General features: G+C 48.7%; 92 protein-coding genes and 1 riboswitch (2 of these 93 cut by a window edge). Of the genes, 76 read left to right on the top strand and 16 right to left on the bottom strand.

Annotated elements, in window-relative coordinates:
- The 44 genes from AC4G46_RS29970 to argH all read left to right on the top strand — a co-directional run.
- Positions 1-3846 carry the 3' portion of an Ig-like domain-containing protein gene (locus AC4G46_RS29970; protein ID WP_491125839.1) on the top strand. It extends 171 nt beyond the left edge of the window, so only the last 3846 of its 4017 coding nucleotides appear in the window; the start codon falls outside the window, past its left edge; the stop codon is at positions 3844-3846.
- A 246-nt stretch (positions 3847-4092) separates the two neighbouring features.
- Positions 4093-6810: a stalk domain-containing protein gene (locus AC4G46_RS29965; RefSeq protein WP_491125838.1), complete on the top strand. Its 2718-nt coding sequence runs from the start codon at positions 4093-4095 to the stop codon at positions 6808-6810.
- Between the two features lie 57 nt (positions 6811-6867).
- Positions 6868-8025, top strand: coding sequence for a sensor histidine kinase (locus tag AC4G46_RS29960; RefSeq protein ID WP_491129009.1), 1158 nt, complete (start codon positions 6868-6870; stop codon positions 8023-8025).
- A 4-nt stretch (positions 8026-8029) separates the two neighbouring features.
- Positions 8030-8752, top strand: a complete 723-nt coding sequence (locus AC4G46_RS29955) for a response regulator transcription factor (RefSeq protein ID WP_068728002.1) — start codon at positions 8030-8032, stop codon at positions 8750-8752.
- Positions 8753-9039: 287 nt separating this feature from the next.
- Positions 9040-9435, top strand: a complete 396-nt coding sequence (locus tag AC4G46_RS29950; RefSeq protein ID WP_491125837.1) for a hypothetical protein — start codon at positions 9040-9042, stop codon at positions 9433-9435.
- Positions 9436-9629: 194 nt separating this feature from the next.
- Positions 9630-11645, top strand: a complete 2016-nt coding sequence (locus tag AC4G46_RS29945; protein ID WP_491125836.1) for a helicase-related protein — start codon at positions 9630-9632, stop codon at positions 11643-11645.
- Positions 11646-11647: 2 nt separating this feature from the next.
- Positions 11648-12517, top strand: coding sequence for a ComFC family protein (locus AC4G46_RS29940; protein WP_491125835.1), 870 nt, complete (start codon positions 11648-11650; stop codon positions 12515-12517).
- A gap of 124 nt (positions 12518-12641) precedes the next feature.
- Positions 12642-13052 carry a TIGR03826 family flagellar region protein gene (locus AC4G46_RS29935; RefSeq protein WP_491125834.1) on the top strand — a complete coding sequence of 137 codons (411 nt, stop codon included), beginning with the start codon at positions 12642-12644 and terminating at the stop codon, positions 13050-13052.
- Positions 12991-13446, top strand: coding sequence for a flagellar biosynthesis anti-sigma factor FlgM (gene flgM / locus AC4G46_RS29930; RefSeq protein WP_491125833.1), 456 nt, complete (start codon positions 12991-12993; stop codon positions 13444-13446). The genes AC4G46_RS29935 and flgM overlap by 62 nt, the downstream gene beginning before the upstream one ends.
- Before the next feature lie 12 nt (positions 13447-13458).
- Positions 13459-13959: a flagellar protein FlgN gene (locus tag AC4G46_RS29925; RefSeq protein ID WP_491125832.1), complete on the top strand. Its 501-nt coding sequence runs from the start codon at positions 13459-13461 to the stop codon at positions 13957-13959.
- Between the two features lie 51 nt (positions 13960-14010).
- Positions 14011-15606, top strand: coding sequence for a flagellar hook-associated protein FlgK (gene flgK, locus AC4G46_RS29920; RefSeq protein WP_491125831.1), 1596 nt, complete (start codon positions 14011-14013; stop codon positions 15604-15606).
- Between the two features lie 14 nt (positions 15607-15620).
- Positions 15621-16538, top strand: a complete 918-nt coding sequence (flgL, locus tag AC4G46_RS29915) for a flagellar hook-associated protein FlgL (RefSeq protein ID WP_491125830.1) — start codon at positions 15621-15623, stop codon at positions 16536-16538.
- A 14-nt stretch (positions 16539-16552) separates the two neighbouring features.
- Positions 16553-17119: a DUF6470 family protein gene (locus AC4G46_RS29910; protein WP_491125829.1), complete on the top strand. Its 567-nt coding sequence runs from the start codon at positions 16553-16555 to the stop codon at positions 17117-17119.
- A gap of 123 nt (positions 17120-17242) precedes the next feature.
- The gene (locus tag AC4G46_RS29905) at positions 17243-17689 is read left to right on the top strand and encodes a flagellar assembly protein FliW (RefSeq protein WP_491125828.1); all 447 of its coding nucleotides are present in this window, start codon (positions 17243-17245) and stop codon (positions 17687-17689) included.
- A 1-nt stretch (position 17690) separates the two neighbouring features.
- A complete protein-coding gene (gene csrA, locus AC4G46_RS29900; RefSeq protein ID WP_491125827.1) occupies positions 17691-17933 on the top strand; it encodes a carbon storage regulator CsrA in 243 nt (80 codons plus the stop codon).
- 240 nt (positions 17934-18173) lie between these two features.
- The gene (locus AC4G46_RS29895; RefSeq protein ID WP_491125826.1) at positions 18174-19427 is read left to right on the top strand and encodes a flagellin N-terminal helical domain-containing protein; all 1254 of its coding nucleotides are present in this window, start codon (positions 18174-18176) and stop codon (positions 19425-19427) included.
- 137 nt (positions 19428-19564) lie between these two features.
- Entirely contained in the window at positions 19565-21370 is a 1806-nt protein-coding gene (locus AC4G46_RS29890; RefSeq protein ID WP_491125825.1) for a motility associated factor glycosyltransferase family protein, read from the top strand.
- Positions 21371-21391: 21 nt separating this feature from the next.
- Positions 21392-22393: an NAD-dependent 4,6-dehydratase LegB gene (locus AC4G46_RS29885; RefSeq protein ID WP_491125824.1), complete on the top strand. Its 1002-nt coding sequence runs from the start codon at positions 21392-21394 to the stop codon at positions 22391-22393.
- A complete protein-coding gene (locus tag AC4G46_RS29880) occupies positions 22390-23559 on the top strand; it encodes a LegC family aminotransferase (RefSeq protein ID WP_491125823.1) in 1170 nt (389 codons plus the stop codon). The genes AC4G46_RS29885 and AC4G46_RS29880 overlap by 4 nt, the downstream gene beginning before the upstream one ends.
- The gene (neuC, locus tag AC4G46_RS29875) at positions 23552-24712 is read left to right on the top strand and encodes a UDP-N-acetylglucosamine 2-epimerase (RefSeq protein ID WP_491125822.1); all 1161 of its coding nucleotides are present in this window, start codon (positions 23552-23554) and stop codon (positions 24710-24712) included. The genes AC4G46_RS29880 and neuC overlap by 8 nt, the downstream gene beginning before the upstream one ends.
- 17 nt (positions 24713-24729) lie before the next feature.
- Positions 24730-25812: a hypothetical protein gene (locus AC4G46_RS29870; protein WP_491125821.1), complete on the top strand. Its 1083-nt coding sequence runs from the start codon at positions 24730-24732 to the stop codon at positions 25810-25812.
- On the top strand, positions 25809-26888 hold the full coding sequence (gene neuB, locus AC4G46_RS29865) for an N-acetylneuraminate synthase (RefSeq protein ID WP_491125820.1): 1080 nt from the start codon (positions 25809-25811) through the stop codon (positions 26886-26888). The genes AC4G46_RS29870 and neuB overlap by 4 nt, the downstream gene beginning before the upstream one ends.
- Entirely contained in the window at positions 26885-27883 is a 999-nt protein-coding gene (locus AC4G46_RS29860; protein ID WP_491125819.1) for a GNAT family N-acetyltransferase, read from the top strand. The genes neuB and AC4G46_RS29860 overlap by 4 nt, the downstream gene beginning before the upstream one ends.
- 15 nt (positions 27884-27898) lie before the next feature.
- Positions 27899-28564 carry a class I SAM-dependent methyltransferase gene (locus tag AC4G46_RS29855; RefSeq protein ID WP_491125818.1) on the top strand — a complete coding sequence of 222 codons (666 nt, stop codon included), beginning with the start codon at positions 27899-27901 and terminating at the stop codon, positions 28562-28564.
- Positions 28565-28618: 54 nt separating this feature from the next.
- Positions 28619-29668 carry a nucleotidyltransferase family protein gene (locus AC4G46_RS29850; RefSeq protein WP_491125817.1) on the top strand — a complete coding sequence of 350 codons (1050 nt, stop codon included), beginning with the start codon at positions 28619-28621 and terminating at the stop codon, positions 29666-29668.
- A complete protein-coding gene (locus tag AC4G46_RS29845) occupies positions 29665-30351 on the top strand; it encodes an acylneuraminate cytidylyltransferase family protein (protein ID WP_491125816.1) in 687 nt (228 codons plus the stop codon). Before AC4G46_RS29850 ends, AC4G46_RS29845 begins: the two co-directional genes overlap by 4 nt.
- Before the next feature lie 133 nt (positions 30352-30484).
- Entirely contained in the window at positions 30485-32053 is a 1569-nt protein-coding gene (locus tag AC4G46_RS29840; protein ID WP_491125815.1) for a DUF2920 family protein, read from the top strand.
- Between the two features lie 555 nt (positions 32054-32608).
- Positions 32609-33025, top strand: coding sequence for a flagellar protein FlaG (locus AC4G46_RS29835; protein ID WP_491129008.1), 417 nt, complete (start codon positions 32609-32611; stop codon positions 33023-33025).
- Positions 33026-33045: 20 nt separating this feature from the next.
- Positions 33046-34812, top strand: a complete 1767-nt coding sequence (gene fliD / locus AC4G46_RS29830) for a flagellar filament capping protein FliD (RefSeq protein ID WP_491125814.1) — start codon at positions 33046-33048, stop codon at positions 34810-34812.
- A gap of 28 nt (positions 34813-34840) precedes the next feature.
- Positions 34841-35233, top strand: coding sequence for a flagellar export chaperone FliS (gene fliS, locus AC4G46_RS29825; protein ID WP_491129007.1), 393 nt, complete (start codon positions 34841-34843; stop codon positions 35231-35233).
- Positions 35226-35561, top strand: coding sequence for a flagellar protein FliT (locus AC4G46_RS29820; RefSeq protein ID WP_491125813.1), 336 nt, complete (start codon positions 35226-35228; stop codon positions 35559-35561). Before fliS ends, AC4G46_RS29820 begins: the two co-directional genes overlap by 8 nt.
- Positions 35562-35783: 222 nt before the next feature.
- Positions 35784-35981 carry a cold shock domain-containing protein gene (locus tag AC4G46_RS29815; protein WP_068724647.1) on the top strand — a complete coding sequence of 66 codons (198 nt, stop codon included), beginning with the start codon at positions 35784-35786 and terminating at the stop codon, positions 35979-35981.
- A 517-nt stretch (positions 35982-36498) separates the two neighbouring features.
- The gene (locus tag AC4G46_RS29810) at positions 36499-37917 is read left to right on the top strand and encodes an S-layer homology domain-containing protein (protein ID WP_491125812.1); all 1419 of its coding nucleotides are present in this window, start codon (positions 36499-36501) and stop codon (positions 37915-37917) included.
- 260 nt (positions 37918-38177) lie between these two features.
- Positions 38178-38729: a ribosome hibernation-promoting factor, HPF/YfiA family gene (gene hpf / locus AC4G46_RS29805; protein ID WP_491125811.1), complete on the top strand. Its 552-nt coding sequence runs from the start codon at positions 38178-38180 to the stop codon at positions 38727-38729.
- A gap of 297 nt (positions 38730-39026) precedes the next feature.
- Positions 39027-41534, top strand: a complete 2508-nt coding sequence (secA, locus tag AC4G46_RS29800) for a preprotein translocase subunit SecA (RefSeq protein WP_491125810.1) — start codon at positions 39027-39029, stop codon at positions 41532-41534.
- 411 nt (positions 41535-41945) lie between these two features.
- Positions 41946-43059 (top strand): peptide chain release factor 2 gene (prfB, locus tag AC4G46_RS29795; RefSeq protein WP_491125809.1). Its coding sequence is split into 2 segments (ribosomal slippage): positions 41946-42017 and positions 42019-43059, totalling 1113 coding nucleotides; the frame shifts between segments, so codons are not numbered across the junction.
- A gap of 54 nt (positions 43060-43113) precedes the next feature.
- Positions 43114-43998, top strand: a complete 885-nt coding sequence (locus AC4G46_RS29790; protein WP_090713925.1) for a YitT family protein — start codon at positions 43114-43116, stop codon at positions 43996-43998.
- Between the two features lie 152 nt (positions 43999-44150).
- The gene (gene argC / locus AC4G46_RS29785; protein WP_491125808.1) at positions 44151-45206 is read left to right on the top strand and encodes an N-acetyl-gamma-glutamyl-phosphate reductase; all 1056 of its coding nucleotides are present in this window, start codon (positions 44151-44153) and stop codon (positions 45204-45206) included.
- 21 nt (positions 45207-45227) lie between these two features.
- Positions 45228-46463 carry a bifunctional ornithine acetyltransferase/N-acetylglutamate synthase gene (argJ, locus tag AC4G46_RS29780; RefSeq protein WP_491125807.1) on the top strand — a complete coding sequence of 412 codons (1236 nt, stop codon included), beginning with the start codon at positions 45228-45230 and terminating at the stop codon, positions 46461-46463.
- 31 nt (positions 46464-46494) lie between these two features.
- Entirely contained in the window at positions 46495-47298 is an 804-nt protein-coding gene (gene argB, locus AC4G46_RS29775; protein ID WP_491125806.1) for an acetylglutamate kinase, read from the top strand.
- Positions 47299-47396: 98 nt separating this feature from the next.
- Positions 47397-48683 (top strand): aspartate aminotransferase family protein, encoded by a 1287-nt coding sequence (locus AC4G46_RS29770; protein ID WP_491125805.1) that lies wholly within the window; start codon positions 47397-47399, stop codon positions 48681-48683.
- Positions 48680-49648: an ornithine carbamoyltransferase gene (gene argF / locus AC4G46_RS29765; protein WP_491125804.1), complete on the top strand. Its 969-nt coding sequence runs from the start codon at positions 48680-48682 to the stop codon at positions 49646-49648. The genes AC4G46_RS29770 and argF overlap by 4 nt, the downstream gene beginning before the upstream one ends.
- Before the next feature lie 489 nt (positions 49649-50137).
- The gene (locus AC4G46_RS29760; protein ID WP_068724664.1) at positions 50138-51373 is read left to right on the top strand and encodes an argininosuccinate synthase; all 1236 of its coding nucleotides are present in this window, start codon (positions 50138-50140) and stop codon (positions 51371-51373) included.
- 119 nt (positions 51374-51492) lie between these two features.
- Positions 51493-52908, top strand: a complete 1416-nt coding sequence (gene argH / locus AC4G46_RS29755) for an argininosuccinate lyase (protein WP_491125803.1) — start codon at positions 51493-51495, stop codon at positions 52906-52908.
- A gap of 181 nt (positions 52909-53089) precedes the next feature.
- On the opposite strand, the gene AC4G46_RS29750 is transcribed toward argH, so the two are convergent.
- Entirely contained in the window at positions 53090-53899 is an 810-nt protein-coding gene (locus AC4G46_RS29750; protein WP_491125802.1) for an alpha/beta hydrolase, read from the bottom strand.
- A 189-nt stretch (positions 53900-54088) separates the two neighbouring features.
- Here AC4G46_RS29750 and AC4G46_RS29745 point away from each other — a divergent pair, with 189 nt between their 5' ends.
- From AC4G46_RS29745 to AC4G46_RS29735, 3 genes are read left to right on the top strand one after another with little or no spacing between them, the layout of a single operon-like run.
- Entirely contained in the window at positions 54089-54622 is a 534-nt protein-coding gene (locus AC4G46_RS29745) for a type IV pilus modification PilV family protein (protein ID WP_491125801.1), read from the top strand.
- A complete protein-coding gene (locus tag AC4G46_RS29740; RefSeq protein WP_491125800.1) occupies positions 54606-55151 on the top strand; it encodes a PulJ/GspJ family protein in 546 nt (181 codons plus the stop codon). The genes AC4G46_RS29745 and AC4G46_RS29740 overlap by 17 nt, the downstream gene beginning before the upstream one ends.
- A 15-nt stretch (positions 55152-55166) precedes the next feature.
- Positions 55167-57059: a pilus assembly PilX N-terminal domain-containing protein gene (locus AC4G46_RS29735; RefSeq protein WP_491125799.1), complete on the top strand. Its 1893-nt coding sequence runs from the start codon at positions 55167-55169 to the stop codon at positions 57057-57059.
- An 84-nt stretch (positions 57060-57143) separates the two neighbouring features.
- Here the strand turns inward: AC4G46_RS29735 and AC4G46_RS29730 are convergent, their stop codons facing one another.
- Complete coding sequence (locus tag AC4G46_RS29730) at positions 57144-59495, bottom strand: collagen-binding domain-containing protein (RefSeq protein WP_491125798.1); 2352 nt, start codon at positions 59493-59495, stop codon at positions 57144-57146.
- Between the two features lie 309 nt (positions 59496-59804).
- Between AC4G46_RS29730 and AC4G46_RS29725 the strand changes: the two genes are divergently transcribed.
- The 8 genes from AC4G46_RS29725 (at position 59805) to AC4G46_RS29690 (ending at position 68345) form a co-directional block, all read left to right on the top strand.
- On the top strand, positions 59805-61469 hold the full coding sequence (locus AC4G46_RS29725; protein ID WP_491125797.1) for a GspE/PulE family protein: 1665 nt from the start codon (positions 59805-59807) through the stop codon (positions 61467-61469).
- Between the two features lie 19 nt (positions 61470-61488).
- Positions 61489-62538 carry a type IV pilus twitching motility protein PilT gene (locus AC4G46_RS29720; protein ID WP_277468243.1) on the top strand — a complete coding sequence of 350 codons (1050 nt, stop codon included), beginning with the start codon at positions 61489-61491 and terminating at the stop codon, positions 62536-62538.
- Complete coding sequence (locus AC4G46_RS29715) at positions 62538-63743, top strand: type II secretion system F family protein (RefSeq protein ID WP_491125796.1); 1206 nt, start codon at positions 62538-62540, stop codon at positions 63741-63743. Before AC4G46_RS29720 ends, AC4G46_RS29715 begins: the two co-directional genes overlap by 1 nt.
- A gap of 186 nt (positions 63744-63929) precedes the next feature.
- Positions 63930-64433, top strand: a complete 504-nt coding sequence (locus tag AC4G46_RS29710) for a prepilin-type N-terminal cleavage/methylation domain-containing protein (protein WP_491125795.1) — start codon at positions 63930-63932, stop codon at positions 64431-64433.
- Between the two features lie 89 nt (positions 64434-64522).
- On the top strand, positions 64523-65272 hold the full coding sequence (locus AC4G46_RS29705; protein ID WP_491125794.1) for a prepilin peptidase: 750 nt from the start codon (positions 64523-64525) through the stop codon (positions 65270-65272).
- Positions 65273-65287: 15 nt separating this feature from the next.
- A complete protein-coding gene (pilM, locus tag AC4G46_RS29700; RefSeq protein ID WP_491125793.1) occupies positions 65288-66934 on the top strand; it encodes a type IV pilus biogenesis protein PilM in 1647 nt (548 codons plus the stop codon).
- Positions 66921-67520: a hypothetical protein gene (locus AC4G46_RS29695; protein ID WP_491125792.1), complete on the top strand. Its 600-nt coding sequence runs from the start codon at positions 66921-66923 to the stop codon at positions 67518-67520. Before pilM ends, AC4G46_RS29695 begins: the two co-directional genes overlap by 14 nt.
- Before the next feature lie 222 nt (positions 67521-67742).
- On the top strand, positions 67743-68345 hold the full coding sequence (locus tag AC4G46_RS29690; protein WP_491125791.1) for a DL-endopeptidase inhibitor IseA family protein: 603 nt from the start codon (positions 67743-67745) through the stop codon (positions 68343-68345).
- A gap of 63 nt (positions 68346-68408) precedes the next feature.
- On the opposite strand, the gene AC4G46_RS29685 is transcribed toward AC4G46_RS29690, so the two are convergent.
- On the bottom strand, positions 68409-69839 hold the full coding sequence (locus AC4G46_RS29685; protein ID WP_491125790.1) for a VanW family protein: 1431 nt from the start codon (positions 69837-69839) through the stop codon (positions 68409-68411).
- 347 nt (positions 69840-70186) lie between these two features.
- Between AC4G46_RS29685 and ftsE the strand changes: the two genes are divergently transcribed.
- From ftsE to AC4G46_RS29660, 5 genes are all read left to right on the top strand, one after another.
- A complete protein-coding gene (gene ftsE, locus AC4G46_RS29680) occupies positions 70187-70873 on the top strand; it encodes a cell division ATP-binding protein FtsE (protein WP_491125789.1) in 687 nt (228 codons plus the stop codon).
- Positions 70863-71777, top strand: a complete 915-nt coding sequence (gene ftsX, locus AC4G46_RS29675; protein ID WP_068724691.1) for a permease-like cell division protein FtsX — start codon at positions 70863-70865, stop codon at positions 71775-71777. The genes ftsE and ftsX overlap by 11 nt, the downstream gene beginning before the upstream one ends.
- A gap of 61 nt (positions 71778-71838) precedes the next feature.
- On the top strand, positions 71839-73137 hold the full coding sequence (locus tag AC4G46_RS29670) for a murein hydrolase activator EnvC family protein (RefSeq protein ID WP_491125788.1): 1299 nt from the start codon (positions 71839-71841) through the stop codon (positions 73135-73137).
- Between the two features lie 113 nt (positions 73138-73250).
- Complete coding sequence (locus AC4G46_RS29665; RefSeq protein WP_090713947.1) at positions 73251-74720, top strand: S41 family peptidase; 1470 nt, start codon at positions 73251-73253, stop codon at positions 74718-74720.
- Between the two features lie 66 nt (positions 74721-74786).
- Positions 74787-76142, top strand: coding sequence for a PDZ domain-containing protein (locus tag AC4G46_RS29660; RefSeq protein ID WP_491129006.1), 1356 nt, complete (start codon positions 74787-74789; stop codon positions 76140-76142).
- Between the two features lie 125 nt (positions 76143-76267).
- On the opposite strand, the gene AC4G46_RS29655 is transcribed toward AC4G46_RS29660, so the two are convergent.
- Positions 76268-76930: a response regulator gene (locus AC4G46_RS29655; protein ID WP_491125787.1), complete on the bottom strand. Its 663-nt coding sequence runs from the start codon at positions 76928-76930 to the stop codon at positions 76268-76270.
- A 52-nt stretch (positions 76931-76982) separates the two neighbouring features.
- Positions 76983-78140 carry a sensor histidine kinase gene (locus AC4G46_RS29650; protein WP_491125786.1) on the bottom strand — a complete coding sequence of 386 codons (1158 nt, stop codon included), beginning with the start codon at positions 78138-78140 and terminating at the stop codon, positions 76983-76985.
- Positions 78141-78323: 183 nt separating this feature from the next.
- Between AC4G46_RS29650 and AC4G46_RS29645 the strand changes: the two genes are divergently transcribed.
- From AC4G46_RS29645 to AC4G46_RS29630, 4 genes are all read left to right on the top strand, one after another.
- Positions 78324-79259 (top strand): ABC transporter ATP-binding protein, encoded by a 936-nt coding sequence (locus AC4G46_RS29645; protein WP_491125785.1) that lies wholly within the window; start codon positions 78324-78326, stop codon positions 79257-79259.
- A gap of 20 nt (positions 79260-79279) precedes the next feature.
- On the top strand, positions 79280-80449 hold the full coding sequence (locus tag AC4G46_RS29640; RefSeq protein WP_491125784.1) for an ABC transporter permease: 1170 nt from the start codon (positions 79280-79282) through the stop codon (positions 80447-80449).
- Positions 80442-81599, top strand: a complete 1158-nt coding sequence (locus AC4G46_RS29635; RefSeq protein WP_491125783.1) for an ABC transporter permease — start codon at positions 80442-80444, stop codon at positions 81597-81599. Before AC4G46_RS29640 ends, AC4G46_RS29635 begins: the two co-directional genes overlap by 8 nt.
- A gap of 307 nt (positions 81600-81906) precedes the next feature.
- Positions 81907-84915 carry an efflux RND transporter permease subunit gene (locus tag AC4G46_RS29630; RefSeq protein WP_491125782.1) on the top strand — a complete coding sequence of 1003 codons (3009 nt, stop codon included), beginning with the start codon at positions 81907-81909 and terminating at the stop codon, positions 84913-84915.
- 146 nt (positions 84916-85061) lie between these two features.
- Here the strand turns inward: AC4G46_RS29630 and AC4G46_RS29625 are convergent, their stop codons facing one another.
- From AC4G46_RS29625 to AC4G46_RS29615, 3 genes are read right to left on the bottom strand one after another with little or no spacing between them, the layout of a single operon-like run.
- Positions 85062-85859 (bottom strand): ABC transporter permease, encoded by a 798-nt coding sequence (locus AC4G46_RS29625; protein WP_491125781.1) that lies wholly within the window; start codon positions 85857-85859, stop codon positions 85062-85064.
- Positions 85860-85879: 20 nt separating this feature from the next.
- Positions 85880-86686, bottom strand: a complete 807-nt coding sequence (locus tag AC4G46_RS29620) for an ABC transporter permease (protein WP_491125780.1) — start codon at positions 86684-86686, stop codon at positions 85880-85882.
- Positions 86687-86707: 21 nt separating this feature from the next.
- Positions 86708-87724, bottom strand: a complete 1017-nt coding sequence (locus tag AC4G46_RS29615; RefSeq protein ID WP_491125779.1) for an ABC transporter ATP-binding protein — start codon at positions 87722-87724, stop codon at positions 86708-86710.
- Positions 87725-87887: 163 nt separating this feature from the next.
- Here AC4G46_RS29615 and AC4G46_RS29610 point away from each other — a divergent pair, with 163 nt between their 5' ends.
- Positions 87888-88685: a helix-turn-helix transcriptional regulator gene (locus tag AC4G46_RS29610; protein ID WP_491125778.1), complete on the top strand. Its 798-nt coding sequence runs from the start codon at positions 87888-87890 to the stop codon at positions 88683-88685.
- A gap of 165 nt (positions 88686-88850) precedes the next feature.
- Here AC4G46_RS29610 and gcvPB read toward each other — a convergent pair whose 3' ends face one another.
- The 3 genes from gcvPB to gcvT are packed head-to-tail and all read right to left on the bottom strand — an operon-like array spanning position 88851 to position 92781.
- On the bottom strand, positions 88851-90311 hold the full coding sequence (gcvPB, locus tag AC4G46_RS29605; protein WP_491125777.1) for an aminomethyl-transferring glycine dehydrogenase subunit GcvPB: 1461 nt from the start codon (positions 90309-90311) through the stop codon (positions 88851-88853).
- Positions 90308-91660 (bottom strand): aminomethyl-transferring glycine dehydrogenase subunit GcvPA, encoded by a 1353-nt coding sequence (gene gcvPA / locus AC4G46_RS29600; protein WP_491125776.1) that lies wholly within the window; start codon positions 91658-91660, stop codon positions 90308-90310. The genes gcvPB and gcvPA overlap by 4 nt, the downstream gene beginning before the upstream one ends.
- Positions 91660-92781, bottom strand: coding sequence for a glycine cleavage system aminomethyltransferase GcvT (gene gcvT, locus AC4G46_RS29595; protein WP_491125775.1), 1122 nt, complete (start codon positions 92779-92781; stop codon positions 91660-91662). The genes gcvPA and gcvT overlap by 1 nt, the downstream gene beginning before the upstream one ends.
- 250 nt (positions 92782-93031) lie before the next feature.
- Positions 93032-93127, bottom strand: a riboswitch (glycine riboswitch).
- Between the two features lie 233 nt (positions 93128-93360).
- On the opposite strand from gcvT, the gene gcvH reads away from it, so the two are divergent.
- Complete coding sequence (gene gcvH, locus AC4G46_RS29590; RefSeq protein WP_491125774.1) at positions 93361-93753, top strand: glycine cleavage system protein GcvH; 393 nt, start codon at positions 93361-93363, stop codon at positions 93751-93753.
- 315 nt (positions 93754-94068) lie between these two features.
- Here the strand turns inward: gcvH and AC4G46_RS29585 are convergent, their stop codons facing one another.
- A complete protein-coding gene (locus AC4G46_RS29585; protein ID WP_491125773.1) occupies positions 94069-94923 on the bottom strand; it encodes a flagellar motor protein MotB in 855 nt (284 codons plus the stop codon).
- On the bottom strand, positions 94920-95699 hold the full coding sequence (locus tag AC4G46_RS29580; protein WP_491125772.1) for a flagellar motor protein: 780 nt from the start codon (positions 95697-95699) through the stop codon (positions 94920-94922). The genes AC4G46_RS29585 and AC4G46_RS29580 overlap by 4 nt, the downstream gene beginning before the upstream one ends.
- 178 nt (positions 95700-95877) lie before the next feature.
- Between AC4G46_RS29580 and uvrB the strand changes: the two genes are divergently transcribed.
- The 5 genes from uvrB (at position 95878) to galU (ending at position 105534) form a co-directional block, all read left to right on the top strand.
- Positions 95878-97869: an excinuclease ABC subunit UvrB gene (gene uvrB, locus AC4G46_RS29575; protein WP_491125771.1), complete on the top strand. Its 1992-nt coding sequence runs from the start codon at positions 95878-95880 to the stop codon at positions 97867-97869.
- A gap of 351 nt (positions 97870-98220) precedes the next feature.
- A complete protein-coding gene (uvrA, locus tag AC4G46_RS29570; protein ID WP_491125770.1) occupies positions 98221-101097 on the top strand; it encodes an excinuclease ABC subunit UvrA in 2877 nt (958 codons plus the stop codon).
- Positions 101098-101439: 342 nt separating this feature from the next.
- Positions 101440-101649, top strand: a complete 210-nt coding sequence (locus AC4G46_RS29565) for a hypothetical protein (protein ID WP_491125769.1) — start codon at positions 101440-101442, stop codon at positions 101647-101649.
- A 253-nt stretch (positions 101650-101902) separates the two neighbouring features.
- Positions 101903-104422 carry a U32 family peptidase gene (locus AC4G46_RS29560; protein WP_491125768.1) on the top strand — a complete coding sequence of 840 codons (2520 nt, stop codon included), beginning with the start codon at positions 101903-101905 and terminating at the stop codon, positions 104420-104422.
- A gap of 212 nt (positions 104423-104634) precedes the next feature.
- The gene (gene galU / locus AC4G46_RS29555) at positions 104635-105534 is read left to right on the top strand and encodes a UTP--glucose-1-phosphate uridylyltransferase GalU (protein ID WP_491125767.1); all 900 of its coding nucleotides are present in this window, start codon (positions 104635-104637) and stop codon (positions 105532-105534) included.
- Between the two features lie 80 nt (positions 105535-105614).
- Here the strand turns inward: galU and AC4G46_RS29550 are convergent, their stop codons facing one another.
- From AC4G46_RS29550 to rfbA, 3 genes are all read right to left on the bottom strand, one after another.
- Complete coding sequence (locus tag AC4G46_RS29550) at positions 105615-108071, bottom strand: O-antigen ligase family protein (protein WP_491125766.1); 2457 nt, start codon at positions 108069-108071, stop codon at positions 105615-105617.
- Positions 108072-108274: 203 nt separating this feature from the next.
- Positions 108275-108829: a dTDP-4-dehydrorhamnose 3,5-epimerase gene (gene rfbC / locus AC4G46_RS29545; RefSeq protein ID WP_491125765.1), complete on the bottom strand. Its 555-nt coding sequence runs from the start codon at positions 108827-108829 to the stop codon at positions 108275-108277.
- A gap of 21 nt (positions 108830-108850) precedes the next feature.
- The gene (rfbA, locus tag AC4G46_RS29540) at positions 108851-109729 is read right to left on the bottom strand and encodes a glucose-1-phosphate thymidylyltransferase RfbA (protein ID WP_491125764.1); all 879 of its coding nucleotides are present in this window, start codon (positions 109727-109729) and stop codon (positions 108851-108853) included.
- 493 nt (positions 109730-110222) lie between these two features.
- Here rfbA and AC4G46_RS29535 point away from each other — a divergent pair, with 493 nt between their 5' ends.
- The 5 genes from AC4G46_RS29535 to AC4G46_RS29515 all read left to right on the top strand — a co-directional run.
- A complete protein-coding gene (locus tag AC4G46_RS29535; protein ID WP_491125763.1) occupies positions 110223-111050 on the top strand; it encodes a hypothetical protein in 828 nt (275 codons plus the stop codon).
- 2 nt (positions 111051-111052) lie between these two features.
- Positions 111053-111853 (top strand): ABC transporter permease, encoded by an 801-nt coding sequence (locus tag AC4G46_RS29530; RefSeq protein ID WP_491125762.1) that lies wholly within the window; start codon positions 111053-111055, stop codon positions 111851-111853.
- 12 nt (positions 111854-111865) lie between these two features.
- Positions 111866-113176 carry an ABC transporter ATP-binding protein gene (locus tag AC4G46_RS29525; protein ID WP_491125761.1) on the top strand — a complete coding sequence of 437 codons (1311 nt, stop codon included), beginning with the start codon at positions 111866-111868 and terminating at the stop codon, positions 113174-113176.
- Between the two features lie 17 nt (positions 113177-113193).
- Positions 113194-114387, top strand: a complete 1194-nt coding sequence (locus AC4G46_RS29520) for a class I SAM-dependent methyltransferase (protein ID WP_491125760.1) — start codon at positions 113194-113196, stop codon at positions 114385-114387.
- Positions 114388-114463: 76 nt separating this feature from the next.
- Positions 114464-115343, top strand: the 5' portion of a protein-coding gene (locus AC4G46_RS29515) for a glycosyltransferase WbsX family protein (RefSeq protein WP_491125759.1). It continues 425 nt past the right edge of the window; only the first 880 of its 1305 coding nucleotides appear in the window; the start codon lies at positions 114464-114466; its stop codon lies beyond the right edge, outside the window.

Raw genomic sequence — 115343 nt, 5'->3', positions numbered from 1 at the left:
ATCAAGCTTAGCTTTGATAGGCTGGTAAGTCCGCAAAGCGGAAACATCACAGTTACGGCACAAGGGGCGAGCGAGCCGTATGTTACGATCCCGGTAGGGAGCTCTGGGCTGATCAGCAGTGCGACGGAGTATCAAGTCAAATTAGGCAAGGAACTTGAATATAACAAGACCTATACGGTTAATGTGCCAAAAGGTATGTTCAAAGATAGCCTGGGACTTGAATCGTTAGCGGCCTCTTCAATATTCACTACTGCTCCATCTATTAATTCGGCTATAACTGCAACAGAATACACTCCGGCTAATTATTCACGGGTTGACAGCAGTCTCACCCAGCTGAGCTTGAAGCTAAACAAGAAGCTGCAGAAGGGCGGCGGATCGATCAGACTGATTGCTTCGTCGGACAATACTGTGGTTCAGGAGTTTAAAATCAAAGATGGTGAGCCTTATGTCTATCTGAATAATGATAGCGCAACCTCAACTACAACTGTATCACTGACCTTAACAAATAGGCTTACCGCCGGCAGCAGCTACTATGTGCTGATTGATCCGTATGCACTGAAGGATGATGATAATAAATCCTACACAGGCATCAGTACGGGGAATGTCTGGAGCTTTTCGGTCAAAGGCTCGGCTGTGCCGGGGATATCGGTATCTCCATCAAACGGGGCAGGGGCTGTACCGGTATCCACAGGTATTCAGCTTACGTTTGACCAGCCGATGATGCCGGCTGCGGGGGTCATATCTGTGTCGCCAAGTAATACGGCGAATGCCAGATATTTTAACGTGAATTCTGCTTCGGTAACGGGAGGGGGAACCCGGTTTATTAAGGTTGCTTCAGCTTCTGCGGCGAATCCGCTGTTAAGCAACACCCAGTATACGGTGACTATTCCGCAGGGGGCATTTTATGATCAGGATGGCAATGTGTTTCCGGCTTCCGGGCCTTACACATGGACATTCACTACTACTTCGCTTACAGGTTTCGGAATCACCTCACTAAGTCCGGCTGACCGCAGCGAGGTTGTACAGATCAACCAGCCGATCAAAATTGCCTTCAATCAGGCAACTACCTTAACTGCGCAGAATGGGGTAGCCCTCTATAAGAGCAACGGAACTAAACTTTCAACGACTGTAAATCCAAGTGCAGACTCAAAGGAGTTTACTATCGTTCCTTCAGCAGGACTGGATAATGATACTGTTTATTATGTCGATATTGCACATGGAGCATTTGTCGATAGCAACAACAATCCGTTCGAAGGCTTTAATGGGCGAAATGCCTGGAGCTTTAAAACAGTGGCTCTGGATAAGACAGCCCCGCTACTATCTTCTGCGTCACTAGAAAACAACCGTACCATCCGCCTGAAGTATGATGAAGCGCTCAACTCTGGCGTCTCTTTGATGCTGGGCAGCTTTGCTGTTACTGTTAATGAGGAGAAGCGCAATATTGATAGTGTTTATATTCAAGGGGATAGTGTCTACGTTACGCTCAGTACCGGTGTAGCCGTAGGCCAAGTCATTAGAATATCTTACATCCAGGGAATAAGAATGATAGAGGATTTAAGCGGAAACGCAGCAGCCTCCTTTACAGCACGTGTGGTGACCAATAACATCCAGTCTGTGCTTCCTACACCAAAGGATGGAACCCTCACCGGCAAAACACTGGTGCTGAACTTTAATGATCAGCTTAGAACAGCCTCGGCTGCCGGCTACATCCAGTTCAATGTGTATGCGGACGGCACTTCACTGGGCGTTAACTCTATGAGCTCCAGCGGTTCATCCATTACACTCGGACTAAACAATGTTGCAGCGAGCGGGCAGAACGTCCGGGTAACGTACTATGCCGGCTCTTATCCGCTGCAGGATCAATACGGGCAAAATATAGCCAGCTTCAGTGATTTCTTTGTCCGGAATTCCAGTGATAATGTGGCGCCTGTCTACCAGAGTGCTTCGGGGTCAGATAAGCAAATTGTCCTGACTTATAATGAGGGTCTTTCTCCGAACAGTCTGCCGCTGGTCAGCCAGTACTCGGTACTGGTCGGGAGCACCCCTAACTATGTGACTAACGTAGCCGTGAGCGGCAATCAGGTAACACTTACTTTAGCGAGTGCCCTGTCAACAGGCAGCTATACCACCGTTTCATATGTTCCGGGAACAGCCGGAATCAGTGATCTGAATGGTAACCGGGCCTCTTACATTAATCTTCAGCCGGTATCTGTCTCCGGTAGCAGTGTAACCACCGTGCCGAATATTAGCTCAGCAACAATAACAGGGGATGAGCTGTCCGTTAATTTCAGTAAAAGCATGCAGGCTAGTTCCACGCTGCATAGCGGCCAGTTCGCTGTCAGAGTCGACGGCAGCACGGTAGGTGTGCAATCCTTTAATGTATCGGGATCGACGATGAAGCTCGTTCTATCTACTGTAGTTAGGGCAGGCCAGACTGTTGATCTGTCTTACATGACCGGGGCAGGCAGCATCCTTGATCTCAGCGGAACTGCGCTTGCGTCGTTTACAGCTCTCGCTGTACAGAATCTGACCGGAACGGCAGCGTCCACATCCAGCCGCCCGGCCTATCTGGGCATTCTGGCTGCCAGTGAATTCGGCAAGGAATATCCGCTGCTCAAAAGCGATTCCGCGACTACAGCAGATGACCGCTCCGTATATAACCAGATAGTCAAACGGTATGTGCTTGCAGCTGACCGCCTGACTGCAAGTTATGAGTATCTGCACAAGCTGGGTACACCATCCCTGGTATTCGAAGTGCCTCAGACAGAGCTTGCCGCTTATGTGTCGGTGCCGCTAAAGCCGCTGCTCGATGCGGTCAACCGTAACAGTAAATCAGCTTTCGGCATCCGGTACGGGGATACCTTGTACAATCTGGCGCTGGATGATGTGAACATGAACAGTCTGGCTGCAGGTCTAATTGCAGACAGCAGCACAATATCGCTTGTCATCAGACTGGAAAAGGTACCTTCCGGCACATATACGCCGTTTGAGCAAAAGCTTAGAAGCCAGGGACTGCAAACCGTCACCAGCCTGACGGATATCCGCATGAGCGCTGTAGTAAGCGGTAATTATTCTAACGGTACGGTCCTAAGTTCCCCGGGGGAGTACACGGTACGGACGACCGCTACCCTAATCAGTGACCAGACCTCGGCAGCCAGACTGGATCTTGTCTATTATGATGCCGCGTATCTGCCGACGAAGATCAGTTCGGCAGGCAGCTATACCGTAATCCGGGCGAATACAACAGGAAATCAGGTGGTTGGTACATTCCTGTCAACCCGCAGCTTTACAGATATGAGTAGGCACTGGGCCAAGTCGACTGTAGCATTGCTTGCCGCCAAAAATATTATCGACAGCAGTTACGGTACTACGTTCAAGCCCGAGCAAAAAGTTACACGGGCTGAATTCGCTGTTATGCTTAGCCGGGGGCTTGGGCTCCTGGGCGACCGGGAAACGGCACAGCGCTTCAGTGATATACAGTCTTCAACCCAAACCGGTGATTATATTGGCGCAGCAGCCAAAGCAGGAATTATTACCGGGAATACTGACGGCACGTTCCGGCCGAATGACAATATTACCCGTGAACAGCTGGCCATCATGATCATCCGTGCAATGGAGTACACAGAGCATCCGATCACCCTGAGCGGTACGCCTGCCTCTGCGCTAAGCGCATTTAAGGACAGAAACAAAATACAGAACGCGGCTGCCGAATTTGTGGCAAAAGCGGTACAGGAAGGGATTATCCTGGGGATGACCACGACGGAATTTCAGCCTCAGGGCAATGCCACCCGGGCTCAGGCTGCAGTTATGCTGCAGCGGATGCTGGGTATGGCCGGTTACCTTTAGAATAGGTTTGCTTATAAGTGAAGCCCCGTGTAAGCGGGGCTTTTTTATGTTGTCTGCAGTTTCTGTAGCAGTAATGAGAAGGGGGGAATCTAGCAATATTCGCAACTTTTCGTTGAAATTTCAGTCTATTTAATAGTAAAGGGGAAGTAGATGCCTGTTTTTTGACTTCATAATAGACGCTGGACAGTGAAAGAGTGCGATTATAAAAAGAGATGGGAGAGTTACACTGAAATGAATGAAGTTTTCATGGGGAACAGTGGTAAGAAGCCGGGACGGGGAACAGGAAAGCCGGCGGCAAAACGCTGGATTGCAGCATCATTGGCCGGAGTGCTCTGGATTATGCCGGTGATTGGAAGTGAGGGACTGCCGGGTTTGGGAGCAGGTACAGCACCTGTAGCCCAGGCGGCAGCCAGTTCTTTTACAGTTACGAAGCTGGGTGAAGAGGTCATTACCTCCGGTGCGATGATGATGAAATATAAATACACCGCACTGCGTTCAGGCAAAAGCGCAACCGGACTGGCGGATGTCATCCGTGTGGATTTGAGCAATCCTTATGTTTCCCTGGATGTAATGACCGGCAAGGGCGGTAATCTGACTACCCGGCAGAGCACGGGCGGTATGGCGGCGGAAACGGGAGCAGTAGCGGCTATTAACGGGGATTACTTCAATACCGGCGGTGAGGGGGCACCGATCGGAGGGCAGGTATCCGGCGGAGTCCTGGTATCGACACCTTCGCAGCTGGATGGAATGTATGCCTTCGCAGTAACCAAGGACCGTAAGCCGGTCATTGATGAATATACGTTTGAGGGTCTTGTTACTGCAGAGGACGGGTCCCAGTTCCCGTTATCCGGTATTAACAAGGGGGCTTATAGCCCTGAAGGCGGCAGTTCCACGTACAGCCATGCCAATGCTGCCTATATCTATACTGATGCCTGGACCGCTTTGGACCGGCCAAAGAACAGCTCAACAACACCGACTGAGGTGCTGGTGCAGAATGATGTTATTACGCAAATTTCTCTGGATGCGGCACTGCCTATGGCCGTTCCGGATGGTGCATATATCCTGCGGACTCACGGTCTGGCTGCACAATTCGTCAAAGCCCATCTGACGGTAGGCCAGAAGCTTAGCAGTGTATACTCGCTGAAATCGAAAACGACACAGCAGTCCGTAGATCCGGCGAGTCTGCAAATGATGATCGGCGGACATACCATTCTGGTTAATGGCGGCAAGGCGGCGGCCTTCTCGCGTTCGACTTCCAGTATCGGCGGCTACCGGGCAAGGACAGCGCTGGGATATTCCCAGGACGGCCGTTACGTCTATATGATTGCGGTAGAGGATAACGCTAACAGCGCCGGGATGTCACTGACAGAGCTGCAATCCTTTATGACCAATATCGGAGTCTGGAAGGGATTGAACCTCGATGGAGGGGGCTCTACAACCATGGTAGACCGCCCGCTGGCCGAAACGGCGACTACACTTACCTTCAATACAGAATACGGCACAGAGCAGCGCAGCATTGTCAACGGCCTGGGAGTATATACTTCAGCTCCGCAGGGAGCGGTAAAAGGAATCAAGATCAGCGGCAGCTCAGTACTGCTGATAGGACAAAAAGCCAGCTATACGTTAAAAGGCTATGATACCTACTATAATCCGATAGACGTATCCTCGGGTAACCCGGCCTGGACATCGAGCAACGGCAGCACGACTGTCAGCGCAGGTGAAGTAACGGCAGTTAAAGCCGGAACGGCCACATTGACCGCTACCAGCGGAACAGCCAGTGCCTCCACTAAGGTAACCGTCTTGGGAGGAGAGGATCTGGCAAGCCTGTCTGTTGGCACAGCTACGGCCCCTTTGACAGCGGGCACGACCGTATCGGTCCCGGTTACAGCCGTTTCTAAAAGCGGGGCGTCCCTGACTGTGCCGGCTTCGGCGCTGAAATGGGAGATGGTCGGTTTTAACGGGAGTGTTCAGAACGGCAAGCTTACGGTTACTTCGGTCAATGCGGGCGTAACTACAGGCTATGCAATTGCCCGGTATGACGGCTTCAGTACAGCGGTTGTACTATCTACTGCAGCAGCTACAGCCTGGGAAGATTTCGAAAATGTGAGCTATCCGATTGCCTTCACTACAAATGCAGCTGGCGTCACCGGAACAGCAGCGGTTGTGGCCGGATCGGCTGAACGTGCGGGCTCCAAGGTGCTGTCACTCAGCTATGACATGACGGCAGGCAGCGGAAAAATGTATGCCTATGCCCAGTTCAACGGAACCACCGGCAGAAGCATTCCAGCAGCGGCAACCTCGATGTCACTGGATGTTATGGGCGATATGAGCCTTAACTGGCTGCGGGCTGAGGTCGTTGATAATGCAGGAACAACAGCATACATTGATCTGGCTAAAGTGATTGACTGGAATGGCTGGAAGAGCCTGAACATCGACCTGTCGGGCTCGGGCATCAAGTTCCCGGCAACACTCAAAAGAGTATATGTAGTCAATGTGGAGGAAGGGCAGGACGAACGGGCCAAGACCGGTACGGTAGGCTTTGATAATATTTCCTTTGTTATGCCGTCCCTGTCCAGTGAAGCAGGACTTCCGAAGGCAGCGGCCTCCATGGTCATCGGTTCAAAGTCTCTTACGGTTAACGGCACCAAGAAAGCAATTGATGTCGCTCCGATCGTTAAGGACAACACCACTTATATTCCGATTAAATATGTAGTGGATGTCTTCGGCGGCAGCGCAGCCTGGGATCAGAACACCAAGAAAATCATGGTGCTGCGGGGGGCGAAGGCGCTCGATCTGACCGTCGGCAAAAAGGAATATGTACTGAACGGGAAGCGTCAAAGTGCAGAAGTAGCTCCTTTAATCCTAGACGGCAGGACTTTAGTACCGCTTAGACTCGTCTCGGAGCAGCTTGGACTGACCGTAAAATGGGAACAGAAAACGAAGACCGTAACTATCGAATCGTGATATGTTAGTATAAAGGAAAGCCTTTAATACGATCCGATAGAAATGGGGCAAGCATCCGTGGAATTTCAGGCCGATGCGATAGATCGCGTCATTAAGAATACCATCGACGTGATGGAGAGCAGCAAGTATCAGATTTTTGAAATAATGCATGTTGCCCGGGACGAGCTTGTTGCACTCACAAAAGAACTGCAGAGGGTTATGGAAGAAACGGATGAAACATTGCAAAAAGTCGATAAGCTGGAGCTGCAGTATCACCGGTCACGGATCCGGCTGACGGAGGTCAGCCGTGATTTTGTCCGTTATTCGGAGAAGGATATCCGGATTGCTTACGAAAAAGCGACCGAGCTGCAGCTTGAGCTTATGATGACAAGGGAACGGGAGATTTATCTGCGGAGCAGGCGGGATGAGCTGCAGCTGCGGGTCCGCAGTGTCGAAAATTCTGTTGAGCGCGCTGAATCCATAGGTTCGCAAATGAGCGTTGTTATCGATTACCTGGCCGGAGAAATGGGACAAGTCACGCGAATTGTCGAAACGGCAAAAAACAGGCAGCTGATCGGGCTTAAAATTATTTTGGCCCAGGAAGAGGAGCGCAAAAGAATTGCCCGGGAAATTCATGACGGTCCTGCTCAAATGCTGGCGAATCTAGTCCTAAGGACGGAAATTGTAGAAAGAATGCTGGTAAAGCAGGAATTTGGCCTGGTGCAGGACGAAGTAATAGATTTAAAGGGACAGGTCCGCTACAGTCTGGAAGAAATGCGAAAGGTTATTTTTAATTTGCGTCCAATGGCGCTGGATGACCTTGGGTTGATTCCAACCCTCCGCAAGTATGTACATGACTTTGAGGAAAAAACCAAAATCCGTACCACCTTCGAAACAAGGGGCAAGGAGCACCGCCTTTCTTCCGCCATGGAAGCTGCCGTTTACCGGCTTGTGCAGGAAGGGTTAACCAATGCTGCGAAGCACGCTTATCCGAGTTACGTTCTGGTAGAAATTACTTATCAGGCGCAACTGATCAAGATTGTCGTAAAGGATAACGGGCTGGGCTTCAATGTGAAAAAGGTGAGCGAGCAGGGCAGCCGGGAAAGCTTCGGGCTGGTCGGTATGCGGGAGCGTGTAGAACTGCTTGAAGGCAGGATGGAAATCGAGTCAGCGGAGAATCAGGGAACAACAATCGTAATTCACATTCCGACAAATGTGGAAAAGGGGAAGGAGTAATGTGATGGAGAACCAAAGCTCTGGCAAATTGCCGATAAAAGTACTTTTGGCCGATGATCATCAGTTGTTTCGCGAAGGGCTTAAACGGATTTTAAATATGGAGGACGACATCGAAGTTATTGGTGAATGCGGTGACGGTATTCAGGTACTGGAGTTCTGCAACGTCAACAAACCGGATATTGTGCTGATGGACATCAATATGCCTGTTGAAAATGGGGTTGAAGCTACACAGAAGCTCCGGGAAATGTTCCCGGATGTAAAGGTTATCATTCTGTCGATTCATGATGATGAGAGTTATGTATTCGAGACACTGCGCAAGGGTGCCAACGGCTATCTGCTGAAGGATATGGAAGCCGAGTCGCTGATCAATGCCATCCGTTCAGTATGTGAAGGGCATGCGTTCATTCATCCTAAAGTTACCGGTAAATTGATCAACCAGCTGCGCCGTATGACTTACCTTAACGAAACAGGTGCTATGGCTGAGACTCCGGTCAAGGAAGCGGGCGTGAAGTTCGTTGCGGGCGACAATAATCCGTTGACCCGCCGTGAGGCAGAGGTGCTGCGTCTGATGGCTGAAGGCAAGAGCAACAAGAATATCGGAGAATACCTCTTTATCAGTGAAAAGACCGTCAAGAACCATGTCAGCAGTATTCTGCAGAAAATGGAAGTTGACGACCGTACACAAGCCGTAATCAACTCGATTAAATACGGCTGGGTTACCCTATAACCGGCATAACGTTAACTGAGCGTTTTGGAGAATCCAAATGATCCGGAACAACATTACATAACGGCAGGGAGCTCTTTGTCATCTGCCAGCGTATTGTTCAGTCGCAGTTATATTCGAATTTTGCAAAATGCTGATTTAAGTAAATACCCGGAAATAGGCAGTCTGACCCTGTCCGCTTTATGATCGCCTTTAGAGCGGACGGGCTTATCAGGCCGCAGGAGACCATGGGCAGTCACCGACCTCGGAGCACCGGCATATAGTGTCGGTATAAGAGGAGGTGCATCTCCATGGTAGCCCAGTTAATATGGATTGCGGCTGTTTATGGATCGGCAGTAGCTCTCGTTCATATCCTGAAACACCGGGAACGTAACCGGCATGCCGGACGGTTCAGCAAGCGGCTTCATTATATTCTGATTACCCGTAATCATGAGGCGGTAATTGAAGGGTATATCCGGATGCTTGCCTGGCGGGCATTCCGGGCGGGCAAAGCCTACCAGGTAACTCTGATGGATGATGAATCCTGGGACAGCACGGTAGCCGTAGCAGTCAGACTGGCCCGGAGCGGCTCCGCAATTGAATTCGTACCGCTGATGCAGCTTCAGGGTATGCAGGAACGGCAGACCGTAATAGATCTGCGGATGCCGGGAAGCGGGGGATCGCAATCGACACGCGGCGAATATTAATTCAATATGCAAGAAACGGGTGAAGCACACTCTCCAGTCCGGGGGAGTGTGCTTTTTTGTGTTTTCCTGATTGCTAAAGCTATAGCGGCTAGAAAAGAAAAGACAATAGAGGGGGATGTGTTATTCAGGGCCTTTATCCGGATCAGCGCTTATGCTGACCGGGTGGTTATCTTATAAGCGGGGGGCGGCATTTAATGAGAGTTAGTGTCTATGCAGCGGCAACAGAAGGGCGCTGGAAGCTGTGGATCTCGGTGTGTCCGGCGGTGGACTGGTTATGGTGGGGCGGGAAGAGAGGGTTCAGCTGGAATTGCAGTAAGGCGGATGGACTTGTGATGCTGTCAGCCGGAATGCCTCTCGGGTGGGGGGTGAAGCTTAGGGAGAGAATTGATTACAGCTATGCTATGCAGAAATGGACAGCAGCAGAATGGCGGGCCTGTATGATAGATATTCTTAAAAAGGAGATCCGGGCAGAGGAAACAGCCCGTGGGCAACGGATGGAGGAGTGGGCTTGGAAGGTATTCGATGTACGGGAAATGCGGGACGGACGGGCCGGATGGAGTGAGCGTGATGCAGGCGGGCAGAGAAGTGAAGAGGATTTGTGGTTTGATGCCCCCGGCTGCATGCAGGAAGTGAGTCATTCTGCAGACTGTCTTGTGGCACTGCTGTCCGGCCGCTCCCTTTTGCAGCCGGAAGTGGAGGCCCTGCTGGTAGAGCAGGCTGAAGGAGCTGAAGGGCGCTGGAGGGCTGCTGCCCAGCTTGCATATCTGCAGGGACGGCTTAAGCTGGAGGCCGCTGTAGGTCATGAAAGCGTGAGTGGCGGAGGCAGAGCGGATGATTATAGCGGAATGGGCAGCCTCCGCTGGAAGGCGGTGCAGGCGGCGCTTCGCCTGCCGCTGCTGCTCACGCGCGGCGCTGCCCGCCGCCGCGCGGATGCGCGCTGCCTGCGCTGCGGCAGCGCAGCCACGGGCCGCACGCCCTGCGCTGCGTGCGGCCTGCTCTGCTGCGCCTATTGCGAGGCCTGCCTCGCGCTCGGGCGCAGCCGGTCCTGCGCGCTGCTGATCCGCAGCGCGGCCTCTCCGGCCGTGCGGTGCACAGCGGCCGGGACCAGCCCCACCGTAGCGGCGCGCCGGTGGGGGCTTAGTGCAGCCCAGGCGGGGGCCGCCGGAGCTGCACTGGGGTTTCTGGCTGCGCGGGGGAGACGCGCAGCCGGGCGGGGCCCAGAGCGGTTTCTGCTCTGGGCGGTGACGGGAGCGGGGAAGACGGAGATCACCTTCCCGCTCCTGGATGCAGTGCTCGCCGCCGGAGGGCGGGCACTGGTGGCTACGCCGCGGCGCGACGTCGTGCTGGAGCTGGCCCCGCGGCTGGCGCGGGCCTTCCCGGCAGCGTCACTGGCCGTGCTGTACGGCGGCAGCCCGGACCGCTGGATACCGGGCCGGATTACCATCGCCACTACGCATCAGCTGATGCGGTTCTACCAGGCCTTTGATCTGGTCATCATTGATGAGCTTGATGCGTATCCGTATCACAACGATCCCATGCTGGCTTTTGCAGCCGGACAAGCCTGCAAGCCGGACGGAGCCTTTATCTTGTTGTCAGCAACGCCGCCCCGGAAGCTGCAAAGGCAGGCCAGCTTCGGCAGGCTGCCGCATGCAAGAGTGCCGGTTCGCTTTCACGGTCATCCGCTGCCGGTGCCGCAGTATTTGACGATGAATCCGGTACATCTATGTATCAAAAAGGGCAGGCTGTCCCGGGCATTTATAGAGGCACTGCGCAGATCGCTGGCAAGGGAGGCACAGGTGTTTCTGTTTGTGTCACGTATTGCCCATATTGAGCCGCTGCTGATGCTGCTGCGCCGGATTTTCCCTGACGTCCGTATAGAAGGCACTTCTTCTCAGGATCCGTTCCGGCCGGCCAAAGTATCGGCCTTCCGTGATCGGGAGATTAAAATCCTGATTACCACAACCATTCTGGAGCGGGGCGTGACTGTCCCGCGCAGTGATGTTTACATTCTCGATGCAGACAGCAGCCTGTTTGATGAGGCATCACTCGTGCAGATGGCGGGGAGGGCAGGACGTTCTCAGGAAGACCCCGCAGGCACGGTGCTGTTTCTCTCTCCGCAGTGGACGAGCTCCCAGCGCAAAGCGATTGCCCAGATCCGTACGATGAATGCCATTGCCCGCAGGCGGGGATACCTGAAAGGGAGGAAATGACCATGAATCCTTTAAGCGATTGGATAACCGGTATCCGCTCCTTACTTGCTCCCGCAATCATCTGCTGTCTGATCTGCGGTAAAAACGGCCGTCCGTCAGCCGGACTGCCCGGCATTTGCAGAGGCTGCGAGGCTGGTATCCCCTGGATCCGTCAGCCCCGCTGCCAGACATGCGGCCGCCACACCGGCTGTCCGGATTGCAGCCGGAGCGGCCAATCGGCACCTATTCTCTATAACCGGAGTGCAGTAGCCTATACACAGGTGATGCGTGAATTGCTGGGACGCTATAAATACAGGGGGCATGAACGGCTTGCACCGTTGCTCGGTCTGATGCTGGATCGTGCATACGCACAGCTAAAAGTTTATATAGACCACCGACAGAGCTTCACACAGATCCAATCTCAGCGGTTGCCTGAACAGCATTTCTTTCGAAAAAAGAGGGCCAACCCAGCGAGCCTGTGGCACGCCGACCTGCTTGTTCCTGTGCCCGTCTCGGATTCGCGCCTTATGGAGCGCGGCTTTAACCAGGCTGAGCGCCTGGCAGATGTGTTGTCCAGAGTCAGGGGGATTCCGCAGCTTCCGCTCCTTGTCCGTACCCACCATACCGGCAAACAAAGCTTTAAAAGCAGGGCAGAGCGCATCGCAGATATGAAGCATGCTTTTGCCGCAAATTCGGATAAGACAGTCAGTGGACAATTCAGGAGCTGGCTGTCTCAAATAAAAGATCCCGGCCGGCCGCTGCAGATTCTCATTATTGATGATATTTACACTACAGGCAGTACCATTCGCGCGTGTGCAGAGGCGGTACAGCTTATATGCACGGGTCATAGAAGAGATGCAGAGATTTATAGCCTGACGTGGGCCCGGTCTTAATGCAGTATAATCAAAAAATAATTCTAGCCGATAGTAATCATAGACTAAGCGTTTGCAATCATGTAATCTAAGCATAAGTTCATTATGCAATGCACAAAATGTAAGGGAAGGAGCCGCCGGTAAAATGAATGTAGACAATTGTCCCAAATGCGGCCGTTTATACGTTAAGAATATTATGGAACTTTGCCAGCCCTGTATCAAAGAGCTTGAGAATCAATATGTGATTTGTGCAGAGTACCTGCGCAAGAACCGTGGCACCAATATTCAGGAGCTGTCCGATGCTACTGAAATTCCTATTAAAGAGATCACCCGGTTTATACGCGAAGGCCGGATTTCTATAGCGAATGCTCCGAACATGATGCTTCCTTGCGAAGTGTGCGGGACATTGATCCGCGAAGGGCATATGTGCGACAGCTGCCGGTCCCGTTTAAGCAAGGATCTTAATAGAGCGGCAGCTGAAACTGCGGCTGCGAGTGAAAAGCCTAAAAGTGGCAATAACGCTGCATACCGGGCCGTGGATAAGTTCCGCAATTAATAAAATCTTGGAAAAAACGTTTTCAGCTATAAAGATTGATTCAATAAAGGCCGATAAACTTAGTAAAGATTATCGGCTTTTTTATTTTAAAAGGAAGGTGGAAGTTATGAAAATTAACGAGACCGGACGAATCAACCCCATTAACCCGTATCAGCGCAATGCGGAAGCACAGCGCCAGGAGCAGATCAAGAAAAGTTCACGCAAGGACGAGGTTTCAATATCGGATGAAGCCATCCAGCTTCTGAAAGCCCAGAACAGCGGCAAGATTGATGCAGAACGTGCAAACAAGATCGAGAGCCTGAAACAGCAAGTATCCGCAGGTACCTACCAAGTTGACGCAGCCAAACTCGCAGACTCACTCGCCCCCTACTTTAAGCAATCCTCCGAGAATTAGGTGAATTCATCCATGGCATTGACGAAATTACTTGAACTCCTTGAGCGGCTGGATGACACGCATCTTCAGATGCTTGATCTGGCCGCAGTCAAGAAGCAGACGATTATGGACAACAGGGTCGATGGCCTGATTGACGTCATGAACCGGGAGTCCAAGCTGATGAAGCTGATTGGACAGCTTGAGGAGCAGCGTGCAGAGGCTGCCTATACCTTCTTACAGGGAGTAGGCATACGATCCAATCTGAACCTGAACCTGACCGAGCTGTCCCGGCTTGTATTTGATCCTGAAGACAAATCGCGCCTGCAGCAAATACAGCAGAAGCTGTCTAGCACAATGCTTCGCTTAAAAAAAGCCAACGAGCTGAACCAGAAGCTGATTGAGCAGTCGCTTACTTTTATAGACTATTCCCTGGATTTGCTTGTCGGAAGACCGAACCAGGAATTTACGTATCATCATCCGGCTGACAAAGGATATACCAGTAACCGTTCAGGACTTTTTGACGCCCGCGGATAATGAATCTTATATATTCCGCATTGCCGGAGCAATCATAGGGAGGAATAAGCAGTGACATCCACATTTCATTCGATAGAGACGGCAAGGCGGAGCCTTTTTACCCAGACTGCTGCACTCAACACTACCGGACATAATATTGCTAATGCAAACACAGAAGGCTACACCCGCCAGCGTGTGAATATGAAGGCTGCTATTCCGATCGAGGCATATGGCATGAATAATTCGGCGATGCCCGGTCAAATGGGAACAGGCGTGGAGTTTACATCCATTCAACGGATTCGTGAGATGTTTCTGGACGACCAATACCGTGGGGAGAATGCTGCAAGTGGCAACTGGACCATTCAATCCGATACGTTAGATAAGCTGGAAGCGATCGTAAATGAACCTTCGGACACAGGGATTCGCACAGTACTCGATAACTTCTGGAAATCCTGGTCTGATCTGAGCAAGAATCCGGAAGATCCTACAGCCCGTAAGATTGTAGTGCAGACTGCACAGTCTCTTACGGATGCCATGAATTATATGAGTACTCAGCTTAGTAATCTGGACCGGGACCTCAATAGCAATATTGATGTGAAGGGTAAGGAAATTCAGAGCTATCTAAGCTCCATTGCTGATTTGAACCAATCCATCTTCAAAATAGAGGGGATGGGTGATCAGGCCAATGATTTGCGCGACCAGCGTGATTTATTGACAGACAAGCTCTCCAAAATTATTAATATTACGGTATTGGACACAGATGCCGGATACACGATCTCGCTGGGCGGACAACCCCTTGTCCAGGGAGCAACTGTGGCCGCAAACGTGGACAACGCTTTTCTTGATAACGCTTATGCTGCAGGAGATCTCAAAGCGGGCGAAGCCTATGGTATGATTTTCTCCAGCAAAACGTATGTTGCAGATTACAAAAAGCAACTGGACGCGATGGCTGACACTATTGCTAATGGAGAAGTTCAGGTTACGATTCCTTCAGGCTCAAATCTTCCGGCAGGCACTACTGTACTCAAGGATTCTGAAATCATTAACCCGGACGGAAGTAAGACTGTATTACTGGCAGGTTCAACGGTTCCTGTTCCGCTCACCGGGGATTTAAAGACTACAGTCAAGGGACTCAATGGGTTGCATCAGTTGGGATATGCGCTAGACGGCAGTTCAGGCAGAGATTTCTTTACTCCTTCTGTCGCAGGAGAACCAATTACTGCAGCTAACTTACGCCTGAACCCTGAAATTGCCGCTGATCCGACTCTGTTTGCAACTTCACTACGGACCTCAACGAGCAGTGATGGTACCGTATCCGTTATAAAAGGAAACAACACTTTGGCACTTCTGTTCAGTAATATGAAAGACAACAATACGTTTACTACAGCTGATGGAACCACCACCGGTACAGTCGGCTCCTATTTAAGCTCCATGGTGGGCCAGCTTGGGATTCAATCTCAGGAGGCTACACGCCAGGCGAGCAATTCGGATTATCTGGTGGAACAGGTTAATTCCAGACGGCAATCGGTAAGCGGGGTTTCTCTGGATGAGGAAATGTCGAATATGCTGGTGTTCCAGCATGCTTACAGTGCGGCTGCCCGCTTTATGACAACATATGATGAGATGCTTGATAAACTAATTAATTCTACCGGCACAGTCGGCAGATAAAGGAGGTACATCTAATGTTGAGGGTCACCTCCAATATGATGAATTCACAGCTGCTGCTTAATTTGAACCGTAATGCACGTACGATGAACGATACTCAGCTGCAATTGGCCAGCGGACGTAAGATCAACAAGCCTTCTGATGACCCAGTAGGCATTACCTATTCGTTACGTTACCGAGCTGAAATCTCTTCAAACGAACAGTATACCAAGAATGTGGACAGTGCACTGTCATGGCTTGATTACAATGATACTGTGTTGGGACAAGCCGGAGATGTGGTCCAAAGACTGCGCGAACTTTCAGTTAAGGCTTCCACGGGAAGTAATCCACAGTCAGCATTGGACAGTATCAATGAAGAAGTGATGCAGCTCAAGGAACAACTTGTAGATATCTCTAATAGTAAGCTTAACGGTAAATATATCTTCAATGGTGAGCAATATACTACCAAGCCTTATGATTTTGCTAAAGGAGCTGATGGTACCTATGATACAACACAGAACATCACTACTGATGCCGGGCAGATTCAGTATATTGTAGGTGAGGGCGTGCAAATGCCGATTAATATGACTGGTAATGATATTTTTGGTGCTACAGGAGAAACAGATAATTTATTTTCAATAATCAATAACCTATCATCTGCTTTAAAGTCAGGTAATCTTACGGGCATTTCTAACCAAATTGATAAGATTGATACCCGAAATGAGAAGATTTTATCGGCACGCGCTGAGATAGGCGCCAAAACCAATCGTGTGGAATTAATGCAGGATCGCTTAAGTGATCTGAATATTAACCTGACAGATCTGCAGGCCAAGACAGAAGATGCCGATTATGAGGGACTTATCATGCAATCGAAGATTCAAGAGAATATCTATAATGCATCTCTTTCTGTAGGAGCCAAGATTATTTCTACTACCCTAGTAGACTTCATTAGATAATGGAGGGGTTCTTCTTGCTGCAGCCTATTCTGCAAATTCGACAGAAGCCAGCAATAATCGGGATTGATGCTGATTTAGGTGCGTTTTCTATAACCCAGCCTAAAGCAGATGTTACTATCACGACTATACCTGGAGAATTGAGTGTTCAGTCTACCCGCCCGGAGCTAATGATTGACCAGACCCGGGCACGTGCTGCCTATAATGGTGGCAGCGTGTTAGATATGAACAAAAGAATTTACTCGGGAATACAGCAATTATACCTGCAGGCGATTGCACGTAGGGTTGAGCAAGGGACCCGCATGGCTGAGTTTTTTAAGCCGGGGAATACAATCGCGGATGTATACGGAACGGATACCGAGCCTAATTCATTTCCCGAGCCATGTGGTACGGCGTCCTATGACAATGTAGACATTCATTTTGAGACAAGAGCTCCTGAGATCAGCTTTCGAGCAGCGCAGGTGGATATTCAGGTGGAAAGGCATCGTCCAGAAACGGAGTATACTCGCGGGAAGCTGAATATCTATATGCAGCAGTATGCTTCTATTCAATTTATTCCACCGGAATTGAATGTTCAAATGTAAGGTTATAAGCTATGGATGTGCCAGAGTGCGCTTCTATAGCTTTTGTGCTATCTATTCCCATTTACCAACCAGAATTTTTGAAATAGTTAGTTTTGCTTGCAGAACTTTTAAGGAGTGAATAATTTGATTATAGAAACATATACTATGGGCAATCTTGAAGTGAATGAAGATCAGATATATTATTTTCCAAAGGGTATACCCGGTTTTGATGAGGAAACAAATTTTGCCTTAATCGCTATGCCTAATGCTCCATTTTGGGTGCTGCAATCTGTAAAGGAACCAGGGTTGTCCTTTCTACTGGGGGACCCTTTCGTATTTTATCCTGCCTATGAATTTGAGCTTCCTGATGATGAAGCAGAAGAGCTTGCCATAGAATCGGAAGTGCTCGTACGTTGTATCCTTACTTTAAAAGAGGATATAGAATATTCAACTATAAATCTCTTAGCACCAATCGTTATGAATCCAACCGGGCTGACCGGTAAACAGATTGTTCTCCACCGGGCACCTTATCACACAAAGCACAGGCTGTTACAATCACAGTCAGCATTATACGGAAAGGATGGTGGATGATATGCTCGTACTATCCCGCAAAAAAGGAGAGACTATCGTCATCCAGGACCAAATTGAACTGACGATCTTAAGTGTGGAGGGTGACACTGTAAAGGTCGGCATCTCTGCTCCGAAGCATGTCGATATTTTTCGTAAAGAGGTGTATCTCTCGATACAGGAGTCTAACAGGGAGTCTGTGGCACCACAGCAGTCAGAATTAAATGCGCTGATTGATCGGCTTCGTGTACCGCAAAGTTACGAATAAATTCAATTAGGTAAATCAGGAGGTATCTCAGCAGTATTTACAAGGCTGCTAAGATATCTCTTTTTTAATTTTGAAATAAATCCCTATTAATTTCAAAAAACTTTTAAAATACTCTAAACAGTTGAGGGCTGGACGTCGATATATGTATTAGGCACTGAGTCGGCAGGGCGGCCGACCTTAATGGCTCAGCGTTTACCACATGGACGTGGAACTAACTTAATTTCAGGGAGGAAATATCAAATGATTATCAACCATAATATCGCGGCGCTGAATACTCACCGCCAACTGTCTGCTAACACAGCCAATACTAACAAAAATATTGAAAAATTGTCTTCCGGTCTTCGCATCAACCGTGCGGGGGATGACGCTGCAGGTCTGGCAATCTCCGAAAAAATGCGCGGCCAAATCCGCGGTTTGGATCAAGCTTCCCGTAACTCGCAGGATGGCATTTCCTTGATTCAAACAGCTGAAGGCGCACTGAATGAAACTCACAGCATTCTGCAACGTATGCGTGAACTGTCCGTTCAATCCGCGAATGATACGAATACTGCTGGTGACCGTAGTGAGCTGCAAAAAGAAATGAACCAATTGAATTCGGAAATTGACCGTATTCAGTCTACAACGCAATTCAATACCAAAAACTTGCTGGATGGTTCTATGGGTAGTGCTGTGAATACTGCTGTAGCAAATGTGAATACAAACGCTGCAATGAAGGACTCTGTTGGTGCTGCAATTGTGGCTGGTACTTTGCTTACAAACCTTACTGATTCAAATGGTAATAGCTTAGGGATTACTTCGAATGACTCTATTACTGTTTCTTACGTAAAGGATGGAACAACAGTTTCAAATACCTTTGCTGTTAGTGCTGCACTGACAATCGCAGCAATTGGTACTACTGATGGTGCAACAGATGATGCTCTTACAGGATTCTCTGTGAGCACTGGTTCAGCTATACTGACTGCAACTAATTCTGGTACTACAGGTGCTGTGAATGGTTTGACAATCACAATTAAAGATAGTACTGGGAATGTTCGTACTGCTGCAACTAATGCATTGTCTTCCTTCTCAGAAACTACAGCAGCAGCCAATAAGAGAACTGATGGTTCGGCAACGTTCCAAATCGGTGCAAATACTGGTCAAACAATGAGCTTGTCTGTTGAAGATATGGGTACTTCGGCTCTCGGAGTAAAGGGACTCCAAATTTCTACTCAAGCTCAAGCAACTGTAGCAATTAAGGTGATTGACCAGGCGACTCAGAAAGTTTCCAGTGAACGTTCTAAACTGGGTGCTGTACAAAATCGTCTGGAGCACACCATCAACAACTTGGGAACAGCTTCTGAGAACCTGACAGCTGCTGAGTCCCGCGTTCGTGATGTTGACATGGCGAAAGAAATGATGCAACAAACCAAGAATAATATCTTGGCTCAAGCTGCTCAAGCTATGTTGGCTCAAGCAAACCAACAGCCACAAGGCGTGCTTCAACTGTTGAGATAATTAGGTTTAAAACTCGCGAAAAATTTGTTACAATCCAAAAAAGGGATAGCCCCACATTGTGGGGCTATCTTTCTATACTTAACTAAATTAAACTGATATTACAATTGACATTTTAGTAAATAAGGAGAATCCTGCAAATGTTATTGAATAGAAATATAGAAGTTCTATCTCGGAATGCCGATCACTGGATCTGTGAGCAAAAAGAAGCAGGTTTTCGTGATGATTTATTTAGTGAAGATAGTGATGGTAACGAATTCATTGTTTATAACAACCAAACACTGTTGGTAAAGAGGGAAATTGAAAAATCTAGTTTGCCCAACCCATTAAAAAGAGAGCTAATATTTGTAATGGGCATTAATTCTGTAGAAGAAATAGAAAAGCTAATTCAAACCATGAGCAAAGAGTCTTTTCTGATCATATTTGAACCTAACCCTAGCTTCTTTAGTTATGCTTTAAATAAAAGGGATTTGTCGTTTTTTGGTAATTTGAATGTGATCCTCTTTGTTGATGAGTTGAGTAATCTGTCGATTTTTCTGGATAAATTATTTTCGACCAATCTTATCTATTACCTTAAGAGTATGAGGTTTTATTTTACATATTTCTACAGAAACTATGCGGTGGATATATGTACCTATTTGGTAAGAGCAGTTAAGGAAACTGCAAAATATAAAGCCATGCTTTTTGGGAATTCTATTGAGGACAGTTTGACGGGATTTAGACATAACATGAAAAACCTGCCGCATTTAGTCCATTCAAAAGATGTTTCTCACTTGAAGAATATATTTAAAGATTTACCAGCAATAGTAGTAGCAGCTGGCCCATCTCTTAATAAAAATATAGAGCAATTAAAGAGCCTTACATCAAAGGCTGTTATAATTGCTGTGGACACGATTGCCCAAAGGCTTTGTGAAGAAGGGATTATTCCAGACTTTATTTGTTCAATTGAGCGTGATAAAGAAACTTACACCTATTTCTATGAAAATAAAAACTATCCTGCTGAAATAACGCTTATATCCCCCCTACTTCTTTATCCTGGGATCTTTGAGGAGTTTAAGGGTGATGTCATTATCCCGATGCGAGAAAATGTAGGGGAATATGTTTGGCTCCAAGAGACCTTGGGATTAAAGGGTGATAATTCAATCAGCATTGGCTTGTCTTGTGCACATGTTGCTTTTGGATTTGCAGAACATATTGGTGCCTCGCCGATAGTGTTACTCGGTCAGGACCTTGCTTTTGGAGGTTCTGAAGAGGAATCCCATGCTGGAGGAACAATCTACGACAATAAAGAGTTCACTAATGAAGTGTTTTCTGCAATTAATAAAACCTATACTGAAGGTTATTACGGAGGAACAGTCCCCACAACAGATATTTGGATTAATTTCCGTAAGTGGTTTGAAATAGAAATTTTCAATGAGAACATCGTTGTTATAAATGCGACAGAAGGTGGAGCTAAAATTGAGAACACCATCCAAATGAGCTTATTAGAAGTCACTGAACGTTATTGTTCCCAAGATATAAAACCAGTTAAAGAAGTCATGAAAAGTGTGGCGGAATATCCTCTGGATAGAGTGCAAATGAAATTGATGCTGAAGGAACAAAAAAATAGGTTTATCAGTATGAAATTTGAATTTGGGGAACAGTTAAACGTTATTAAGGGTTTAAAGATTAATAACCGTTTATCAGAAAAACAATTACTACAAGTGGTAGATAAGCTTAGTAAAACAGATGCACTATTTGGAAAGGTAAAGGATGATTGGCTTCTTCGTCATAATTTACAGCCAATAATGATGAGTTCTTTGTGGAACTTGTATGCGTTAGAACAAACGTTGTCTTCTTCCAATTTAATTGCGAACAGAGATATACAAATGGAATTTCTTACAGTCAGTGTTTTTGTTCTAGGGGAAATTATCTCTATTATTGAGGAAAGTTCAAATAACCTTTAATGGACATGGGAGCGTGAAGATATGGGGGGAAATAAAAAAATATTAGTAACTGGTGCGGATGGCTTTATTGGATCTCACCTTACGGAAAAATTAACTGAAATCGGATATGAAGTAAAAGCTTTTGTATATTATAACTCCTTTAACTCTTGGGGCTGGCTCGATCATTCTCCATATAAGAAAGAGTTTGAAATATTTTCAGGAGATATAAGAGATCCGCATGGTGTAATGGAAGCAATGAGAGGGTGTAGCAAGGTGTTGCACTTAGCCTCATTAATCGCTATTCCTTATTCATATCATTCTCCAGATACTTATGTTGATACAAATATTAAAGGAACTTTAAATGTGCTACAAGCCGCCCGTCAGCTTGATGTATCAAAAGTTGTGCACACTTCTACGAGTGAAGTATATGGTACAGCACAATACGTGCCTATAGATGAAAATCATCCATTGCAGGGGCAGTCGCCTTATTCAGCATCAAAGATTGGTGCTGATCAGATGGCACTCTCTTTTTATCGTTCTTTTGAAACACCAGTTGCGGTTATTCGGCCATTTAACACGTATGGTCCTCGTCAATCTGCTCGGGCAGTTATTCCAACTATCATTACACAGCTTGCATCAGGCCATGAGAAAATTAAGCTCGGATCTTTAGCGCCGACGAGAGACTTCAATTATGTAAAGGATACGGTAAATGGATTTATTTCGATGATGAACAATGAAAAAGCCATTGGTGAAGTGATTAATATAGGAAGTAATTACGAAATTTCCATAGGGCAAACTGTTGAAGCGATTGCAGAAGTTATGGGATTGAAGTTTGAGATAGAGACGGATGAAATTCGTCAGCGTCCCGAAAAAAGCGAAGTGGAACGGCTTTGGGCGGACAATACGAAAGCGAAAGATTTTCTTGGATGGGAACCATCCTATGGAGGGATTGAAGGTTTTAAACGAGGATTAAAAGAAACCATTGACTGGTTTACAAATTCGGCTAATTTATCTAGCTATAAGGCAGATGTATATAACATATGAGTAGTCAATGGCAACATATCGCTCAAAATATAAAGTCTCTATATGGAAATAAGAATTTCATCCCTCTGCATGAGCCGACTTTCGGAGATAAAGAACTACAATATGTAACCGAGTGTATTCAGACTGGTTGGGTTTCATCCGTAGGGAAATATGTAAATGATTTCGAGGAACAACTTGCAGAGTTTACTGGTGTAAAAAGGGCTGTAGCCGTCGTGAATGGTACTGCCGCTTTGCATATTGCACTGAAAATTGCCGGTGTTCAAGCGGATGATGAGGTATTTATCCCTGCACTGACATTTGTCGCGACTGCCAATGCAGTTTCGTATTTACAGGCAGTTCCGCATTTTGTAGATGTATCCGAACAGACTCTTGGGCTTGATCCAAATAAGCTCGAAGAATATATTCAGACAATCGGTAAAATTGATAATGGACAGCTACTGAATAAGCACACAGGTAGAATTATTCGTGCAGTTGTTCCTATGCATACTTTTGGGCACTCTGTGGATATTGATCCGCTAATTGATATCTGTGATCGTTACCATCTTGTTCTTGTTGAAGATGCAGCTGAATCACTCGGTTCCTATTACAAAGGGAAGCATACAGGTGGTTTTGGACTGATAGGTGCGCTTAGCTTCAATGGTAATAAGATTATAACTACTGGTGGTGGCGGGGCCATCCTTACTAATAATGATAAGCTTGCCGACTATGCCAAGCATATTACTACAACTGCAAAGAATCCTCACCGGTGGGAATTTACTCACGATGAAGTGGGGTACAATTACAGGATGCCCAATATAAATGCTGCACTTGGTTGTGCCCAATTGGAGAAGATAGAAGAATTTATAAGTGCTAAAAGAATTTTAACAAAGCAATATGAGAAGTTGTTCGAAGGTATAGAGGGTATTCAGTTGTTTACAGAGCCTTCTTTTGGGACAAGCAATTACTGGCTGCAAACTCTTCTAATTAATGAAGATTACTACGAGTGTAATTTTGTGTTAGATATTCTCAACAGTGAGGGTGTCATGGCTCGTCCGGTTTGGACACCGCTTGATGAATTACAGCCTTTTTTACATTGTCCGAAGGCAGATCTGAAAGTTACAAGACAATTGAAAAATCGCATAATTAATATTCCTTCAACTCCGCTGGGGGAAGATCCTAATGACTAAACGTAAGATATGTATTGTTACGGGAACACGCGCAGAATACGGTCTTTTATTTCGTATAATGAAAGAAATTCAAGCGGATGATGAATTAGAATTGAATTTGATAGCAACTGGCATGCATTTATCACCTGAATTTGGATTGACCTATAAGCAAATTGAAGAAGATGGGTTTACTATCGATGAAAAGATAGAAATGCTCTTATCTTCAGATACCCCTGTTGCAATCGCTAAATCTATGGGAATAGCTACGATGGGGTTTGCAGACGCTTTTCAGCGCTTAAAACCAGATATACTGGTTCTTCTTGGGGATCGCTTTGAAATATTTAGTGCTGCACAAACGGCATTAATTATGCGTATACCTGTTGCTCATATTTCGGGAGGTGAACTAACCGAAGGTGCAATTGATGATGCTATTCGTCATTCTCTTACAAAGATGAGCCATGTCCACTTTACCGCCAATGAGGAATATGCGAGACGTGTTATTCAGCTGGGTGAACAGCCAGAAAGGGTATTTAATGTGGGTGACACAGGTGTTGAAAATATTAGAAAAATGTCATTTCTGACTAAAGAAGAGCTAAGTGTTTATTTTAACTGGGAACTAAGTAAATATTTCCTTGTTACTTTTCATCCTACAACTTTGGAAACCCGAACGGCAGAAGAACAAATGAAGAATTTGCTCTCAGCCCTGAACTCATTTCCACAGTATCAGATTATCTTCACCAAGTCTAATGCTGATACAGATAGTCGAAGAATTAATGAGTTAATTGAAGAATACACTAAATCCTATCCTGAGCGAGTTAAGTCGGTTTTTTCTTTAGGTCAACTTAGATATTTAAGTGCAATGAAGTATTGCACTATGGTGATTGGTAATTCCTCCAGTGGAATAGTTGAAGCACCGGTATTATCGAAGCCGACAATTAATATTGGTGATCGACAAAAGGGTCGGCTAAAGGCAAGTTCTATTATTGACTGTTCTCCAAATATAGATGAAATATCTAACTCCATACGCTCAGCTCTTTCTTTAGAATTCCAAAACGCATTGACTAAAATAGATTTAAAGTATGACGGTAAAACAACATCTAGAGATATAAAGGATTACTTAAAGAAAATTAGTTTAAATGATATTATTAAAAAATCATTTTACGATATGAAATAGATGAGGATGAAAACACGATGTATAGGGTTGGCGGTGATATAGAAATTGATGTTTCATTATTGCTCTCCAATAAGAAAAGAAGCATAAATGAATTGACCATGGATTCCCCCCATTATTTATGGACAGGAACAGGACGGTCTGCTATTTTGTTGGCCCTCGAAGAACTCGAAATTAGAGGAAGTGAAAAAATAGCGTATTTACCGGCTTATATTTGTGATTCTGTTATCCAGCCATTTAGAGAAAAAAATTATACAATTCATTTTTATTCAATGGGTGCAGATCTAAAAACACCTGTTAACTTACCTGAGAGATTGAACAATGTTGTCTTCTTATTTGTACATTATTTTGGTCTTGAGAATAAGGCAATAAGAAAATGGTTGGAAATCGAAAAGTCTAAACAGCAATTTTTTGTTATTGAGGATTGTGTTCAGTCTGCATTTTCTGAGTTTGATAACGAATTGTTTGATTTCAGGATATATAGCTATAGGAAATTTACTCCTCAACCTGATGGAGCCTTATTGATTAGCAAAGAAAAAATACAAATAGATCTCGATCATTTTTTGACTTTTGATGAGAAGGGGTTTTTATTTGATCAGGTCGAGGGTAAGATTAAGCGTTCAATGTCTAATAATGAAAGTGAGTTTTTATCATTGCTCAAGCTTTCTGAATCTCAACTAGATAGCAGTATGATCTTGAGTAGGATGTCGGAGTTCTCGGTTTATTTAATGGAAAGAATAGATTTTGAGCACATAAGGAAAAAACGGAAAGATAATTGGTCCTTTTTATGTGATTTAATTGAGCAGGATAGCTTAATTAAGATGTTTTTGAGACCACTGTTCACAGCTATTTCGGATAATGAAGTTCCACTAGGGTTCCCTGTCCTTACGAATGCTGGAATTCGGAACAAACTTCGTGAGTATTTAAGTAATCATAATATTTTTTGCCCAATTCATTGGATTATCTCAGAGGGAAAGTATACAGAAGATCTGAATCTAAGTTCTACTATCTTAACTATCCCAATTGATCAAAGAATGAATAAAGAACATATTTTATATGAAGTAGAAAAAATCCATGAATTCTTCTTAGAGGTGATTAAATGAGAAAAACATATATCATTGCTGAAGCAGGTGTTAATCATAATGGTGACATTAATTTGGCAAAAAAGCTTGTTGACATTGCGGTTAGTGCTCAGGCTGACGCGGTGAAATTTCAAACTTTTAAAACAGAGAATGTAATTAGTATGGACGCGCCTAAAGCTGAGTATCAAATCGAAACGACAGGTGGTGAAGAGTCGCAATTTGATATGGTGAAAAAACTAGAACTTTCTTTTGCTCAATTTTCAGAACTGAAATTATATTGTGATGATCACAATATTGAATTTTTATCTACTCCGTTTGATATAGAAAGTGCAGATTTTCTAATTGATCATTTGAAAATTGATACGATTAAAATACCTTCCGGCGAAATTACCAATGCACCCTTGATTTATCATATTGCACAAAAGTCCCCAAAGATCATTTTATCAACGGGAATGTCAACTTTAAGCGAAATTGAATTGGCGCTCGGTGTAATAGCGTTTGGATTTTTAGCACAAGATGAGATTCCTTCTATCGAGGCGTTTAGAGCGGCGTTTATTTCTCCGGAAGGTCAGCAGCTATTGAAAGAGAAGGTTACTTTGCTGCACTGTACTACTGAGTATCCTGCACCTGTTCAGGATGTGAATTTATTGGCTATGAATACAATGAGCACTGCGTTTGGACTGCGGGTTGGTTACTCTGATCACACAGAAGGAATTGCAATACCAATAGCAGCAGTTGCCTTAGGTGCTGATGTTATCGAGAAGCACATCACATATGACAAACTTGCAGAAGGACCGGATCATAAAGCTTCGCTCTCACCGGAAGAATTAAATCATATGGTTAGAGGAATAAGACAGGTGGAATTAGCTAAAGGTTCAGGTGTTAAAATCCCTTCGAAATCAGAGTTGAAGAATCTTAATATTGCGCGGAAGAGTATCGTTGCACTTAAAAAGATCAAACAAGGCGAGACATTGACAGCTGATAACATAACCATCAAAAGACCAGGGAACGGAATATCCCCTTTTGAATTTTGGAATGTATTGAAGAAAAACGCACAAAAAGATTATGATAATGATCAGCAAATCACGTTGATATGATAGTTTCCACAGAACAGGCCATACTAATATTTAATAAATTACCAGCAGCAATGCAGTCTTTTTATTTTCATCCCCATTATGTTATTAATGATGCAGTGTATAAAAAAAATTTACAACCTGTTTTTTTTGCTCAGGAAGACAAAGGGAATATTTATTATCATGCTTTTCATATGGGCAAAATACCGGGCACGAGACACTATGATATCCAGTCACCTTATGGATATGGAGGACCGCTATTTTTAGGTGAACAATCTTTTATCAATTCGTGCATAGAGAACTATAAGACATGGTGCCTTGAACAAAAAGTTATAGTCGAGTTTATCAGATTCCATCCATTACTTAACAATCATTTGAATTATTATGGCGAAGCACAAGAAAATAGACAGACAGTATATATAGATCTGACTACCAATGAAGAAATTTCAGCTCAATTTAGTACCCGAGTGCGTACGGCTATTAGGAAGGCTCAAAAAGAGAACGTTAGGGTATCCATGATAAAATCTAATGAAAACATAGAGCAGTTTATTGATATGTATATTTCGTTAATGACCCAAAAAAACGCTGAAAATGATTATTTCTTTAATAAAGAATATTTTATTGAACTATTACAGAGTGAAGCTGTTTACTTAGTTAGTGCAAAAAATTATTTAGGAGAGGTAATTGGAGCAGCAATTTTCTTTATTTGCGGTTATACAGCAGAGTATCATCTATCTACATCTATTACAGAAGGTAGAGAAAAGAATGTATCAAATTTATTGATATACGAATTCGCTGAATATGCAAAAAAGCTAAATATTCACTCCTTATATCTAGGCGGAGGGACAGACGGATCAAATACAAATTCGCTGCTTTTTTTTAAGAGAGGATTTTCCAAGCAAAGAGTTCCCTTTTTTATCGGTAATTATAAGCATAATCAAACTTTTTATGAAGAGTACAAATCTGAATATATAAAACAACATCCACAAAAGGAACGCTTTATCCTATTCTATCGATAGAAATGAGGTTTAATAATGTCTTGGGATCAAACATGGGAACAAATCTTTAAGACTCAAGAGTGGGGCAAGTATCCTTCTGAAGATTTAATCCGCTTTATTGCACGTAATTATTATGGGGTTCCTATTAGAAAAGAGATCAAAATACTTGAAGTTGGCTGTGGTACCGGTGCGAATTTATGGTATGTCGCAAGAGAAGGTTTTTCAGTTTTTGGAATAGACGGTTCAGAAACAGCAATTGGAAAGGCGAAAAATAGATTGGACACTGAAGTTACGGGTTGGAATGGAGAATTTGAAGTGGGAGATATTATTTCATTACCTTATGAAAGCTCCATTTTTGATGCAGTAATTGATAATGAAGCAATATACGCTAATTCATACGATAATTCAAAAAAGATATATAATGAAATTCACAGAGTACTAAAACAAAATGGGAAAATTTTTAGCAGAGCTTTTGCAACGGGATGTTGGGGAGACGGAACCGGACAAAATGTCGGAATGAACACTTGGATTGCTGACGAAGGCCCTTTGAAAAATAAAGGAGTAAGTCGGTTTTCAACTAAAGAAGACATGGAAGATCTTCTGAAAAGTTTTAGTAAGTTGGAAATTGAGAGAATTGAAAGAACGTATAACAATTTGAACGAAAAAGTGATTGAGTGGATAGTGACCGGCGAGAAACAATAAGTATTTCTGATTTAGTGAGTAATTAGATCATTGCATTTGAAGGAGGCGTAGCATATGAATAATTGGCAAGACATACTAATTGCGCCTGAACTTACTGTTTTTGAGACGATGAAAATTATTGATCAATCTTCTTTGCAATTTGCAGTTGTTGTCGATAAAGATCGTAGACTGCATGGAACTGTAACAGATGGTGATATTCGTCGGGGAATATTAAGAGGAGTTCCGCTTAACTCACCGATAGAGTTAGTAATGAATAGTTCACCTATTTACGAGAAGCAAGGTAAGAAAAGCTATCATTACAAAGAATTGATGAGAACAAGACAGCTAAGACAATTACCTATATTAAATAACAATAACCAAGTTCAGCGTATACTCTTTGCCGATGATATTGCAGAAATATTGCAAAAAGACAATGTTGTTGTATTAATGGTTGGTGGTCTCGGAACACGTCTGCGACCATTTACAGATGATATACCCAAGCCAATGCTTAAAGTTGGAGATAAACCTATTTTAGAAACGATTATCGAAGGCTTTAAAAATCACGGTTTCAGCAGATTTATTTTGTCAGTTAATTATAAAAAGGAAATAATAAAAGACTATTTTCAAGATGGCAAGCATCTAGGTGTGAGTATAGCGTACATTGAAGAAAATAAAAGATTGGGTACTGCAGGCGCCTTATCGCTTTTAACTGAGAGGCCTAAAGCCCCATTTTTTGTTATGAACGGTGATCTGCTAACTAAAATGAATTATGAGCAGTTGTTGGAATTTCATTGTGACACCAAATCGACTGCAACAATATGTGTAAGGGAATATGAATATCAAATTCCATATGGAGTAATTGAAACGGAGAATCACCGTCTTCTTTCTATTGTCGAAAAACCTGTGCATAAAAGCTTTGTCAATGCGGGGATTTATGTTCTGGATCCTAAAGTACTTGAATGTGTGCCACAGGACGAGTTTTTTGATATGCCTGACTTATTAAAAAAATTAATGGAACTACAAAGTGGTATCTCGGCGTTTCCATTAAGAGAGTATTGGCTTGATATTGGACGTGTGGATGATTATGAAAAAGCAAATGGTGATTTTAAGGGAGTCTTCATATGATTGGAAATAAAAAAGTCCTTGCTATTATTCCAGCACGCGGGGGATCTAAAGGGGTACCTCGTAAAAACATTAAAAATTTGGCGGGAAAACCTCTAATAGCCTGGACAATAGATGAAGCTAGAAAATCAAAGTATATTGATATGCTTATATTATCATCTGAGGACGATGAAATTATTGAGATTGCCAGATCTCTGGGATGTGAAGTTCCCTTTGTACGTCCTAAATATTTATCAGAGGACACAACTCCAGGCATGGCACCAGTTATTCACGCTATAAATGAGTTGCCTTCTTTCGATTATGCAGTATTATTACAACCGACCTCTCCCTTAAGGCTTGTTGAGGATATTGATGGATGTATTGAAAATATGTTGGATGTAGAAGCACCCGCCTGTGTTAGTGTTACAAAGACAGATAAATCCCCTTATTGGATGTATACCTTACAAGGAAATAAAATAATGAAGCCATTAATTAAACAACATGAGACAATAACACGCCGTCAGGAACTACCCGACATTTATGCTTTAAATGGAGCTGTTTATGTAGCAGAGATAAACTGGCTATTGACAAGAGGTTCTTTTCTGGAGGATGAGACTGCTGCATATGTAATGCCAAGGAACCGTTCTAATGATATTGATACTGAGGAAGATTTCTATTTTTGCGAGTACTTGTTGGGTAGAAGATAGATCTTAAAGACGGAATTTATGGCTCAATTTCAAAATTAAACAATGAACCTTGCTTTTTTTGTATGAAAATAATATCACAATCGTTTTATCGTTTAATTAATACGCAAACTGTATACAATCGGAGGCCAGAATTTTGAAGACGTTATGTTATAAAATTCAACCGCATGCAGATGTTGAATTGGGTTTTAGCAGAAACGAACTTGACTATTATGTCACCTTACCAGTTGAGGGCATAAATGACGAAACTGGTCTAATAATAACTATCCCAGGGTTCGGTGGACTTGCTAACTCAACTTATCAATTAGAAAAATTAAATCCATACCTGGCTAAAAATTATAATTGTATAGTGGTTTCTTTGAATTACTTTGGTATATACCGAGGAAGCAATATGCAAATGGATGACTACTTTATCCGTAATATGGAACAGATTTATGGAGTTCCAAGTGCTTACTGGCATAACATTTCATCAGATAACGACTTTTATGTTAGGTTAGGAAAATTACTGGAAAGTAAAGAGATGTTCCAGTTAGACCCTCGCTGTCAAGCTTTGAAGATTACGGAACGGAATGAGTATCAATCCTTTGGTTTTTTACCTGCTCTCGATAACCTTACTGTGCTTGGCGATGTTCTCAAAAGATACCCTGCGATAAATAAGAGGAAAATAATTGCTTACGGTAGTTCGTACGGTGGTTATATAGCGATGCTTTGTGGCAAATTCGCGCCTAATACATTCTCAGTCATAATAGACAACTCAGGATTTTCACGTTCCTGTTTGAAACATATCGTGGGTAGAGAAATATTAGAGAGTGATTATGCTGCTACTGTCACTTACAATAACAAAGTATATACTGTGCCATTCGCATATAATAATCCTTGGACGATCATGGATGAAACATCACCTCACTATTTTGGAGATTCTCATAAGCAAATTCGCAACTTGTTAATTAGAGAACATAGGGTTAAATCGGATACACGATATTATATTTTTCATTGCGAAGAGGATCAAATAGCTTCCGTGGATGATAAAGATAAAGTGGTGGCCTTGTTGTCTAATTATAATTCGACCTACTATAAACGAGTCGGAATGAGTGATCTGGATGGTACACTTTTTAAAAAATATGCACACGCGATGGATGCATCTTTACGCAAATTGTTTGACCACGTCGCCGAACAGGACAAGGAATACGGGTTGATGAAAGAAAAGTGCGAAAATGAATTTTTTGGTAATCAAGTCAACTCATTGAATTGCGGTAATAATAATTATATTTTTAATTTTAGAGACGATTTTACAATGAACGTTACTATAACGGATAACATAAAAACAGATTATAATTTAATTAGTTCATTTCAGTTAATGGGCGATTTATTAGATATTTGCGATTCGATAGACGAAGGTTTTAGTTTTATTGTTGATAAGGTATCAGAAAAAAAATATAATGATGCTGCTGTAGTAATGCAGGATATAATAGATGCGCATACAGAGATGAATTTACATATAGACACGTTTTCCGAATTTCTGGGTGAAAATAACCTACCTGAACTTAAAAATCAGTTTGAACAATCTCTTTTAGAAGTTGTTACATCCTTCAATAACGAGAGTTGGGCTTTATTGGAAAATGAATTAATACAACGGGCCATAACTAATTTCTTATTGTGGAAAAATGAGTTGCGCAATATTCTCGTTCCGTATATAACTCATTAATACAGGTCAATATTGGTATATTGTACAGTAGCTAAACCTCTTAGTATAGGTAGTGTAGAACATAAGGACATCCAATTTATATAGCAAGACAGTTTTAGAATCCTAATGGTCACTCCTTTTTCTTTGATAGAATCGTACTACTGTCCCTAAATTAAACTTGCTTCCTTTGCTCAAGCACTGAAATTTCATTTTTTCGTGATTTCAGAACTTTAGCAGATGTGGGCTACAAAATCAAAGTGATATTTAAGAAAGCCGTTAACGCTAGTATTACCAAATCAACGCTTTTTTAAGATTCCGGTAGACAGTCATGATCTGCCGGAATCTTTCGTTATTCTGTGTCTCGGATTGGGGGATGCATTTGGCATCGCTACACAAGAAAAAAACTCAACCACTAGATTGTGCCACTATGCAAGCTAAATCTAAGGAGTAACTGAACTTGATAAGATACAATAATCTTAAGAGTCTCTACCTTTTATTATAGCTCTGCCCTAAACATTCCCTGTAACTAACCGATATATAATATATATAATTGAGGTTTTTGGAGGTCGGAGTTTGATGAATGTACAGTTTTCACTTTCCGCCAGTACTGTTGTTAATAGTCAAAGTAAGTCCGAATTATCATCTGGCAATGGAACGGTTACACCTGTTGTATCAGCCTCCATGAACAATGATGCTTCGTCCGTTGTGGCAATCAAAGATGTCAAGGACCTGAGTCTCAGAGAACGACAAGGTGCGAACGTCTCTGTGGCTGAAGAACAACTAATTAAAACGATCGAACGGGCAGTTAAATCTTTGCAGGGCCCTCAGACAACTTTGGAAATTAGCATACATGAGAAAACACATGATATTATGGTCAAAGTGTTGAATAAGGACACAGGAGAGCTTATTCGAGAGGTACCGCCGGAAAAAACTCTCGACCTCGTAGCCAAGATGATGGAAATTGCAGGTATATTGGTTGACGAGAAGGTATAGAATCAGGAGGTGGATTAACATTGGTAACTCGAATTAATGGTTTCTCAGGCATGGATATTGACAGCATGGTAAAGAGTTTAATGGCTGCCAAAAAGGCACCTTTGGATAAACTTAATCAGCAGAAAACGCTCCTTAACTGGACTAGAGACAGTTACCGGGAAGTCAATAGTAAATTGTATGATTTCCGCAGTAATAAACTGATAGACAAATATGGCCGTAACGAAGCACTGAATACCAATAAATCAGTAATAAGCGGTAATGCGGATGCAGTAAAAGCAACTGCGTTAGCTACAGCTAATGGTGTCGAAATGAATGTCAGCGTAACTCAGCTTGCTTCAAAGACTACTATGAAGACTTCGGGTGCTGGTTCTACTTTTAATTCAGCAACAACACTGTCACAATTGCAAAAAAATTTGGATGTTAATAGTACTTCCCCAACTGAAGGATATAAACTGACGGTTAATGGCGAGAGCTTTTCCTTTTCGGGCGATACGGCTATTTCTACTGTTATTTCAAATATTAATAGTAATTCAAAAGCAAATGTAACGGCAACGTTTGATGAAATTACAGGGCAGCTTTCTCTTGCAGCAAAGAGCAGTGGTCCTCCAACGAATGCTACTTTAACAACTGTAGCAAAGGGTAAGGTGGAATTAGGAACCGATACTTCATTGCTGAATTTATTTTCTAATAAGACCACTTCAACAACTCTCGCTCAACTACAAAATTCCCTATACGGTACATCAATTTCAGATGCCAGTACCCAAGATTTTACACTTAGCTTTGGAGCTAATAATTTGACCTTCAAGGGTGATAGTCAAATATCGGATGTAATTACCTACATTAATAATAATACCACTTCAACAGCTAGCCTTGTTTCTGGACAACTGATCATCACATCTGGGGGAGTGGCGCAAGCAACTAGTGGGACTGCTGCTGCCTTAATTAAAGGAACTGGTAGTTTAGATGGTGTAAAAGCAGAATATACAATTAACGGTACAAGCCTAACCAATGATAATAATACATTCGAGGTTAACGGCGTGCAGCTGACACTTCTAGCCAAGACAGAGGTAAACGGTATAGATAAACCTACCAAAATAGCAACACAGGTTGATGCCGACAAAGCCGTAGAAACAGTTAAAGGTTTCATTAATGACTACAATACTTTGATTGCATCATTAAATGCTAAGATAGATGAAGCTAAATATCGGGACTTTGCACCACTAACTGATGATCAGAAAAAGGATATGGAAGAAGCCGACATTACTGCATGGACAGAAAAGGCAAAGAGCGGATTGCTCAAGAATGACGATATTCTTAAGACGTTGTTATCAACGATGAGAATGGATATTACAGAGAAGTTAGGTAAACTCGGTGATATAGGAGTTACAACAGGTTCATATTTTGAGAATGGTAAGCTGTACCTCGATGAAAGCAAACTTAGAACAGCTCTTAGTAACAACTCTGGGGAGGTTATGGATCTACTTCAAGGTTCCCAAAGTGCTCCAGATACTGGATTGTTCGATAAACTTTCAACCAGAGTAAGTGATGCGTTAAACTTGATTTCTGAAAAAGCAGGCACCAATAAGTATTCAGCAGATCTTACTAGTAGTTACAAAGAAGAAAGTGTAATGGGAAAAAAACTTAAAGACTATAATAAACGACTAGAGTCAATGCAAGATTATTTGAATAATCTGGAGACTCGCTATTACAAACAGTTTACTGCCATGGAGACGGCAATGAATAAGCTAACTTCGCAATCTTCTAGCCTGTTCTCCACCGCCGGTTAGGTTAACAATAAAATAGAGGGTGAGAAATTTGCTTACATCTCCTTATGATAAATATCGGCAATCCTCTGTCCAGACTTCTACGCCTGCACAGCTTGTAATTATGTTATATGATGGGGCTATACGGTTTGTTAGAACGGCATTAGACGGGCTAAGCAAGCAGGATTACCAAAAGTCGAACCTTAATTTCGGTAAGGCCCAGACAATTGTCAGTGAGTTAATGAGTACTCTGGATCATTCCTATGATGTGTCTAAGAATCTCTACTACTTGTATGAGTACACTAACTACTTACTAATTGAAGCCAATATTCGTAAGAACCCGGAGAAGGCTGAAGAAGCACTAGGCTACCTGACCGATCTCCGCGAAACCTGGCTCCAAGCCTCCAAGCTAGCAGCGGGTCAGACTGAGATTGCTAATGGATGAACTCATTCACAGCCTGGATCAGCTCACACAGAGAATGATGAGCCATCTTCAGGAGGCTGATTATGAAGAGCTTGAGGTGTTTGTAGAAGAACGGCAGAAACTTGTCGATTTGATTGCGGAAAAAGTCGCTTTGAGTCCATCTACACTTGCTCAAAAAGTTGAAATTAATCGAATCCTAGAGAATGACAATGCACTGCTTGACCGGATGAATGAGCTTCGGCAGGAAGCCCATGACTGGCTCCAAAAACGCAACCAAGCCAAAGCCCAGCGCAACGCCTACGAAGCCGCCTACACCCCTGACAGCATTCTAATGGACCGAAAAAAATAACATTTCTTGATGTTTCAGCTCAGGAGCAGACGGGTATTATATAGCGTCTGCTCCTTTTTGATGAAATGATCACATTTGAAGCTGATTTGTTTAAATTTGCGGGTGGTAAATTATTGAAAGTAAACATTTACTTTTCCAATTGACAATGAAGAAGCTACGGTGGTATAGTCGAGTTGTGGGCAAGACTCACGTTCATCTGATGACGAAGGGAATGTTTAATCAATGGAAGGTAAAGTAAAATGGTTTAATGCAGAAAAAGGCTATGGCTTCATCGAAACTGCCGATGGTGGCGACGTATTCGTACACTTCTCCGCAATCCAAACTGAAGGCTTCAAAACTTTGGATGAAGGTCAATCCGTAGAGTTTGACATCGTTGAAGGCGCACGCGGACCACAAGCAGCTAACGTCATCAAATTATAATCATCCGGCGCAGCCGACCTACATATATGGTAGATGGTTAGCAATTTAGACAACGCTAGCAGGGACCCTGGGATTCTCCCGGGGTCTTTTTTTATTGTTCTGAAAGCGCTAATTCTACAGCGAAAACGCCAAAGCTAACATGAATTCCCAATAATCTGTTAGGGGTATGAAAAAAATGGGTAATAACAGATGTTGGGCCTACGATCTTGCCTCGATGCAGACTATTCGTAGCTTAGGCGTATGGTTGAGAAAGGTGTGAACAGCGATATTGTGAAGCTAATGCCCTTCAGCAGTACAGTGAAATGTGTCTACACATAAAAGGAATGAATTACACTATGCTGCCTAAGCTGACAGTACGTACAGTATGCTTCCTGAAGCAGATGTGTTGTATAAAGCGGATTTAATAACGCGGGAGGCCCACAAATGTAAGCGCGTCCTTCCAAGGATGATATTGCAAGGCTATGGTTACAGCCATGGAGGGATGCGCAATCAAACTTTTAGGAGGATGGATAGCAGAATGAAGAAGATGTGGCGCGGTTTGATGACTGGAATACTCGGAATCAGCATGTTGTTCGGAGCTCTTGGAAGTGTCTCTGCCGCAACGGCCAAGGATATTCAGGGACACTGGGCACAGAGCCAGCTACAGGACTGGCTCGATAAAGGATACCTGCAAGGTTATGCTGACGGGACGGTAAAACCGAATAATGCGATTACCCGCGGCGAGTATGTTGCGCTGGTAAACCGCCTGTTTGGATTTACGGACACGGCAGCAATCACGTTTACAGATCTCAAGAGCACCAACTGGGCTTACAGCGAAGTGGCTAAAGCTGTAAGAGCGGGATATATTGGCGGATATGAGAATAATACTTTCCGTGCCACCAGTCCGATTACCCGTCAGGAAGCTGCAGTGATTACTGCCAAGCTCCTCAGTTTGAATACTAACAGCACAACGCTGACATTCAAGGATAGTGCTCAAATTGCTTCATGGGCTAAAGGAGCAGTCGCAGCCGCGGCTGCCAAGAGCATCATTAACGGTTATCCGGACGGAACCTTCGGGCCGAAAAAGGCTCTGACCAGAGCTGAAGCAGTAGGTATCATCGGTAGCTCGGCGGCGAATAAGCCAGGCGGGACTGTCACGCCAACGCCTACACCTACAGCTACACCGTCTGAAACAGCCACTCCAACTCCGACGGCAACCCCTACCAGCCCGGCTGGTGGAGGTAGTGGTGGCGGTGGTGGTGGCGGTGGAAGTACTGCTCCAACCGTTAGCGGCATAACTTATGGACATGTGGGCACTGTTACGGCAGATGTGTATTTGACCCCGTCGGTGACAGGAGCCGTTTATTATGTAGTTGCCCCTTACAGCGGTACAGCGGTCGCTCCAAACCATCTGCAGGTCCGTGACGGCCTGACTGCAGCCGGAACGGCAGGTGTGAATGCAGGTTCTACGGCTACTACAGCCGGCAGTACTGTGTCATTCTCGGTTTACGGATTGCAGTCCAGTACTGAGTATGCAGCCTACATTGCGGTTGCTGATACTGCAGGCAGCTGGTCAGGGGTTTATACGCTTCGGTTAACTACTGCATCTGCCAGCGGTGGAGCCATCACTGAACTTAGCCCGGGCAACATGGGGACAGTAACAGCTGATGTTTATGTTACCTACGGCCAGACGGGCGGTATAGCCACACCTGTACGGTATGTGGTGCTTCCGGCTGGAGCTACCCAGCCTACAGCAGAACAGATTGCAGCAGGTCAAAACAGTTCCGGTGCACAGCTTGCTGCACCTTGGAGCGGAGGCGTTACACCGGTGCCGGGAGTAAGACAGACACTGACTCTTAGTGGTCTAACGGCTGATACTGCTTATAAAGTGTATGTCATTGCAGGTAGCGGAACTTCATGGTCACCAATAGAAATATTACGGATTCATACGAAATAGCCTTAAAGCTTAATACAGCCCGTAAGCAGGCACTCTGTAAGGAATTTGCTATTATAAAATCGGGCCGTCTAGGAATAATATAAGCGGCTATACATGGTCCGGATGAGGGCAACCTGATTGCCCCGTCCGGACTTTGTTTATTTGTAAATATAGAAAGCTGTAGATTAATGTTAGGTAAATGTAAAGTCTGTAACGAATTGCTTTTTACTTAGCGCTGACAATTTGGTATAATGGGAACGTAAACAAAGGAGGAGTGCCCTATGCAATTCAGCATTCGAGGTCAACAAATTGAAGTGACAGATGCTTTGAGAGATTATGTTGATAAGAAGCTCAGCAGACTTGAGAAGTATTTCGATGCACCCCCTACCTCAGAAGGATATGTGACGCTTAGCGTAGTCCGCGGCCTTCATACGGTGGAAGTAACGATTCCGCTGGCCGGCGTGACACTTCGTGCAGAAGACCGCAGCGACGACATGTATGCATCCATTGATGCTGTTGTGGACAAGCTGGAACGGCAGATCCGCAAGCACAAAACCAAACTCAACCGTAAGTTCCGCCAGGAAGGCAGCTTGAAGACCATCTTCGTGGAAGAACCGGCAAGTAGCGTTGCTGTTGAAGAACAGGATTACGATGATTTGGAAGTAGTGCGGAACAAGCGCTTCACCTTGAAGCCTATGGATGTCGAGGAAGCCATTCTGCAGATGAACATGGTTGGACATAATTTCTTTGTATTCTCCAACATTGATACTTCTGAAGTTAGCGTTGTTTACAAACGCAATGACGGCAAGTACGGCCTGATCGAACAAGATTAATCTGATAATCAGGCACAGGTTTACGCTGGATGGTTATTGCCGCCAGTAATAATTTCAAAAAATCAGCCGAGTCCCTATTCGCTTGAAGCGAATAGGGCTCTTATTCGTATATAAAGGGTGACAATTTGCCGCTTCTTCTATTTTGCAAAATAAGGTTGCGGCTGCTCGTATTGCGGCTTGTCTTACAAACTGTTACAATTTATGAAGCAGCGGAATCGAAATAATATATGGCCCTTTCAATTTCTATTTAAGGATGGGCTCGGTTCCACCATCTGTGTTGCATGAAAGGGGTTAACCATGCTAGGACTTGTAAAGAAAATATTCGGCGACACCAACGAACGCGATGTCAAACGTCTCATGAAGACGGTCGATGTTATTAACGGACTGGAACCTGAATTCGTAGCCCTATCGGATGAGGCACTTAAGGCGAAGACAGAAGAATTCCGGGCCCGGATTGAAAAAGGCGAGACTCTGGAGGAGATTCTCCCCGAGGCATTTGCAACCGTACGCGAAGCTTCCAAACGGACGCTGGGCATGCGGCATTTTGACGTACAGCTTGTTGGAGGTATGGCGCTGCATGAAGGCCGGATCTCCGAGATGAAGACAGGTGAAGGTAAGACACTGGTAGGTACATTGCCGGTCTATCTGAATGCATTGCTTGGTAAGGGCGTGCATGTGGTAACGGTGAATGACTATCTGGCCCAGCGCGACAGCGCGCAAATGGCACAAATCTATAACTTCCTGGGCATGACGGTCGGGGTTAACCTGAACGGCATGGACCATGCTGATAAACAAGACGCTTATGCCTGCGATATTACGTATGGTACGAATAATGAATTCGGTTTTGACTATCTGCGCGACAACATGGTGCTCTATAAGGAGCAAATGGTACAGCGCCCGCTATATTTCTGTATTATTGATGAAGTGGATTCCATTCTTATTGACGAAGCGCGTACTCCGCTGATTATCTCGGGTCAAGCCGAGAAGTCGACAGAGCTATATTATGCAGCAGACCGTTTTGTTAAAAAGCTGACGGCTGAAGAAGATTATACTGTTGATATTAAAGTGAAGTCGGTAGCATTGACTGAGAAGGGCGTGGCTACGGCTGAACGTGCTTTTGGCGTTGAGAACCTGTATGATCACAGCCATGTTACGCTGAATCATCATATCGTCCAGGCGCTCAAGGCTAATGTCATCATGCGCCGTGATGTCGATTATGTTGTGAACGGTGATGAGGTTGTCATTGTCGATGAGTTCACCGGCCGTCTGATGGCTGGCCGCCGCTACAGCGACGGGCTGCACCAGGCTATTGAGGCCAAAGAAGAAATCCAGGTACAGAACGAGAGCATGACATTGGCTACAATTACCTTCCAGAACTACTTCCGGATGTACCGCAAACTGGGCGGTATGACAGGAACAGCGAAGACGGAAGAAGAGGAATTTAAGAAAATCTACGGCCTGGAAGTTCTGCAGGTGCCGACGAACAAGCCGAACCAGCGTGCGGATATGCCGGATGTTGTCTATAAGAGCGAGAACGGCAAATTCAACGCAGTGGTAGCTGAGATTGTAGAACGCCACAAGAAGAATCAGCCTGTACTGGTTGGTACAGTATCCATTGAGAACTCCGAACGCGTATCTGAAATGCTGAAGCGCAAGGGCATCAAGCACCAGGTGCTGAATGCCAAGCATCACGAATCCGAGGCGGAGATCATTTCCCAGGCCGGACAGCCGGGAACCGTAACCATTGCAACGAATATGGCCGGACGCGGTACGGATATTATGCTCGGTGAGGGTGTGAGAGATGTCGGCGGTCTGCATATCATTGGTACTGAGCGTCATGAATCCCGCCGCATCGATAACCAACTGCGCGGACGTGCCGGACGTCAGGGTGACCCGGGTTCAACGCAGTTCTATCTGTCACTGGGTGATGAACTGATGAAACGCTTCGGTGCAGACAATGTTCTGAACATGATGGATCGTCTGGGCTTTGAAGAGGATCAGCCGATTGAGAGCCGCATGATTACCCGTGCCATCGAATCAGCCCAGAAGCGGGTTGAGGGTAATAACTTCGACATCCGTAAAGTCGTGCTGCAGTATGATGATGTCATGAACCAGCAGCGTGAGATTATCTATAAGCAGCGCCGCGAAATTCTCGAATCCGAGAATATCAAGAGCGTTGTAACCGAGATGATCAAGCCGGTCATTGACCGTGTAGTCCGCGCACATTGCAGTGATGATATTCCGGAGAACTGGGAGCTGCAGGAGGTTGCTGACTATGTTAACAGCAAGCTGCTGGATGAAGGCGCCCTTACCCGTGATGACCTGTGGGGCAAGGAAGTAGAAGAAATCGTTGATTTCATCTTTGATCGTGTTATGCAGAAATATGATGCGCGTGAAGAGCGTCTTGGCGCTGAGCTGGTGCGTGAATTCGAGAAGGTTATCGTGCTCCGTTCCGTTGACAGCAAATGGATGGATCATATTGATGCGATGGATCAGCTGCGTCAAGGGATTCACCTACGTGCTTACGGCGGTACCGATCCGCTGCGTGAATATCAGTTTGAGGGCTTTGAGATGTTCAACGCCATGACTGCCGCCATTCAGGAGGAAGTCGCTACGTATATTATGAAGGCGCACATCGAAGCCAACCAGGAACGTCAGTCGGTGGTAGAAGAGGACAAAATCTCTACCAACGCTGAGCCGGCTGAGAAGCGTCCGGTGCATGTCGAAGCGGCAATTGGCCGTAATGATCCATGCCCATGCGGCAGCGGCAAGAAGTACAAGAACTGCCACGGCCAGAACGCATAAGGATATCCGAAGCGTCTCAGGCTTATAATGATAATAAAAGCGGCGGGGCCCGGGGTTTCCCCCGTTTGCGGCCCGGCCGCTTTTTTGGAGTTTGGATAACCTGCTAAAGTTGAGCAGAACATGCGGATTGGCTCTTGAAATTTTCACCAAGGCTAGAGTAATGAAGGGAAGTTTGGAACTGTAGGAGCGAACGCGTCCGCCTTTGTCTTCAGATTTCTACCGCGAACAGCGGTCCCAATCAGGAAATCTGAAGACAACAGCGGCCGGAAGTCCAAACTCTCCCGCAGTTACGGAAGAGACCAGGTGCAGATTTTAGGTGCAGGCAGCATGCGGCGCTCAAATAATAAGCAGTAAACAATCTCCAATCATCGGCCCCGCGCAATATTATATTTTGAAAGGTGTAGTGATCCCATGATCGATCCTAGCGTTAAACAGGACCTGCGTGAAATAGGCAAGAAACTAACAAACCTTAGGGGGTCTCTTTGACTTAGACCTGAAGCTGGAAGTCATTGCGAACTTTGAAGAGAAGATGGCCGCGCCGGATTTCTGGAATGACAATGAGCAGGCCCAGGCAGTCATCGGCGAGATGAATGCAGTAAAATCCGTAGTAGACCAGTTTGAGAAGCTGCAGCAGGAGTACGATGATGCGGCGATGATGGTGGAGCTGGCCGATGAGGAAGGCGACGAGGAGCTTGCTGCCGAGGTGGCCGGAAATATCCGGACAATCAGCGGCAAGGTGGATGAGTTCGAACTGCAGCTGCTGCTTAATCAGCCTTATGATAAGCTGAATGCCATTCTGGAGCTTCATCCGGGTGCAGGCGGAACGGAGTCCCAGGACTGGGGCCAGATGCTGCTGCGCATGTACACACGCTGGGCGGAGAAAAGCGGCTTCAAGGTTGAAGTGCTCGACTACCTGCCTGGTGATGAGGCGGGCATTAAGAGCGTAACGCTGCTGATCAAGGGCTTCAATGCCTACGGCTATCTGAAAGCGGAAAAGGGTGTACACCGGCTGGTGCGCATCTCGCCGTTCGATTCCTCCGGCAGACGCCATACCTCGTTCGTTTCCTGCGATGTGGTTCCAGAGATTACCGATGATGTGGAAGTGGAGATCCGTACAGAGGATCTGAAAATAGATACCTACCGGGCCAGCGGCGCGGGCGGTCAGCATATCAATACGACGGACTCGGCGGTGCGGATTACGCATATTCCTACAGGTGTAGTGGTAACCTGTCAGAATGAACGCTCGCAGATCAAGAACCGGGAGCAGGCGATGAAGATGCTGCGCTCCAAGCTGTACGAGCAGAAGCTGCAGGAGCAGCAGAAGCAGCTGGATGAGATCCGCGGCGAACAATCCGATATTGCCTGGGGCAGCCAGATCCGCTCGTATGTATTCCACCCTTACAGCATGGTGAAGGATCACCGTACTTCCGTGGAAACCGGGAACGTGGGAGCTGTGATGGACGGCGATATTAACCTGTTCATCGACGGATACCTGCGCAGCCAGATCAAGACAGAAGTTGAGTAAGCATAACTGGATTTCTACGCGTCCTCGGAGTGTAGTAAGGAGAAGCTAGAGAACATGCAAAAAGAAAATTCACGCAACAAACCGCCGCTGATTCCGCTGAACGGGCCGCTGCGCCATACAGTGGATGTAGCGTTAATCCTGATCGGTTCATTGATTACCGGTCTCGGGTTTAATCTGTTTTTTCTGCCGAACCAGATCGCTTCGGGGGGAGTATCCGGCTTGTCGGTGCTTGCCGAGGCCTGGTTCGGCGCCGAGCCGGCTTTTACACAGTGGGCTTTGAATATCCCGTTATTTATCCTCGGGGTTATCTTCCTTGGTAAGCAATACGGCATGCGCTCCCTGCTGGGGAGCTTTGTGCTGCCGCTGTTTATCTACCTGACCAAAGACGGACCGGTTCCGACAACCAATCCGCTGCTTGCCTCGATTTATGGCGGGATCGCAGTCGGGCTTGGTCTGGGGCTGGTGTTCCGCGGACGCGGATCCACGGGCGGACTGACCATTTTGGCGCAGATTATTCAAAAGATCACCGGCTTCAGCTTCTCTCTGTCTGTTGTGCTGCTGGACGGTACAGTTATTACATTGGCTGCGTTTGTGCTGGGCATGGAGCAGGCGATGTATGCACTGATCGGTCTGTTCGTAACCGGGAGAGTAATCAACGCACTGGAGATGGGCTTCAGTGTGACCAAGGTGGCTTACATCATTTCAGATCATACAGAGGCGATATCCCAGGCGATTCTGAATGACCTGGACCGCGGATTGACTAAGCTGAACGCACAAGGCGGTTACACCGGTGACAACCGGGTAGTGCTGATGGCGGTTGTCGGCCAGAACGAAATTACCCGGCTGAAAGCAATCGTCCGGTCTGTAGATCCGGGCGCATTTGTCATCATTACCGAGGCACATGAGGTGCTCGGAGAAGGATTTAAAAGAGAAGCGTAGATGCTCCATTGGAGAAGTCAACGCTTCTCTTTTTTTATAGAAGAATCCGCCAATAAAGTTAACGTTACATGTTGTATTTATATTAATTCGGTCGTATAATAATACATATTTGCAGGACGGTATGCATTTCATGAAAGAGTCAGAAAGCGGGGATGACAGTGGCAGGCAAGCTGAGAGCGGCGATAGTGGGATCGACGGGGTATGGTGGCGTGGAGCTGATCAGGCTTTTGCAGAACCACCCGGATATAGAAATTACTTCGGTAATCTCTTCATCAAGTGCAGGGGAGCCGATTGAGCTCGGGTTTCCGCATTTGACGGGAATTGTGGAGCGGAAGCTGGATGGCGTTGATCCGGCTGAGATTGCGGGCAGGGCTGATGTAGTATTCACGGCAACACCGTCGGGTGTGAGTGCCAAGCTGGTGCCGCAGCTGCTGGAAGCGGGCCTGAAGGTTGTCGATCTGTCCGGAGATTTCCGTCTGAAGGACGGGGCAGAGTATGAGCAGTGGTATAAGCATACGGCTCCGCCCGCCGAATATCTGGAGCAGGCTGTATACGGGTTATGTGAAGTATATGGTGAACGTGCTGCCGGGGTGGATTTTATCTCTAACCCTGGTTGCTACCCGACCGCAACGCTGCTGGGGCTGATTCCTGCGGTAGAGGCAGGCTGGATCAAGCCGGAGAGCATTATTATTGATGCGAAGTCGGGCATCTCGGGAGCGGGACGCGGTGTGAATCTGGGCGTTCATTATGCCGAGGTTAATGAGAACTTCAAGGCCTATAAGGTTAACAAGCATCAGCATATTCCGGAGATTGAACAGGTGCTTACTGATGTTTCCGGTGAAAAGGTAACCGTGACCTTCACGACACATCTGGTACCGATGACCCGCGGGATTATGAGCACTATGTATGCCGGGATGAACGGCGCTTATAACGAGCAGGATTTTGTGGAATTATACCGTAAGTATTATGCAGGCCGGTCTTTTGTGCGGATCCGTGAGGCTGGAGTGCTTCCGGCGACCAAAGAGGTCAGCGGCTCGAATTATTGCGATATCGGCTTCTCTTCAGATGCCCGTACAGGACGGGTAACTATTGTGTCTGTCATCGACAACATCGTTAAAGGCGCAGCAGGGCAGGCGATTCAGAACCTGAATTTGATGATGGGATGGGAGGAAACCCGCGGCCTCGGCTATACACCAGTGTATCCGTAAGGTTCAGCGGTCAAACATACAATGAGCATAAATCAGGCAACATATACCGTCGTGGAAGGCGGGAGCATTACCGCACCAAAGGGTTTCACCTCTGCAGGACTGCACTGCGGCCTCAAAAAAACAACCCGCAACGATCTTGGAGCCATCCTCTGTGAGGTTCCGGCAACGGCTGCGGCTGTTTATACAACGAATGTATTTCAGGCTGCGCCGTTAAAAGTAACCCGGGAGAGTCTGGCGGATGGTACCCTGCAGGCGGTCATCGTGAACAGCGGGAATGCCAATGCCTGCACAGGCGAGCAGGGCGAAGCCGATGCTTATGAGATGCGTGCAGTTGCGGCTAAAGCGCTTGGCGTGAATGAACTTAATGTTGCAGTAGCATCAACCGGAGTGATCGGTGAGCTGCTGAAGATGGACCGTGTACGTACCGGGATTGCCGGACTGCCGGAGAAGCTGGATGGAGGCGCCGCGGGAGCGGAGGAGTTCAGCCAGGCTATTTTGACAACCGATCTGGTGAAAAAAGAATGCTGCGTCGAAGTGCTGGTCGGCGGAGAAAAAGTAACGATTGCCGGTGCGGCCAAAGGCTCGGGGATGATTCATCCGAATATGGCCACCATGCTGGGCTTCATGACGACGGATGCCCTGATTGACGGGGAAGATCTGCAAAGCTTGCTGCGTACCGCTACTAATACTACTTTTAATATGATCACAGTTGACGGAGATACAAGCACGAACGATATGCTCGTGACGATGGCCAGCGGCCTGGCCGGGAATGAGAAGCTGACGCGTCTGCATGCGGACTGGGATGCTTTTGCTGCGGCGTTTACACATGTGTGTCAGCATCTGGCGAAGGCGATTGCCCGGGACGGTGAGGGTGCGACCAAACTGATTGAAGTGCAGATCAGCGGTGCGGTGCATGATGAGGCTGCTGGAGCGATTGCGAAGACAGTGGTAGGCTCGAGTCTGGTGAAATCGGCGATTTTCGGGGCGGATGCCAACTGGGGGCGGATTATTGCTGCCGTAGGACGCGCCGGTGTTCCGGTATCGCCGGATAAGGTGGATATTTCGCTTGGTGAGATCGAGGTGCTGCGCCAGTCTCGGCCGGTGGCTTTTGATGAAGAACAGGCCCTTCACTATCTGCAAAAGACCGATACGGTAGTGATTACCGTGGTGCTGTCGGACGGCGAAGGCAAAGCTACGGCTTGGGGCTGTGACCTCACTTATGATTATGTGCGTATTAATGCTGCATACCGTACCTAAACGCGGCTGGCATAAGGAGGCTACCTAGAATATGACGGAGCAAAAAATAGAAAAGCTGTTTGTGATGAAATGCGGCGGGAGTACGCTGGCTGCGCTGCCGGATTCTTTTTTTGAGGATTTGCGGGAGCTGCAGGCCGATGGGGTTCAGCCTGTCATTGTACATGGCGGCGGACCGGCGATTTCGGATAATCTGGCGAAGCTGGGGATTGAGAGCAGCTTTGTGAACGGCCTGCGGGTGACGACCGAGGAAGTGCTGGATGTTGTAGAGATGACACTGGCCGGAAGCATTAACAAGGCGATTGTCCGCAGAATCCAGGGCAGCGGCGGGCAGGCCCTTGGCTTGTCCGGTGTGGACGGCAATCTAATACTGGCACGCCCTGTAGCCAACAGCGATGTAGTAGGGCAGGTCGGCGAAGTTACGGAAGTAAAGGCGGAGATCATAAAAGGGATTCTGGCACTCGGCTACATTCCGGTTATTGCACCTATAGGTGTAGATGCCGGTGGGCAGCGTTACAATATTAATGCGGATACGGCGGCTGGGGCAGTGGCTTCTTTTGTCGAGTCGCCTTCGATGATTGTGGTCACGGATGTTCCCGGTATTATGCGCACCATTGATGGTGAAAAGGTCGTACTTCCATCGGTGACGGTGACGCAGATTGAAGAGCTGATTGCCAGCGGTGAAATTTACGGCGGGATGATCCCCAAAGTGCGCGCGGCGATGGACTGCATTCAGGGCAGTGTGTCCGAGGTTGTCATCGTAGACGGCAAAGAGCCTCAGGTGCTTAGCCGGGTGCTAGGCGGGGAGAAGCTGGGGACGAGGATTATACGTTCTTAGTTTGGTAAGATAGAGTGGAGACAAGCCGGAAGTCAGGTGTTACCAAAATAGAGCGCTGCCGGTTTACCGGAAGCAGCATGGTGGGAGAGTGACTAAGAATGAGTGAGCTTACACAGGCGGAAAAAGATTCTTTAACAGGGGCTGCGGATACCCGTTCAGGGGAAACGAAGGTTCAGGAGGCTGCTCCTGCCAAGCTGAGTGCGGTATTCCCGTCTTATGCCAGATATGATCTGAGTCTGGTTAAGGGCAAAGGCAGCTTGGTCTGGGATGACCAGGGCAACAAGTACCTCGACTTCATGTGCGGGCTGGCGGTAACCAGTCTGGGACACGCTCCTGAGAAGGTTGGCGAGAAGCTGAAGGCGCAGATTGATACGCTGTGGCATGTCTCGAACCTGTTTCACATTCCGGGACAGGACCGGGTTGCAGCGCTGCTGACAGGCAACAGCTGTGCGGATCAGGTCTTCTTCTGCAACAGCGGTGCGGAGGCGAATGAAGCTGCGATCAAGCTGGCCCGCCGCTATCATCAGAAGGTGAAGGGCACAGGCCGTTATGAGATTATAACCTTTGAGCAGTCCTTCCATGGACGTACTCTGGCGACGCTGACAGCCACCGGACAGCAGAAGGTAAAAGAGGGCTTCCTGCCGCTCCCTGAGGGCTTCAAGACGGTGCCACTGCATGATCTGCCGGCGCTGAAGGCGGCTATTACTGACAATACTGCAGCCATCATGCTGGAGATGATCCTGGCCGAAGGCGGCGTGCTGGAGGTTCAGCAGGAGTTCCTGGACGCTGTGGTAGAGCTGTGCAACGAGCACGGCCTGCTGCTGATCGTCGACGAGGTGCAGACCGGCATGGGCCGTACAGGCAAGCTGTTTGCGCATCAGCACTATGGCATTGAGCCGGATATTTTCACCCTGGCTAAAGGCGTAGCCAGCGGGTTCCCGGCCGGCGTTATGCTGGGCAAAGGTTATCTGCGCGAAGCGTTCAGCCCGGGCAGCCATGCCAGCACCTTCGGCGGTACGCCGCTGGCGGCTGCGGTGATGGAAGCGACGATAGAGACAATGCTCGAAGATGAACTGCCGCAGCGGGCAGAAGAGATGGGCGAATATCTGCGCGGCCTGCTGAGAGAGAAGCTGGCGGATACGCCGTTCGTAAAGGAAGTGCGCGGCAAAGGGCTCTTGATCGGGATCGAATGCACTGAGTCGGTTGGCGATATAGTACTTGCCGGTCAGAAGCAGGGCCTGCTGTTTGTGCAGGCCGGACCGAATGTGATCCGGCTGCTGCCTAATCTATATGTGAGCCAGGATGAGATCCGCCAGGCGGTGGACATTCTTGTTCCGCTCATTCATACTTATGCTAACAAAGGAAACGGGGAGGCACATTCATGAGCCAGAGTGTACACAGCGGGAAGCTGGCGATCGCAGAGCAGCTCAAAGGCCGTGATCTGCTGGAGCTGAATGATTACAGCCCGGAGGAAATCACGTATCTGATTGATCTGGCTATCGAGCTGAAAAAGAAACAAAAAAACGGCGAGGTTTACCAGCCGCTTAAGGGCAAGACGATCGGACTTATTTTCGAAAAATCCTCGACCCGCACACGCGTGTCCTTCGAGGTAGGCATGTATCAGCTCGGCGGCCATGCGCTGTTCCTGAGCAAAAATGATATCCAGCTCGGCCGCGGCGAAACTGTGGGTGACACGGCCCAGGTCATGTCCCGTTATCTCGACGGCATCATGATCCGCACCTTCGGCCATGATAAGGTTGAGGACCTGGCGCGTTATGCTTCTGTACCTGTAATCAACGGCCTGAGCGACCTAGCGCACCCTTGTCAGGTGCTGGCCGACTATCAGACCGTATATGAGCACAAAGGCAAGCTGAAAGGCCTCAAGCTCGCTTACATCGGCGATGGCAACAACATGGCCCATTCCCTGCTGATCGGCGGCGCCAAGCTGGGCGTGCATGTCTCGGTTGCCGGCCCGGAAGGCTATGAGCCTGACCCGGCTGTGGTTGCTGAGGCGCGTGAGATCGCCAAGGAGACAGGCGCTAACATCGTCATCACCCGCAGCCCGCAGGAAGCGGTTCAGGATGCTGACGTCATCTACACCGATGTCTGGGCGAGCATGGGCTTCGAGGCTGAACAATTGGCGCGTGAAGCAGCATTCAAGGACTACCAGGTCAACGAGGAGCTGGTAAAAGGCGCTAAGAGCGACTACCTGTTCCTGCACTGCCTGCCCGCCCACCGTGAGGAAGAGGTCAGCACTGGCGTAATCGACGGCCCGAACTCCGTCATCTTCGACCAGGCTGAGAACCGCCTGCATGCACAGAAGGCGCTTATGGCTGCTTTGATGGGCTGATCAAGGTTTTCATCCAGGGCGAAGCCCGGATAGGCTGAGAATCGCCTGCATCTGCCAGAGCCATTATTTAAAAATTGCAGATTTGAACCTGCAAAGGCCTTAGAGGTCTTATACTATATAAAAAACTATATAGGATGAGCTTTGGCTTTTAGAGTTGTGATCCGGTGCTAAGGATAAAAGTATTCTGCAGAAATATAACTTGATTTAGAATGAATATTAAGGGGAAAGTGGCGGAGGGGAATTTTGGAACTGTAAGAGCGGTAGCGTCCGCCTTTGTCTGCGGATTTCAACCGCGAACGCGGTACAAATCAGGAAATCTGCAGACAACAGCGGCTGGAAGTCCAAATATTCTCTGGAGTCACGGCTTATCCCAAAATAGGAGGCCTCTAATTCAATCTATATAGTTGCAGCTTGCATTCCGGTACCTGAGCTTTACTCTTTTGCCAGCTCCCATCCTATACCCCCACACCGAAAGGAAGTTGCACCCCCATGCCTAAAGAAAAAATTGTACTCGCCTATTCCGGCGGGCTGGATACCTCAGTCATTCTGAAATGGCTGAAAGAAACCTATGATGCAGAGATTATTGCCTTCACTGCCGATATCGGCCAGAAGGAAGAGCTGGACGGCCTGGAGGAAAAAGCGCTGGCCACCGGCGCATCGAAGGTCTACATTGATGATCTGCGCGATGAGTTCGCGAGTGATTTTATCTATCCGATGTTCCAGTCGGGCGCTTTGTATGAAGGCCAATATCTGCTCGGCACCAGTATTGCCCGTCCGCTGATCGCTAAGCGTATGGTGGACATTGCAATCGCGGAAGGCGCTACAGCAATTGCCCACGGCGCAACCGGCAAAGGCAATGACCAGGTCCGCTTCGAGCTGAATGCGGCGGCGTTATCGCCGAACATCAAGGTGATTGCACCTTGGCGGCTGGAAGAGTTCCGCAACCAGTTCCCGGGCCGTGCGGAAATGATCGCCTACGCTGAAGCGAACGGCATTCCGGTACAGGCTTCGGCTGCGAAGCCGTATTCCATGGACCGCAACCTGCTGCACATCAGCTATGAGAGCGGCGTGCTGGAAGATCCTTGGTTTGACCCAAGCGCACCGGAGAACAAAGAAATGTTCCTGCTCAGTAACGCACCTGAGGACGCACCAGACGAAGCAGAGTATCTGGAGCTGGACTTCCTCAAGGGCAACTGTGTAGCACTGAACGGCGAAGCCTTGACTCCGCTGCAGGTAATGGAGAAGCTGAATGAGCTGGGCGGCAAGCACGGAATTGGACGTGTGGATATGGTCGAGAACCGCTTTGTCGGCATGAAGAGCCGCGGCGTCTATGAGACACCGGGCGGAACCATCCTGTTCACCGCACACCGCAAAATGGAATCCATCACCATGGACCGTGAAGTGATGAACCTGCGCGACAGCCTGATCACCCGTTACAGTACCCTCGTGTACAATGGCTTCTGGTTCGCTCCTGAGCGTCTCGCGCTGCAGGCACTGGTGAACGAGAGCCAGAAGAACGTAACCGGTACGGTCCGTGTGAAGCTGTACAAAGGCAACATCATCGGCGCCGGCGTGAAATCACCGGTCAGCCTGTACAATCCGGACATTGCGACAATGGAAGCAGACCCGACTCAAGCCTATGACCAAGGTGATGCAACAGGCTTTATCCGCCTGAACGCACTGCGTCTGAAGGTTTCCTCCGGCGTAGCAGAGTCTAATAAGTAGAATATTTTTACCGCTCAGCGGTTTCATAGCAGAACATAACATAAGCGGACACCAGAAGGCCGTTCCTCCGACAGGATAGGAGCGGCCCTTCTATCGTCCATTAGAGGAGGACATATCAAGTGAGCAAGCTTTGGGGCGGCCGGTTTACAAAAGGAACAAACAAGCTGGTGGAGGAGTATACAGCATCCATCGGATTCGATAAGGCACTGGCTGAAGAGGATGTACAGGGCAGTCTGGCTCATGTCACGATGCTGGGCAAATGCGGTATCCTTCCGCAGGAGGATGTTGAGACGATCAAGGCCGGACTGAACAAGGTGCTGGAAAAGGTTCGTGCAGGCGATATTGAATTTTCCGTAGCGGATGAAGACATCCATATGAACATTGAAAAGAACCTGATCGAGGAAGTGGGTCCGGTCGGCGGTAAGCTGCACACCGGACGCAGCCGCAACGACCAGGTAGCAACAGACATGCATCTCTATCTCCGCAACCGGGTGGTCGAGTTCGTTGGCCTGCTGCATGAACTGCAGGAAGCCTTGATTGAACAAGCCAAGGACAATGTGGATACGATTGTACCGGGCTACACGCATCTGCAGCGCGCACAGCCAATCCTGTTCGCTCATCATCTGCTGGCTTACGTGTCGATGTTCCGCCGCGATGCGGAGCGCCTGACAGACAGCTATAAGCGGATTAATGTGCTTCCGCTGGGCGCCGGGGCGCTGGCCGGAACGACGTTCCCGATCGACCGTCATTTTGTGGCTGAGCAGCTTGGCTTTGACAGTGTGTATGAGAACAGCCTGGATGCTGTCAGCGACCGCGACTTCATCGTCGAATTCCTGGCTAACGCTGCGCTGATCATGACTCACCTGTCCCGGCTTAGCGAAGAGCTGGTGCTGTGGAGCAGCACCGAGTTCAGCTTCGTGGAGCTGGACGATGCATTCTGTACCGGCAGCAGTATCATGCCGCAGAAGAAAAACCCTGACGTACCTGAGCTGGTGCGCGGTAAAACTGGCCGTGTCTACGGCAACCTGATCGGTCTCCTGACTGTCCTCAAATCGCTGCCGCTGGCATACAATAAGGATATGCAGGAAGACAAGGAAGGCATGTTCGACACAGTGGCTACACTGACAGGTGCATTGCAACTGTTCGCACCGATGATCTCCACCATGAAGGTGAACAAAAACCGGATGCGCGAAGCGGTCAATACCGACTTCTCCAACGCGACCGACATTGCGGACTTCCTGGTAGGCAAAGGTCTGCCTTTCCGCCAGGCGCATGAGGTTATCGGCAAAACGGTGCTCTACTGCATCAACGAAGGCAAATTCCTGCTCGATCTGACTCTGGATGAATTCAAGCAGTTCTCCCCGTTGTTCGATGATCAGATCTACGCTGTTCTGCAGCCTGAGGCTGTAGTGAACGCCCGTAACGTCTATGGCGGCACAGCGACTGTACAGGTCAAAGCAGCCATTGAGCGGGCTGAGGCTTCCCTGCTTGAAGCGGGTAAGTGGGTAGCGCAGCATGCGGGTACCGCTGAATAAGCAGTTTGTCCAAGGCTTTGCAGAACGGATTCATTTAGACTGAAAACCAAAAAGACTGTCCTCACCGCTATAATGATAAGCGGGAAGGACAGTCTTTTATTATGCAAGAGCCAATCGGGTTCGAGTGACTATTTGCCGCTGTAACCCTCTGTATACGCTGCCAGAAATAATAACGCTCGGTCTATATACTCCACAAATCGGAGGATGATTTGCCCAGCGGCAGCCACTTCAGCACATCCTGGATTTTGGCATCCCAATAACCCCACTCATGCTCGCCTGGACCTTCTTCATAGGTTAATGACAATGAGGTTTTGTCGCAGGCAGCACGGAACACCTGATTGTCCTCATACAAGAAGTCCTCGGTACCGCAGCACTGGTAAAGAAGCGGCTTAGGCCCCGTTGATTTGTCTACCTCCTGAAGCAGCCACAGCAGATCATCCGGAGTGCCGGCGATGTCCACATTACCGAAGATCCTCGCGTACTCTTGGGACCTCTTGGCCGGGTCCTCCGGGTTCATGAGATGATGCGCCATATCGAGCGCCCCCGACAGACTGGCCGCAGCGGCAAAAGCCTCCGGCTTGCGCAGTCCCAGCTTCATCGCCCCATAACCGCCCATGGAGAGTCCGGCCACGAAGTTATCCTCACGCTTAGAGGAGAGCGGGAAGAACGAGCGGGCGAGCGCGGGCAGCTCCTCACTGATGAAGGTCCAGTACCGGCCCCCGTCTGCCATATCCGTATAAAAGCTCCGGTGCACCTGCGGCATAACCACGGCGATGCCCAGCTCAGCCACATACCGTTCTATCGAGGTCCGGCGCAGCCAGATCGAATCGTCATCCGACAGGCCGTGCAGCAGGTAAAGCGTCGGGTGAAGCTCCCCTCTTTTTACATTGTTGAGTCCGATTTGTGTAGTCGTCTGCTGCGGCAGTATCACCGTCATTGAGGTACTGAGGCCAAGCACATCCGAATAAAATCTGCATTCTATCAGAGCCATTGTCGTTTCCTCCCTTTAGCACAAATGATAGCATAGCGCATAGCCGATATATAGAGTAGAAATCGCTGGAATTATTATGTCTAATAGGATTGCTGGGTTAAGAGGGGAAAGAATATAATGGAAGCAGGATAAATAGAAACGGAATGTGCAAGTGCGAAAGATATTTAGGGTGAGAGGCGGAAAAGCAGGATGAAAGATCGTCTTAAGCAGGAACAAGGATTTACACTGATCGAAGTGCTGGCGGCTATTATCATTTTGTCGATCGTCTCCCTGGTGCTAACGTCTTATTTTACCAATGCCATGTCATATGCCAAAGCTAACCAGAACAAGACGATTATGGTCAACCTGGCGCGCAATGCGCTGTTTTATGCGGAGAAGCAGGATTTTGATAAGTGGAAGGCTTATTTTACTAAGGTAGAAAACAATAATACGCTCGAATGCTCGGCCACCGGGACTTCTTGCGCTACTTATAACAATATGGTTGATGACACAAAAATATTAGAAGCTGTGCTGAATCCTTATATTAATAAAATTCAATATCATATTCAGATTGTCTACCAGCAGGAAACGCATAAGAATATGTCTGCAAGTAAAACGGATTTCGATAAGGATATCTCGCCTTATTTGCTTCCGGTTGAGGTCATAGTGTGGAACTCAAAAGATACTGCCAGGACGAAACAAACCGTTGTGGAGGGATATATTACAGATGAAAAAATTCGTTAACCTCCTCCGCCGCGAACAGGGACTGACTTTGATTGAGCTTATAGCTGCTATAACCATTTTTGCGATAGTATCGGGACTGATCTATGCGGTAATGATGTTTGGAATGCGCGCCTACAATCAAGTAACGACCGAGAATAAGTTAAGGGACGAAGGCGATCTGCTGATGTCGGCTGTTATCACTGAGATGTACACCTTTGGGGCCGAAACTGTGACCGCTCCAGCGTATGAAGTTAACAGTAACCAGGAAATTATAAGCAGTTCTATTAAGTTGCAACGGGATGGTACAGGAGGTGCCTGGGAGACTATTAGCATTAAGGATGAGAAGCTGTCTATTGTAAAATCAGATAGTTCAAATTCAGATTCTATGACGAATGTAACCTCAAAACTGGCTCCCGGATCCAGTATTGTTCTGCAATGCGGTAATACGGGTTCTTGCAGCAGCGGCTTGATTCATATTAATCTCAATCTTCTGAAAACCTATGGCGGTAAAGATTACACTTTAACTTTAGAGAGTACATTCGGGTTCTAGGAGGATCGTGTCTAAATGAAAGAAGAACCATCGGGCAGAGTGTCTTATATCCAGAGGTTTAAAAAAATCAAGCAGGAAGAGGGATCGGCGCTTGTATTAGTTATGTTTCTGGTACTTATACTGACGATACTTGGTCTGGCTGTAATGGGAGCAACAATTGGCGGAGCACAGATTACGGAAACACGGGAGAGTGATGTGCAGAGTCTGCATTTGGCGCAAAAGGGTCTGGACGAAGCAACAGCGTATATACAATCACAGCTTAAGGACTTGGAGGATATTGATCCGGATACGCTGCAAGGGATCTTTAGCACTTTAAATAAAGAGAACCTTAACGTCACAACTGAACTGGGAACACTTCATAATACAGCCAGCGGTAAAATTCAAGAAATTAAGTATTCGGGAAAAGAGCCTATTTCACCTGTAGATGATAAGTATCTCCAGTCTCGTAAGTATTATATCGATGTCACTACCTCGGCGGTAGTCAACGGAGTGAACCGAAAACTGCAGCAGCGGATTACCCTTGACAGCTATCCTGATTTTCTGAAGTATGCCTTCGGATCGGGTGAAACGTTAAGACTTAATGGCGCCCCGCTGCTGAGAGGGAATATTTATGCCGGCAAACAGCTAGTTATTACTGATACAGCGGATTATACGTATAAAGGGTTCTCCCACCACCAGCCTTCTGTATATCCAACAGTAATGCAGCAGGCCAGTTCATCAGAAGTGAGCGGTGAAATACATGTCCAATCCTGGGACAGTATATTATACGCCCACGGTTCAGCTCCTCCATCAGGAGTATCACCATTAATCCCACTAAAGATGGAGAATACCAATGAACTCAATGATATCCTTAGTGTTACGTCCGATAAAGTAAGAATCAAGGAACAGAAAAAATTTGTGGAAATCAATGTGGAAGAATCCTTTTGGGATAAAGTATCCGAGGCATTGGGGGCTGATGTAAGAAATGAGTTGCGTGCACGTTATGTGAAAGCGGCAGACGGGCAGGCTACAGCGCAAACGAGTCTGAATGACTGGCTTAAACTATATAACGCAGGTTCTTTTACTCATCTGAAAAAGCCGGAGTTTCCGGTTAAAGCTCCAATAAGTGCAGATGCTACGGAAGAGCAGAAAAATAAAATAGAAGCAGACTATCAGAAAGCAGTGGACGACTATCATGATATTCTGAATACTCAGCTCACTAATTTAAGCTCATCAGCCATATTTGATACCAGCTTACAAGTAGATAATGTAGATTATAAACAAATTACGTTCTCTTCTGATGCTAAGCAGGGTATCAATAGTAGCAATCCAAAATGGCTGATTATTGCTGGTGATCTGATTATCGATAATTTTAAGCCGGATTTTCTAAAGGTTAAAGGTAATATTCTAGTTACAGGAAATTTGATTATCAGAGGCAATGTAGAGTTCGATACGACGATGTTTGTTCTGGGGAAGACAACTGTTGAAGATGCAAAGATACACGGTTTAACCGAAGGTGGAAATGAAAAGGAGCTATTGGTAATTTCTAAGCATGAAATACTGATAACGCGGATTGACTCTTTTTCACAACAGGTTAGTGGTCAAGGCCAGAATGCATCTGATGAGATGAAGGCCTTTTTCTACACGGATACAGAGGGAATGCTGTACGGTGTAGGTTCTAAATTTTGGTTGAACGGCGGATTTTTTGCAAAGGGGAACTTGACAGTGAATGCAGTAGTTGGACAAGTTCAGCCACCTGATGCTGCGAATGTAAGTGCAGGTTTTACCTTTGTGACGCCACAATTGAAGACTATGGATGCCAGATTTATTATAGATTATAACTACAAGATTTATGCTGATCAGCAGGCCAGTCTTCCGAGGGTTAAGGGGGTAAGCATGAGTGTCAGTCCGATGAGATTAGTGAAGTAGCACATAGTCTTGCCTGATTGGCAAAAAGACCGCTCTGGATGAATAATATCCGGAGGCGGTCTTTTTCGTATAGAGGAAATGAAATCAGTATAGATCTCCGTTCGGTGGTGCATTAACTTTGACTTTGATTGTTGCAGTGACAAGAGTATTCGCGCCGGGAGGCAGATACGAAACAGTGACCACAACGTTCTCCCCTTTTTGCAGACCTCGTATAATACCTTTTCGTTCGTCAGTAGGGTTACTATCAAAATTAGCAATATGCGGCATGTTGCTAATCCAGTTGAACTGGTTTTTGATATCATTAATGTTCATTTCACTAGGAGTAGCATGGAGCAAGCTGTTAAGATCCAACTCCTGGCCAACATTAATTTCTATTTCACCGATAGCGCTCAGCCCGGTTAAGCTAAATGGAATAATATTAACCGTACGGGTCTCGGTAATTCCACCAGCCTCTACTGTAATTACAACGCCATTATGGATCTGATTTCCGGTAAGTGTGTATTTGGTGTTAGTTGTATCGCCAGAAACATTGCTTAGTGTTGCGTATTGCTCGTCGCTCTTTGTAATGCTCCACTTAATTAGGGAATTAGCCGGTATGTTTCCTGTGGTTAGTGTGTAGTCTTTGGTTTTAGTAACGAAAATATTATCAGGGCCGTCAATAGTCAGCGATCTGACGGATATGATTTTTTCAGCCATAGTCTCTACCTTCAGATTCGAGCTGTTGACTTTAACGATGACTTTGTAATCTCCAGCTTGAGAAGTATCAAGTACCTTCTGAGTGTCGTCTGCTCCATTCTTTAGCTTCGATGCTGTAACATCTTTCCCATCTTGAGTAACGATCCAAGTGTAAGTAATGTCCTTCTCTGTTGCAGGTCCCGTATAAATAGCTTTCAGATCCACTTTGGAGCCCAGCTTGACGATACTTTCGCCCTGCAGGGTCAGAGTTCTTGGCGTGTTGTCTACAGGATCGGTGGCATTAAGCTCGATGGTAGTGAAGGGCTTGGTTACACTTACTATTGGAACCAGTGCCGGTGTGTCTGGAATAATTCCTGAAAACACTGCAGGGTTAAAGGATAATCCACTGCCGTTGCCAAAATCCCAGGAAGACACAATCAATGATCCGGTTAGTGAACCGTTTGTTGCATTAACACTTGCCAGCGGAGCAAGGAAGGTCCCTATTTGCCCGCTAGATATTAAAAGGTTTTTAGCTTCAACAAAATTAAATAATAAATTCTGAGCAGGCTTATTATTTAAAGTGGTCCATTTATTCATATTAATAGAAGTACCCTCAATGTTTATTATTACAGTTGAGTTTACAGGTGTATTTAAAATTATGCCGGCGGCAGTAGTAATTTGATCTGCAGTTACTTTAAATACATAGTAAGGGAGTGTAGTATCTGTGACCTCTAAAAAGAGTTGGTTTCCATATTTTATGCTTGAAGTACCATTTGCGGTTAGTGCATTTAAGCCCTTCGATTTCTCTAACCAGTAGCCGGATGCAGTTTTAAAATCTATAGCCTTCATTGGGTTTTGCTGAGATATACTCCCGCTTATTTGGGACAGGCTGGTACCGCCATAGTTAAAACTTTGCCCATAAATTACATTACCTTTAATACCAATATTACCGCCATTGCCGGGGTTCTGATTATTTCCGTAGTAGTTGAAGTTCTTATTTACAATAACATTGCCGTTTATTGTTCCGCCACCAGAGGTGTTGGTCAACGAAAGATCGCCGCCAACTGCCAGACTTCCATTCAGAGTAAAATTCCCGGTGGTAGTCCCGTTATTAAGAACGAACAGACCGTAATCTCCAACAATCCCTAAAGTAGAACCACTGTTAGATTGAGTTGAATTATAAGAGCTATATTCATGCAAATCATTATAACTAAGAGTTCCTTGTGCAAAAGTATACTTCTTAGTAACAGTGGCACTAGCTGGAACTGCCAATACAATTTCTCCACTGCTATTAAATTTTGCATTTGAGGTCAAATCAGGAGATAGGTTCGGCGAGTTCTGACTCCAGGTATATTTAATATCTCCTAGATAGATAGTAAGTGTATATCCTTCTGCAAGAGTTCCTGTCTTTGTGAATCCGCTAGGAAGTGTAGCAGTATCAACCTCAATGTTTGGAGGCAACTTGTCTGTAAAGCTGATATTTGATATCCGAATGGATTGAGAAGGTTGAGTAGTATAGTTCACTGCAGGCGGTTTGATTTTATAGTTTAAGGAGAAGATATCACCGCGCTGAATTTCCCCGTTAGTTATATTTGCACCTGAAGCCGAACTTATAGTGCGTGTAAGCTGTAAGTTGGCTTGAGCATTAATCCCCTGATCCGCCACCACGTATGTCATCAGCTTCCATACAGGAAGTGCAAGCAGCATCAGCAGGGCCAAGCCTGAACCAAAATACAACCTCTTCTTCTTCATACGCTTCATCATCATCTCTCCCTGGCCGATATATAATCATGCTTCCTGTCAAAAGTAAATGCATTGTGTCATATATTGGAATTCCCTGTAGGGTGTTTTCATTGTAAAAAGTACCAATCTATGCTATATATCATTCTAGGACATATTTAGTAGATAGGCAATTAAAAGATATGCGTATTTTGCTGAAAAATGAGACTAAATAACTATTAAATTTGAAATATTTTTACAATATACATAGGTTTAATTAAGCAGGACTGCCGGCCGGGTCCGGGAGAGGCTGTATACTACAAAATTTAAGCGCTCTGGAGTGAAAAGGGTATGGCTATCATGAAAAAAAGGCTGGGCGATTTGCTGGTCGAAAACGGAATTATCTCTCAGGAGCAGCTTGAAGAAGCGCTGGTGGAACAGCGTAAATCCAAGCGCAAACTGGGCGATTTGCTGATCACCCAAGGCTATATTACTGAGCAGCAGCTCATTGAGGTCCTTGAGTTCCAGCTTGGAATTCCCCATGTCAGCCTGTTCAAGTATCAGATTGATCCGGCCATCACGCAGATCATTCCTGAGAGCATGGCCAAACGTTATCAGGTGCTCCCGTTCATGAAAGAGGGCAGCAAGCTGATGGTGGCGATGGCCGATCCGCTCGATTATTTTGCGATTGAGGATCTGCGTATGAGCACCGGCTTCCGCATCGAGCCTGCGATTTCCAGCCGGGACGAGCTGACCCGGGCGATTGCCCGCCACTACGGCATGCGGGATTCGATGAGCCAGATGATGGTGGAGCTGCCCTCGCAGGAAGAGATCGAAGAAACCGAAATCACGGATGAGGATTCGCCGATTGTGAGGCTTGTGAACCAGATGATTCAGCAGGCTGTTTCGCTGAGGGCATCAGATATCCATGTGGACCCGGGTGAAAATAACCTGTCCATCCGCTACCGGATTGACGGAACGCTGCGTACAGAGCGGATCATCCCCAAGCAGATGCAGGGGTTTATCACGGCCAGACTCAAGATTATGGCCAAGCTTAACATTGCCGAGCGGCGCCTGCCGCAGGACGGCCGGATCAAGATGCAGTTCGATTACAAAATGGTCGACATCCGCGTATCCTCGCTGCCGACGATGCACGGCGAGAAGATTGTACTCCGGCTGCTTGATCTGAGCACCGGTGTGAAGACGGTCGACAGTCTGGGATTCAGCGACTGGAATGCCGGGGCTTTTCAGGACATGATCAGCAAGCCTTACGGCATTATCCTGATTACCGGGCCTACAGGGAGCGGTAAATCCACTACCTTGTATGCGGCACTTAATCAGCTGAATACCGAAAGCGCCAATATAATAACAATCGAAGATCCGGTGGAATATCAGCTTGAAGGAGTTAATCAGGTACACGTGAATCCGGCGATCGGCCTGACCTTTGCCGCCGGACTTCGTTCCATTCTGCGGCAGGATCCGAACATCGTCATGGTAGGGGAAATCCGCGATACCGATACTGCGGAAATCGCCGTCCGTGCCTCGCTGACCGGGCATTTGGTATTATCCACGCTGCATACGAATGATGCGGTCAGTACGATTCTGCGGCTGCGGGATATGGGAGTAGAGCCCTATCTGATCGCCTCCTCGCTGCTGGGAGTAGTCGCCCAGCGGCTGGTCCGCAAAATCTGCCCGGATTGCCGGGAAGAGCATGCGCCGACCGAGCAGGAATCGATCATGCTGCGCCGGTACGGTCTGCCGGACCGGGTTATCTACCGCGGCAGAGGCTGCGGCAGCTGTAATAATACCGGCTTCAGGGGCCGGATTGCGATTCACGAGGTATTGACCATTAACGATCATCTGCGCCAGATGATCACCGAATCGGCATCTATTGAAGAGCTCCGTGCTGCAGGTAAGGCGCAGGGTATGGTGCATCTGATGGAGGATGGATTCCTCAAAGTCTCCAAAGGCATAACCACCCTGCAGGAGGTTATGCGCGAGACGGTGTCGCATTAGAGTTTAGGGGGAGACAAAAGTGCCAGCCTTTTCATGGGATATTGTTCAATTGCTATATATGGCCTTTGCTTCCAAGGCGTCAGACTTGCATATTTCTGTAGGTTCACCTCCGGTCATGCGGATTGACGGAAAGCTGATCCCGCTGGAAGGAGCAAGAGTCAGTCCGGAGGAAGCGGCTTATATGGCCGATTTGCTGCTGGGAAGTGAGAGAAGCGTGGAATTCCGAAATAAAGGGGAATTCGACTTTTCTTATCCGCTGGATGACGGAGTAAGGTACCGCGTGAATGTATACCGGCAGCGCGGTCAGGTCAGCATTGCAGCACGTTCCATACCGGCTCAGATTCCCAGCATGGAGCAGCTGTCACTGCCGGGAGTGCTTTCTGGACTTGCGATGAAACCTCAAGGTCTCATTCTGGTGACTGGTCCTACGGGCAGCGGTAAGTCGTCAACGCTTGCCGCTATGCTGAACTATATTAACCGGACTGCCAGCAAGCATATTGTTACGCTGGAGGATCCAATCGAGTTTCTCCACAGCCACGGAACCTGCCTGATTGACCAGCGTGAAGTAGGCAGTGATACCGGCAGCTTCGCCAGCGGGTTAAGGGCAGTGCTACGGCAGGACCCGGATGTTATCCTGGTCGGAGAAATGCGTGATCTGGAGACGATCTCAGCGGCGGTTACAGCGGCTGAGACGGGGCATCTTGTGATGGCCACACTGCATACAACCGATGCGCCGCAGACGATTGACCGGATTATCGACACGTTTCCGGGGCATCAGCAGGGGCAGATCCGTTCCCAGCTGGCATCGGTGCTGTTGGCTGTTCTTTCGCAGCGGTTGTTTCCGCGGGCTGGCGGCAAGGGGCGGTTATGTTCGACCGAGCTGCTGATTAATACACCGGCAGTAGCCAATATGATCCGGACCGAAAAGACGCATCAGCTCAAAAATGTCATGCAGACCAGCCGTGCGCTCGGCATGCATACCCTTGAGATGAACATCCGCGAGCAACTGCAGCTGGGGCTGATTGAGCCTGAAGCGGCCAGAGGTTATCTCACGGAGGTGAGCGGCTGATGCCCCAATTCGAGTATCAGGTCAGGACGAGCGCGGGCAAACAGCTTAAAGGCAAGCTGACAGCTTCAGATAAAGGATCGGCGATGGAGGAGCTGCGTAAGCGGGGGCTGACCGTGTTCTCCCTGGTCGAACAGAAGTCTTCCATACTGTCGATGGAAATTTACATCGGTAATCCGGTGAAGACCATTCATTTTATTATTTATTGCCGGCAGTTTGCCACCTTGATGCGCGCTGGAGTATCTATTGTGGATGCTACAAGAATTCTGGCGGAACAGACAGAGAGCAAGCCGCTCAGCAAAGCGCTGCAGGATGTTAACTCCAGCCTGCTGCGCGGGGTAGCCTTGTCACAGGCGATTCAGGATCATAAAAAGATTTTTCCGCCGCTGTTCATCAGCATGATCCGGGCAGGGGAAGAATCGGGTGATCTGGAAGGGACGCTTGAGCGGCTGGCGGTTTATTTTGAGAAGCAGCATACCACTACAGAAAAGATTAAGTCAGCACTGACTTATCCGGTGACTGTTGCCGTAATGGCAGTAGCGGCTGTTGTCTATCTGCTGTGGGCCATTGTGCCCCAGTTTGTCAGTATGTTCGAATCCATGAATGCCGAGCTGCCGGCAATAACCAAGGTGGTATTGGCGCTCAGCAAAAGCATTCAGGGACAATGGTATATATGGCTGATCGTTATCATTCTGCTTGCGGCTGGTTTTATGATCGCTAAACGGACTGAAAAGGGTGCATATGCGCTCGATTATGCCAAGCTCAAAATCCCTGTATTCGGCAAATTGAATCAGAAGGGTTCAATCGCACAGTTTACGCGGACCTTTTCGTCGCTTTATGCGAGCTCGGTTCCTATTCTCCAGGCCTTGTCCATTGTGGAGGAGGTTGCCGGAAATAAGGTAATCGGCGGATATATCCGCAGTGCTGCCGATTCTCTTAGACAGGGAAAGCCGCTCTCGGAGCCGCTTAAGAAGGCTTGGGTATTCCCGCCGCTGGTTACGCAAATGATTGCCATCGGTGAAGAGACCGGGGCGCTGGATCAGATGCTCTCCAAGGTAGCAGACTTTTACGAGATGGACGTAGAGAATACGGTTGACCGGCTGAAGTCGTTGCTGGAGCCTTTGCTTATAGCTTTTTTGGCGGGTGTAGTAGGTGTGATTGTAGCAGCAATTATGCTGCCGATGTTCAGTCTGTACAGTAATATGTGAGCCATGTGCTCCTTGCATAGATTGAGAGGGGTGACGCCAGGCAGGCGGACCGGGAGCACAAGCAGGCTCCAGAGCCTGCTGGAATAGGACAAGTACATTGGATAACAGCAACAGGACAGCTAGGAACTCCACAGATAACGGAGTATCGGTCTTATTCAATAACATCAATTATGAGGGGGAAACATCATGTTGGCACAGGCAATTCGCAAGAAGCTGGGCAAGGCGGGTAAAGAGGAAAAGGGGTTTACGCTGATTGAGTTATTGGCGGTTATTGTTATTATTGGGATTATTGCTGTTATAGCTGTACCTATGATTGGGAATCTGTTAAGCAATACTAGAGATAAGTCTGATCTGGCTACAGCGCGCCAGGTATATGATGCTTCTCGTTTATATGTTCTTAATGAAATGAATGGTTCTGCAGCAAATAGTGTCATTCCCGTAATTGGTACTGCTACTGATCCAGGACTTCAGAGTAAGAATTATTTAGAAAGTAATCTTGTTCTACCTAGTGATAAAAAAACTATTTCAGGTGGAGTTGTTAATTACTCAGGTGGGGTTTTAACTGATGTTGCAGCAGTAACAGGCGCTGGTGCACATCCAGCATATGCTATCACCTTAATAACTTCTTCAGGAACAAAATATTTTACTAGAGCACAAATTATAACGGCGGAAGTATCCCCAACACCTTGATGAAATAAAAGAAATAACAGGTATCTTTTTTAAGGAATCGGAATTCCCGATTCCTTTTTTAAAATCCACAGAACAGGAACTCACACCCCATGACCATTGTTATCGCAGTATACATCACGCTTGTCGGCCTGATTCTGGGCTCCTTCTATAATGTAGTAGCGCTGCGGGTGCCGGCGGGGGAGTCGCTGGTGCGGCCGCCGTCGCATTGTACAAGCTGCGGAACGCGGCTGACGGCGCGGGATCTGCTGCCGGTGGCAAGCTACATCCTGGCTGGGGGCAAGTGCCGGCACTGCGGGGCAAAGGTGTCACCGCTGTATATGCTGGGTGAGGCGGCAACCGGGCTTCTGTTCTTATGGATTTATCTGCAGTTTGGGCTAACCGGTCAAGGGATTACCGGATTTGTGCTCGTCAGCCTGGCCGTGATCGTGACCGTAGCGGACCTGAAATACATGCTGATCCCGAACAAGGTACTGCTGTTTTTTCTGCCGCTGCTTCTGGTACTGGTGATGCTGTTTCCGCAAGGGCCGTTATGGTCTCATCTGCTGGGAGGCGCAGCCGGCGGTGTTATTGTACTGGGGCTGGCACTGCTCGGGGGTATGGGCATGGGGGATATGAAGCTGTTCGCGCTGCTGGGCTGGGTGGTCGGCTTTCCCAATGTTATTTTGGCGTTTATGATAGCTTGTGCACTGGGAACGATTGCCGGTGTGATGCTGATGCTGCTGGGGAAGGTGAAGCGCAGACAGCCTGTTCCGTTTGGACCGTGGCTGGCGGCCGGATCACTGATTGCATTCGCTTACGGTTCACAACTTATCAGCGGTTATCTCGCGCTCATCCGTTAGGAGGAACTTTATAGCATGTTTGGAATAGGTAACAAAGCGGCCGGAGTCTCCATTGAGCAGACGGGTATCCGCTATATCAGCTTCAAGAATAATCAGGCGAAGCAAGTCCATAAAAAAAGGTTCATGCCGCTGCTGCCGGGAATGATTGTAGAGAATCAGGTGGCTGACAGCGAGGCGCTGCTGGACCGGTTAAAGCAATGGGTAAAGACCAAAGGGCTCCGCGGCAGCGCAGTGAACCTGTCGATTCCCCCTTCCCAGATGATCATCCGCAAAATGACGATTCCGAGTACGGCCGAGAAGCAGATCGACCAGCTGGTGAAGCTGGAGGTGGAAACAGGGCTGCATCTGCCCTTCGAGAATCCGGTGTACGATTATGTCATTACCGGACAGAGTGAGAACGAGAGCCAGCTGATTATTTTTGCCGCGCCGCGCAAGGTTGTTCAGGATTACGTGGATGTGCTGGAAGATGCCGGCCTGAAAATCAAAAGCGTCGAGGTTTCGGCAACCGCGCTGGCACGCAGTATTGTTGCAGGCTACGGGCACTCTTTTAATGAGACGATGCTGATTCATCTCGAGCAGTCGCTGCTCGATATTTATATGTTCCGCAGCGGAAATCCGGTGTTTATGCGGACGATCAATCTGGTGGATCTGGGCCGTCCGCAGCCGCAGCCGTTTGATTTAAGTAAAGAGCAGCCGTTCGCCGCTGAAGCCGAGGCGGAGGCTGCTGCTGCGACAGCCTCTCAGGATCACTTGTCGGCTGAGCAGATCGTGGAAATTACAGCGGAAATCTCGCGGATGCTGAGCTTTTACCAGTACAGCTTGCATGACGGCTCAACGCGGATAACGGAGCTGCTGATTACAGGCGCACCTGACATGCGCAGAGAGCTGCAGCAGGAGCTGCAGGCGGCGCTGCCGGAGCTGGCCATTGCCCCGATTGCCGTTGACCAGTTCTCGGCAGGCGTGAAGCCGGACAATAGCCTGAACGATTACCGGGTAGCTGCGGGGGCGGCTCTGCGCGATCCCAAGCTGCGGAATATTAACCTGCTGCCGCGTGAGGACCGCGAGACCATTGTATTTCCGTACTTGGCAGTCACGCTTGCAGCCGTCTGGGTGCTTGGCGCTGTCGGAACAGGGATTCTATATGCTTCTGTCCGCGGAGAGTATGATGAGCAGCGTGTACAAATGCAGAGTGTCCAGGAACAGAATGCAGCTCTGCAGCTTGAGCTTGCCAGTCTGAACAATAGCGGGGCCGGAAGCGGCAGCTTTGACCGGGCAGCGATCATTGCAGCTTTGTCTGCGAGCCGGGTAAATGCCGCGGCTGTGCTCAATGAGCTGCAGTCGAAGCTGCCTTATGCCGCTGCAATCCGTGAGATCAGCTTTTCGTTCCGCGGAGATCTGCTCCTGACCGTGAACTTTACAGATATGGCACACAGCGGAGCGTACCTGACTTCCCTCCGGGGCATGCCGTTTGCACGCGAAGCGGCCATTGAAAAGTTAACCGAAGGCGGAGCAGGCACAGGGACAGCTGGCGGCAGTATATCCAATCTGATTAAATACACGGCAGTATACCGTGTGAATATGGCACCTGAAGCCGCGGATCCGTCAGCGGCGGATGTGCAGGCTGCTGCGGAGGAAGGAGCGGATATCAGTGGAACAGATTAACAAGTACCGATCGCCGATTGTGATGGGGATGCTCATTCTGTTTTTAGTTTTGTTTGCTTTTTATATGCTGGCGATCCGTCCGGTAAGCAGTGATATAGCAATGCAAGAGAGTGAACTTTCTCTGCTGGATCGGGAAAGATCGGTGCTGGAGAACAAGATTAATGAGCTCAAAGGCGCGGGAGACAGCCTGAGCGCAGACGAAGAGACGGCGCTGGCCGCTATTCCTTCCGGCGACGGCAGCGAGGCACTGATTAACGATCTGAAGGCGATCGGCGGCAGCTCCCATGCCAGATTGAAGGACATCGGCTTCTCGCTGACAGGCACAAGTACAGCAAGTGACTGGGCGGGAGTAGCGGCAGCCTCTGCAGCCGGACTGCAGGAGATCAAGATGACGGCTATCATCGAAGGCGGATATGCCGAGATCCATGAGTGGCTGAAGCAGCTGAATAAGATGCCACGACTGGTAACGGTTGATTCCTTTGCTTTTCAGCAGCCTTATGAATTTCCAACCGCACAAAATCCCGGCAGCATCCTGACGGCAAACGTGGCTTTCACGGCCTATTACCAGGCGGATTCTCCCGAATAATCACCAGGCTCATATCAGCAAATTGATGGTGTATGCATACTCCGTTTTCCCTTTCCGGGAAAGCGGAGTTTTTTTTGTACTTCCCGTGCGGTAAATCCGTTTTCATTATTGGAAGGAATGGGTATTTTAGCTTACAGGCTGCCGTAAGGTATAAAGTAGTGAACGCAGCAATGGAATGTAACACACTCTACTATGAAGCAGAATAAAGAGGAGGAACTTAGGATGAACAAAAAGTGGATGATCGGTACGCTGGCCTTGTCGCTCGGTCTGGTTTCGGCGGGCAGCGGGGCGCTGGCGGCTACGCCTGCGGCAGGAGATACGGCAATAAAAACAGTAGCAGCCTCTGCACCGGGTAAAGAGGGACCTGCCACTATCAATAATTTGACGGCCAAAAGCATCATTCCGCTCCTCGTCCATGCCAAGAAGCTGTACACCTATGCGAGCGGCGCAGGCAATATCCTGGGAGCTGAGAAATTTGACTACAACGGGCTCGAGTACCGCTATCTTACCAGTGATCTCGGAACCAGGCAGCAGCTGATGAATTACATAAAAAGAGGGTTTACGCATAACGCGGCTGCTTTTTATGTTCAAACGCAATTTCTTGAAATGAAAGGCAGAATGGCCCAGGTCAACGCAGATGTAGGGAATCACCTCCAGTTCGATAAGGCTACCGCCAGAATGGTTTCCAAAACAGCAACCACAGCAGTATTCGAGCTCAGTGTGCCCCAGGAGAGCGGGCAGGGGGAGAATGCAGCGGTTGTGGTAAAACTGAAAAAAGTGAACGGCTACTGGAGAATTGATATGTCACCGGATACTCTATTCTAAGGTGAACTACACAGTAGCATCTACAAAGACGGTCAGAGCTGATTCTGACCGTCTTTGCAGTTGTTATTCATTGCTGCGCACGCCATCCTCGACCAGGGGTTTCTTTACAGGCTCAGGCTGGTACACTTTGCTCATGCCGCCCCGGTTAATGGCGATTACCTGCTTCTGGGCCGGATAGACATCACGTGACAGCTTTGTTTTCTCCACCGCTTTGCCATCAACATAACGCGTAATATAAGTTTCGACTACATACCCGACCTTGCCGCTCTGGAGCACGCGCGTGCCTCCGCGGGGCAGCGAGGAATCACTGACGTATCTGGCCGCAGGCTGCAGGATTTCTACGGTCTGGGACTGGACGGTATAATATACGTTTTTCGGGAACGTGCCAAACAGCTTCACGGTCAGGGTCCGGCCTTCAACGGCGGCCTTGATGATCATGTATTTGCCGGTATTGTTGCGGAACCGGAAGTTGATATAGCCCTGGGCAAACGTAGCATCCTGGCCTTTTGGCAGATAGCTGACCGGCAGGGAGTGGTTGCGCCGCTCCACAATGTCGAGTCCGGCCCTGAGGGCTGCATTGTAGAGGGTGCTGGATACTTGGCAGATGCCCCCGCCTGTGCCGGGCTGCAGCTTGCCGTTGACAATAACCGGCGCTTCGCGGAGACCGGATTCCCGCTGGGCCTTTTCAATCGCCTTACCATAATCAAAAACAGCATCCGGCGGCAGGATTGTACCGTTCACTGCCTTGGCGGCGGCCTCTACGTTAAAGGTGCGCCCCGGTCCGCTTAAGCCCAGTGAGGTGCTAAACTGTGTGATTTTCCGTTCGATTCCCTGTTCCTGAAGAGCCTTTAAGGTAATAGCGGGTTCTTTAACAGTCAAAGGTACCTCCAGGGCAATACTCTTACCGGGCAGAATGTCCGGGCTGCCCAGCTTTGTTGGCAGAGCAGCCCGCAGGGCGAGCTCCAGACCGTGCCAGTCCACTTCATATGAGGTAGTCTCTTCGGTATAAACCACCCGGTCATCTTCCGTAATACGCCGGGTCGCATCGACCGGATTGCCGAAGGACTCTCTCTCCCAGGCCGGGCTTAAGCTGGATTGCAGATGTTCAATCTCCAGGTGGACACCAAGGTCCCAACTGGCGGCAAAGCGGCCGCGGGCTTTGGCCCGCTCGAGCATGTTGCCTTCGGACAATGCCTTCAGGCCCTGAAGGAAGCTGTCTGCTTCATAGGCCACGCCGGCCTCCTGCAGGCTGACGGTCAACTCTGTGTTGGCTCCTGCCTTGAGAATCAGGGGGAGGGCTTCGAGCGTTTGCAGCCGGTCCGTCAGCCCGCTGCGGACTTCGGCGATGTCCAGACCGCCGATATCCCAGCCCGCAAGCCGGGTGCCCTTGGGCAGGGTCTGCTGGCCCGCATATAAATGAAGCCCGCCGGCCAGCAGGGAGCCGGTCAGAAGCAGCGCGATAGCCGCAATAAGGGCGAGATGGATTTTTTTCATCAGAAGATCTCCTTCGGGGCGGCATATTTGCGCAGGGCAGCGGCGCAGGCCAAAGTTACAGACTTACGGAACATGTTTTCCAGCCGATATCTAGAGGCAGAGCAGCGGCTGGCAGGATTTTCTCAGGAGAGGCTCGAATGTATTACAAAGGAACGGCAGCCCGTCATGTGAGGGCCTGTTTTATGTATATGAGCGTGTCCGGGAAAACTTTCGGGGTACTCATTTGGTTACAGATTTGTTACAATAGATAAGCCTGTGATAATGGGCAGTTTATGTAAACTTCCGCGGTTTGGTGTCGAACCAGACGGCCGGCCAGCGGAATATGACAAAATCGGGAAGTGATAACTTTGATCGAAATGCAGGATGTATGGAAGACATACCCCAACGGGACCCATGCTCTACAGGGAATATCCGTGAAGATCGACCGCAACGAATTCGTATATGTCGTCGGACCGTCCGGCGCCGGAAAATCAACGTTCATGAAATTAATTTATAGAGAAGAGACGCCTACGAAAGGCCAGATTTCAGTAGGCGGGTTCAACATCGGCAAGCTCAAGCCCCGTAAAATTCCTTACGTAAGACGCAATATCGGCGTAGTGTTTCAGGATTTCCGGCTGCTGCCGAAGCTGACGGCGTATGAGAATGTCGCTTTTGCGATGGAGGTCATTGAGGCTCCCAAGAAAATTATCAAGAAACGTGTCAACGAGGTGCTTGATCTGGTGGGATTGCGCAGCAAGGCGAACCGTGAACCCTCCCAGCTCTCAGGCGGGGAGCAGCAGCGGATTGCAATTGCCCGGGCGATCGTCAACAATCCGTCGGTCATTATTGCGGACGAACCTACCGGCAACCTGGACCCGGAGACCTCCTGGGGCATTATGCAGCTGCTGGACGAAATTAATTTTCGCGGCACAACCATTGTAATGGCTACCCACAACAGGGATATTGTTAATAAAATGCGCAAACGGGTGCTGGCGATCGAGCACGGCAACATTGTCAGAGACCAGTTGAGAGGGGAATACGGTTATGAGTTTTAAAACCTTCTTGCGCCATATGCGGGAAGGCTTCAAAAATGTATTCCGCAACGGCTGGATGTCGGTGGCCTCCATCACATCTATCGTCGTCTCCCTATTCGTGCTCGGTGTCTTTATTCTGCTTGTACTCAATGTAAATTCCATCGCCGACAAGGCGGACAGCCAGGTGCAGATCAATGTGCATCTGACGCTTAATACCGACCAGAAGATGCGGGAAACCCTGCAGAACGAAATCGGCAGCATGCCGGAAGTCAGCAAGGTAGAGTTTGTATCCAAGGAGCAGGGGCTAATTGAGTTCCGTGAGGATATGGGGCCGGATGCAGCCGAGCTGCTGGAAGGCTTTGACGAAGATAATAACCCGCTGCCGGACAAGCTGCTGGTCGAAGTGATTGAACCGACCACAGTCCCGTTTGTAGCAGATAAGATAGAAGCACTAAACAAAACGCATGACGAGCAGCCGATATATAAAGTGAACTACGGTAAAGGCTCAGTAGAGACGCTGTTCAAGATTACGCGCGCTGTGCGCAATATAGGTTTTGTTTTTGTGGCGGGACTGGCCTTGATGTCCATGTTCCTGATCTCCAATACGATTCGTGTAACCATTCTCGCCCGCCGCAAGGAGATTGGTATTATGAAGCTGGTAGGGGCGACGAACGCTTTTATCCGCTGGCCTTTTTTTGTGGAAGGGGCATTGATCGGGCTGATCGGCTCACTGGTGACTTCCGGAGTTCTGTATATTGGCTACAGCAGTCTGACCCGTTCCGTACAGGGAGACCCGATGCTGGGGCTGCAGATGATCCCGTTCAATGAAATCTGGGTGCTGCTCTGCGGATTGCTGGTGGGACTGGGGATGCTGATCGGAATTTGGGGAAGTACCGTGTCGATCCGCAAGTTCTTGAAGGTGTAAGTACCGTTACTGACATGAAATGACATTATAAATTACGGAGTAAAAGGATGGGGAGTGCGAGTTGAAGAAGATTGCCGCCGGAATAGCCGTAGCACTGCTGGCTGTCACTCTAGTAGGACCCTCTGACGGATATGCCAAAAAGACAACTGTCGCTGAAATAGATCAGCAGCTGAAGAAGCTGCAGCAAGAGGTACAAGCGGCCAAGGCCGCGCAGGAGAAGGCGGCTTCCCGCTCTCAGGAGGCGCAGCACTATAAGAACAAAACGACAGAGAACCTCGAGTACGTACTGGGCCAGATCGAGCAGGTAAAGGGTGAAATGACAACCATTTCCGGCAAAATCGCCAGCACCGAGGAGTCGCTGAATGTAACGGCAACTGAGCTTAGTGATGCGGAGGAACGGATTGCTTCGCGTGAAAAGCTGCTGGAATCCCGCGTCCGGCTAATGTATACCGATGGGGCAGTCTCCTATCTCGATGTGCTGCTGTCTTCGACCAGCTTCTCCGATTTCCTGGACCGGGCTGATTCCCTCAAAATGATCGTAGACCAGGATCAGGATCTGCTGGAGCAGCACAAGCTGGATAAAGAGACTGTGGTAGCGAAGAAGCTCGAGCTGGAAGGGCAGTATGCCAATGCCAAGCAGTTGTACACTGAACTGGAAGATCAGCGCAGCATCCTCAAGGAGAAGGAAGCGGAGAAGCAGGAGCTCATCGCCTACTATGATGAAGAGATTCTTGTTTCGGGCGAAATCTCCGAGGAGCAGGAAGCCAAGCTGGTGCAATTGGCCAGCGAGCGTTCCGCGCTCGAAACGCAGAAGGACAAGCTGAAGGCGGAAGAAGCAGCACGCAAGGCAGCGGCGGCCAAAGCAGAAGCGGCGCGCAGAGCGGCAGCCGCAGCGGCCAAAGCGAAAGCCAAGGCTTCCAGCAGTGTCAGCAGCGTGAGCTCCTCCTCGGACTATGCAGGCGGCGACGGGCCGTTCCTGATGCCGGTGGGCTCGGCCCGGATCTCCTCGGGTTACGGGAAACGGACGCATCCGGTAACGGGTGAGGTCGGCAAAATGCATACCGGCGTAGACTTTGCTGTTCCGCAGGGCACCAGCATCCACGCTGCTGATTCCGGGACAGTGCTGGTTGCCGAATGGTGGAGCGGTTACGGATACTGCGTCATTATCGACCATGGCGGCGGTGTGTGGACCTTGTACGGCCATATTCGTGAGGGCGGACTCAGAGTTTCCGCCGGAGATAAGGTAGACAGAGGCCAGGTGATTGCCGAGTCGGGTTCGACCGGACGCTCCACAGGACCGCATCTTCATTTCGAAGTACGGGTAGACGGCAAGACCGTTGATCCGATGCCATACCTGTAATTTTGAGGACCAATAAATATTAATCCGCCCGGCGGCATATACTGGAAGAGATACCGTCCTTTCGGGACGGATGCGGGCTTAGTGAGATGAACAGAAGGGACGGTGAGAGCATCATGTTAAAGAAAAGCACGGCGGTCTTTATGATCGTCGCTGCACTGCTCTGCGGCAGTCTTCTTACCCTTGGCGTGACCGGTTATATGCAGGTTGTCGGACAAGCTGCGGGGGAAGGGGTTGCGGCTGTTCTGCAGACGGGAAGCGGCCTGCAGGATAAGGAATCGCAGAAGCTGGGTACCGCGCTGAACCTGATTGAAGATAACTATTACGATACGGTAGACCGGGACAAGCTGATCGACGGTGCTGTCAACGGTATGATGGAAGCACTCGGCGACCCTTATTCCAATTATATGGGCAAGGAAACAGCAGAGAAGTTTGAAGAGAGCATTGAAGGCTCCTTCTCCGGAATCGGTGCAGAGGTATCCTCGGATAACGGCAAGGTAGTCGTTGTTTCACCGATCAAGGGGGCACCGGCCGAAAAAGCCGGAATCCAGGCCAAGGATATCATCCTGTCCGTTAACGGCGAAACACTGGACGGGCTGGAGCTGAATGATGCAGTCGCCAAAATCCGCGGGCCTAAGGGCAGCAAGGCAACGCTCAAGGTACAGCGTACCGGATCAGCGGAGCCGCTGGAATTTGTGATTACCCGCGACGATGTGAAGCTGGAGACCGTCTATGCCACTATGGAGAAAGACGGAATCGGTGTAATTGAGGTGACCCAGTTCTCCATGAATACCGCTGAACGGTTCAAGGAAGAGCTGGACAATTTGGAGAAGCAGGGCATGAAAGGGCTTGTCATCGATGTACGGAATGATCCGGGCGGTGTGCTGCAGCGGGTTATCGAGATGGCAGAGCAGTTTGTGCCTGCAGGCAAAACTATTGTACAGGTAGAGAACAAGGATAAATCACGCGAGGTGAGCACCTCCAAGGGCTCCAGCAAGGATTATCCGGTTGTCGTGCTGATGAACAAGGGAAGTGCCAGCGCCTCGGAGATTCTGGCCGGAGCGCTGCAGCAATCAGCCGGAGCCAAGTTGATCGGTGAGCATTCCTTCGGTAAGGGCACGGTGCAGACCAGCTTCGAGAAGGAGCTGGGTGATGGCAGCCTGCTGAAAATTACGATCGCCAAGTGGCTGACACCGGACGGCACCTGGATTCACGGCAAAGGGATTGAACCGGATATTGCGGTAGCCCAGCCGGACTATTTCTCGGTGGCGCCGATTAACAAGAGTGTAACGCTGCAATACAATATGAACAGCTCGGATGTGAAGAGCGCCCAGACGATGCTGGACGGACTTGGCTACAAGCCGGGACGCAAGGATGGATATTTCGACGCTGGGACGAAGGAAGCAGTGAAGAAATTCCAGAGCGCGTCCAAGCTGCAGGCAACCGGCGCCATCGATGCCAAAACCGCGGAAGCGCTGGAGCTGGCTCTGATCAAGGTCATTCAGGACCCGGCCAATGACAATCAGCGCAACCGGGGAATCGAAGAGGTGCGGAAGGAAATCCAGAAAGCTGCGTCGAACAAGTAGGAAGGCTGAATTCAGCCTTCTTTTTTTTGAAGCGAGTAGAAGGAGTGTGACGACAGTTTGAATGAGATGCTAGAACTGCTTACAAGCTTGGGCACAGCGGTCATACATCTGCTGATTCAGCCTTATTATTATATTGCTCTTCTGTTTATTGTCTTCTATTACCGCAGACAGGTGGCGCTGGAGCGCAAGCTGATTCATGTGAAGCAGCATAGCTGGGGCCTTGAAACATGGCGGACGGTGTGGAGCGGTTTGGTGATGGGCCTGCTCGTTTCAGTAGCGGCGGTTGCGTTAGGCATTTCGCTGCCCCCTGACGCTGTAATCTGCATCTGGATTGTCAGCCTGGTCCTGATGCTATTCCGTGTCCGATTTCTGTGCTTTGCCTACTCTATCGGGTTGCTTGGTATTATACAGTTCATTTTCTCCTTCTTTCCTGATGCATTTCAGGCTGGAGCAGCCGGGCGGCTGGTAACTGCGCTGCGGGAGATGGACATCCCGGCGCTGCTCGTGCTGGCCGGGCTGCTGCATCTCGCGGAAGCGCTGCTCGCGCGCTGGCAGGGCGCGCGGCTGGCATCGCCGCTCTTCCTGGAAGGCAAGCGCGGCAAGGTCGTCGGCGGCTACCAGCTGGAGGCCTTCTGGCCGCTGCCGCTGTTCCTGCTGGTTCCCTCTGCAGCGGGAACCGGGGATCTGCCCTGGCAGCCGCTGCTTGGCGGCGGGCTTGGGCTGGTGTCGCTGCCGGTCATCATCGGCTTCAGCGAGATGACCCAGAGCCTGCTGCCGGCGCGCAAGGCAGCCCGCACCGCAGGCCGGCTGCTGGCGTACAGCGTTGTCCTCCTGGGCGTAAGCCTGCTGGCTTCCTTCTGGAGTCCGCTGACGCTGGTTGCAGCGCTGCTCGCGCTTCTCCTGCACGAAGGCCTGAACTGGTACAGCGCTCTGGAGGAGCGCAGCACCAGCCCCAGCTTCGTGCATCCGCCGGCCGGCCGCAAGGTACTGGCCGTCCTGCCGGGCAGTCCGGCGGAGGAGCTGGGCATCCTGCCGGGTGAAGTGCTGCTGAAGGTCAACGGGGTTCTGTTGACCGAAGCGGCGCAGCTGCATGATGCGCTGCGCATGAACCCGGCATACTGCAAGCTGGAGGTGCAGAACCGGGAAGGGGAGAGCAAATATCTGCAGCGCCCGATCTACGCCGGAGACCATCACCAGCTCGGCATGATTCTCGTGCCGGACCCGGATGAGGCCGTCACTGCAGCTGCGAAGCCAACCGGCATCTTCGGCATTATCGGCATGAAGACAGGGACCCGCACCCGCCGTAGAGGAATTACAACGGCCGGGCTGAAGCGGGCCAAATCCGCCGACGATCAGCCGGCCTCCAGTAAGGAGAAGGGGCAGCCAGCCAATACCGCTAATACGGAGACACTGGATGCCTGATCAACCGGATTTCCAGCCAGCTATTATTCGCGTATAACAAAAGGCCAGCCTCCCGCTGTAATTGCGGGGGCTGGCCTTATTTTGTTATAGCATACCCATGCGCGGCGCAGGTGATGGAATCTGCCCTAATCCCGCTGGCTTTTCAAATAAAAAATCGCAATCTGCGTGCGGTCACGCAGGCCAAGCTTACTGAGGATGTCGGTGATGTAGTTCTTGACGGTGCCCTCGCTCAGGAACAGCTTGGCGGCGATCTCCTTATTGGTCAGCCCCTCCGAAATAGAGGCAACGATGCCTTGCTCTGCCTTGGTCAGGCCGTAGGATTCCAGTGACGGATGCTCCCGCACAGGCAGCGCCGCAGGTACTGCGGACTGGAGAAATCCCGCCATTTTGCGGGCAATATCGGGGTGGATCAGCATGTTGCCCTGATGTACCGTTTTAATTCCCTGAATAATCCGGTCCGGCGGAATATTCTTCAGCAAGTATCCGCTGGCCCCGCCTCTCAGCGCCTGAATGATGTATTCATCATCATCAAAGGTGGTCAGCATCAGGACGGATACCTGCGGAAAGGCCGCCTTGATCCGGCGGGTCCCCTCAACCCCGTCGCAGCCCGGCATCCGGATATCCATCAGGACGACATCGGCAACAGGGGTCAGACCCAGAAGCAGCGTCAGCGCTTCGGCGCCGTCACCTGCGCAGCCGGCTACTTCAATCTCCGCATCCAGGCCAACCAGCACCTTGAGGCTCTCGCGGATGAAAGGATCGTCGTCTACAATTACAACTTTAATCATACAGAAAGCTCACCTCGGTTTGGATTGGGTGTAATGTATCTGTTCATGGCACTCATTTAAAATCACCCTGCCGGTAAACCGGCAGTCTTGTAACCACAGTGAATGGCGCACCTGCGCGCACCTCTAGCGTTCCCCCTACAAGGCTGGTACGCTCGTTCATTCCCTTCAGCCCCATTCCGCCGCCTGCGTGAAGCCTGCGCAGCTGATCCTCCTCCGGCAGCAGCCCGTTGTTGCCGACCTCCATAACAAGCTCACGCTCGCTATAGAATACAGAAATCCAGACAACCGACGCCTTTCCGTGCCGCAAGGCATTGGTTAATGCCTCCCGGGCATTTTTGTAGAGTACCACCTGCATGCTCGGATAGAGCGGATAGGCATAGCCCTCCACCTGGTATGAGGTTTCTATGCCGGTATCCCGGCCGGTCTCCTCCAGCAGCCGGTCCAGGGCGTAGGCTCCCTCGAGCTGGGGCGCATGGTTAACCTGCCGCAGGGCAGTCCGCATATCGTCCATGCTGGCGGCAAGCTGGTCACGGATCTGGCCCATCATGCCCATGCCTGCTTCAGGTGAGCCCGGCAGGGTATGGATGGCTGCCTCGACCATCATTTTGACCCGGATCAGGCGGTGGCCGATATCATCATGTAGCTGCCGCGAGATTCTTACCCGCTCCTCTGCCTGCGCTGCGTTCTCCACCTGGGAAGCGAACTGCAGCAGCCGGCCGCGGGCCTCGTCCAGCTCAAAATGCTTTTTGCGCAGCTCGTCATACAGGAACAAGGTATCTTCCCGGCCGCGTCCCGCCCGGCGCAGCAGCTCGTTCAGCCCGGCGGCCAGCAGGAAGGTGAGATTCATATAGATCTGCTCCTGCAGGGCTGATCCGCTGAAGGCGGCGTTCAGCGCGCCCAGATGGAGAACAGTCAGCAGGACAGGCAACGCTTTGGGCTGGAGCCGGGAATAGCAGAGCAGCGCCGAGACTGCCGGAAAGATCATCAGGAGCCCGTACTCCCGGCACATCCAGGCACTGTACAGCAGTTCAAGAGTAACGGCCAGTGCAGGGAAAGGCTTCGGCAGCCGTGCGCCGGCAGTTGCCAGCAGCAGCTGCATCAGAAAATAGAAGGTGAACAAGCCGTAGTCCGGATAATCATAGACATATACGGAGAGCACGGCCGGAATAATGAGCAGGCCGTAACGGAGGATACGCAGTTCTCTGGTCAAGTCATTCATCCTTTGTATCATAATATAAGGCCGCAACAGTCTATATTCATCTTAGCATACCCGGCTCCCTGTTCAGGAGATGACTTTAGTCACCACCAGCTCATGACTTAGCGTACCTCCGGCGGAACGCTCCATGCGCTACAATGAAACCATAGAAGCGATAAGAACAGGAGAGATGAGCAGATGACTCTTGCAGTGCTCAGTGATGTTGTTAAACGGTATGATCAGAAGCTTACGGTGGACCATGTAAATTTCAATATTGAAGAGGGAGAAATCTTCGGGCTGCTCGGGCCGAACGGAGCGGGAAAAAGCACTACCATCAGCATGATCTGCGGCCTGCTGAAATATGATTCCGGTGAGATCCGGATCGACGGCATATCCGTGAAGGAGCATCCGATTGAGGTTAAAAGGCGGATCGGGCTCGTTCCCCAGGATCTGGCGCTGTATGCCAATATGACGGCGGCGGAAAATGTACGGTTCTTCGGCAAGCTGTACGGGCTGCGGGGCAGCCTGCTGAAGGAACGGACGGAGGAGGCGCTTGCTTTTACCGGACTGAGTGACCGGGCCAAGGAGAAGCCGTCCACCTTCTCGGGAGGGATGAAGCGGCGCCTGAATATTGCCTGTGCAATCATGCACCGGCCGAAGCTGATCATTATGGATGAGCCGACCGTCGGCATCGATCCGCAGTCGCGCAATCATATTCTGGAGTCGGTCAAGGAGCTGAACAGGCTCGGTTCGACGATCATCTACACCAGCCATTACATGGAAGAGGTTGCGGCAATCTGCGACCGGGTAGCCATTATGGATAAAGGGCATATCATCGCCTGCGGCACTGAAAAGGAGCTGCGCGAACGGGTCGCCCATGAAGAAAAAATCGTCGTGAAAGCAACCAACATTACACCCGGACTGATCAGCGAGCTGGGCAGGCATCCGCGGATCAACCGTGTAGAGGTTATAGAGGATGCGGTTGAGCTGTATCTGCCGTCTTCTCAGAGTGAGCTTCAGGATATCTTATTTATTTTTTCCAGGCATGAAGGAAGCATTGTTTCCATGCAAATCGAAGAGCCGGATCTGGAGACGCTGTTCCTCAGCCTGACCGGCCGGACCCTGCGGGACTGAGGAAGGAGCTGTATACGGATATGAACATCTGGACTATTATGACCTTTGAGCTGCGCCGGCAGCTGCGTTCACGTACCTGGCTGCTGAATATGATTCTGCTGCCGGTGGTGCTGATTTTCCTGCTGGGAGCCTCACTCTCCGGAGTAGTCGGGGTTGAGGGCGCGGAGAACGTAAATCCGGTGAAGGTCGCCATTGTAGATACGGCAGCTGCAGCTCCGGCGAAAACAGGAACGCTGGATGCTTTTGTGAAATCGGATGAGGTTAAGGATTATATCAGCCCGTTTGAGGTGCAGACCCGCGAGGAAGCGGAAAGCGGACTCCGTACGGGGAAATACGGCTATGCAGTCATAGTGCCGCAGGGATTCGACAGTGAAATCCAAAGCGGCGGACAGGCGGAGCTTGAGCTGATCCTCGGTAAAAACCATAGTGATAATACTACCGCAGGCACAGTGTTCGATAACTTTCTCAGCGAAATCAATTATAAGCAGGCAGCAGCCATGGCGCTGGGGCCTGAGGCTCTGACAGCAGTCATACCGGCGATGGCGGACCAGTCTGCGGTGCAGCTTGGAAATCTCAACAATGGAGGAAAAACCTATACAGCCTCCCAGTTCTACGCGGCGTCCATGCTGCTGATGTTTCTTTTATACAGCGGACTTACGGTTACGGGCTCTCTTTTTAGTGAAAAGGATAATCATACTTTATTCCGGATTAATTCCATGCCGGTCAAAGGCTCACAGCTGTTCATCGGCAAAATGCTGGGTGTCGGCGTCATTACGATGCTGCAATGTGCGGCGATTATTATTTTTACCAACCTGCTGTTCGGAGTGTATTGGGGGAACCGCCCTTGGCTGCTGATGCTGTTCTGTCTGCTGATGATCATTGCCTCGATGATGTTCTCGATTCTTGTCTGCATGTTCAGTAAAACAAGTGCAACTGCCACGAATATCGTTAATATCGTAACGGTCGGAATGACCTTCCTCAGCGGGGGGATGGCTCCGCTGCCGGATTCCTGGGTGAACACTGTCGGGGCGTTTACGATTAACCACTGGGAGATGCAGGCGATCATCCGGATGATGCTGCATTCAGGCTTCGGGCAGATCCTGCCGAATCTGCTGGTGATGTCGGCAATGTGCCTTGTTCTGATCGGCGGAGTGGTCTTCACATACCGGAAGGTGGGTTATCATGAGTAATATCTGGACAATCGGCTGGAATATGGTCAAACGGACGATCGGCTCGCGTAAGGGGCTGATGCTGTATATTGTGCTGCCTGGCATCGTGGTTGCGGCGATTATTTCTATCACCGGAGGCATTGATAACAGCTCAAAAGCCACCTTGCTCTATACCAATCTGGACAGTGGGGCGGGAGGCAGTCATCTGCTGGCAGAGCTCAGGAGCTCAGAGGATTACGAGCTGGTAGAAAGTCCCGGGGAACAGGAAATGAAAGAAAGTGTAATTGGCCAGGAGGGGATTGCCGGCCTGCTGATTCCGCAGGATTATACGGCACAGCTGCTGGGCGGCCAGCAGCCGCAGCTAACGGTATACGAGCTGAAGATAACGGAGGATTCGGTTCTGTTAAAAATGAAGGCCGCTGCCATAGCCAGGCAGATGCTGGTGACCGCAGCTACGGTGAAGGAAAGCGGCACCGGTGATCCGGCCGGACAGTTTGCCGCGATTCTGCAGCAGGCCGAGCGGCATAATGCCGGAAGTGTGCGGACGGATTATGACCTGTACCCCAGACAGACATTGGGCATTATAACGGGAATGACGCTGATGTTCCTGATGAGTCTGGTGACAAGCGCAGTCAATCAGGTTATTGATGACCGCAAAGGCCGGACGATGATGCGGATGTACAGCGCACCGGTCCGCTCCTATGAAATTGCGCTGGGCAACCTTTTCGGCAGCTTTCTGGTCGGCGTTATCCAGATTGCCGTTGTCCTCGTGCTGGGCAAATGGGTACTGCGCTACGACTATGAAATTCCGATGTATTTGTACTTCCTGGTGCTGGCTGCATTTATGCTCGTCTCCATGGGCATCGCCGGCACGGTAGCCGGCCTGATCCGCAATCCGCGCAATGCCGGAATGCTGAACGCACTCATTCTTACACCGACCTGCATGCTGGGCGGATGCTTCTGGCCGCTGTCTATTATGCCGGAATACATGCAGAAAGCAGCCAACTTCACACCGCAGAAATGGGCCATCCAGGCGGTGGACATCGCGGCTACCGGCGGCGGCTGGAATGAGCTGTGGCTGCCCTTTGCGGTCCTCGGTCTGATGGCGGTAATCCTGCTCGCACTCGGTTCGGCAACTTTGCGTCCGAATGAAGCGGGAATCAGCGCCTGATGGCGGTCTATGGCAGTCCGCTAATAGGGAACAGGGCTTTCCCGGGATCTGAAACGGATTTGTGTAAGCTCCTCTGTGTATGCAGAGGGGCTTTTTGCGTTGTATTCCCTTACCTGTCCTGCTCCTTCTGCCGGCCTCTGTCCCGGGAGTGAGCCGGACACCGTCTGGAGACTGAGCCGGAAACCAGCCGCCAGGCGGTTTTGGCATCCTTTTAAAGACACTACACTAAAGCAAGAAAGCAGCTCATACATAAGGAATGCAGACATAAGGCTTCTCAAATCAGGAGAGTGGAAGGGGTACAGGAACAATGACTTGGTTTACAAAATGGTCCTTTGGCAATAAAGGGGCAGTAGGTCTTCTCGTCGTCATGGCGCTTGTAGTGGGGATGCTAAGTTATACCACATTGCCAATGGAATTCATGCCGGAGGCTGACAATCCGCAGGTGACCGTTACGGTACTGGGTCCGGGCCAGGACGCACATTCGATGGAGAATAATGTTACGAAGCCGATTGAGGCGGCAACTGCAGCGTTAAAAGGTAAAACCGGGCAGATGTCCACCTCTGGGGACGGATATGCGAAGGTAGATCTTTATTTTGACGGAAAAAGCGATATGAAGGAGGCCTCGCAGAGCATAGAAAAAGCCATTGGTGCGCTGCAGTTCCCCGAAGGAGTAATGGACCCCTTCATTGTTCAGCTGAACACCTCCATGATTCCGGTCGCTCAGACAACGTTATCCTTTGAAGACGGGCTGACCAAGGAGAATCTGGAGGTTGCTGAGAATACGATTATTCCACAGCTGCAAAAGATCGACGGCGTAGCCAGTGTAGCGCTCTACGGCAAAACCAGCCCGCAGGTTAATGTGAAGCTGGACCCGCAGGCGATGGCAGCAAAGGGTGTCTCCACTGCACAGGTACTGGGATTGCTCCAGGGCCGCAGTGTATCAGCTTCCATTGGTGAGCAGACGATCGGCGGGCAGACGGGGAATGTAAATGTTACGTCTTCCATCGACAGTCTGGATACGTTAAAAAGGCTTCCGTTAGCCGACGGTGTAACGCTGCAGGATATTGCTGCAGTTGCGGTCAAAGCTGATCAGGAGAGCGTCAGCCGCTCCAACGGTAAGGATGTGCTGTTCGCGATAATTACCAAGGAAGCCGGTGCGAATGCGGTTGATGTTGGTGAGAAGGTGCGGGACGCTGCCGATGATATTAATAAAAGTGTGCCGGGTGCCGAGCTTTCCGTTATCTTCAGCACCTCAGATATGGTTGTCACTTCGGTCAACAGCATGATGCGTGAGGTGCTGCTGGGAGCCTTGTTCGCTACAGTTGTCATTCTGCTCTTCCTGCGCAACATCCGGGCTACGCTGATAACGGCAGTATCCATTCCGCTGTCTCTGGCTGTGACGCTGTATCTGCTCAAAGTTTCCGGCATCACGCTGAATATCGTTACACTCGGCGGCGTTGCCGTTGCGGTAGGACGGCTGGTCGACGACAGCATAGTTGTAATTGAGAATATATACCGCCGGCTGCAAAAAGAGCCGCTGTCCCGTGATATGGTAATCAGCGCAACTGGCGAGGTCGCCAGAGCCATCACCACTTCGACGATTGCCACCGTTGCGGTGTTCCTGCCGATGGGTCTGCTGCGCGGCAGCCTGCAGGATTTTCTGCTGCCGTTTGCGCTGACGGTAACCTATTCGCTGCTGACCTCGCTGGTTGTAGCGCTAACGGTCGTGCCGCTGCTGAGTGCATGGCTGTTGCGCGGAACATCCATGAAGGAGCATGAGCCTGCCAAGTGGTTTTCCCGCTTCCTCGACTGGAATCTGCACCGCAAGTGGATTACGCTGACGGCAGGCCTGGTGCTGCTTGCCGGCTCCATCGCCGCTTACGTTGCAATGCCCAAGGGGGCGCTTGATGCAGCGGATGCCAGTATGGTCGGCGTCCAGCTCGTGTATCCGAATGATGTGCCGGTAGCCGAGGTGCTGGAAAAGGGCAGACAGCTGGAACAGGAGATGCTCAGCCGGCCGGAGGCAGAGACAGTCGTTATGCAATCCGGCAACAGTGCCGATATGGCCAGATGGGGTACAGTGAGCTCGCTGACCCAGGTAGACTATACTGTACTGATGAAGGAGGGCGCCGATGCCCAGCAGTTCCTCGATCATGTCCGCGGTCTGCAGGACAGCTATGAAGGAGCAACGTTGACGGCAAATGAAGCCAGTATGATGGGATCTGGATCTACAAGTGAGTTCGTGGATATTTCCGGGGATAACCTTGCGGCAATCCGGAAGGTTGCGGAAGAAGCGATGGTTAAGATTGAGGCTGTGGACGGTGTACAAAAAGTCAGCAGCAATATGGAGGATACGAAGCCGGTTTTTGCCTTCAATGTTGATCCTGCGGCAGCAAATGCCCAGGAAATCTCCATGCAGCTTGCAGCGATGCTTAATCCGGTTCCGCTAGGCCAGATGGAGCTGGAGGGCTCACCTGCGGCGGTTATGCTGGAGCCGGTGCTGCAGCCGCAGTCACAGGAGGATCTCAAGCAGATTACGGTGATGACCTCCGGAGGGCCGCAGCTGCTCTCGACTGTAGCTTCGCTTGAAGTAACGGAGCAGCCTGCGATGCTATACCATAAGGACGGCAAGCCTTATGTGCGGATTTCCGCAGAGGTGGATGCGAAGAAGGTGTCGGCAATCGGGGCAGAGATCAAAAAACAGACGGACGGTATAGCGCTGCCGGAAGGCTTAACCCTGTTTGCCGGGGGAGCTTCTGCTGATCAAGCCGGCGACTTCGGCGACCTTGGAATGACAGCTCTGATCTCCATCGGTCTGGTCTACCTGATCATGGTGCTGACCTTCAAGACATTGCGTGCCCCGCTGGCGATCATGTTCTCGCTGCCGCTGGCGGCAATCGGAGCCATTGTGGCCTTGATCATCTCGGGCATCACACCTGATTTTACCGCACTGTTCGGTGCCCTGATGCTTATAGGTATTGTAGTCACTAATGCGGTTGTGCTGATAGACCGGATCAAGCAGAATGAAGAGCATATGACCATCCGTGCAGCCATTCTTGAAGCGGCGGGAACACGGATGCGCCCGATTTTGATGACGGCGATTGCCACTGTCTGCGCCATGCTGCCCCTCCTTTTCGGGCATTCCGAGCAGGGCAGCATTGTCTCACAAAGCCTGGCGATTGTCGTAATCGGCGGCCTGACCGCAGCAACCGTTCTGACGCTGCTGGTTGTACCGGCGGTATATGAACTGCTGTATTTCCGCAGATCGGCCAAGGAGCGGAAGGAAGCGGGGAAGAAGGCTGAAGCGGCAATGTAGGGATAGGTTGATTCTAAAGGAAAGTCCGGATGATACAGCCGGACATTTCAGGATAGAGGCAGGGGCAGTGCGGAAATTCCGCACTGCCCCTGTAGTTTCGAGATGTCCCGCATCAATAAGGTCAGGATCAGCAAGCGCCTACGCGGCTAATTTCCCGTACTCTCATAACGTGACAGCCCGAAGCGGAAGATGCCGTAGGCTGCAGCCATGCTTCCCAGTGCGGCTACCGGAGCCAGCATCCACCAGCCGGACCAGCCGCTTTTGCCGAAAATATAAGTAGCCGGGTAGAAGCTGATAAAGGCGTAAGGCAGCACGGTGGAGACAAATACACGGATCGCCTGCGGAAAAAGCGACAGCGGGTACTTGGCCAGATCGGCCAGGTTATGGACCATCAGCGGAAAGGCGTTGCCGGCATTCTTGATCCAGAAGGCGGCTGAATTGGCAGCCAGATTAATCGATACACGGATAATCACCGCTGTAATCAGAAGAAGGAGAAGGATGAGGACTTTCCCCGGAGTCCAGTTCACATTTCCATGGACCAGCGACTGCCAGATGATGACTCCGCCGATCAGCAGGTTGCCGAGGCCATTAATCCCGATCCCTGTGCAGAAGACCTGCAGCACAACAGGAACCGGCCGCAGCAGATAGCGGTCCATTTCGCCCAGATTAACCAGCCGGCTCATCCGCCAGGTGCCTTCAAAGAACAGGGAGCCAATCCCCTCCGTTACAAAAATCATCGCATACATAAACGTCACTTCCCAAAACGCCCAGCCGTTGATGTCAGGAATCCGGTCATAGATTACCCAGAGGAACACAAAGCCGAGCACCTGGGTTAACGCAGCAGAACACATTAATATGTAGAAATCTTTATTATATTCGAGAATAGCTTTGAGCTGCTGCACGTACAGCCGCCTGTACAGATAGAACATCCGTGATACCCGCACCGGTCCTCACTCCTTTCATTCTAACCTCCATGAATAGTTACCTGGCGGACCGCCCAGTTCCACATCGCCTTGCCGGCGAACCAGAGGGCAATTCCCCAGAACGCCTGCAAAGCAATCAGCTTCAGACTCTCGGCAGTTCCGGCCTGCTGCAGAAAGATCATCGTCGGCGTATGGATGATGCTCTGAAACGGCAGCCACAGGGCCAGACGCTCCAGCCAGTCCGGGAAAAAGGCCAGCGGTACGAGTGCACCGGACAGCAGGTTAGTGACGGCAATCCGCGTCCAGACGATACCCATCGAGCCGGTTGACCAGAAGCAGAGCAAGGCCGCCAGGTATACCACGCCGAATTTGACTAGAACGGCGCAGAGCAGGCTTACGACAAACAGCACATAGACAAGCGGCGAAAGCGGCAGGGTAATTCCGGACAGGAAGGAAGCAAAAAGCGTCAGCAGAACCGCGCTCATTCCGCCCTCCAGCAGACTGGCCCCCAACGTCTCCGAGAAGCGGGCGCTCTGGAAGTCCAGCGGCTTGAGCAGATCCATCGCTACGCTGCCGTCCAGGATTTTGCCGGAGATGGATGTCTCAGAATACCAGGAGAGCACGGAGTTGGCCAGAAAGGTGACCAGCAGGTAGGTCTTCATCTGATCCCAGGTGAATCCGCCGACCTCGCTGCGGCCGCTGTAAATGCCCTGCCACAAAAAGTAGATAGCCAGCAGGTTCACGGTATTAGCCAAAAAGCCAATCACGTAGGAGGTCCGGTAGGCCAGCACATTTTGCAGGGAGCGGTTTGCGATGCTTCTGTATTTTTTTAGTGAAATGGCAGACATGGCTGTGAGGATCCTCCTTTCTTATTGGGCTTGCTGATTGAGGTCGAGATTACCGTCATACACAGCCTTGATTACCTGCTCAATGTTGGCATCCTCCATCCGGAAGTCAATCACCTCGCCATAGCGCATCACCCGGCTGACCACATCGCTTGCGGTATATTCATACCGGTCAAAAGCTACGGAGAATTCCTGATCATTCTGCAGCGTAAGCCTGACTCCGGGAGTCCGGTTCAGCTCTGCGAACAGCTCCGGCATTGGCGAGCCAACCTGAAAGAAAATAACCCGGCTGCGGGCAAAGCGTGACTTCACCTCGCTCAGGCTGCCGTCATAAATAATCATGCCGTGGTCGATGATAATCAGCCGTTTGCACAGATCCTCAATGTCACCCAGATCATGGGTGGTCAGCATGACGGTGGTCTGCTGCTCCTGATTGATTTTTTTGATGAATTCGCGGATCTTCTGCTTCACGGACACATCAAGCCCGATCGTCGGCTCGTCGAGATAGACAATGGGCGGGTTATGTAAGAGGGCCGCAGCCAGATCGGCACGCATGCGCTGCCCCAGCGAGAGCTTCCGGGCGGATAAGTGAATGAATTCATTCATGCCCAGGAGTTCAATAAACTGCTCCAGATTATTCCGGTACACCGGATCAGGGATCTGGTAAATATCCTTCAGCAGCGAAAAGGATTCGACAATCGGGATGTCCCACCACAGCTGGGTGCGCTGGCCGAAGACGGCGCCGATTTGGGCGGCGTTCTCCATTCTTTTCTTGTACGGATTGATACCGTTTACAGAAATGCTGCCCCCGGAAGGCTTCAGGATACCGCTCAGCATCTTGATTGTTGTAGACTTCCCGGCACCGTTCGGTCCCACGTAGGCGACAGTTTCACCGGTTTCGATGCTGAGATCCAGCGGATGAACAGCCACTTTTGTAATGTTTCTGGGGGTGACGAGATGTTTGAGCGCGCCTTTCAGACCCGGCTCTTTCACAGCCTGCACAAAGGACTTGGTCAGTCCGCGGGCTTCTATAATACTCAAGGCTATTCCTCCTTTATTCTTGATGAGTATAATTCTTCGACAAAAGCCATGTTCAAATATAGCACTTGACCGGTGTCGAAAACTGGCGGAATAGATCAGAAACTGAAAAATAGTTTTTTACGTACTATAATAGGTAGAATAGGGTGCGACTGGGGGGATTGTTTTGAGTACCTACGAAAAGACCAGAGCCTGGTGCCGGCCTGCCGACTTGCCGGAAGAACGGCTTGATTTATTCCGCCAAAGGTTAAGCGGAGGCCTGACCAGGAAAGGTTCAGATATGAAGCCGGAGGAACAAATCTACCGTGAGGCCATGATTGCTTCCATCCGCAGCGAGATGAACAGGATCGGGAGCTTTATCTCCATTCCATATGCCGTATTTCTGACAGACCGGTCGGGGGTTATTCTGGAACTGGTATGCTCTTCACCGGAGCTTCGCGAGGAGCTGATCAGGACGGAGTTTGGTACAGGGATCAGCCTGAGCAGGCAGCATTCGGGCCTGAATGCGGTGTCGCTGGCGATGGAGATGGATTGCATCGGCGTCGTACGCGGCGCGGAGCACTCCGATCCGGCCTTTGAAGAATGGAACTGTATATGTGCACCGCTGCAGGTAGACGGCCATACCTATGGCTATGTCGATATTTCTTTTCATAAAAAAGAGCAGATCGAATTCGCCATTCCCTTTGTACGGCAGATTGCGGAGAACATTACGGGGAAATGGATGGAGCGTAATCCCGGAATCCGTGAGTACCGGCTGGAGAGCCGCTTTCAGCATTACAGGCTGAGTGCGCGTGAGCAGGATGTAGCCCGGCAGTGGCTGCTGGAGAAAAGTGCGCTGCACATATCCAATGAGCTGGGGATCAGCGAAGGGACGGTAAGGAACGTACTGAAGAATATTTACAGTAAAATGCGGGTGAGCGACAGATGGCAGTTTATTAAGAAGCTTACAGGTGATATAGATTGAAGTGTGATCTTATATTAGGTCTAGGCGTGACTCCAGGGGATATTTGAACTTTGGGCCGCTGTTGTCTGCAGATTTCTTGATTGTTACCGCTATATAGGTAAGTGGGATGGCATATAAAAAGGCCCGGATATGTGAATATCCGGGCCGCCTTTTTTTATTATTGGGTTAACCGCAAGAGCAGTTCAGCACCGGCTTGCGAGCAGCCTGGGTTTCATCCAGACGGCTGATTTCGGTCGTGTGCGGAGCGTTGATGACGATCTCCGGTGTCTCCTGGGCTTCCTTGACGATCTGGATCATTGTTTCGATGAAGCCGTCAAGCGTTTCCTTGCTTTCGGTCTCAGTCGGCTCGATCATCATGCACTCTTCGACGGTGAGCGGGAAGTAGACAGTCGGCGGGTGGTAGCCGAAATCGAGCAGCCTCTTGGCTACGTCCAGCGTACGCACCCCGTATTGTTTGAGGTTGCGGCCCGACATGACGAACTCATGCTTGCAGACGCCCGGATATGGAATTTCGAAGTAAGGCGCCAGCCTGTGCATCATATAGTTGGCGTTCAGCACGGCGTTCTCGGATACCTCGCGCAGGCCGTCCGGACCGTAGGTGCGGATGTACGCGTAAGCACGGACAAGAATGCCGAAGTTGCCGTAAAAAGCTTTGACCCGGCCGATGGATTCCGGTCCGCCGTAGTTTAGCGAGTAGCTGCTGTCTTCGTTCTGAACTACTGTCGGCTGAGGCAGGAATGGAATCAGGATCGACTTCACGCCGACTGGTCCGGCACCAGGGCCGCCGCCGCCGTGCGGGGTGCTCATTGTTTTGTGCAGATTCAAGTGGACAACGTCGAAGCCCATGTCGCCCGGACGGGTAATGCCCATAATGGCATTGGAGTTCGCGCCATCGTAATACAGCAGGCCGCCTGCTTCGTGGACAATCTCGGCGATCTCGACAATCTGTGTCTCGAACAGGCCGAGCGTACTCGGGTTAGTCAGCATCAGCGCGGCCGTGTCGCTGCCGACGGCAGCTTTCAATGCTTCAAGATCGACCATGCCTTTGGCGTTGGACGGGATCGTTACGGTTTCGAGGCCTGCTGCTGCAGCGCTGGCCGGGTTGGTGCCGTGCGAGGAGTCCGGCACAATGACCTTCGTACGTTTCTCGCCGCGGCTCTCATGGTAGGCGCGGATCATCATCAGGCCGGTCCATTCCCCGTGGGCGCCGGCGGCAGGCTGGAGGGAGACGGCATCCATACCGGTCAGGGCGGCCAGATCCTTTTGCAGAGTATACATCAGTTCAAGTGCGCCCTGAATGCTCTCTTCCGGCTGGTAAGGGTGAATCTTGGCCAGACCCGGGAAGCGGGCAACATCTTCATTAATCTTCGGATTGTATTTCATTGTACAGGAGCCGAGCGGGTAGAAGCCGTTATCGACACCGAAGTTGCGGCGGGAAAGGGCAGTATAGTGGCGGATGACATCCACTTCAGACACTTCCGGCAAAAGCACAGGCTCGCTGCGCAACAGTCCGGCCGGAATCAGCGAATCGATCGCTTCCTCCTCAGGAACATCGCATACCGGCAGGGAATAGGCTGAGCGGCCGGGACGGCTAAGCTCAAAAATCAGACTTTGTTCCGGTTTCATAAACAGCCCTCCAGTACAGTTGCGAATTGATCAATCTCGGACTTGCTTCTTTTCTCCGTAACGGCAACCAGCATATGTCCGGCCAGCTCGGGATAATCACGGCCGAGATCGTAGCCGCCGAGGTAGCCTTCTTTAATCAGCTTAGAGTTAATTTCGCTGATATTGCTTCCTTCAGGAAGCTTCAGCACGAATTCATTGAAGAACGGTGCAGTGAACGCCGGAGCAGCGCCTGTAAGCTTTCCAAGCTTGCCGGCAGCATAATGGCTCTTGCGGATATTCAGCTCACCGACCTCGCGCATGCCCTCTTTTCCCATAACGGACAGGTACACGGAAGCGCAGAGCGCGAGGAGCGCCTGGTTGGAGCAGATGTTGGAGGTCGCTTTTTCGCGGCGGATATGCTGCTCACGGGCCTGAAGGGTTAGAACAAAGCCCCGTTTACCGTTACGGTCAACGGTCTGGCCGACGATCCGGCCGGGCATACGGCGCATCAGCGGTTCTGCTACAGCGAAGAATCCGCAGGTAGGGCCGCCAAGCGAAGCCGGAATGCCCAGCGGCTGTGCGTCACCGACTACAATGTCGGCTCCGAGCTTACCCGGCGTTTCCAGAACGCCCAGTGCCAGCGGGTTGGCGCTGACTACAAGCAGTCCTTTGACGGAGTGAATCAGCGGTTCGATTGCGCCAAGGTCTTCAATAGCTCCGAAGAAGTTTGGAGACTGTACCAGCACAGCCGCGGTATCTCCGTCGATCGCTTCAGCCAGCTTGGCCTGATCGGTAACCCCGTCTTTATAATCAATTTCCACAACCTCAAGTCCCCAGGCCCCGGCAGAAGTTAGCAGCACTTGGCGGGCTTCCGGGTGAACGGTACGGGAAACGATAAGCTTTTTGCGTTTGGTAGCACCTGCGGCCAGAACAGCTGCTTCTGCGAAGGCAGTAGCGCCGTCGTACATACTGGCGTTGGCCACCTTCATGCCGGTAAGCTCACAGATGTAGGATTGAAACTCGAAAATCGCCTGCAGCTCGCCCTGGCTGATCTCCGGCTGATACGGGGTATAAGCCGTATAGAACTCCGAACGGGAAATCACATGGTTGATAACAACCGGGATATGGTGATCATAGATGCCGGCCCCGAGGAAGCTGGCGTGGGTATCCAAATTGGCATTTTTGTCGGCCAGCTCCTTCATATGGCGGAGCAGCGCGTATTCATCCAGCGCCTCCGACATCGGCATTGTGCCCTGGTAACGGACGGACTGCGGAATATCGATAAACAGCTCTTCCATGGACTGAATTCCGACGGCTTCCATCATCTCCTGGCGATCCTGCTCAGTCATGGGCAGATAGCGGTGCTTCATTACGGCTTCACTCCTTGCGTCTTTTTATAAAACGGCGCTTTGACCACAGCGGCTTTCAGCTGCTTGCCGCGGATCTCTACGTAAACCTCTGTGCCGATTTCACTGTAAGCTGTATCAATCAGAGCAAGCCCAAGGTTACGCTTCAGCGTCGGGGACTGGGTTCCGGTTGTTACTTCGCCGATCTTTACGCCATCCGCGTAGACGGGGTAGTGGGAACGCGGAATCCCGCGGTCAATCATCTCAAGCCCGACCAGGCGGCGGGGCAGGCCGGCTTCTTTCTGTTTCACCAGTGCATCCTTGCCGATGAAGTCGGCTTTATCCAGCTTGACGAAGAACTGCACGCCCGCTTCCAGCGGGGTAATGTCTGCCGACAGCTCCTGGCCGTACAGCGGCAGCTTCGCCTCGAAGCGGAGCGTGTCGCGTGCGCCAAGACCGGCCGGCGTCAGGCCGTGCGGAGCACCGGCTGCAAGCAGGCCGGTCCACAAGGCGGCGGCTGTGTCAACCGGGGCATATAACTCAAAGCCGTCTTCGCCGGTGTAGCCGGTACGGGAGAGCAGTACTTCTGCGCCGCAAACCTCGGCTTTTTCGATGAAGTGGAATGGTTTAAGCTCAGCAATATTAGCGGCGGTAACCTCACGGAGAATGGTTTCTGCCAGCGGCCCTTGCAGTGCAAGCAGGAGGGTATCGTCCGAGACATTCTTCAGGCTCACTCCGCTGAATTCAGCAGTGAGATGCTCCTGAAGCCACTGGAAGTCCTTGTCGATGTTGGAGGCATTGACGACAAGCATGTAGCGCTCCTCACCAAGGCGGTAGACAAGCAGGTCATCAACGACCCCGCCGTTTGGATACAGCATAAGAGTATACTGTGCCGCACCGTCAGCCAGCCGGTTGACATCGTTCGTCGTCATCTTTTGCAGAAAAGCCTCTGAGCCTCTCCCGCTGACCATGAATTCCCCCATATGCGAGACATCGAATAGTCCCGCCTGCTGGCGGACTGCTTCATGCTCCTTGACGATTCCTGTAAACTGCACCGGCAGCTCCCAGCCGCCGAAATCAATGCATCTGGCCTCCGCATAAGCGGAATAAAGGCTGTAAAAAGGCGTTCTCTTCAAAGCATCCATGTGCTCACTCCCCTGATCTGATTACACACAAGCCAATGCGGCTGTTCCGTACCCGTCCGGGCCGGCATCTGTTTAAAAGGACAACAAAAAAAGGACAGAACGGTCGCTAAAATACGCACTTAACGTGCATAAATAGCGTTCCGCTCTGTCCTTTGTACCTGAGAGTTACCCCGCCCGGAGCTATTTCGGCAGGTTTCCCCGTTGGTGATCAGTGCGCTGCGGGTGCAGGGACTGATGCTCTCCAGAGATGCGTCCGGCACAGGTCCTTTTGCCTGAGAGATTCACCCGCCCGGGGCTTACTCCTTCGGCGCCGTCTTCGGGAGACAGTCTCTCCCTATGCCATCATTCGCAAACCATATAGTATTCTATCCTGAACAATCATGATCTGAGCCGGCGCTAACAAGCGCCATGCAAATCTGCTGTCTCCATTAAACCGGGTATTGGCCCGCGCGTCAACAAAAAAACGTCAAAAAAAAGACAAAATTAATTTTCCTGTCAGTTATATTGACATTGCGCAAGCTGGTATTTTAGTCTATAACTACATTTACAACACCAAATTCGGAAATGAGGCGGCTTGAAATGAGTGAAGTGTTAGACAACCTGCGGTACAGTGAAGAGCATGAATGGGCTCAGCAGGGTGAAGGGCGCACAGTACGGGTCGGGATTACAGATCATGCCCAGCATCTGCTCGGAGATATCGTGTTTGTTGAGTTTCCTGAGGTAGGAGCTGCTGTTTCCGCCGGTGACAGTGTGGGCAGCATTGAGTCTGTAAAGACAGTTTCCGAATTATATTCACCTGTTTCGGGAAAGGTTACACGCATCAACGATGCGCTGGAAGCAAGTCCGGAGCTGCTTAATGACGAGCCTTACAGCGGGGGCTGGATTTTTGAGCTTGAGCTTGACGGCGAGTACAGCGAAGCTGTAGCAGGACTGCTGGATGCGGCTGCTTACCGTGAACTGATCGGGGAATAAGAGCTGTTCAATTTGTGCAAATAAAAACAGGTATTCCTGTCTTCGTCAGATGGAGGAATACCTGAAATATAGTGGCGGAACTTTCTTGCGGCACAATCATGCTGCGCGGGTTTCGCCTTTTTGTGCTGCCAGTGCAGCCGCCCTTAATAAAAGTTGGGGAAGTTGTTAAGCCCAGGGTAAAGATGCGGGGCGATCCGCCATAAAAGCGGCAGCAGTCCTAAGCCAATTAGTGCAAATGAAAAAAAGCGGATGACTCCGATCCCCGAATGACTGGAAGGTGTCCATTCCGCTGATCTTTTGGCTGTAACGAATCCGTTATTCCTCTTCCTGCAGCTGCCTGAGCACAATCAGCTCAACCCGGCGGTTTCTCTGGCGCCCTTCCGCAGTAGCATTGTCATAGGCGGGCCGGGTGTCGGCATATCCCGCATACTGAAAGGTTCCGGGATCAAGCCCTTCGCTGTCCAGGAAAAAGCGCAGAACCGAAAGCGCGCGTGCTCCCGAAAGATCCCAGTTGTCGTTATACTGTGAGCCGGCTGATACAGGTGTATTATCGGTATGGCCTTCGATGCTGATCGATGCGCCTATGCCGCTGAATAACCCCGAGAGCTGGCGGAGTGCCGGAAAAGCAGGCGGCTTCAGCTCAGCCCGGCCGACATCAAACAGGAAGCGGTCGCTGAGCGTAATGGCAATGCCCTGCGGCTTGTCCGCCACAAAGATCTGGTCGCCGAGATTATTGTCCTCAACATATGCTGTGATTACATCCATAAGCGCATTAAGCTTGGCTTCCTGATCGCGGAAAGCCAACTCGCGTGCAGACGGCGGCTCATTCCCGTCCTGTTCTTCAGCGGGAGGTACTTCACCTGTACCGCTGCCCGTATTCCCATTCCCGCCTCCATTGTTTGGCCCTCCTGCGGAAGGAGGGTCCTGGATTCCGTTCTCTCCATCCAGTATACCGCTTCCTCCATCAAGTACAGGGTTGCCGCTCCGGAACGTTTCGGATAGTGAGCCTGTTACAATCCTGTATTTCTCGGTATCGAGACTGCTCATCGCATACATAACGACGAAAAAAATCAGCAGCAGCGTAATCAAATCCGCATAGGTAATCATCCAGCGGTCCCGGGGCTCGTGCTGTTCATCCGCTTTTCGGGTGCGCCGGTTCCTCTGCTTCATGACAGGCCTCTGAAGGATCTCTCTATATAGGGTGAATCTGCGATAAAGGAGCCCAGCTTCTTGCGCACCAGATGCGGAGGATCCCCGTTCTGCAGGGACAGTATGCCGACCAGGAGCATCTCCATACTGCTTAGCTCTGCACTGGCGCGGGATTTGATTTTTGAGGCGATGGGTAAAAAGATTAGATTGGCACTGGCTACACCGTACAGTGTCGCTGTAAAAGCGACAGCGATGGATGAACCAAGACCTGACGGGTCGGAAAGGTTACTGAGCACATGAATAAGTCCCATGACGGTTCCGATAATCCCCATAGTCGGGGCGTACCCGCCTGCAGCTTCAAAAATTTTGGCATAGCCTTCATATTTCAGCTCTTTGGCGTCCATATCCAGCTCCAGAATCTGGCGTACCTGGTCCGGATCGGTGCCGTCAACGATAAGCAGCAGCCCTTCACGGGTAAACGGATCGGGATGCTCCTCCGCCTGCTTTTCCAGTGCAAGAACACCGCCCCTCCGTGTAATGGCTGCCATCGAGATCAGCTCCTGGACCTTGTCTAAATTGGTATCAGGCTGTCTGCCAAAAGCCAGGCGCAGCGCAGCGGGAACAGAGCGCAGTCTGGAGGCGGGAAAGCTGATCAGCACCGCAGCCAGCGTGCCTCCGAATACAATAAGGGCGGCGTTTGGCTGAAGCAGTCCTGACAGGTTGCCGCCTTCCCAGAAAAAACCGCCGATAAGCGCGGCCAGTCCGGCCAGGAGGCCGATAATTGAGGTGATATCCATAGCATCAGTCTCCTTAGATTTCTATATAATATGGTTTGCATCCATGTAGGCAACACTGTATAATAAACGGGAACACGCATTCTTATCTTCCATATTTTTAAACGGTATGGGATTAGCGCAAACAGACCACAATTATAGTATATTAATATATTTTAGACGATAGAGGGGAGACGGGCAAATGAGTGATATTGTCGTCAGTACGAAGACTTTTAAACTGGAGTCCGAGTATACCCCCCAGGGCGATCAGCCTCATGCCATAGAGGAATTAGTGAACGGCATCCGGCAGGGCAAGAAACACCAGACGCTGCTGGGAGCAACGGGTACAGGCAAGACCTTTACCATTGCACAAATGATTTCCAAGCTTAACCGTCCTACACTGGTTATTGCGCATAACAAGACGCTTGCTGCACAGCTTGCCAGTGAGTTCAAGGAGTTTTTTCCAAGCAATTCAGTCGATTACTTCGTCAGTTACTACGATTACTACCAGCCTGAAGCCTACATTCCCTCCTCCGACACTTACATCGAGAAAGATTCCAGCATTAATGAAGAGATAGATAAGCTGCGCCACTCGGCAACGAGCTCCTTGTTTGAACGGCGTGACGTTATTATTGTGGCAAGCGTATCCTGTATTTACGGTCTCGGATCGCCGCAGGAATACGGCAGCCTTCTGCTCTCCTTACGTGTCGGAATGGAGAAGCCTCGTAACCAGATTCTGGGCCGGCTGGTGGATATCCAGTACCAGCGGAATGATATCAACTTCGTGCGCGGTACCTTCCGTGTGCGCGGTGATGTCATCGAAATCTTCCCGGCTTCCCAGGGGGAGCACGCGATCCGTGTTGAGCTGTTCGGTGATGAGATTGAGCGGATTACAGAAATTGATGTACTGACCGGGGAGCTGATCGGCGAGCGCGATCATATTGCGATTTTTCCGGCCTCTCACTTTGTTACCCAGGAAGAGACGATGCGAGTCGCCCTGGTCAATATTGAGCGGGAGCTGGAGGAGCGTCTGGCCGTTCTGCGGGATGCAGGCAAGCTGCTTGAGGCGCAGCGCCTGGAGCAGCGGACACGCTACGATATTGAGATGATGAAGGAGGTCGGCTTCTGCTCCGGGATCGAGAACTACTCCGGACCGCTGACCTTCCGTGAACCGGGAGCGACTCCGTACACACTGATGGATTACTTCCCGGACGATATGCTGATCGTAATTGACGAGTCTCATGTAACGCTGCCGCAGATCCGGGCCATGTATAACGGTGACCGGGCGCGTAAGACAGTGCTTGTTGAGCACGGCTTCCGCCTGCCGTCCGCGCTGGACAACCGGCCGCTGCAGTTTGAAGAATTTGAAGACAAGGTGAACCAGATTGTGTACGTCTCGGCAACGCCGGGGCCCTACGAGATGGAGCACTGCGAAACAATGGTACAGCAGATCATCCGGCCTACCGGCCTGCTCGATCCTATTATCGAGGTCCGGCCGACGGAAGGTCAGATTGATGATCTGATCAATGAGATCCGTGAACGAGTAGCGCGGGATGAACGGGTATTGGTGACCACACTGACGAAGAAAATGTCAGAGGATTTAACGGACTATTTCAAAGAGATCGGAATCAAGGTCCGTTACATGCACTCCGACATCAAGACACTGGAGCGGATGGCGATTCTGCGCGATCTCCGGCTCGGTACGTTCCATGTCCTTGTGGGTATTAACTTGTTAAGAGAAGGTCTCGACCTTCCCGAAGTATCTCTTGTCACCATTCTTGACGCCGATAAGGAGGGCTTCCTCCGTTCGGAGCGTTCCCTGATCCAGACAATCGGCCGTGCGGCCCGTAACTCGGGCGGCCGGGTCATTATGTACGGGGACCGTATTACCGAGTCGATGGAGAAGGCCATCAGTGAAACCGAGCGCCGCCGGGCTATCCAGATCGCTTATAACGAGAAGCACGGCATTACACCAACGACGATCAACAAGAAGGTCCGCGAGATCATCGAGGCCACCAAGGTGGCCGAATCCAAGGCCGAGTACCTCACCGGTGCCGGAGGCAAGCTGAGCAAGAAAGACAAACAGAGTCTGATGCAGCGTCTGGAGGCGGAGATGAAGGACGCCGCCAAGAACCTGCAATTCGAGCGAGCCGCCGAGCTGCGCGATGCATTGCTGGAGCTGCGCGCCGAGTAAGGTCACACCACGTATTCAACAGAACGGCTCTTTCCCGGCCGTTCTTTTTAGATAAGCAGAACACATTAATGCTCTATGTATTTGCACATTCCGAAGGAACAGCCTGCAGTTAAGGCACTTTGCGCTTTCCGGAGGAACAGCCCCCGGAGCGCCGAAGTTCCAGCGGTCCCGCAGGGACAAGCGATCCCGGCACCGCAGTAACCAAGTCCGGCTAACCCGGCTCCCTCGCCAACCTTGCGGGTGTCCAGAGGGTGCAACCCTTGGGGCCCTCCCTTGGCTAAGGGAGGGTTTGGGAGGGATCGAAAATGTTTTCCCAAAATATTTCCGCATTTAAAATTGGAGGTTTTACCGTTGGCGAACGAAAACATAATCATCAAAGGCGCGCGAGCGCACAATCTCAAGAACATCGACGTAACGATCCCGCGGGACCGCTTCGTTGTGCTGACGGGACTTAGCGGCTCCGGCAAATCATCGCTGGCGTTCGATACGATCTATGCCGAAGGACAACGGCGTTACGTGGAGTCTCTTTCCGCGTATGCCCGCCAGTTCCTCGGCCAGATGGAGAAGCCGGATGTCGATTCCATCGACGGCCTGTCCCCGGCAATTTCGATTGACCAGAAGACAACCAGCCGCAACCCGCGTTCGACGGTGGGAACAGTAACGGAAATCTATGATTATCTGCGCCTGCTGTTTGCCCGGATCGGCCGCCCGCATTGCCCGGATCACGGTATCGAGATTACCTCGCAGACCGTTGAGCAGATGGTGGACCGGATTATGCAGTACCCGGAGAAGACCCGGCTGCAAATTCTCGCACCGGTTATTTCCGGCCGCAAAGGCGAGCATAAAGGACTGTTCAGCGACATTTCCAAGCAGGGCTTTGTCCGCGTACGGGTGGATGGAGAGCTGCGTGAGGTTACAGAAGAAATTGAACTGGAAAAAAATAAAAAGCATACCATCGAAGTGGTGGTCGACCGTATCGTCATCAAAGATGATGTGCAGACCCGGCTGACCGATTCCCTTGAAACAGCACTCAAGCTGTCCGGCGGCCAGATTCTGGTCGATATTATCGGCCAGGAGGAGCTGCTGTTCAGTTCGAACTTTGCCTGCCCGGTGTGCGGCTTCAGCATTGAGGAGCTGGCTCCGCGGATGTTCTCCTTCAACAGTCCTTTCGGGGCTTGCCCTGAATGTGACGGCCTTGGAGTAAACATGGTAGTAGACCCGGACCTGCTAATTCCTGACCCGGAGAAATCGGTGGAGGATGGAGCTTTTCTGGCCTGGACAGGCAGTACCTCCAACTACTACCCGCAGTTCCTGAAGTCGGTCTGTGAGCACTTCAAGATTCCGCAGAATGTGCCGGTGAGCACGCTAACACCGGATCAGATGAACAAGCTGCTGTACGGCACAGGCAACGAGAAGATCCGTTTCCGGTATGAGAATGATTTTGGCCAGAAGAAGGATGCGCTTGTCGCCTTTGAAGGAATCATACCGAACCTGGAACGGCGCTACCGGGATACTGCATCTGAAGGGATCCGTGAGTTTATTGAAGGTTTCATGAGCGCCAAGCCTTGTAATGTATGCAAAGGCAAACGCCTGAAGAAGGAAATCCTTGCTGTAACCATCAACGACCGGAATGTGGCTGATGTTACAGACCTGTCCATCGGGGACTGCCAGGAGTTCTTCGGAAACCTCGTACTGAATGAAAAAGAAACAGCCATCGCTCACCTGATTCTCAAGGAGATCAGCAGCCGGCTTGGCTTCCTGGTCAATGTCGGCCTGAACTATCTGACGCTCAGCCGTGCGGCGGGTTCACTATCCGGGGGTGAAGCGCAGCGGATCAGGCTGGCAACCCAGATCGGTTCCAGTCTGATGGGCGTCCTGTACATTCTGGATGAACCGAGCATCGGCCTGCATCAGCGTGATAATGACCGGCTGATCTCAACTTTGGCCCATATGCGCGATCTAGGAAATACACTGATTGTAGTTGAGCATGACGAGGATACGATGATGGCTGCAGATTATATAATCGACATCGGCCCCGGCGCGGGAATTCATGGCGGCAGCGTAATTGCCCAGGGTACGCCGCAGGAGATTATGAATGACCCGAATTCTCTCACCGGAGAATATCTCAGCGGGCGCAAATTCATTCCGGTAACCTCCAAGCGGCGGGCGACGGATGACCGCTGGATCGAAATCCGCGGGGCTAAGGAGAATAATCTGAAGAATGTTAATGTGAAAATCCCGCTGGGTGTCTTTACCGCGGTAACCGGGGTCTCCGGCTCCGGGAAGTCCTCACTGGTGAACGAGATTCTGTATAAGAGCCTTGCCCGCCAGCTGAACAGAGCCGTGAAGGTACGTCCGGGTCTGCATAAGGAAATCCGCGGCCTGGAGAATCTGGATAAGGTTATCGAGATCGACCAGTCGCCGATCGGACGTACTCCGAGATCCAACCCGGCTACTTATACTGGCGTCTTTGATGATATCCGTGATCTGTTCTCGAAGACCAACGAGGCTAAAGTACGCGGGTTCCAAAAGGGGCGCTTCAGCTTCAACGTCAAGGGCGGTCGCTGTGAGGCCTGCCGCGGGGACGGGATTATCAAGATTGAGATGCACTTCCTGCCGGATGTATACGTGCCTTGTGAAGTATGTAAGGGCAAGCGGTACAACCGGGAGACACTGGAGGTCAAATATAAAGGAAAGAGCATTGCCGATGTGCTGGAAATGACTGTGGAGGACGCAACCGAGTTCTTCAAAAACATTCCAAAAATCCACCGCAAGATGCAGACGCTGCTGGATGTCGGCCTCGGTTACATCAATATCGGACAGCCGGGAACAACATTGTCCGGCGGTGAAGCCCAGCGTGTGAAGCTGGCTTCCGAGCTGTACCGCCGTAGCACCGGGAAGACGCTTTACATTCTAGATGAGCCGACAACCGGGCTGCATGTGGACGATATCGGCCGGTTGCTGGAGGTACTACACCGCCTGGTGGATTCCGGCGAATCCGTGCTGGTCATCGAGCATAACCTCGACGTCATCAAGACGGCAGACTATATCATTGATATGGGGCCGGAAGGCGGCAGCGGCGGCGGAACGGTTCTGGCAACAGGCACACCGGAGAAGCTGATTACTGTCGAGGAGTCCTATACCGGCAGATATCTGAAGCCGATTCTGATCCGTGATACAGAGCGGACGGAGGCACTGCAGCTTCAGGAGTCTGAGGCGACGGTTTAGAGCGGGGCAGCGGTTTTCTTTTGCAGATGAAATAACTTGTACCGCCGAGATAAGACAGGCTATAACTCAGAACGCTGCAGGCGGGAAACCGTTTGTGGCGTTCTTTTTATACCGGCTTCAGGGAAAAATAAATCAAGTCTCATCCAAAATTGTTCCATGCTTATGCGCGTCTATTGAGAAAGTCACATTTATCGCTGGATAATAGCGCCGAATAATAATTTTTTACAACAATTACAGCTTTTTTAGTGATTTTCTATTGCGCCGGGCAATTGGTAGCGATAACATAAGGGTAGATATGGATTAGATGAACCTGCTTGTCAACCCTTTTGAGGAGGTAATGCCATGCTGCTGGCAGAAGCTGCTGTACAAGAACCGTCTAAATTTCATACCTTTGATCTCTTTATGATTGCCTTTACCATTCTGATTCTTATCGGTGTCATCCGTCTGCTCCGCGCTCCCCAGAAGAATAAATTTGCGATCGCTTTTGGTGTAGTCAGCCTGCTCGTGTTTGCTGTTTCGGATTATGCAATGATTATGAACTGGCTGAGCTGAGCTTGGTAGCTACCGTACTCGATGGTGTTTGGTCTAACTTCAACTTTTGCAAAAGCCTAAGACTCCTTTTAACGCTGCCGGCGTGGATAAAGGTGTCTTTTTAATATAATTGACATGAATCAGCTCTGATTCTTCTTTGATTATTCCAAGATAAATGTTGGTAAACGGATGGCATACAGATGTGATATTTGATACAATTAATAAGTTAAAGGTTTGGAAATGACCCGCCAGGCGGCGGTTTGGGAGGATATAAATGAACGAGCAAGGAATACGCAGAGAAGACGTGGAGCTGCTGGCTCCGGCCGGTGACTGGGATTGTATGCGTGCAGCAGTGGCGAACGGTGCAGATGCGGTCTTTTTTGGCGTAGAGAAGTTTAATGCACGGGCGAGAGCCAACAACTTCCGCATGGACGAGCTGCCGGAGATTATGGCGTTTCTTCATAGCTATGGAGTGAAGGGCTTTTTGACGTTTAATATACTGGTGTTTGAAAATGAGCTGGCGGATGCCAAGGAACTGATCGACGCTTGTATCGACGCAGGCGTGGACGCAGTGATTGTGCAGGATTTGGGACTGGTGCGGATGATTCGCGAGATTTCTCCGGACTTCCCGATTCATGGTTCGACACAAATGACGATTACTTCGCCGGAAGCGGTGGAGTTTACCAAGCCATGGGGTATGGAGCGCGTCGTACTCGGACGTGAAAATAATCTGAAGCAGATCAAGACTATCGGGGATCAGGCCCGCTTGCCAATGGAAGTTTTTGTGCACGGTGCACTATGTGTCTCCTATTCCGGTCAATGCCTGACCTCGGAAATGTGGGGCGGACGGTCAGCTAACCGCGGTGAATGCGCCCAGGCCTGCCGTCTTCCATATGATTTGATGGTGGATGGCGTTGTTCAACCGATGGGGGATGTAACGTATCTGCTGTCTCCGAAGGATCTGGCGGCGATCGATCTGATGCCTGAGCTGATTGAGGCCGGTGTAACCTCCTTCAAGATTGAGGGAAGGCTCAAGACCCCGGAATACGTGGCGAATGTAGTCAGTAAATACCGTAAAGCGATTGACCGGTATTTTGAAGGCAACTGGTCGCCAACTTCCAAGGAGGATATGCGTGAGCTGCAGCAGAGCTTTTCCCGCGGCTTTACGCACGGGTTCCTGGAAGGGACGAATAATAAGAAGCTGGTGGACGGGACTTTTCCAAAAAGCCGTGGCGTGTACATGGGTACAGTCGAGCAGATTCTGCGCGATGGCGTAGTCTGCCGCATTCACGCTCCGCTCAAACGGGGAGACGGCATTGTATTTGACGCCGGTGATCCGACCAAGAAGGAAGAAGGCGGACGCGTCTATGACCTGCGCCGCAAAGGCGTGAAGCTTGAGGGCGAAGCCGGTGAAGGCTGGATCGTTGATATCGTGCCCGGCCGTAACGACGTGGATCTGCGCAGGCTGCATGTCGGTGACCGCATCTGGAAGACGAATGACCCGGCGCTCGACAAGTCTTTGCGCCAGTCCTATGAAACCGAGAAGCCGTACCGCGTCTTCCCGGTACATGTGAAGGTCGAGGGCCGCGCAGGCGAGCCGCTGGCCACCTGGTGGACCGACGTTCAGAAGAACGTTACGGTCCAAGTGAATTCGGAGCTGCTGCTGGAAGCCGCGCAGAAGCGCCCGATGGACACCGCCCTGCTGGAAGAACAATTCGGCCGCCTTGGCGGGACCGTGTTCCAGCTTGAGGCGCTCGAGTCGCACCTGGAAGGCGACGTGATCGTGCCTATGCGCGAGCTGAACAGCATCCGCCGTCAGGCGGTGGAGCTGCTTGCCGGCGAGCGCCCGAAGCCGCCCGTCTACGTGAAACGGGCGGTAGAGGTTTACGGCGACGCTGCCCGCAGGGGCGACGCCGGGATGTGCGGTGAAGCGGAGCTTACCGCGCTGTGCCGCAGCCTGCCGCAGGTGCAGGCTGCGCTCGAAGCCGGCGTAACGAACATCTACGCCGACTTCGAGTTCATCAAGCAGTTCCCGGCAGCGGTAGACGCTGTACGGGCTGCGGGAGCCAGCATCGCGCTGGCCACGCCGCGCATCCATATGCCGGGTGAGAACGGCTACCACGCCAATATCCTGCGCCTGCAGCCGGATGCCGTGCTGGTACGCAATACAGGCGCGTTATACTACTATCTCAAGCACCGGATGGAGCATCCGGATGCACAGCATCCGCGCCTGATCGGCGATTTCTCACTGAACATCGCTAACCACAAAGCGGTTGACCTGTTCCTGGAATCAGGCCTGGATGCAGTAACGCCATCTTATGACCTGAACATTCAGCAGATGGTCGACCTGCTTGGACGCAGTGATACCTCGCGTATGGAGGTCGTGATTCATCAGCATCTGCCGATGTTCCACACTGAGCACTGTGTATACTGTACCTTTATGAGTGAAGGCACCAACTACACGAACTGCGGCCGTCCTTGCGAAGAGCAGCGCGCTTCTCTGCAGGACCGGATCGGCATGTCCCATCCTGTCCGTGTGGACGAAGGCTGCCGCAACACAGTATATAATGCAGTCGAACAGTCCGGTGCAGAATATCTGAATAATTTCCGTGACCTGGGCGTATCCTCCTTCCGGGTGGAGTTCCTGGAAGAAACACCGGAGCAGGTGGCAGAGGTCATCAGCCTTTACACGCGTGCCCTGCGCGGTGAAATTTCCGGTACCCAGGTCTGGAAGAGCCTTAAGGCAACTAATCAGCTTGGTGTAACACGCGGACAGCTGGTTAACGCCAAGTAAGACTAATTATTATATAGAGCCAGGACCGCTCAAGGGCAGCTATGCCATTACTTGGGCGCCTCCTGGATCTTTTTGTATAAACCGCCTTAATTCCTAACATATAACAATATAACTGCCAAAAACCTTCCTGAACTGCTATAATGAAATTTATTATGCCAAGTTTCATGAGAACTGTAGCGGCGCTAAAGAACTGAAACAGAAGGAGCTATGTCATGAAAATCCGTAAAGCGATTATTCCCGCGGCTGGTCTGGGTACCCGCTTCTTGCCTGCAACCAAAGCAATGCCCAAAGAAATGCTGCCGATTGTAGACAAGCCGACGATCCAATATATTGTCGAAGAAGCCGTTGCTTCCGGGATTGAGGATATCATCATTGTAACAGGTAAGGGTAAGCGGGCAATTGAAGATCATTTCGATAATTCATTTGAGCTGGAGTTTAACCTGGCGGAGAAACAGAAGTGGGAGCTGCTGGAGTCTGTACGCAAGTCTTCGGAGATGGCTGACATCCATTACATCCGTCAAAAAGAGCCGCGCGGCCTCGGACACGCGATCTGGTGCGCCCGTAAGTTCATCGGCAACGAACCGTTTGCCGTGTTGCTCGGTGACGATATCGTCGAAGCAGACAAACCCTGCCTCAAGCAGATGATTGAAGTCTACGAAGAATACAAATCCTCCATTGTAGGAGTCCAGCCTGTACCGTGGGAGGAAGTATCCCGTTACGGTCTTGTAGACGGTACCGCATTGGCAGACCGTGTCTACAAAGCCAACCGGCTGGTTGAAAAGCCTAAGCGTGAAGACGCCCCGTCCAATCTGGCCATTCTGGGTCGTTATATCCTGACTCCGCGCATTTTTGATATGCTGGGCGAACAGCAGGTAGGGGTAGGCGGCGAAATTCAGCTTACGGATGCGATTGCACGCTTGAGTGAAGTGGAGCGGATTATTGCCTATGATTTCGAAGGCAGACGCCATGACGTCGGAGAGAAAATGGGCTTTATCCAGACGACCATTCATTATGCGCTGCAGCATGAGGAGCTTAAAGACGGTTTGCTGGACTATCTCAAAGAGATTATTGACAGTGAGGCGGCTAAGGCGGCTAACTCTGTAAAGAAATAATACAATTATTATTAAGCACAGGATACACAAAAAGGGACAAGCTGTATTATCAGCCTTGTCCCTTTTTGTGTGTATCCTTATTAGAACTGCATTGCAGCAATCGAATCAATTGCCGCTGCTTCCGCTGCATCAGCAGCAATCAGCAAGTCATATACAGCCTGATCTTGTCCGCCGCTGCGCTTCAGCACAGCCAGGTACCAGCGGGCGATTTCGCGGTTAGTAGTATCTGCGTAATCTTCGCCAAGACCTGATTTGAGAGTTGCAGCCGCAAGCTCGTCATTCCCGGACAACAGCTGCAGCTTTCCGGCATTCAGTGCGATGGCAGGTGTAACGGAGAAAGGACGCCCCTGAAGCTGTTCAGGCGGCAGGGTCTTTAAATGCTCTACTCCATCAACCACATGCTTGTAGGCCGCGAGACCGGCAGTAATATATTCTTGCTTCTTGGCATCATCCTTCTGCTCATGAGCCGTGTAGCCCAAGGAGAAGGAACGGCTAATAATAGCATCATACCAGTCAATATCCCAGTAGAACTTATAAGCATTATCCTGGTATACAGCAAAGGCTTGATCGCCCTGGCCTTTCAGATCGTAAATACTGGCAAGCTGCTTCAGGATATCCTTGTTATAAGGCTCATCTTTCAGCGCACGGGTTACCAGATTATAGGCCTCGTCCAGATACTGGGTATCCTGCGTCTGGTTAAAGACCTGCTGATCCATAGAGGAGAGGTAAATTACCGATTCAGGATGGTATGGACGTTTGTCCAGCGCCTTTACCAGCGGTGCTTTGATTTCTTCATAGGACTGGCTGACACCGACGAGATTCTTAGCATTCATTGCTGAAGTGCTGGAGCTCAAATAATTAATGGAAAGGAAGAGAAGAAGGACAGTCCCTGCAGCAACTGCCGCCAGATAACCAATCCGGAGCCCGGACTTGTTCCAGTTACGGCGCAGTGCTTTACTATCCATTGCAGCTCCCATACCGGCCAGACTCAGGAAGACCAGAATGCCCATGAATGCATAGCTTAAGTTGAAATCAAGTAAGCTGTGGATCAGAATGGACAATGCAATGATGTAGAAGAAGTAACCATTGGCAAAGTCATCCTTGTCACGCTTCAGATAGCCGCGGATATACTTGTAGAACACATAGCCGATAAAACCTATAAACACGATGAAACCGATAATCCCGACTTCAATCAGATACTGCAGGAAGAAGTTATGCACCTGGCGGCTGGTGTAAGGATTATTCTGATACTGCTCATAAAGGGATGCCCAACCGCCGCCGCCGGCTCCAATAATGGGATAGTCTTTAACAACCTTCATAGCATCCTTATAAAAAGTGAACCGTTCCAGCACGCTGTGCTGCTTAAAGTTAATGTTCTCCAGCCGGGTTTCGATATTCGCAGGCAGAATGCTGCGTACGCTTGTCCCTATTAACAGGAAAGCGACAATTCCCACAAGAACGAGTGAGCCGAGCGGAAGCCAGAGACCGGTTCCTTTACGCGAACCCCAAGCGCCGAGCTTCTGCTCCAGCCAAGGTGCTACATAACGTTGTATAACCCATCCGAGTCCCGCTACTACGAGAGAAGCAATAATCAGGTAAGCCCAGCCTTTGAGGGCAGCTCCGGAAGTGAAGGCTGTATTCAGCTCCGTTCCCAGAGTGGTCAGCGGGTTGGTTACCGCCAGAGCGGCGATGCCGGCAATGGCCAGATGAATAATCCAGAGGATCTGCTGGGCCGGTTTGAGCAGGATCAGCAGCAGGATGAATACAACCGGCAGCATAACAAGTCCGCCGCGGGACAAAGTCAGCAGCAGGGAAACAATGATAGGTACCAGCATAAAACCGTGAGTCAGTGTCCCGTACCACTTTTTAGAGCGGATAAGGGCGAACACTGCGACAAACAGAAAAGCCATCAGAAAAGCCGCATAAGTATTCGCATATTGGAAAATGGAGGTCAGGCGCAGACCATTGGAGTCAGTCATTACGGCATCCAAATATTTACCGCCGCGCACCGTATTCGAGAACCATCCCACCAGGCCTCCGGCAAATTTCGCGCCGCCCAGCCAGTTAATCAGTCCAAACATCACAATAAAATAGGAAATGGCAAGAACCGCATTCTGTATGACAACATTTAGTTGCTTTTGCTTGAGTAAATATAACGCTATAATGAATATTGCGATGTACATGCTCTGTATGAGCAGCAGATTCATCGCCATATAATGCGAAGCTGCGCCAAAGAGCGACAACGCATACGTTATAGGAAGCAGCAAGGCGGCAACTACGATTAAGTCACGCTGCTCCTCAAGCTTGAACTTTGTAAAATATAAGCCCATCCAGAGCAGCAGCAGCAAACTGCTAAGCAGAGAAGCTATGTAGACCGGTTTTTCAAAGTCCAGCTGCTGTCCGTTAAACAAGCCAACCTGGAACGGGGTCCAGATCAAGAACAAAATTAAAGCAACAGCCAACGCCCACACCGGGCTGGATATCTTTTCAACATTTCTCGACTGAGCTGCATTTTTACCGTATACTGGTTTCGACACGTTTTAATCTCCTTTTCCGAAAGTACAAGAGCTATGAGCTATTTTAGCATACATATATTCACATAGTCTTGTCTTTGTTGGAAGAAACCCTTGCCAACAGAAATTCAATAATGATTATAAAAATACTTGGCCTATAACATCATGCTCTAAATAGGGCGCGCGATGTTATAGGCCAACTTTTTGTGCTTAATAATTTCTGGAAATCAAAAAATGAAATTTAGATTAGCATCCTTTAAAAGAGGGGCTTGTTCATCCTTTGCAGAGAGCACAGGCGTAACGTCAATAGGCCATTTAACTCCGATAGATGGATCATTCCACAAAATTCCCCCGTCACAATCAGGTGCATACAGTTCATCGCATTTATATTGGACCTCTACATCCTCAACCAGCGTCATAAATCCATGGGCGAACCCCTTTGGAATAAGCAATTGCTTTTTGTTCTCAGCTGTTAACTCAATTCCAAACCATTGGCCATAGTTAGGACTGCCCTTGCGGATATCAACTGCAACATCAAAAATTGCTCCTTTTGTGCAGCGGACCAGCTTGCTTTGAGCTTTAGGATTTAACTGGTAATGCAGTCCTCGCAGCGTCCCTTTAGTTGCAGAATAAGATTGGTTATCCTGAACGAAATTCAGATCTATCCCCTGTTCCTTAAACTTACTGACACTGTAGGTCTCCATAAACCATCCCCGGTGATCCCCAAAAACTTGAGGTTCAATTATCCAGACACCCGGCAAAACAGATTCTGTAATTTTCATTATTTCCACACTTTCTGTTGTTTAATATTGAATCTTACCTGTAGCAACCTTCATAAGATATTGGCCGTAGCCCGTTTTACTTAGCTTTTGCCCGCAATCCCAAAGGTGTTCTTTAGTAATCCATCCATTAATATATGCAATCTCCTCCAAAGCTGCAATCTTGATGCCTTGATGGTCTTCGATTGTTCTTACAAAGTTGGTAGCATCTACCAAACTCTGATGTGTTCCTGTATCCAGCCATGTGAAGCCGCGGCCCAGCAGTTCAACATCTAATTCACCTAGTTTTAAGTAAGCTTCATTTATGGATGTTATCTCCAATTCTCCGCGGACAGAGGGCTTTACATTTTTAGCAATTTCCACTACACGGTTATCATAAAAATATAATCCGGTTATAGCGTAATTAGATTTTGGCAACGCGGGTTTTTCTTCAACGCTGAGAACTTTGCCTTCTGCATTAAATTCCACCACACCGAATCGTTCCGGGTCCTGTACATGATAACCAAAAACAGTCGCACCTTTTTCTTTAGAAGAAGCGCGTTGCAGCATTTTGCGAATACCATTTCCATAATAAATATTGTCTCCCAGAATCATGGCAACTGAGTCATTACCAATAAAGGATTCACCAAGAATGAAAGCCTGTGCCAGACCATCTGGGCTGGGTTGTACAATATATTCGAGTGAGATTCCAAATTGTGATCCATCCCCAAGCAAACTGGCAAACCTCGGTGTATCCTCAGGAGTTGAAATGATAAGGATTTCCTTTATTCCAGCCAACATTAAAGTAGATAGAGGATAATAAATCATCGGTTTATCATAAATCGGAAGCAACTGCTTACTGGTGACCATGGTCAGGGGGTACAAGCGTGTTCCACTGCCGCCTGCTAAGATAATGCCCTTCATTGTTTGTTCAACGCTCCTTATATGTAATGTTTGACTCATTCATGAGGCAATTATTTCTATGATAATCAATAGTCATTGTATCGTATACTAATTATCTAATCCACTCTAAGCTGTCCATTTCTCTACAATTTGACACAATATTGTTAATCAGACTTTTTGTATGATAACATTAACTTGGCTTTTGTATGCAGTAAATACTGTTCCAAAAACAAAATGGGTGTGATAAGAAAAGTTATTTGAAACCATCTTAAAAATGATAAATTAGTAAAAATACAGCCTCGTGATAGAGGGTGCCTTTAAAAAGAATTAATAGTATCTCTCTTCCGAAATTTACTTTTAACATTTCTCGACTGTTTGTATTATAAAACGTATACTTAATTTTGTATGAAAAGAATAATCAATATAAATAGAATTCTAATTATATCGAATGAGAGGAAGAATTGGGAAAGCTATGAATAAAGTCAAAATGATATTGATTTTTTTGTTTCTGAGCATGTCGTTTTTAATATATTATGAGGTCACTCATGTTTTTGGTACGGCTAAAGCTCAGAGTTTATCCTTGCCGGAGAAAAGTAAAGATATCAACGCTGGAATTGATAAGATTGATATTAAAAAAATAAAATCTAAGTTCGTAATAGATGTTCAAGGGTGGGCATACATTAATAAATTGGATGCAGCTCAACAAATTTCGTATATTGTTTTAACCTCGAAGAATAAAGAATATGTATTTAAAACAGAAAAAGTTTTACGAGGAGATTTACCTGATGCTCTCAAGGATTATGAGAGTAATGTGGAAAATTCCGGAATGAAAACTTTGATAAACATGGATGAACTTGTTAATGGGACTTATCAGATTGGATATTATATTGTGAATGGAACAAAGGCAGCACTATCATTCTCAGGGGAATCAGTTACTAACGATGGTTTTAATGTAACAATTAAAGAGGATACAAATAATCAAGTCGATATGAAATTTTCTGAACTTACAAATGAAGTCAAGGCTAATATAGAAGAGGTTTCGAAGGGGAATGGTATTCTTAAAATTAAGGGGTGGGCATATTTAGAAGATGTTCTGCCTGAAGATTCAACAATTTATTTGGTATTACAAGACGTAAGTAACAAGGGAAATGTAATATTTGATACACAGAATCAAATTAGAAAAGATGTTACGGCTTACTATGAAATGAGCTTAGACGAATCTGGCTTTATAACAAAAATACCCAGTGATATTTTTGAGGGGAAAAAGTATAAAATAGGTATTTATGTGAATAGTGCTAAGGCTTCGGGTTTATACTGGTCAAAAGAAAGTATAGGTGAATAATAATGTTTAGTATCAGAGGGTTTTCTAAAGAAATCTTTAATGGAAGGAGAATGATTACCTCTCTTGCTGTTAATGATTTTAAAATGAAATATGCCGGATCCTTTTTAGGTATAACGTGGGCATTTATTCAGCCTATTATTACAATTTTAATTTACTGGGCAGTATTTCAAGTTGGATTTCGTTCGGGTCAAGTAGAAAGGGTTCCATTTATTTTATGGTTGATGTCGGGGCTAATTCCATGGTTCTTTTATTATGAGGCGATGACGAGTGCGACAAACTCATTTTTTGAGTATAGTTACCTGGTGAAAAAGGTTCTATTTAAAATTAGTATTCTACCAATAGTCAAAATTATATCTTCCTTTTTTGTGCATATATTTTTTGTTGCTTTTATGCTGCTAATATTTATGTTATATGGGGAATATCCTACTTTTTATAGTCTTCAATTAATTTATTATACAACCTGTCTTGTCATACTTACGGTTGCTCTTAGCTACATCACATCATCGATAGTGGTATTCTTTAAAGATTTTGGTCAAATTGTAGGGATTGTATTGCAATTTGGTATTTGGGTTACTCCTATAATGTGGAACTATAAGATGGTTCCTGACAATTGGCGCTGGGTATTTAAGATAAATCCAGTTTATTATGTAGTCGAAGGCTACAGGGATGCTATGTTCAATCATATCTGGTTTTGGGAAAAATTAAATGAAACTGCATGGTTTTGGAATATAACTATGATTTATCTAGTGATTGGATTTATTGTTTATAAAAAGTTAAAGATGCATTTTTCTGATGTATTGTGAGGAGTTAATGTGATGAGTGATATTTCAATTAATGTCAAAAATCTTAATAAAGTCTATAAACTATATAATAAACCGATCGATAGGTTGAAAGAATCATTAAGTATTTCTAAAAAAAAATATCATAGAGAGTTTCATGCTCTGAGAGATGTAAGTTTTGAAGTGAAAAAAGGTGAAACTGTTGGGATTATTGGTAAAAATGGATCTGGTAAATCAACTTTATTGAAAATAATAACAGGGGTTTTATCAGCCTCATCTGGAGAAGTGACTGTAAATGGGCGAGTTTCTGCGTTGTTAGAATTAGGCGCCGGATTTAATATGGAATTCACCGGAATAGAGAATATTTACCTGAACGGAACGATGATGGGATATTCGAGTGCTGAAGTGGAAAAGAAAATCCCTGCAATTCTTGATTTTGCTGATATTGGGGATTTCATTAATCAGCCTGTAAAAACATACTCTAGTGGTATGTTCGCAAGGTTAGCATTTGCAGTCGCAATTAATGTTGAACCTGATATTCTTATCGTAGATGAGGCTTTGAGTGTAGGAGATATCTTTTTTCAAAATAAATGCTTCAAAAAATTTGATGAGCTTAAAGAGAAGAATACAACAATTATTTTTGTGTCACATGATATCGGTAGCATAAGACAAATGTGTAGTAGAGTTTTATGGTTAGATGCATCCGTACAGGTTTTGTATGATGACCGGGAAGTTGTTTGCGCCAAATATCTTAATAAGCGATTTGAAGAGAATAATGAAATGAATAGTGAACTTATCGGGAAATTTAATTATAAAAACATTGTTTTAAATGAAGATGCTGGTCAAATTATGACCTTTCCAAAAATCATCCCAAAAGAAAACAGTGTTTTTTCAGAACATGTCGAAATTACATCTTTTTTTATTACTGATAATAATGATGAAATTACCGAAGAATTAGTGGTAGATAACAATTATAAATGTCACATAGTTGTTAATGTAAATGCAGATTTAGATCACTTAATAGCTGGATTTATATGGGAAAGCAATAGAGGGGTTTCTTTATTCGCCGTTAACACCTATATGGGGAGTAGTTTGAATTTTAATGTAAATAAGGATGATGTAGTTGAAATTATTTTTAGCTTTAGATTACCAAGGATTATGAAGGGGGACTACCTATTAAGTCCTGCTATTGCTCAAGGTACTCAGGATAACCATGTTACGCTCACATGGTTAACAAACGTCAAAAAGATAATTGTGAAAAATCCAAGCTATAATCTCTCTTTAGTTGAGATCGAGACGGATACAACTTTGAACAGATTAAAAAAAGAACTCGTTATTTTAGAATAGCAAAGGGGTGTATATACATGGAATATACCGGCGAAAGATTTGTTTTAGGAAAAGCAGAAGGTGAAATAGAGGTTGAACATTTGCATAGATATAATGCCGTTCTGGAATTAGTTAGTGGAAAAAGAGTATTGGATATTGCCTGTGGTGAGGGATTTGGCACAGCTATTTTGGCAAAAAAGGCATCTGAAATATGGGGGGTTGATATTAGTGACGAAGCCGTTTCATATGCTAAAGAAAAATATAATAGATATAACTTGAATTATCAGCGTGGTTCTGTAGAGTTATTAAACTTCGAAGATGATTTTTTTGATGTCATAATTTCATTTGAAACAATTGAGCATGTGGAAGAAGCTGTACAAGATAAATTCCTGAAAGAAGCAAAGCGAGTCTTAAAGAATGATGGAATATTAATAATCTCAACCCCGGATAAATATCTGTATACTGATCTGCCAAAACATAAAAATCCTTATCATATAAATGAATTTTATTTTGTTGAATATAAAGAATTTCTTGAAAAACAATTTGATTATGTGAAATTTTATAATCAGAACTATGGCGATTATGGGTTGATTGTTGAACGTAATGAAAACTCTAACGAACATGTTAGATTAATTAATACTACTATGTCACAAAGAGAAGGCAGATACATCATTGCAGTGTGTGGTAATGAAGCCATTGCTCAAAATTTGAAAATCAGCTCTTTGTTTGAAAATGAAAAAAGTACTGGAGATGCTTCGACAGAAGATGAAGACTTTATTCAAATTTATTGGACTGACATAGCAGGGAGTTTTAATGAAGCAAGTTCAAAAAAAACTAAATTTAAATATAGCGACGAATTTCACACGTATTGCTTTACATTGCCTAATGCAAAAGTTGATAAAATAAGATTGGATATTGGCAACAAACCGGCAAGTTTTCAGTTGAAGAAGAACTTAATACTAAAATACGAAAATAAAGCTGTTTTGAAATCTTTAGATGTAATCGATTCATTAGGACTTATACAATTAAATGATGATCAAGATACTGTAGATTTTATATCTATGTCTGATGATCCTCAATTAATATTAGGAGACATAATCCAAGGGTATTCGGGTGAATTATCAGTATATATTGATTTGAAAATAAATAAATTTGACTTCAATAAATGTTTAGATGAAATTAATAGCTTTTTAGAAAAAATTCGTAAAGCTCCACTGAATCAAACTGAGTAATTACTTAACTGTCACAATTGTTTATATGTAATGAATTCTATAAATGATAGATTAAAGTGCATAACTGGAGGATATAATGTCTAAATCGAAGCCTATAGCGTTCTACTTACCGCAATATCATCAAGTTAAAGAAAATTCACAATGGTGGGGAAAGGGATTTACTGAATGGACCAATGTTGCAAAGGGAAAACCGAACTTTCCAGATCATTATCAACCACATGTGCCGAAAGATCTTGGATTTTATGATTTGAGCAATGTTGAAGTGATGAGAGAACAAGCTAAAATGGCAGAGCTATATGGTGTTTATGGTTTCTGTTTTTATTTCTATTGGTTTAATGGGAGAAGAATATTAGAAAAACCACTTGATCAATATTTTGCATCTGATATCAATTTTCCATTCTGCTTTTGCTGGGCCAATGAGAACTGGACACGCACATGGGACGGATTAGATAAAGAGATATTATTAGAGCAAAATCATACACCAGAAGACGATCGGAATCTAATTAGAAGTCTAATTCCGGTGTTTAAGGATGACAGATATATAAAAGTTGATGGAAAACCGATGTTTATTGTTTACAGAGTTGACTTATTTCCGGACATAAAAAACACTGTACGCATATGGAGGGAAGAAGCACGAAAAGCAGGATTCGATGATATTCATCTTAGTGCCGTACAATTTTATGGAATAGATGACCCTACCGAGTGGGGATTCGATTCGGCAATAGAGTTTCCACCGCATAAATTTATTACACCTGAAAACAGACCAAGTAATATGCCGCACATTACTAATCCTAATTTTACTGGTGGGATTGTAGATTATCCAAAAGTGGCAGCTCAAGGTATTCAGGCCAAATCAAAAGATTATGTATGGTATAGGGGGATAATTCCTTCTTGGGATAACACAGCCCGTAGACAGAATAATCCTCACTCCATTATTAATTCCTCGCCCGCTCTAT

This window comes from Paenibacillus sp. fava2, assembly GCF_058313675.1.
The sequence above is the reverse complement of the archived record's forward strand: the minus strand, read 5'-3'. Positions and strand labels throughout refer to the sequence as shown.

What these genes read in the sequence shown, in the direction of transcription:
- AC4G46_RS29890 (WP_491125825.1), top strand. Translation starts at nt 19,565, where the DNA reads ATGTTATTGAATAGAAATATAGAAGTTCTATCTCGGAATGCCGATCAC.
- AC4G46_RS29745 (WP_491125801.1), top strand. Translation starts at nt 54,089, where the DNA reads ATGAAAGATCGTCTTAAGCAGGAACAAGGATTTACACTGATCGAAGTG.
- gcvT (WP_491125775.1), bottom strand. Translation starts at nt 92,781, where the DNA reads ATGGATGCTTTGAAGAGAACGCCTTTTTACAGCCTTTATTCCGCTTAT.
- AC4G46_RS29530 (WP_491125762.1), top strand. Translation starts at nt 111,053, where the DNA reads ATGTTTAGTATCAGAGGGTTTTCTAAAGAAATCTTTAATGGAAGGAGA.
- csrA (WP_491125827.1), top strand. Translation starts at nt 17,691, where the DNA reads ATGCTCGTACTATCCCGCAAAAAAGGAGAGACTATCGTCATCCAGGAC.
- AC4G46_RS29705 (WP_491125794.1), top strand. Translation starts at nt 64,523, where the DNA reads ATGACCATTGTTATCGCAGTATACATCACGCTTGTCGGCCTGATTCTG.
- gcvPA (WP_491125776.1), bottom strand. Translation starts at nt 91,660, where the DNA reads ATGAAGCACCGCTATCTGCCCATGACTGAGCAGGATCGCCAGGAGATG.
- AC4G46_RS29640 (WP_491125784.1), top strand. Translation starts at nt 79,280, where the DNA reads ATGAACATCTGGACTATTATGACCTTTGAGCTGCGCCGGCAGCTGCGT.
- galU (WP_491125767.1), top strand. Translation starts at nt 104,635, where the DNA reads ATGAAAATCCGTAAAGCGATTATTCCCGCGGCTGGTCTGGGTACCCGC.
- AC4G46_RS29535 (WP_491125763.1), top strand. Translation starts at nt 110,223, where the DNA reads ATGTCGTTTTTAATATATTATGAGGTCACTCATGTTTTTGGTACGGCT.
- AC4G46_RS29655 (WP_491125787.1), bottom strand. Translation starts at nt 76,930, where the DNA reads ATGATTAAAGTTGTAATTGTAGACGACGATCCTTTCATCCGCGAGAGC.
- AC4G46_RS29850 (WP_491125817.1), top strand. Translation starts at nt 28,619, where the DNA reads ATGAATAATTGGCAAGACATACTAATTGCGCCTGAACTTACTGTTTTT.
- neuB (WP_491125820.1), top strand. Translation starts at nt 25,809, where the DNA reads ATGAGAAAAACATATATCATTGCTGAAGCAGGTGTTAATCATAATGGT.
- AC4G46_RS29750 (WP_491125802.1), bottom strand. Translation starts at nt 53,899, where the DNA reads ATGGCTCTGATAGAATGCAGATTTTATTCGGATGTGCTTGGCCTCAGT.
- neuC (WP_491125822.1), top strand. Translation starts at nt 23,552, where the DNA reads ATGACTAAACGTAAGATATGTATTGTTACGGGAACACGCGCAGAATAC.
- AC4G46_RS29760 (WP_068724664.1), top strand. Translation starts at nt 50,138, where the DNA reads ATGCCTAAAGAAAAAATTGTACTCGCCTATTCCGGCGGGCTGGATACC.
- AC4G46_RS29585 (WP_491125773.1), bottom strand. Translation starts at nt 94,923, where the DNA reads ATGAAGCAGAGGAACCGGCGCACCCGAAAAGCGGATGAACAGCACGAG.
- AC4G46_RS29525 (WP_491125761.1), top strand. Translation starts at nt 111,866, where the DNA reads ATGAGTGATATTTCAATTAATGTCAAAAATCTTAATAAAGTCTATAAA.
- AC4G46_RS29940 (WP_491125835.1), top strand. Translation starts at nt 11,648, where the DNA reads ATGAATCCTTTAAGCGATTGGATAACCGGTATCCGCTCCTTACTTGCT.
- secA (WP_491125810.1), top strand. Translation starts at nt 39,027, where the DNA reads ATGCTAGGACTTGTAAAGAAAATATTCGGCGACACCAACGAACGCGAT.
- AC4G46_RS29690 (WP_491125791.1), top strand. Translation starts at nt 67,743, where the DNA reads ATGAACAAAAAGTGGATGATCGGTACGCTGGCCTTGTCGCTCGGTCTG.
- AC4G46_RS29855 (WP_491125818.1), top strand. Translation starts at nt 27,899, where the DNA reads ATGTCTTGGGATCAAACATGGGAACAAATCTTTAAGACTCAAGAGTGG.
- AC4G46_RS29730 (WP_491125798.1), bottom strand. Translation starts at nt 59,495, where the DNA reads ATGAAGCGTATGAAGAAGAAGAGGTTGTATTTTGGTTCAGGCTTGGCC.
- AC4G46_RS29560 (WP_491125768.1), top strand. Translation starts at nt 101,903, where the DNA reads ATGAACGAGCAAGGAATACGCAGAGAAGACGTGGAGCTGCTGGCTCCG.
- AC4G46_RS29735 (WP_491125799.1), top strand. Translation starts at nt 55,167, where the DNA reads ATGAAAGAAGAACCATCGGGCAGAGTGTCTTATATCCAGAGGTTTAAA.
- AC4G46_RS29665 (WP_090713947.1), top strand. Translation starts at nt 73,251, where the DNA reads ATGTTAAAGAAAAGCACGGCGGTCTTTATGATCGTCGCTGCACTGCTC.
- AC4G46_RS29715 (WP_491125796.1), top strand. Translation starts at nt 62,538, where the DNA reads ATGCCCCAATTCGAGTATCAGGTCAGGACGAGCGCGGGCAAACAGCTT.
- AC4G46_RS29870 (WP_491125821.1), top strand. Translation starts at nt 24,730, where the DNA reads ATGTATAGGGTTGGCGGTGATATAGAAATTGATGTTTCATTATTGCTC.
- uvrB (WP_491125771.1), top strand. Translation starts at nt 95,878, where the DNA reads ATGAGTGATATTGTCGTCAGTACGAAGACTTTTAAACTGGAGTCCGAG.
- pilM (WP_491125793.1), top strand. Translation starts at nt 65,288, where the DNA reads ATGTTTGGAATAGGTAACAAAGCGGCCGGAGTCTCCATTGAGCAGACG.
- AC4G46_RS29645 (WP_491125785.1), top strand. Translation starts at nt 78,324, where the DNA reads ATGACTCTTGCAGTGCTCAGTGATGTTGTTAAACGGTATGATCAGAAG.
- AC4G46_RS29860 (WP_491125819.1), top strand. Translation starts at nt 26,885, where the DNA reads ATGATAGTTTCCACAGAACAGGCCATACTAATATTTAATAAATTACCA.
- AC4G46_RS29565 (WP_491125769.1), top strand. Translation starts at nt 101,440, where the DNA reads ATGCTGCTGGCAGAAGCTGCTGTACAAGAACCGTCTAAATTTCATACC.
- gcvH (WP_491125774.1), top strand. Translation starts at nt 93,361, where the DNA reads ATGAGTGAAGTGTTAGACAACCTGCGGTACAGTGAAGAGCATGAATGG.
- flgL (WP_491125830.1), top strand. Translation starts at nt 15,621, where the DNA reads ATGTTGAGGGTCACCTCCAATATGATGAATTCACAGCTGCTGCTTAAT.
- AC4G46_RS29880 (WP_491125823.1), top strand. Translation starts at nt 22,390, where the DNA reads ATGAGTAGTCAATGGCAACATATCGCTCAAAATATAAAGTCTCTATAT.
- AC4G46_RS29925 (WP_491125832.1), top strand. Translation starts at nt 13,459, where the DNA reads ATGGCATTGACGAAATTACTTGAACTCCTTGAGCGGCTGGATGACACG.
- AC4G46_RS29770 (WP_491125805.1), top strand. Translation starts at nt 47,397, where the DNA reads ATGAGTGAGCTTACACAGGCGGAAAAAGATTCTTTAACAGGGGCTGCG.
- AC4G46_RS29660 (WP_491129006.1), top strand. Translation starts at nt 74,787, where the DNA reads ATGCTAGAACTGCTTACAAGCTTGGGCACAGCGGTCATACATCTGCTG.
- AC4G46_RS29965 (WP_491125838.1), top strand. Translation starts at nt 4,093, where the DNA reads ATGGGGAACAGTGGTAAGAAGCCGGGACGGGGAACAGGAAAGCCGGCG.
- AC4G46_RS29580 (WP_491125772.1), bottom strand. Translation starts at nt 95,699, where the DNA reads ATGGATATCACCTCAATTATCGGCCTCCTGGCCGGACTGGCCGCGCTT.
- AC4G46_RS29820 (WP_491125813.1), top strand. Translation starts at nt 35,226, where the DNA reads ATGGATGAACTCATTCACAGCCTGGATCAGCTCACACAGAGAATGATG.
- AC4G46_RS29885 (WP_491125824.1), top strand. Translation starts at nt 21,392, where the DNA reads ATGGGGGGAAATAAAAAAATATTAGTAACTGGTGCGGATGGCTTTATT.
- AC4G46_RS29950 (WP_491125837.1), top strand. Translation starts at nt 9,040, where the DNA reads ATGGTAGCCCAGTTAATATGGATTGCGGCTGTTTATGGATCGGCAGTA.
- AC4G46_RS29635 (WP_491125783.1), top strand. Translation starts at nt 80,442, where the DNA reads ATGAGTAATATCTGGACAATCGGCTGGAATATGGTCAAACGGACGATC.
- AC4G46_RS29810 (WP_491125812.1), top strand. Translation starts at nt 36,499, where the DNA reads ATGAAGAAGATGTGGCGCGGTTTGATGACTGGAATACTCGGAATCAGC.
- gcvPB (WP_491125777.1), bottom strand. Translation starts at nt 90,311, where the DNA reads ATGAAACCGGAACAAAGTCTGATTTTTGAGCTTAGCCGTCCCGGCCGC.
- AC4G46_RS29935 (WP_491125834.1), top strand. Translation starts at nt 12,642, where the DNA reads ATGAATGTAGACAATTGTCCCAAATGCGGCCGTTTATACGTTAAGAAT.
- AC4G46_RS29815 (WP_068724647.1), top strand. Translation starts at nt 35,784, where the DNA reads ATGGAAGGTAAAGTAAAATGGTTTAATGCAGAAAAAGGCTATGGCTTC.
- ftsX (WP_068724691.1), top strand. Translation starts at nt 70,863, where the DNA reads ATGAGTTTTAAAACCTTCTTGCGCCATATGCGGGAAGGCTTCAAAAAT.
- AC4G46_RS29895 (WP_491125826.1), top strand. Translation starts at nt 18,174, where the DNA reads ATGATTATCAACCATAATATCGCGGCGCTGAATACTCACCGCCAACTG.
- AC4G46_RS29685 (WP_491125790.1), bottom strand. Translation starts at nt 69,839, where the DNA reads ATGAAAAAAATCCATCTCGCCCTTATTGCGGCTATCGCGCTGCTTCTG.
- AC4G46_RS29725 (WP_491125797.1), top strand. Translation starts at nt 59,805, where the DNA reads ATGGCTATCATGAAAAAAAGGCTGGGCGATTTGCTGGTCGAAAACGGA.
- rfbA (WP_491125764.1), bottom strand. Translation starts at nt 109,729, where the DNA reads ATGAAGGGCATTATCTTAGCAGGCGGCAGTGGAACACGCTTGTACCCC.
- AC4G46_RS29835 (WP_491129008.1), top strand. Translation starts at nt 32,609, where the DNA reads ATGAATGTACAGTTTTCACTTTCCGCCAGTACTGTTGTTAATAGTCAA.
- AC4G46_RS29620 (WP_491125780.1), bottom strand. Translation starts at nt 86,686, where the DNA reads ATGTCTGCCATTTCACTAAAAAAATACAGAAGCATCGCAAACCGCTCC.
- AC4G46_RS29710 (WP_491125795.1), top strand. Translation starts at nt 63,930, where the DNA reads ATGTTGGCACAGGCAATTCGCAAGAAGCTGGGCAAGGCGGGTAAAGAG.
- argJ (WP_491125807.1), top strand. Translation starts at nt 45,228, where the DNA reads ATGAGCATAAATCAGGCAACATATACCGTCGTGGAAGGCGGGAGCATT.
- AC4G46_RS29740 (WP_491125800.1), top strand. Translation starts at nt 54,606, where the DNA reads ATGAAAAAATTCGTTAACCTCCTCCGCCGCGAACAGGGACTGACTTTG.
- rfbC (WP_491125765.1), bottom strand. Translation starts at nt 108,829, where the DNA reads ATGAAAATTACAGAATCTGTTTTGCCGGGTGTCTGGATAATTGAACCT.
- AC4G46_RS29520 (WP_491125760.1), top strand. Translation starts at nt 113,194, where the DNA reads ATGGAATATACCGGCGAAAGATTTGTTTTAGGAAAAGCAGAAGGTGAA.
- AC4G46_RS29955 (WP_068728002.1), top strand. Translation starts at nt 8,030, where the DNA reads ATGGAGAACCAAAGCTCTGGCAAATTGCCGATAAAAGTACTTTTGGCC.
- argF (WP_491125804.1), top strand. Translation starts at nt 48,680, where the DNA reads ATGAGCCAGAGTGTACACAGCGGGAAGCTGGCGATCGCAGAGCAGCTC.
- argB (WP_491125806.1), top strand. Translation starts at nt 46,495, where the DNA reads ATGACGGAGCAAAAAATAGAAAAGCTGTTTGTGATGAAATGCGGCGGG.
- AC4G46_RS29630 (WP_491125782.1), top strand. Translation starts at nt 81,907, where the DNA reads ATGACTTGGTTTACAAAATGGTCCTTTGGCAATAAAGGGGCAGTAGGT.
- argC (WP_491125808.1), top strand. Translation starts at nt 44,151, where the DNA reads ATGACAGTGGCAGGCAAGCTGAGAGCGGCGATAGTGGGATCGACGGGG.
- AC4G46_RS29845 (WP_491125816.1), top strand. Translation starts at nt 29,665, where the DNA reads ATGATTGGAAATAAAAAAGTCCTTGCTATTATTCCAGCACGCGGGGGA.
- AC4G46_RS29790 (WP_090713925.1), top strand. Translation starts at nt 43,114, where the DNA reads ATGCAAAAAGAAAATTCACGCAACAAACCGCCGCTGATTCCGCTGAAC.
- AC4G46_RS29945 (WP_491125836.1), top strand. Translation starts at nt 9,630, where the DNA reads ATGAGAGTTAGTGTCTATGCAGCGGCAACAGAAGGGCGCTGGAAGCTG.
- hpf (WP_491125811.1), top strand. Translation starts at nt 38,178, where the DNA reads ATGCAATTCAGCATTCGAGGTCAACAAATTGAAGTGACAGATGCTTTG.